This is a genomic window from Streptomyces sp. NPDC012466 (genome assembly GCF_042955215.1).
In the GTDB taxonomy this organism is placed as follows: domain Bacteria; phylum Actinomycetota; class Actinomycetes; order Streptomycetales; family Streptomycetaceae; genus Streptomyces.
In genome coordinates this window covers 95,817-209,925 of sequence record NZ_JBIBEQ010000004.1, presented here as the reverse complement: position 1 = coordinate 209,925, position 114,109 = coordinate 95,817, and the positions used below count along the sequence as shown (strand labels likewise).

Below are 114,109 nucleotides of genomic sequence, written 5' to 3'. Positions count from 1 at the left end.
GACGATCACTATCGTCCCCCTCATGACGACGACGACAACGCGCGCGGTGGAGTATCCGGCCGACGGCCTAACCATGATCGGGCACCTCGCTGTCCCTGCCGGTGCCGCACGCCGGCCCGCGGTGCTGATCGGACCGGAAGGCCCTGGCCTCAGCGACGTTGAGCGCCGCCGGGCCGACGCGCTCGCCGAACTGGGGTACGTCGCGCTGGCCTTCGATCTCCACGGCGGGCGCTATCTGGGCGACCCCGGAGAGATGCTGGCCCGTTGCATGCCCTTGCTCGCCGACCCCGACCGGATGCGGGGCATCGGCCACGCGGCGCTCGACGTGGTGCGCGCCGAACCGCGGGCCGACCCCGACCGAATCGCCGTCGTCGGCTACGGCACGGGAGGCGCGATCGGGTTGGAACTCGGACGCGACGGCGTCGACCTGCGGGCGATCGGGACGGTCAACGGGCTGATCACCGGCCGGCCCGGCGAGGCGGCGCGCATTCGCTGCCCGGTGTGGGCCGGGGTCGGGTCGGAAGACCCGATCATGGCGCCCGCGCAACGCGAGGCGTTCACCGCCGAGATGCAGGCGGCCGGCGTCGACTGGCGCCTCGTGGTCTACGGCGGCGCCTTGCACGCCTTCCACCACCCACCGGTCGACCATGTCGTGCTCCCCGGCGTCGGGTACCACCCACGACATGCCCAGCGGGCTTGGCGCGACGTCGTCGACCTGCTCGCCGAGTGCGTGCCCGTGACGGAGTGATCGCTACGCGGCGGGCTGATCCGTGTCCACGTCGACGGACCTGCCGCAGCGGTTCGGGCCCTGGCAGCGGCTTCCGGCAGCGCCCGGGATCAGCTCGACAGTTCCATGAGGCGGTGCATCAGGCGCTGCTCCTTCTCGGCGGTCTCGTGCACGATTTTCGACGCGCTGTGGAGGGATTCCCGTGACGACGCGACTCCCGCCTCGTGCAGAAGCCCGGCCACCTCGGTCCATTTCTTCGACACTTCGCGGTACGACCCCGAAACCTCCTGGTATGCGCCGATCCCGGTGATCTCGGCGGTCTCCGCCAGGAAGTCCGCCCACATCATGCGGAACAGGCCCCCGCCGGTTCCCGCGTCCTCCATGATCGTGCAGATCTCGGGAAGGCTGTCTGCGGGCGATTCGAGGTCGTCGAGCCACTGCGGCATCAGGTCGGCGACTTTGTGCATGCCTTTGTAACCGAAATTCGAGATCGGCGGGTTCAGAAAATTCTCCGCCGCCGTCCTGATGCCCTTGCGGGCCGCTTCCCCCAGATCAGGGAGCCCGCCCTTCGGGAGATCGAGGGTGAAGGCACGGTTACGTGAACTCATCGGGCCGCGAGCGTTTCGTGCGGTCGTGAGGGATTCGCCGGTGGCCCATTGCAGGCCGAGCGGTCGCGTTTCGACCAGAGCAAAGCGGTCGTCGTCGTGCCCGACACAGGCGACATAGTGGGCCGCGAACCGGAAATCGTCGGTGGAGTAGTCGAGGAAGTAGCGGTCGAGCTTGAGACCGACAACGGTTCCGGAATCAAGCTCGGCCAGCAGATGTTCCCTCGCCCGCTTCGCCGACGACGTCTCGTGAACGGACAGCCGCAAGTTCAGCGCGTTCGCGAGGTTCTCGGACAGCGTGTCGGGCTTGATCCGGCCACCGACGAACGGCGTCGGCATCTGCTTCGTCCGCCAGTAGATGAACGACAAGCCACCGGCGAGCCCGAAGATGAGCGGCTCCGACAACTCCACCTCTCGCTGCCGCAGCAAATTCACGAGAGTGGTCGACTCGCAATGGTTACCGACGTACGGATCCGCCTCTAATAGCGACACTTGGCCTCGTCTCCCTTCCGTCGCGTAGAGCGTAGCGCAACCCCCTGAAGTGCGATTGCGGACGCCCCCATCAGGGAGGCGTTCACTCGCTCAGATTCGCGAAACCAGGAAGTTTCCGAGGAACAGATGATCCATCTCCGTCTTGAGGAAGCAGGACAGGGCATCCACGGGCGAGCAGACGATGGGTTCGCCGGCGACATTGAACGAGGTGTTGATCAAGCAAGGAATCCCGGTCAGCTCGGTGAACTCACGCAGCAGCCGGGCGAGCAGGGGATTGCTCTGCTCGGTGACCGTCTGGATCCGCGAGGTGCCGTCGACGTGGCAGGCGCCCTGGATCATGTCCTGGTACTCGGGGCGCACCGGAACCACGAAGGTCATGTAGGGCGAGGACTTCTTCTTGCCGAGCTCGAACACGTCGGGCGCGAGATGCTCCAGGACCACGGGGGCGAAGGGCCGGAACTGCTCGCGGTGCTTGATGCGTTCATTGATGATGTCCTTGATGTCGGGGAACTTCGGATTGGCCAGGATGCTGCGGTTGCCCAGCGCGCGCGGTCCGTACTCCATACGCCCCTGGAACCACCCGATGACGCATCGCTCCCGCATCAGGGTCGCCGCCTCCCGCGGCACGTCCGCAGGGGCCAGTTCCCGCCACACGACCTGGTCGGCGTACTGCTGGAGGGCCGCCTGGAGCTCCTGGCCGTCATAGCTCGGGCCCAGGTACGGCGACGTGCTGATCCGGGGCGGCGTGCCGGCCTGTCCGCTGGCGAACAGAGCCGCCCCGATCGCCACCCCGACGTCGCTGGCGCCGAAGCTGACATCCATCGAGGTGAAGCGTGAACGCTCCAGCAGCTTGCTGTTGTTGACGCAGTTCAGGGCGAGTCCGCCCTCGAAGATCACGCGGGGGAGGTCGCTCCGGGCTTCGAGCGTCCGGATCTGGCCGGCGGTCACCGTTTCGAGCATGTGCTGTGCGGCACTGGCCACGCGTACGCGGTAGTCGAACTCCTCTCGGCCCTCGGCGTCTCCGCCGAAGATCCGATCGAAGAGTTCGTAGTAGGCGGGTACCGCGTTCGCCGGATAGGGAATCCTGTAGGTGCCGTCGGGGCACCTCTCGACCACGTGCGTGAGGAACGGGTTCGGCTCGGGCGGCGCGCCATAGCCGGCCAGGCCCATCACCTTGTACTCGTCGTTGTTCGGGACGAATCCGAGGTATCGCGTCACCACGGAGAAGAGCATCGCCAGCGAGTTCCGCGAGTCGATGGTCATGTCGTCGAAGATCTTCACCTCGCCGTCGCGCACCTCGCCCATGATCGACGACAGCCATTCGGCGCGACCGTCGCTGACGAGGAATGCCGCGTCCTGGCCGCCCGACAGGTGATACCCCGTCATCAGATGCGCCATGTGGTGCGGGACCCGGACCAGTTTCTCCGGGTTCAGCCTGTGTCCCGTGTGTTCGAGGAAGTCGGCTTCGGTCGCGGCCTGGCTGAACATCGCCTCATGCGTCTCCGCCAGGCGCTGCAAGCGCGCGAACTTCTGCTCGACGGACGCCGCCGGATCTTCGGTGATCTCGGCGATCATCTTGTTCACCACGTCCTGGGAGAACTGCCAGGAGAAGGCGAAGGTATCGACGTCGTCGAAGGATATCCCGGCCGATTCCAGGCACCAGCGCATGGCGTGGACCGGGAAGCTCGACGTCTTCTTCTCCCGGTTGAGCCGTTCTTCCTCCACGGCGGCGACCAGCTTCCCGTCGATGACGAGGGCGGCGGACGAGTCATGGCCGTACAGCAGGTGGCGGTCGATGCCGGTGGCGCGAAAGAGGCGTCCGAAGATTTCCGCGGACCTGCCGAATCCGTTGTAGCCCAGAACGATCATGAGAGCTCCTTTCGCTATGGCCAGATCGTGAGGTAGTCCGAGATCACAGCAGTCCGCCGGAAGCCCGGGTCGAGCACCGCGCCGGTCAGATCGGCACCGCTGAGGTCCGCGCCCTCCAGGTTCGCGCCCACGAGGCGGCAGCCGTTCAGCTCGGCCAGGATGAGATACGCCTCGCACAGATCGGCGCCTTCGAGATTCGCGCCCCTCAGGTCCGCGGAGATCAGGTAGGACTCGGTCAGCACGGCGTCAGTGAAGTCCGCGTCGGCGAGCTCGGCGCCCTGCAGATCGGCGCCGTGCAGCACAGCCTTGCGCAGGTCGGGCCGGAAGGGGCCCCGCGCCCGGCGCCGGCGGGCGTGCTCGTTCCAGCGTGCGGGACCCTGGAGCAGTACGGTCTCGTCCTCGGTGGGCATGTCTCGACCTCGCGTCTACAGAGGGGTGAGCGCGGTGAGCGCCCGTTTCTCGACGTCCATCGCGGACCGCGCCGTGTCCGCCACGGCGTCCACGAGCGTTGTGAGATCGTCGCGGGCGGTGCCGGTCCCCGCTGTCAGCAGTGCGGATCCCAGGTTCGACCACAGCCGCCCGCTGTCGAGGAACCGCTCGGCCGCCTCGGCGTAGCGCGCCTCGCCGGTGCTGTCGGCGACCCGCGTCAGGTAGCGGCCGAGCATCGGACGGAACAGCCCGCCGCCGGTGCCGAAGGACTCGATCTGCCGCCCCAGGTGCAGCAGTTGACGCGCCAGTGCGTCGGTCCGCACCACGTTGCCCTTCAGGTCCACGTCCTCGACTTCACCGTGCTTGGACCGCGGCCATGACGCCGCCGTGGTGGCCAGCAGCTTCATCCCGGGGATGCCGAGGTTCCTGCTGCCCGGCTTGAGGACCTCGCGGCACAGGGTGCGCACGGCCACCGGGCCGACGCGGTCCAGGTGCGGAGTGCGCCGGGGCGCGCCGAAGACGTACACCTTCCAGTCCGGGTTCAGCGGTGGCGAGTTGCGGCTGGACCGGGCCGCCTGGAGCTCGGCCGCGCTGACGGAGACGGGTTCGTCGAACGCCGGGTCCGACACTTCGAACGCATCGGCCCCCAGGGGGCGGACCACGTTGACGAAGTACCCGCCGAAGGAGGAGCGCCCTTCCAGACCCCAGTACGGAAGCAGGCCGAGGTCCACCCGGGTCATGACGGCCGGCGCCGACTCCAGCAGTCTGGTCAGGCCGGCCCCGGACTTCGGCGTGTGCGTGGCCACCTCGACGCCCATCAGCCGTGACGCCCGAAGCGGCATGATCGCCTGCTTGCCGACGACGATGTCCGGCGCGTTGCCGTTCGCCGGGAAGAACGAGAAGCCGAAACCTCCGTCCAGGCCGAACACGATCTCCTCGTCCACGTCGTAACCGTCGGCCGCGAGAACGGCGCATTGGCAGGCGGACTCACAGTGGAAGCCCCGCCGGTGGGCGTAGCGGCCGGTCGCGTTCATCGCGTCACCCCTGTCCCCGTTCCATCAAGGACCGTCGAAGCCGCGGGTCCATCTTCTCCACCGCGTACCGGAACGTGTCGCGGGGCATGTCGGCGTGCCAGGTGCGCAGGAACTCGGCCACCTCGTCGGGATGGGCCTCGGCGGTGACCTTGAGCAGCCAACCGGAGCCCTTCTGCACGTAGGCGTCGTCGTCGTGCATCAGCCGGACGCAGTTGTCGAAGACGTGCGACAGCGGCAGTTCGAAGACCGTCCGGCCCACCTTGCGCCGGACGAACTTCACGACTGCCACGTTCGCGGCACGTCTGGCCCACGGCGAGGACGAGGCGACCCAGTCCCGCGTTCGCGGGATCAGCTCCAGGTGCCCGACGAAGAACGGGTACAGCAGCTTCAGGCACATGTCGTCGCACTGCGCCCAGTTGGACACGTACGTCTCCAGCCAGTGCTCGCAGCGGTCCAGCAGTTCGCCACCGAGCCCGGACCGGGCGACCTTGTGCAGGACCGCGAAGCCCAGCAGCACCTCCTCGTGGTACGAGGCGCGCGCCAGCACCTCCTCCGCCAGGAGCAGCCGCGTCGCCGCGGGGGTGTCGCGCCGCTCGCGGAAGTAGTCGGTGGCGATCTCGACGACCGCGGCGTTGCCGACCCCGAGGGCCCGGATCTCGTGCGGGAAGTACCGCTGCATACGCAGCGCGAAGTCCGGATCGGCCCGGGCCGCGAGCGTCTTCGACAGCTCGTCGGCGGCGGCTGGAACATTGATCACTGGGTGCCGATCGTGAGTGTGAGCGGCTGGGTCGGCAGCGGTTTCGGTGCGCGTTCCAGCCGGGGCTTGCCTTGCATGACGTACTCGTACTCCTGTTGCATGTCGGCCACGGCCTGGATGGTGTCCCTCGAACGGTCCGTCAGGTTCTGCCCGCCCAGGCCCCACCACAGGTACCAGTTCTTGTGGCTGAGGTAGGCGTCGCGGACGAAGTCGAGCGTGTCCCGGTCGGCGAGGATGGCCGGCTCCACGTAGAAGGCGGGGACGAACGTGCCCTGGCCCTCCCGCAGGATCCCGGCCTTGACGGCCTGGCGCTGGAGCTTGGTGCCGCTGAGGATCCGGATGCCGAGGTTGGCGTAGATCTGGGCCGGGTTCAGGAACCGTTCGGTGAAGCGGATCGACTCCCTCAGTGCCTGCGGGGTCTCGCCCGGTCCGCCGAGGAAGATGCAGTGGGTGTGCTCGATCGGGCTGGCCGTGAAGAGGCGGTCGATCTCCAGGACCCGGGCCATGTCGAAGCCCTTCATCAGGTCCGCCAGGGCCTCGTCGGTGAGCGCGTCGGTGCCGAGGTCCACCCGGATGCAGCCGGCCGCGTGCAGCAGCTTCACGAACTCCGGCGAGACGGCGTTCGGCGTCAGCTGGCAGTACCAGGGCACGTCGAGCTTGGCGCGGATCATCTCCTCGCACACCTCGGCCGCGTACTCCATCGGGTAGTTGAAGGTCGCGTCGACGATCTCGAACTCCCGCACGGCCGGGTTCTCCGCCATCGCCCGCTGGATCTCGCCGACGACCTCGGCCGGGTCCTTGAACCGGTCGCCCTTGCCTTCGGTCTTGCGGATGATGCAGTAGGAGCAGAACAGCTTGCAGCCCCGCTTGGTCTGCAGGGTCTCGATGGCCGGCTGGTGATCGCGGGTGAGGTCGGAGGCCGCCGAGACGCCCTCCTCGAAGTAGCGGGGGTCGTAGACGGACCGGTCGGGCTCCAGCGCGCCCAGGTCGAACGCCGAACTCGACTGGTTCTGGCGGAACTTGCCGTTCTCGTCGAGGTAGCAGAGTCCCGAGATCGACTCCAGGCGCCCGCCGGACTCCAGGTAGTCCATCAGCTGGACGATGCCGGCCTCGCCCTCACCCGCGATGCCGTAGTCCGGCTGGGCGTACTCGAAGAACGACAGCGGCTCGACCGAGAAGCCGGATCCGCCGAGGACGACCTTGGCGCTGGTGTACTTGCGCACGCACTGGACGATCTTCTCGGTCATCGGGCCGAAGAAGACCGGGTCGATGAACGTCAGGTTGTCCAGGTTGCGCACGGCGACGCCGACCACGTCGTACGTCTTCGCGGTCAGTTTCTCCCGGACCGCCTTGAGCTCCCGGGACTCCCAGAGCAGGTCCAGGACGTCGACCTGGTGCCCGGCATGCTTGAGCGCGGCGCTGATGTAGGCCATGCCGATGGGCAGCGCCGGCCGCGGTACCCGGATCTTGTTGGTGGAGATGAGCAGTACACGCATGGGCCTTCACTCTCGTCAGGACTGCCAGTACGTCGCCGGCTGCAGGTCGCCGCTCAGGGTGGCCTTGGTGCGGTAGCGGCGCATGCGGTCCAGGTCGACCTCGACGACGCCGACGCCCGGCTCCTTGCCGAGGTCCACCATCCGTTCGTCACCGTCGACGAAGTCGAATCGCTCGGCTTCGAGGAACAGCGGGTCCGCCAGGATCTGGCTGCGCCCCATGTAGCCGAATCCCGCGTACAGGTTGGTGCCGATCCCGGAGGCGAACGCGATGATGCATTCGGCGTCCACCGCCCTGACCGGCAGACGCATGTTCGCCACGTACGCGAACATCTCGGGCACCAGCGCGGAGCACACGATGACGTCGACTCCACGGCGGCAGTACTCCCGCGCGACCTCCGGGAAGTTGATGTCGTAGCCCTGCATCAGGCCGATGCGCCCGAACCCGACGTCGAAGACCGGGTACTCCGATCCCCCGGAGAGGTAGCGGGCCTCCAGTTCGTGGCAGTGCACGCGCCGGTAGTGGCCGAGGAGGGTCCCCTCCGGGCCGCACAGAACCGAGGTGCTGTAGTACTCGCCGTCGTCGCCGCGCTCCAGCAGACCGGCCACGATGTGCACGCCGGCCCGCTTCGCCCGCTCGCACAGGAAGTCGGTCTCCGGCCCCGGGACGGGCACCGACACGTCCGCGACCTCGAGGATGTTGCCGGAGGTGGAGAACGCCTCGGGCAGGCAGATCAGCTCCGCCCCCTGCTCGACGGCCTCGTGGATGTAGTGCTCGGCACGCCGCAGGTTCTGGGCCGGCTTGCCGAGCTTCGACTCCATCTGGACGACGGCGATCTTCGTCCCGGGCATCACGGGCTCACCGGTTCGAGGGGACGCGAGGAGATCACCAGGCCGAGGTCCTCCTCCACAACCTGCCAGTCCGCCAGGCCCGCCTCCCGGAGCAGCTCGGCCGCCTCGTCCCGGGTGTAGGCGGCCTGCAACGAGCGCATGAACTCGTCGCCGCCCTCCTTCACGAACTGCAGGATGAAGGTGATGTGCCCCTCCTCGGCGTGCCGGTTCATGTCCTCGATGATCACGACGCCGTCGGGCTTGCAGATGCGGGCGCACTCCTTCAGCGTCTCGACCGGCCTGCGCCAGCGGTGCAGCGAGGAGAACGAGAACACGATGTCCGCGGAGTCGTCCGGGAAGGGCAGCCGGTTCAGCTTGGCCATCTCGAACTCCACGTCGCCGGCGCTGTTGGCCCACACGGCCAGCGTCAGGTTGTCCTCGGCGACGTCGACGAGGTTCTGGTTCTCCTCCACCCCGGACACGGCCAGGTCCGGCAGTCGGCCGGCCACGTGGAGGGACAGCAGGCCGGTGTTGAAGCCGACCTCGACGAGGTCGGTCATCCCGTCGCGGACGTGGGCCAGGATGCGGTCGCTCGGCCGCTTGTACGCCATCAGCGCGGAGCGGCGCATGCCGAGGTCGTAGAAGCGCACCTTGTCGATGTCGTCGTGCGGCGATGCCTGCGGCACGCGCTCGCTCAGGTTCAGCAGTCGGGTCTCAGTGGTCACAGCCGGCCTCCTCGTCCTTCGGCCGCGAGGTGATCTGCAGGGGAATCGGCCGGCTGGAGATGAAGTTGGAGATGTCCGCTCCCAGGTGCTGCGGGTAGCGCCGGTACTCCGGCGAGTAGAACGCCTTGGAGATGTTGTCCAGGTAGTACCAGCCCTTCGGGCCGGTCACCTCGATGCCGTTCTCGTCGGCGGTGACGAGTTCCTTCTCGATCAGGTCGTCGATCTCGGCGCGGAACATCTCCATGAAGTCGACGCCGTGGATCCGGCGGAACCGCTCCCGGTTGACCCGCCCGGCCTTGACGCCCAGGACCATCGAGCGCCGGATCGCCTCCGCCTTGGTGATGTGCTTGCCCATGGAGATCGGCAGCCGGCCCTCCATCACCGTCTGGATGTAGCGGCCGATGTCGGGCTCGTTGAAGTACCAGTGGTCGCGCAGGTGTCCGGTCGCGGTGGGGCCGAGGGGGATGATGGGGATGTCCTCGCTCCAGGACGTCTCGCCGTACTTCGGCTGATAGCCGGGCTTGGCGAAGCAGTCGCCGTAGTAGCCCAGGAAGCCGTTCTCGGACAGCTTCTCGGCGGCGAACAGGAACATGTCGTCGACCACGGCCTTCTCCGGGACCGGCGGCAGTTTCCTGCGCTTGGTGGAGATCTGCGCGAACTCCATGTACGTGTAGAACGAGATGCAGGTGACGCCGAGTTCGATGGCGACGTCGAGGCTGTGCTCCCAGCTCTCCATCGTCTGCCCGTTGATGCCGTGCATCAGGTCGATGTTGATGTTCTCGAAGCCGCACCGGCGCAGCAGCCGGATGCTCTCCTTGAGCATCTCCGGGTCGTTCGGGCGGCCGATGTTCTTCAGTTCCTCCGGCACGAAGGTCTGCACGCCGAGGCTGATGCGCCGTATCCCGCGGTCCAGCAGGACGGTTGCCTTGCGTTCGGTGATGTCGACCGGGGTGGTCTCGATGGAGAAGTCCGCGCCCTCCTCGACGTTCAGGCTGCTGAACATGTGGCCCAGCAGGTCGTCGAGCTGGGGGGCGGTCAGCGCGGTCGGGGTGCCGCCGCCGATGTAGCCGAGGGTGATGACGTGGTCCTGGATGTAGGGCCGCTCGGCGTAGTTGGTGATCTCCGTCTTCAGCGCTTCCAGGTAGGTGCGGGTCAGGTCCCGGTCGGTCTGGTGCTTGATGTACGGGCAGCTGAAGCAGAGCCGGTTGCAGAACGGGATGTGGACGTAGACGCCCATGGGCTTGCGGGCGAACACCTCCTCCTCGTTCACCGGCACGTGCTTCGTCGGGTACTGCCGCACCCACTCGCTGTCGCGTTCCGGGTACTCCTTCCAGAACGGCATGCTGGTGGTCGTGGTCGTGATGCTCATGCGATGTCCTCCGGTTCGACTCGGTCGACGATGGAACGGACGACGTCCGCCAGAGTGGGCTGGAAGTAGGACGCGGAGCGCAGGGCGAGGCCGGCGGCGTGGGCCCGGGCGACCACCTCGGCCAGAGTGCCTTGGTGGTCGCCGTCGGCCAGGTCGAGCCGCACGCCCTGATCGACGGTGCGGACGGAACGGACCAGGCCGCTGGTCTCCGCCTCCTGTCCGGCCCAGGAGTGCAGCCGCGTCAGGTGCGCCTCGGTGAAGGCCTCGATGATCAGGCTGGAGCGCTCGCCCCACCGGGTGACGGCGTCGAGCGAGGCGTCCTTGATCTGCCGCCCCTGGTGGAGCACCACGACGGAGTCGGCCAGCGCGACCAGTTCGTCGCGGTGATGGCTGGCGAACAGCACGCCGACGCCGTCCTTCTTCAGGCTGCCCAGCATCTCCAGCAGCGTCTCGCGCGCCGTCGGGTCCAGGCCCGTGGTCGGCTCGTCGAGGATCAGCAGGTCGGGCCGGTGCGCCACGGCGCAGATGACGTGCAGTTTGCGCTGGCTGCCGCCGGAGAGACTGCGCACGTACTGGTGGCGGTACTGCTCCAGTTCGGCCAGGGCGATCAGCTCCTCGTACCGGCCGGGGTCGGCCCGCCGGAGCTTGAGCTGGTGCTTGACGTAGGTCTCCACGCTGACGCCGTCCGGGAGGTCCTTGGTCTGCTGGACGTACCCGATGTGGCGGCCGACCTGGCCCCAGCGGCGGGGCGGGGTGCCGCAGATGCGCACCTCGCCGCCGGAGGGGCGCAGCAGGCCGGCGACGAGCCGGATCAGCGTGGTCTTGCCGGCGCCGTTGGTGCCGATGATGGCCACGCCCTCGCCGGCGTGCACGGAGAAGGTGAGGGAGCGCAGGGCGAAGTCGGGGCTCACCCGGTGGTCGAGCCGGGAGACCGACAGGACCGGCGCTGCGGTGCTCGTGCTGTCAGCCATGGCCGATCCTCCTGCGGAAGGCCCACGCGGCGATGGAGAGGGCCAGGAACGAGTAGGCCACCGCCAGCACCGACGCCCCGGTGGCCGTGACGTCCGGCGAGGTGGCGGCGCGGAACATGTCGACGTGCACAGCGAGGGGGAGCTTGTCGAAGACGTCGCCCAGCGTGCCGAGGTTGTCGAGGGGGAAGAAGATCCCGGCGAAGTACATGAGCGGGATGACGATGATGTTCACCACCGCCGGGAAGGAGATCTCGTTGGTGTAGGTGGCGATGAGGATCCCGAGCCCGGCGAAGGCCGTGCACGCGGTGAAGAAGCCCAGTGTGAACATCGGCAGCGACTCGATCCGGGCGTCGAAGACCCCGACGCCGAGCAGGAGCACCAGCACGAACTGGAACAGGCACTTGAGCACCACGCCGACGATCCGGGCGAGCAGGAACCCCGAGTACGACAGGGGCGAGAGGATGAGGTCCTCGATGGTGCGGCGGTTGCGGTCGATGATGACCGTGTAGCCGACGGTGTAGGTGCAGCTGAACATGATGCCGGCGCCGATGATGCCGGGGAAGACGAAACCGAAGTAGCTGGCGGCCGTCGGCGCCGGGCTCACCATCTGGTCGGTCGCCGCCCCGAAGGCGAGCACCATCGACACCGACGTCAGCAGGGTCGAGACCGCGAACAGGCGGTTGTCGAAGAACTGCCGCATGTCCATGACGACAAGGCCGAGTACGTCGCCGAGCCAGCCGGACTCCGGCTGCATACGCGTTGCCCTCATCAGGCGCGCCCTCCGTGGATCGTGGTCCAGGTCGAGCGCAGGTCCTCGTGGAACGGCAGCCCGGCACGGACCTTCCGCCGCTGCCGCCAGTGCAGGTCCGCATCGATGACCGCTTCCTGGCTGCCCGGGGCGGCCTCGGCGAGGACGTCCGCGTCCGGGTCCTGCCGGGCGTCCTGCACCAGACCGTCGACGATCATGCTGCGGCCGACGTAGGTCATGTTCGCGAAGCGGTTCTCGCCCACGCCGCTGGCGAACACCAGCGCGCACTCGTTGTCGGCGGCCCGGGCCCGGCACAGGGAGCGCACAGGGTGCGAGAACGGCCCGAAGAGGTTCGCCACGCAGACGACGAGGTCGGCGTCCTGGGCGAGGTACTGCCGGCTCGCCTCGGGGAACCGCAGGTCATAGCTCACTTGCAGGCCGATCCGCCCGACGGGCGTGTCGATCACCTCGCCGGGTGAGCCGGTGGAGATGTACTCGGACTCGCCCGCCCACACGCAGGCGCGGTGGTACCAGCCGAGCGGGTCGCCGCCGGGACCGACGAGCACGGCGGCGTCGAAGACGTCCCGCCCGGCCGACAGCAGGACGCCCGCGGCGATGTGCATGCCGAGGGTGCGGGCCTGCTCGGCGAGGAACTCGACGACCGGGCCGTCCTCGGCGGTCGCGTCGGTGCGCAGGGTCGGGAAGTTGAGGCCGGTGGCGAACGTCGCCGGCAGGCACGCCAGATCGGCCTCGCGTTCTCGTGCGGTGGACAGCAGCTTGGCGGCTCGCGCCAGGTTCTCGTCCCGCTGCCCGGGCTCGATCCGCATCTGCAGGGCGGCGAGCCGGGTTCGCGGGCCACGGAAGAGGCTCATCCCGGCGCCACCTCGGCAGCGACGTCCTTGCACGCCCGCTCCAGCTCCGGAAGGAACTCGTCCACCATCTCGGGTGTCACATGGCGGGTGACGACCAGCCGCAGGGTTTCGCCGAACCGCTTGGAGGTGGAGACGATCCAGCCCCTCGTTTCCAGCAGCTGCGAGATCCGCACCGCGTGCGGCATCCTGACCACCACGATGTTCAGCTGCGGTGCGGCGAACAACTCGTGCCCGGCCGCACGCAACCCGTCCACCAGGTACTTCGTCACCTCGTAGTTGGTCCGGGTGAGGTCGAGGAAGCCGTCACGCCCCAGGTGCTCCAGCACCGCGTAGGTCGACACCGCGGCGGCGCCCGGACGGGTGCCGAGCAGGGTGTTGTGCACCGGCGTGTCGATGAAGAACGAGTCGACCGCGAAGCGTCCGGCGTCCTGTGCGCCCCGGAACAGGACCGCTCCGGCCGGGACGTTGGCCAGTCCGTACTTGTGCGGGTCGATGGTGATCGAGTCGACGCCGTCGACGGTGAAGTCGAACTGGGGCAGGTCGTGGCCGAGTGCGCGCGCGAAGGGGATGATGAAGCCACCGGTGGCCGCGTCCACGTGCAGGTGCACGCCCCGTCCGGCCACCACCGGTCCGATCTCGTCGACCGCGTCGACCACGCCGAACTCGCTGCTGCCCGCGGTCGCGACGACCGCGACGGTGTGCTCGCCGATGCGCCGGGCCACCTCACCGGCCGGCAACCGCAGGGACTCGTCGACCGGCACGACGACCGGGGTCAGCCCCAGCAGGCCGAAGACCTTGGTGAAGGAGAAGTGCACGGTGCTGCTGACGACGACTTCGGGCCGGTCGGTCAGCCGCCCCCGGGCGCGCGCCGACTCGCGGGCCACCAGCATCGCGATCAGGTTCGCCTCGGTCCCCCCGGACACCAGGCTCCCCGACCCGCCGGGGTTGGCGAGCAGATCGAGCAGCAGCTCGACGACCTTGCGCTCGATCCGCTTGGTGCCGCGGAAGATGCGCACGTCGCCGAGGTTGGTGTGCGCCGCCGCGGCCGCCATCTCCACACCCAGCGGATGCGGTTCGGTGCAGATGGAATTGAGCACCCGGTTCCACGGCACGTCGTCTGCCAGCTCCGTCGCGATCCGTCGTCGGACGTCGGAGGCGGGAGCGCCGGCATCACGCATCTCACACCACCCGTGCCGTGAGGTCCGTGTACAGCTCCGTCCGGCGGGCCCACAGCCCGAACCACAGGGTCTGCTGGAAGCGCAGGTCGGGTTCGCGCAGATGCCGGATCCGCTCGACGTCCCAGGGCGCCTCGATGACACCCTCGCCGGTGCCCGCCTCGGCGACGAACCCCTCGGGCACGGCCACGGCACTGCCCCCACCGCAGCGTTCGCTCAGCGAACCGGCGAAGGCGACCGCGACGGTGTTGAGCGTCGCGATGCCCCAGACCGCGGCGCGCTGCGCGGCCTGCTGCGCGCCGTCCAGGGACCCGGCGACCAGCAGGAGTTCCGCGCCGGCAAGGCATTCGATGCGCGGTGGTTCGACCAGCCAGAAGTCGGGGCCGAGCAGAACCCCGACGTGGCCGAACGGCGTCTCGACGACGGGGAAGTCGTCGCCGGTGCCGGTCGTCCCGTCGGCGAGGACGGGACGCTCCACCCGGGCAGCCTCCGAGCCGTTCGGGTCCAGCAGCCTGGCCACCTGCACCAGTTCGCCGCCCGGCCGTTCCTCCGCCCACGAGCCGGTGAGCACGTAGGTACCGCGGGTCCGTGCCAGTGTCGTCAGGCGGCCCAGGCACCGCTCACGCAGCCGCGGCGACAGCGCCTGGGCGTCGCCGCCCGTGGTGAACGCGTTCTCGGGCAGGACGACGAACAACGCCTCGTCGGTCACCCGGCTGTCGAGGCCGTCGAGCACGGCGTCGGCCGTCGCCTCGGCGGTGGCCCGGCGGGCGTGTTGCGCTACGAAGATGGTCACGAACGAGTCCCCTCATGTGCACTGGTGGCGGCGACGGGCCGGCCACGGTCCGGGCCACCGCCCCCGGTGAGGCTCGCCCGCAGTTCGGCCGCGAGATCCCGGTCGGCTCCGGCGTACGGGGTGAGCAGCGCCTGATAGGCGTCGGGCCTGCGGAGCCGCTGCCAGCGGCGGCCGTCGCCCTCCACGGGCTCGTCGAGGTCGACGACGAGTGTCTCCGGTTCGTCGCTGCCGGCCTGCGCGATCACGCCCTCCGGGCGGGCGACCAGGCTGGTGCCGGCGAAGTGGATCTCCACGAGCCGGTCCCCGCGTTTTCCGCGGACGACGCCGACCGAACTCGCGTAGACGATGTTGACGTCGTTCAGGTACGCCGCCGTGCGCAACGCGTTCACCATCAGCGGCTGGTTCTGCCCCAGCGTCCCGCCCGGCACGAAGATCGTTCGCGCGCCAGCCAGCGCCAGCAGCCGGACGACCTCCGGGATCCAGAAGTCCGAGCACACGGCGATGCCGATCTGCCCGAACTCGGTGGACAGGACGCCGAGCGAGTCCGCCTGACGGCACACCACCATCTCGTTGCCGAAGGCGTGTGCCTTGACGGCGCGCCCGGTGATGACGCCCTGCCGGCCGATCAGCAGGGACGTGTTCCGGTACATGCCGTCCTGCATGTCCTCGACGAGCGAACCCAGCAGGATGTGCGTGCCGAGCTTGCGGGCCAGGGACTGGAAGCCGTCGACGACCGGCCCCGGGATGGGGGTGTCGGTCCGCCCCCTCAGGCCGTCCTGCCCCGGCATGTACCACGGCGGGCCGAGCAGGAACTCGGGAAAGCACACCAGGTCGACGTCGCCGGCGCCGCAGGCGTCCTCGATCGCCTGGTAGGCGTTGCGCAGGCCGTCCTCGTGATCGTCGACCCATCGGGTCTGTACTACCGCTACCCTCATACGTCTTGTCTCCTCGGGATGCCACCGGTGGATCGGCCGCGGCGGCTGCGCGCCACGGCCGGGTGCGGGTCATGACGTGGCGGTACTCCAGTCCTGCACTCCGACGACCGTGACCTCGGCCTCGACACCGAGCGCCTCGCCGATGCCGCTGCGGATCGCCCGCCGCATCGCGTTCACGTCGACCGCGCGAGGGTCGGCCACCGCGCAGGTCACGTGGAAGGTGCCGTCCCGGAGGGCGCAGGCGAAGTGCGGTGCGAGCCTCCTGTGGCCGAACACGATCCGCTCCACGTCCAGCGCCGAGACCAGCCCGTCCGGACCGCGCACCGCCGACTCCGTGCTGCCGAGCGGCACCAGGACCCGGTTCGCGGAACCGCAGTCGCAGCCGCGGTCCGCCGGCCACAGCTCGACGAGCTCCCCGGTCGGTGAGCCGTCCAGGAGCAGCTCTCCGCGCAGGCCACCGCGGACCTCCGCCCGCAGCCGGTGATCGCACAGGTGCAGTGCGCCGTACGCGCAGGCGACGGCGACCGTCGGTGTCGACGGCGTCCCGTACAGGGCGGAGGTCCTCGCCGCCCAGGCGGCGCCGATGCGGTCGAGGCGCTCGGTGGAGCAGGCCTCCCCCACGCAGACGATCGCCCGGATCGTCGAGTCCTCCGGTCGCCGTCCCAGCAAGACCGCGAGGCTCGCCAGCTCCGCGGCGAAGCTCGGCGAGCAGACCAGGGCCGTCACTTCGTACTGCTCGATCAGCCCGAGCAGCCGGGGCATCGGGCAGATGGTCCCGCTCGTGCCGACGCTGATCACCGAGGCGCCGACCATCTCGATCACGCGGTCCACCTCGGCGCCGATGAACGACAGTTCGTACGGCACGGCCGAGACCACGACGTCGTCCTCGGTCAGCAGCCCGCCCAGCGCCAGCGTCAGGTCGATCTGGTTCCGCATCCACTCGTCGCGGGTCATCAGGATCGGCTGCGATCCGCCCGACGGGTCGACCCGTTCGCCGTACCGCGCGCGGAGCGCGTCGCGGCCGTCCGCCGTGTCGCGGGTATCGCGGGTATCGCGGGCGAGCAGTTCCAGGAACTGCTCGTAGTGCGTCGCGAGGGACGTGGTCGTCCTCACCTGGCCTCCGCTTCCCGGGCGAATCGGCGCCACCCGTAGTCGTCGAGAGCGCTGTCGCCCCGTTCGGCCCGGAGCAGGGGCCCGCGGTCGCCGCCGGCCTCCATGTCGACGCTGACGACCGTCGCCAGGACGAAGTCGTGGTCGCCGATCCGGTAGGCCGACTTCAGACTGCAGTCGATGGTGCCGACGGCACCGGACAGTCGCGGGCAGCCGTTGGCGGACGGCGTCCACGACAGGGCGTCGAAGCGGCTGTCCGGCCTGCCCTGTGAGAAGGCGTCGGACACCTCGTGCTGATCCTCGCCGAGGATGTTGACGCAGAACCGGCCGGTGTCCGCGATGGCGTTCCAGCTGGTGCTGCCCGAGCGCACCAGGAAGCCGATCAGGGCGAGTTCGTCGGAGACGACGGTGAGCGAGCCGATCACCAGTCCGTACGGTGTCGGCCCGTTCCGCTCGGGCTGCCGCGCCGTGCCGGCGACCACCGTGACGGCCCGCGGCAGAAGCTCGCCGATGACCCCGAGGTCCGGCGCCGCACTCGGCCGCCGGCTACCGGCGGGCTCGGGCACCGGCATCACCGCACCGGGTTCGTCGCGCAGCCGGCGTACGAACCGGCCGGTCACGCTGGCCGCGTTGTCCGCGAGGTCCTCCGGCGGCCCGCTGTGCACCACCCGGCCGCCGTCGCGGCCCGCGCCGGGTCCCAGATCGATCACCCAGTCGGCGATGGCGATCACCTTCACGTCGTGCTCGATGACGACGATGGTGTTGCCGGTGGAGATCAACCGCTCGAACAGGGCCAGCAGATGGCGGATGTCGGCGGCGTGCAGACCCCGCGTCGGCTCGTCGAAGATGAACAGTGTGCGGCTGCGGCGCTGCTTGAGCAGCTCGCCGGCCAGGTTGAGCCGCTGCGCCTCGCCGCCGGAGAGCGTGGTCGTCGAGCAGCCGAGCTGGAGGTAGCCCAGGCCGAACTCGCTGAGCACGCCGAGCGCTTGGACGACCTTGGGACTGCTCTTGGCGTCGAACCATTCGAGTGCGTCCTCGACGGTCATCGACAGCACGTCGTGGATGTTCTTCTCACCCAGCCGCACGTCGAGGACATGCTCCTGGAACCGGCGGCCCTCGCACTCGGGGCAGACGATGAACTCGCTCTTGAACAGGGTCATCTCGATCTCGGCCAGCCCGAGTCCCTTGCAGGACTCGCACCGCCCGCCGGCGACGTTGGGGCTGAACTCACCACGGCCGAGTCCGCGCTCGACCGCGTCGGTGCTGGCGGCGAAGGCGTCGCGGATGTGGTCGCTGATGCCGACGTAGGTGACGAGCGTGCTCCGGCTGGAGCGGCCGATCGGGCGCTGCTCGACGTAGATGACGTCGTCCAGGGATTCGGCTCCCCGGATGCCGGTGCTCCCGGAACCCGCACCCGTGGACCGCTGGGCGATGGCCCGGGAGACCGAGGCGTGGATGCCGGCCACCAGTGAGCTCTTGCCGGCGCCGGACACGCCGGAGACACAGGTCAGTCCGCCGAGCGGGAACTTCGCCGTCTGGTCCACCACGTTGTTGCGCGTGATGCCGCGCACCTCGAGCCAGGACGCGCCGGTGAGGTCGGCCCTCGCCCGCGACGGCCCGTCCGACACCATCGCGGTCGCCGTCGGCGAATCGCCGGAGTGCAGCAGGTCGGCGAAGCGGCCCTCGAAGACGATCTCGCCGCCGCGGGATCCGGCTCCGGGCCCCAGCTCGACGATCCAGTCGGCGGCACGGATCACCGACTCGTCGTGCTCGATGACGATGACCGTGTTCCCGAGATCGCGCAGCCGTCGCAGTGAGTCGAGGATCCTCCCGGTGTCGGCCTCGTGCAGACCGGCGGTCGGTTCGTCGAGGACGTACATGACCCCGGTGAGGTCGCTGGCCAGGTGCTGGGCCAGCAGCAGCCGTTGCAGCTCACCACCGGAGAGGGTGGTGACCGGCCGCCGCAGCTGCAGGTGCCCCAGGCCGACGTCCTCGATGTTCGCGCTCTGTTTGACGATCGCGGAGGCGAGCTCGCGGACCTGCGCCGGCACGGCACCGGAGGAGAGCCCCTCACGCAGGCGGGTGATCGAGCGTGACAGCTCGTCGCTCTGGAAGTCGGGGAAGGTGTGCCCGGCCACCGTCGCCTTGAGCGACTCGGGACGCAGCCTCCCTCCCTTGCACGCGGGGCAGACTTCCCGTCCGAGGTAGTTGGTGAAGGCGTTCTTGCGGGCGGCCGACGACGCGTTGCGGTACGCGCGCTCCAGGAAGCCCAGGATGCCTTCGAAGCGGAAGTCGTTGGTGACCTTGCGGATCTTGAGCGTGTAGACGGTGTCCGAGCCGTGCAGCACCCGCTCGGTCTGCTCCGGGCTCAGCTTCTCGAAGGGCAGGCCGAGGTCCAGACCGATGTCCGCGGCCATCGCCTCGAAGGCCTTGCGCACGTTGGGAACGGCGAACGTTCCGGGGTCGGCGCCGTCCCAGATCTCGGTGAGCGTCTTCGACCGGTCCGGAATGATCTTGTCCAGGGAGAAGCCGACGAGTTCGCCGATGCCGTCGCACTGGAGGCACTTGCCTTCCTTGCGGTTCGGGCTGAAGTGCTTCGCGGAGTGTGGTTCGGCGAAGCAGCCGCAGTCGTCGCAGAACAGGTCCGCACCGGTCGGGCCGAGACAGGCAGGGCACACCGGCCGTGAACCGGCGCCGAACAACAGCCGGTACAGACCGTCGAGGCCGGTGAGGGTCCCCACGGTCGAGCGGGGATTGGAGGAGCCGCCGTCGCGCTGACGCAGAGCCACCGGCGGCTGCGTGCCCGCGATCCGGTCGAACTGGTAGTCGCCGTCGCCCATGTCGAGGGACTTGCTGGACAGGGCCCCCAGGTAGAGCGTCTTCGAGTGCTCGAAGAGGGTGTCGATGACCAGGGACGACTTGCCCGACCCCGAGACGCCCGCGGCGACGACCAGCTTCCCCTTGGGGAAGGAGACGTCGACCGACTTGAGGTTGTGGGTCGTGACGCCCTCGAGCCGGATGCTGTCGAGACTCATGTGGTGTCGTTCCGCCCTTCCGCCAGGTTTCGGGCCTGGGTTTCGCAGCGCTGCAGGTCGGGATACCGGGCGTAGAGCATCGAGCGGACCCGTGCGGGATCGCCGCGGTTCCACGTCTCGTAGAGCTCCTGGCGCATGCCGAACCGGTCGACGGCCAGATCGGCGGCGAGGCGGAAGATCCGGGACTTCTCGTCCACGCCCATCTCGCGCCCGCACATGTAGGTGTCCAGTACCGCGCGCAGCCCGGACGTGCCCAGGTCGGCTTCCGAGGGCTGCATGATCAGGCCCGACGCGCCGATCTGCCGGATGATCTCCGAGCCCCGGGTGGAGAAGCGTCCGGCGACGGCGTCGAGCGCTGCCGTCGAGCCGGGGGCGAGCAGGCCCGAGGGGGTGGGCCGGCTCTCGGCGTCGATCGCGGCCAGGCCGAGCCGGACGATCTCGACGTACGAGGTGAGTTCGCCGAGAAGGTCCGTGACCTGTCGGAACTTGTCGACACCGATCGCCTGGGCCAGCAGCGACGCGACACCGAGCATGGTGCGCAGCCGGTGGTAGTAGCGCAGTTGGCCGGTGTAGAGCGACCACTTGTTCAGCTCGCCGAACCCGCGGACGGCCGCCTGGGAGTCGTCGAGCAGGAAGACCCGGTCCCTCGGGATGAACACGTCGTCGAACACCAGCATCGCGTCCTGCTCGTCGTAGCGCGCGGAGAGGCCGCCGGAGCCCTCGGCGTACGACGCGCGGCACAGGACGCGAAGGCCCGGCGTCGCCAGTGGAGCGGCGAACCAGCAGACGTAGCTGGGGTCCTCGCGCAGGTAGTTGGCGGGCGAGAGGTAGATGAGCACCTCGTGGGCGTACGGCGCCAGGGTGGCGATCTGTTTGGCTCCCCGCACGACGATGCCGTCGGCGCCCCGCCGCACCACCCTCAGTCCCAGTTCCGGCCGGTCGGCTGGGGTCGCGGACCGGTCGATCTGCGGGTCGCCCAGGCCGTGCGTCAGCGTCAGGTCGTTCTCGCGGCAGTAGCGGTAGTAGTTCTCCGCGTTGGACCCGAACTCGGGGTCGACCTCGGCCAGCTCGAACCGGTAGTCGTACAGGCCCACCACGACGTTCGACATGAAGTCGGGTATCCGGGAGAGCTGGCCGTAGGAGGCCTCCGCCCACCGGTGGGAGTTGGCCCACTTGCGGCTGAGGTCGTCCCGGTCGGCCGGCGCCAGGTACGACAGGCTGACGAGGTTGCCGGAGGTGTCCGACCGGTGGAGCATCTCGTCCGCCCGGCCGGGCCGGTGCTGGGCGTCGTAGAGACCGGCCAGGGTGGAGAGCATGGGCCGGAAGCCCGGGTCGCCGGTCACGTCGACCCGGCGTCCGTCGCACCAGACTTCCCGCTCGTCCTTGAGACTGGCGATGTACTCGGCCCCTCGCCAGGCCCCGCCGGAGGTGCCCGGCAACAGGGCGGTCCGGTCGGTGGGCATGACACTGTCAGAGGCTGTGGATCCTGTGGTGGTCACCGTCCGCGCTCCTACGGGTTCCGCTCGGCCGCGCCGGACCGGAACGGCTGGTAGCTCTGCTCTTGCACCTGGGGGAAGTACTCGCGTGTCGCCTCGCCCACGACCCGCATCAGTTCGGAGTCGAGGGAACTGGGATCGGTGATGAGCTTGGCGAGGGGTGAGTCCGGCACGGCGTTCGCCAGGCTCGTCCGGCGTGCCCGGTGGATCACGGCCAGTGAGTGCTGGGCGTTGGCCGCGTCCCGCATCTTGTAGACCGCCTGGGGCCCGTCCGGAATGCCGATCATGGACTTGGTGCCGCCGCTGCCCAGGCAGTTGCGGGGCATGTGCAGATGCTCGTGCCGCCACTGCTGGTGGGCGGAGTGGAGTTTGAACGCCTGGTCGACCACCGTGTGCCGCAGCCATGCCTCCGGGTCGTCGTGCCGGCGTGCGTCGATGTCCCGGACGGTCTCCTCGAGCGAGGACTCGCCGAGCGAGTCCAGCCAGGCCTCGAGGTCGTTCCACATGTGCTTGAACAGGTCCCGGAACATGTGCTGTTTGATCGACAGGGAGTGTGTGCCGCTCGCGGGCCCCAGATTGGTCCGGAACCCGTGGTACTCCCCGGTCGCCAGGTGCTCGGCCATCACCCGCTGCGCCTCGACGACCGGGTCGAGCAGCTCCCGGCAGGCCGTCAGGTGCTGCGCCGCCCGGCTCAGAGCCGATGCGCGGATGGCCCGGATGGCGACCTCCAGGTGGTCGTTCGCCTCGGCGCACAGGATCTCCGGGACCTGGTGCAGGGCGACGAACTCGCCGTGCAGGGTGTCCGCGTTCAGCTCGGTCGCGGCGACGGCTCGCGCCAGCGTCTCGGCCGAGATCAGCTCGTCGGTGCTCCGGCTCACCCCGATGGGCACGGCGGTGAGGTCGCTCTCCCACTTGGTCGCGTCGTGGCAGCCGGTCCGGATGCCGTGCAGCACGCGATACAGCGAGTCGTCGATGCTCTTCGTGGCGATGGTGGAGCGCGTCAGCTCGGGCGCTCCGGCCAGCAGCGAGCCCTTGGCGACGTCCTCCAGCTCCCGGAGCGCATCGACGTAGGCCGCGTAGCCGGCCGACTCGGAGATGCTCACGGTGGCGGTCCCGGCCGCCACGCCGGCTCCGAAGACGCTGTGGGCGTCGAACATCACCGTGCCGAGCCTGCGCAGCAACCGGTGGAACCCGACGGCCCACTGGACGTAGCGGGAGGCGGCCGGGATGTCGTCGGCCAGCAGGCACTCCTGGGTCCTGCGCGCCAGACGGGCCAGGTTGAGCAGGCACACCTCCGACGCCTGGAGGACGGCGCACACCGTCGAGTCGTACGTGCCCTCCGGCACTCCTCGTGCGGCCCGCGCCTCGCCGAGCAGGTCGATGCGGTGCAGCTGGTCGTAACTCTCGGCCACCGGTCCCAGTTCGGTCATCTGCCGCCGGCCGGCGCACATGTCGGCTTTCACTGGATCGTCCAGGCTGGACATTGCGCCATCACTCCCCGTCAGGTGCCGCTGAGTACCGGATCGATTCGGTGGGGCAGGAGTCGAATGCGTCGAGGACCCGCTCGAGCTCGTCGGGTGTCTCGGGCTGTTTGCACACGTAGTGGACGTCGTTGTCGAGGTCTGCGTCGAAGTTGTCGGGCGCGAGGTCGTTGCAGAGTTTGCAGTCGATGCACGTGTCATCGATCTCGAAGCGCCCGTCGAGCGGAATGCGCGTGGGAAGCGGCAGTTCAACCCTCACCGGCGGCCTCTCCTCCCCCGTAGGCACTGAAGTTGCGCATCGTCGGTTTGGCCGAGGTGCGCAGCGCCGTCTCGAACCGGTCGGTGTCCAGCGAACCGAATCGTGTGGACGCTCCGAGACGGTCACGGACACCGCACGCGATCGCTTTGCGGGTCGCGTCGTCCGCGCTCGACGGCGGCAGGGCGATCTTGAGGGCGTCCCCGTCGATGTCGAAGGCGAAGTAGTACGGCTCGGTGGTCATGGCGCTCAGGACGATGTCCTCGATCTCCAGTTGGGAGGTCCAGCGGTCACCGACCGGGATGCGGTCACCGATCCGGCCCCGGTGGCGCAGTCGGCGCAGCGGTGAGCCGCAGCCGCACGGCGCCGCCTCGATCTGGCACACGTCACCGGTCCGGTACCGCAGCAGCGGCATGGCCCGGCTCGCCAGCGTCGTCACGGCCAGTTCGCCGACGGAGCCGTCCGGCAGCCGCTCGCCGGACCGCGGGTCCACGACCTCGAAGAACGTGCGTGTCTCGACCAGGTGCAGCTCGCGTTCCCGGCAGAACATGGCCAGCGTGTTGGTCTCGGTCATGCCGAACATCGAGTACGCGACGGCGTCCCACTGATCGGCCAGGCGCCGCTTCTTGGCCGGTGACGCCCCCTCCCCCGCCATGAGGATCTTCGAGACCGCGAGGTCGCGCCGCGGGTCGATGCCACGGCGGCGAGCGATCTCCCCGAGGAACAGGGCACGCGTTCCGGAGCACACCAGGGTGGTCGCGCCGGAACGCAGCAGGGCATCGACCATACGGTCCGGGGTGCAGGACGGTGAGGCCGCACCGAGCGGCACGACCGTGCAGCCGAGGATCTCGATGGCACGGTCGAGGTCCTGGCCCACCCCGGCCAGTTCGTAGGGGACGGCGATGGCGGCGACGTCCCGCTCGTCCAGAACGGAGGCCAGCAGATGGGCGACGGTGAGGTTGTTCTCCAGCCAGTCCGCCATGGTGAAGAACGCCGCGATCGGGCGCCCGTTGCCGGTGCCGGAACTCTCGTCGAAGCGGATCACCTCCCGCCGCGGGACGGCGAGCATGCCGAGCGGGTAGGCGGCGGACAGGTGGTCCCGCGTCGTGAAGGGGAGGGCCTCGAACGCGTGTGGGCGGCCCTGCGCGACCGCTCGGGCGACATCGGCGGGGACGAAGTCGGCGTAGAACGGTGAGTTGCGGCAGGCGTGCTCGACGGTCGCGGAGAGCGCCTGCGCCGCCCATGTGTCGAGCGCCAGACGGTCCAGTGAGGTGACCGCGGTGACCTTCCGGGCGATGTCGACGCGGGAGACGAGGGTGTCGTGCAGCCTGCCGCGCGGGTCGTGGCCGGCCGGCCGGGCGAGCGTGGTCATCGGGACGCCTCCTCCAGCCGTGCCATCGCCGTGCGCTCCTCGGCCGCCAGGCCGTCGACGATCGACGCGGCCTCGTCGAGTGAGCGCCGGGCACCGGCGTCGTCGGCGTCGCGCAGCAGGTTCGCCACGTCCGTCCAGCGCTTGGCGATGCGGCGGTACTCGACGGCGAGCTCGTCGTAGGCCTCGATGCCGGTCAGCTCGTGCGCCTCTTCCAGGAACTGCGCCCACAGCGTCCGGAAGAGCCCGCCGCCCGTTCCGCCTTCCTCCATGCTGGTGCCGACGGCGGCCATCGCCTCGACGGGACGGTCGAGCCGCTCGTGCCATCCCCGCATGAGCGCACCGGCTTTCGCGATGCCCTTGAAGCCCATGTTGGTGATCGGCGGGTTCAGGAACTCCTGTGCGGTGGCCAGGACCGAGGTCTGACAGGCCTTCGCCAGGCTCGACTCGTCGTACCCGCGCGGATCGACCCGGACCGACAGATTGCGCGAGGACATCGGTCCCTTGGCGGACCTGGCCCGGGCCAGGCTCTCCCGCGATGTCGACTGAACGCCGAGTGACCGGGTCTCGACGACGACGAACCTGTCGTCCTCGTATCCGAGGCAGGCGACGTAGTGCGCGGCGAAGTGGTGGTTCTCCCGCGCGTAGTCGAGGTGGTAGCGGTCGAGTTTGAGCCCGACCACGTCGCCCTCGTCGAGAGCCTCGATCAGCGTGGCCTCGGCTTTGGCCGTCGAGGACGTCTCCTGCGTCCGCAACTCCAGGGAAAGGGCGTCGGTGACGTTGCGCATGAGGTGGTCGGGCTTGACCCGGCCGGCCAGGAACGGGCTCGGCATCTGCTTCGAGTGCCAGTAGAGGAACGACAGGCCTTGTCCCAGCCCGAAGATCAGCGGCTCGCTCAGCTCGATGTCGTGGTTGCGGAGCATGTTGAGCAGCGCGGTGGATTCGCAGTGCTCACCGGAGTAGGGAGAGATCTCAATGACCGCCATCGACGTGCCCCGATCCGCCGCGCGGCGCCTCGTAGACGATCTCCAGCACGGAGCCGCTGTCGTTGTTGCGCAGGTGCCCGTAGGTGTGGCCGAGTTCGTCCGCCTCGGTGAACGCGATGTTCTCGAGGTGGTCGACATCCCGGTCGAGGACGTCCAGGAGGTAGCGGACGTCGGCGTCGGTGTGCACATCGACGGCGACGTGCGACATGAGACGCCCGCGTTCGCCGGCGGGGCGGTCCGCCCAGGGGCCGAACCGGCGGCAGGCGAACATCTCGATGACACGTCCGTCGGAGAGAACGATCGAGTTCCACCATCCCGGTGTGCCGTACTGCCGGGGTGAGATGTACGACGGGCCCATCTCGACGGTGGTGATCCGGCCGGACGCCCGGAGGTCGTTCAGGTAGGCGTTCCAGCCGAACACCTCGTCGTCGCTGTCGTAGTCGCCCATGTAGACGCCGACGTGGTTGACCCCGGCGAACTTGGCGACGACGTGGTCCGGCGCGTATCCGCACCAGGCCGACAGGTACTGCCCGCAGTCGAGGTCCCGCCACATGCTCGACGTCTGGAGAAGCTCCTCCCAGGACCGGTCGAAGCCGGCCCGGCCGGGGAAGCGCCCGTCGCGTGTGGCGGTGATGGCCGGCGAACTTCCCGCGAGTGCGTTCATGGCGCTTCCTTCCTGCCCGTGATGACGATCCCCATCTGGACTTCGGTGACCACGGCCGTATCGAGCGCGGTGCCTCGCAGCAGCTCCTCGATCTCGCTCTTGACGTACGAGGACCGGATCGAGGTGCGAAAGCCCGGGCGCATGTCGGCCGCGATGTTCGCCTTCATGAACTGGAACGTCGTCCGGTCGACGTCCCGGCGCAGGTCGGAGACGCAGTAGCGTCCGCCCGGCCTGAGCACACGGTGCATTTCCGACAGGGCGGTCACCGGATCCGCCCATTCGTGCAGCGAGGACGCGCTGATGACGTGATCGAAGCGGTGGTCCTCGAACGGCAGGTCCAGCACGGTGCCGCATTCGTAGGCGCATCGCCCGGCGACGCCGTAGCCGTCCGCGTTGGCGCTCGCCCGCCGGAGCATCGCCGGTGAGATGTCGAGGCCGACGAGCCGGGCGGAGTCATCGGCCTGGGTGATCCATTCCAGGCCCAGGTAGCCCGGGCCGCATCCCAGCTCCAGGACCTCACCGGAGTCGATCTCCGCCGCGAGGATGTCGTCGATCTTCTCCTGGAGCCAGCCGTTGTCCCGGATGTGGCGTTGCATCTCGTCGTACTTGCGGGCCAGTTCGTCACCTTGCAGGCCCTCGTCGGTTTCCGGCACCCGGGCGGCGACGGTGCCCCGCGCGCTAGCCACGGCCTGGCCCGAGTCGCCGTAGTCCCACTGCTACACCTCTCATCGTCGCGCTCCCCATGTGCACGTCGGAACGGTCGTTGGTCGTCAGGAGATTGACCGAGGATCTGAGCGACTCGTCGATCGAGGGCTCGCCCGGATACCACCAGCCGGCGTCCGCCATCACGACGTTCGGTGCGACGGAGTCGGAGATCTTGACCGTCATGCGCACCCCGCGCGCACCGGCCCGCGTGAACAGGTCCACTTCTTCGCCGTCCGACAGCCCTTCCCGCTTCGCGGTGTCCGGATGGACGGTCACCCGTGCCGCCGTCTGGCTGCGCGAGGTGGTCGGCAGTTGGTGGAACTCGGTGTTGTAGAACTGGCGTGGATGGGCGCTGGTCATCACGTACGGCAGGGCCGGGTCCGCCTGTGGGGGGTGACGGTAGACGGGGAACGGCTCGTAGCCCATGGCCCGCAGGCCGCTGTTCATCAGGTTCACGCGCCCGGACCGGGTGCGGAATCCGCCGTCGCGGTACTTGCGGTACCGCTTCTCGTTCCGGATGTGGCCGATCTTCCTGAACTGTTCCCAGGTGAGGTCGATGCCGGCGAGTTTGGCGTCGAGAGCGGCTTCCAGGGAGGGGTGGAAGTGGCGGCTCAGGCCGAGCCGTTCGGCGAGTTCGAGGATGATCTCCTCGTCCGAGCGGCAGCCGTCGACCGTGGCGATCTTCTGCCGGGCCGCGATGTAGGAGTTGAACTCGACGATCTGGTCCCGTTCGAGCCAGCTGGAGGTCGGCAGGATCACGTCGGCGTACCGGGCGGTCGGCGTCATGAACAGGTCGCACACGACGACCAGGTCCAGCTTGGTGAGCGCCTCGCGGACCAGTTCGGTGTTCTCGTGCGAGGCCAGGATGTTGCTGCCGAAGATCACCATCGAGGTGATCGGGTACGGCGCCCCGGTCACGATGGCCTCGTGCAGGTCTCCCGGCGCGACCCAGCCGGACATCGAGAGGATCTTGTGCTTGTCTCCGCCGATCCGCTTCCTCGCCTGCTCCTCGGGGAGCAGATCCGGACGCGGGAAGGCACGCCGGCCCTCGATCGGCATCGGTTCCCAGATCACGTCGCCACCGGGGGCGTCGATGTTTCCGCAGATCGCGGCGAGGAGGGCGATGGCGCGGTGGGTGTCGAAGGAGTTCTCGTTCTGCGACAGACCGGTTCCGGCCTCGATGCACGCCCTTGAGGCGAGGGCGTAGGAGCGAGTGGCTTCGTGGATGAGCTCGGGTGTCAGCCCGGTGATCCGCGCGACCCGTTCGACGTCGAACGCCGTGACGTGCCGGGCGAGTTCGTCGAACCCGGAGGTGTGCGCGGCGACGAAGTCGTGGTCGTACCAGCCCTCGTCGATGACGATCTTGATCATGCCGAGTGCCAAGGCGCAGTCGGTTCCGGGCTGGATGGCCAGGTGCAGGCCGGAGCGGGCGGCGGTCTGTGTCCTTCGGGGATCGACCGTGATGAGGCGGCTGCCCCGTTCCACGGCTCGCAGCAGCTTGACACCGATCACACCGTCCGAGTGGGTGCTCGGCTTGTTGCTGCCCCAGAGCAGGACGACCTCGGGGTCACCTTCGTAGTCGCAGAACGTGAAGGCGCCGTACGTCATGATCGAGGCCATGACCCGCGGGTAGAAGCACACGTGCGCCGGGCCGGCCACGTTCGGCGTCCCGATCGCGTTGGCGAGCCGGAACACCCACTCCTGGTAGTTGCGGTCGGTGCCCTGGGCGAGGACCACGGATTCGGGCCCGTGCCGGCTGATGGTCGCGGCGAGCTCTCCGGCGATCCGGTCGAGCGCGGCTTCCCAGCTGACCGGTTCGAACGTCCCCGAGCCGCGTGGGCCGGTCCGTACCAGCGGCGTGGTCAGCCGGTCCGGGCTGCGCAGGAGGTCGAGTGACGCCTTGCCCTTGATGCAGAAGTAGCCCTCGCTCGTGGGGTTGTCCGGGTCGCCGTGGATGTCGGTGGGGACGCCGTCCACGAGTTCGACGATGGCGCCGCATCCGCCGTGGCACATACGGCAGACGGATTTCACCCGGGTGACGGTCAAGCCGACTCACCCGCCCGCTTGGTGGCCGACACGAGCAAGCCCTCGAAGATGGCCTGTTCGGCGTCGGCGATCGCGTCCAGCCGGGCCGCGACGGCTTGCAGCCGCTGTCGCCCGTCCGCGCCGGGGTAGGCCATCAGCATGTCGATCGCCTGGTCCCACTGCCGTTGCACGTCGTCGAAGTCCTCGACGTACGAGTCGAGTTCGCTGTCCCCGCACCGCTGCCGCGCCTCTTGCAGGAACTCGTGGTAGAGCTTGCGGAAGTTCGCTCCTCCGGTTCCCGCGAAGCGCCAGAAGCGACCGACGTCCGGCACCAGCTCGTCCGCTGAGATGAGGGTGTCGCTCCATCCGGTGATCTCGGCAGCGGCCCGCCGCATGGCGCGGATGCCGAATCGCGGTCCGCGGTCCTCGGCCATCCGCTCCGCGGTCAGCCGGATGGCGTTCCAGACCTGCTCGCGCAGAACCGCATCGGTGTCGGTGGCCAGCCGCGCCGGCAGCCGTTCGATGTACAGGTGCAGATGGGGCGACGGCATGAATCCTTCGTCGGAGGCGCGGGCACGGCGCAGCGACTCCGCCGGAAGCGTCTGCGCTCCCCCCTGCTGATCGGTGTCGACCACGTGGGCGAGGGAGTCGTCGAGTCCGTACAGCGCGATGTAGTGCGCCGCGAAATGGCTCCGGGACTTGAAGTAGTCGAGGTGGAAGATGTCGACGGACACTCCCACGACATGTCCGGCGTCCAGCAGTCGCGCCGCTGCTGCGGAGGCGGATTCCGAGTCGGGTGAGCGTGATTCACGCAGTTCCGCACCGAGGGCCGCGCAGGCGTTGCGTGACAGCAGGGCGGGCTCGATTCGGCCGGTGAGCATCGGGGTGCCGCGACCGGGGTCCGGAGCGTCCCAGTATTGGAAGTCGATCCCCTGGCCGAGGCCGAACAACATGGCTTCGGATATGTCGACGCCGGCCTGGTGGAGCATGTTGCGCAGGGTGGTCGTCTCGCAATGAACGCCGAGCTGGGGCTGAAATGTCGCCAAGCGCATATGGCTTCCCAATCGCAGGTGCGGAGATGCCGTGAACGAGGGTGCGGCTATGCGTCGAGAAGGACTTCGTTGTATCCCTGCAGATCGAGGAAGCCGGAGCCACTGGCGAGGACCACGATCACCGGTTCGAGGTTGTCCGCGTCGGCCTTGGCCACGACGTCCAGGGCCGCGGCGACGGCGTGACCGGCCTCGGGGGCGAGCAGCAGGCCCTCGGTCTGCAGCAGGAGCCGGCCGGCCTCGAGCGCCGTCCGCTGGTCGAAGGCGACGGCGTCCAGGACGCCCTCGCGCCGCAGCAGGCTGACCAGGGCGGAACTGTGGTGGTTTCGCAGGCCACCGACGTGATTGGGCGGTGGGATGAAGCTCTCCCCCATCGTGTAGCCGAGCACCTCAGGCGTGAATCCGCCCAGGTCGGTGCGGCCGTAGGCGTAGACGCCCCGGGTGAGCCGAGGCGCCGCCGTGGATTCCGCGGCGAGGAAGCGGAGGTCCGCGCCGTCGGCCTTGGCCCGCAGGTGAGGGCCGATGAGGCCGCAGAGATTGCTTCCGCCACCCGAGCACGCGATGAGGTGGTCGCCGCGCCCGTCGACGCCCAGGTCCTCGCCATGGATGTCCTGGAGCTGCTGCGCGACCTCGAGCCCGAGCAGCGTCTGGTGAAGGTACACGTGCGGCATTCCGCTGCCGGCGAGATACGCGGCGGAGGGATCACCCAGAGCATGCTCGATCGCGTCGCTGATGGCAGTGCCGAGACTGCCGGGGTGGCCCGGGTTTTCCGCGAGGATCTTGCGTCCGATCGCCGTGTGACGCGACGGCGACGGCCGCACATGGGCCCCGAGGAGCTCCATGTAGTGACGCCGGTAGGGCTTCTGCTCGAGCGAGCACCTCACCATGAAGATCTCGGCCCGCAGACCGAACATCTTGGCCGCCAGTGCGACACTCATTCCCCATTGGCCCGCCCCCGTCTCGGTGACGAGGGTGGTCCGTCCCTCTTCGGCTGCGTAGTACGCCTGGGCTATCGCGGTGTTCAGCTTGAAGCTGCCGCTGGGAAGGACGTCTTCACGCTTGAGGTAGATCCTCGCGCCCGTGCCGAGATGCTTTTCCAGGCGGTGCGCCCGGTGCAGCGGTGTCGGCCGGCCGCATTGCCGCAGCCGCTCCACCACGGGTCCGGGTATCGCGGTCCACTGCTCGTTCGGACCATTTTGTTCAATGAGGACTCGCGGCCGGACTTTCGCGGATATCTCCGCTGCGGTAGGGCTTCCGGAATCCCTGACTTCGGGCATGGGGCCGGGTAGATCCCCCAGGAAGTTGTACCAATGCGTTGGCATCCCCGATAATGATGGGCCGTTATGGGCAACGGGCTGAGCCACGGGCGACTGCTCATGCCCGGCATGGCTTGGACTATACGAAGTCACGTTCCCCCAGCTCCCCCGTTTTCAAAATTGTGAGAGTCAGCGTACAAAGCGTTCGAGCGCCGCGCAACCTTGCGAACCCCAAGTCGCGGATTCACAATTGCAGCCGCGATTCAGAAAGCCTTTTCCGTCCTTGACCAGGCCGACTTCGAAAAGATCAGCCGCCGGAATAGGAAGCAGCGCTCCTGCGTGGGCAATAGCCCCGGGTACTGCTGGATCTGTTGAACCAGCGTTTAGGTGCGCGTCTGTATGAAGCGCGGAGACGGCGTCGCTGAATTCCAACAGAAGGCGCCGGACCCGAGGCATGGGAAACGGCGCCTGATGAACCGTCCGGACAACTACACGTCAGTGTCGCGAGAATTGATCCGTTCCGTCAACGATTCCGCGAGGAGCTGCCAGCTCTCGGCGTGGTGCCGTGCCAGCTCGGCGATCAAAGGAGCGCAGTGGATCGGAATGCTGCTTGCCATCGCCGCCCAGTCGTGTGGCTGCGTGGCCGAAGGTTCCAGCGTCCGCAGCAACTTCCGGCCCACCTCGGTGAACCGAAGCGAGGGGTCCGCCCGCAACCGGCGGACCGCCAGTGACAGATCCGCGCCGGCCGGGTGCGCCCTGGGACGTTTCACACCGGCGGGGTGGCCGGCCCCGGATTCCGGGACCGGCACGTCGCTCGGCCGCACCGTCGTCCGCGGTTCGCCTTGATCTGTCCGCACCCGCTTTCGCGCATCCTTCGCCGTGGTGAGCGAGATGCCCGCGGCGCCCGCCACCTCCTTCGCGGACGCGTCGGGATGCGCGGCGAGGTACACCAGCGCGCGACGGCGGCCTTCGGCCGCCGCGAGCGGGTAGGCCACCCCGTCCCGCCCGAGTCGCACCGCGGTCGGGTGCGGAAGTTCCGCACCCGACCGCCGCCTGAGCGCTGCGATGGTCTTGTCCGACAGGCCGACGACCCCCGCCAGTCGCCGGTTGGACCACTCCGGGAAGTCGGCGAGCATGTGGAGGGCCGCGGCCTTGCGGTCGGCCAGGGAGAGCGGCAGTCCGTGGTTGCTGTTCAGCTTGACCGCGAGCACGAAGGCTTCTCGCTCGTCACCGTTGAAGAGCACGGCACTGATGTGCGTGGCGCCGCTGCTTTCCACCGCCCTGAGCCGGTGCACACCGTCGATGACGGTCATCGTCTTTCGATGGAGCACGATGGGCGGCAGTTCGGAGCACACTTCGGCGAGCGCATTGATGTGCCGTGGATCCTCCCCGACCGTGCGAAGTGAGCCCACGACCATGATTCGGCTTATCGGTACCTGGGTGATCTCCGACAAGAGCCCGCCGAGGTGCGAATCCGGACGGCGGAAGTGCTGTTGTATCGGCTTCTGCACGGATGCAGAGATGTGGTCCATCGCTCTTCCTCCTCAGCGAACTCCCGGTGGACCTGCCGGCTGTCGTACGACTCATCCGCCAGCGGATGACGTCAGGCAGCGCGGCGAACCACGGGCCGAGGAAGGCAAGAGCCGTCGTGGGCCATCGGAAAGGTGGACAACATCGAGTCTCCCCCGTGACGCAATGCCGAGAACCGACCCCCGAACACTGTCAGGAGGATCGAGCCGGTGCAAGGCTTCTGTCATGCGGTTCTGTGGGAGATGTCGAGTATTTCTTGATCGCTGATCGAGTGGCCGTGGGACTGCAAAGCTCCCTCACCGGGCGGAATGATCGGCTCCCCGAGGACGGCCGGAAATATCCCCGCTGCTGGACGCGTGATCTGCCGTGCCCGTCCGGACGACACAGCCTGTTCTCTTGGCCGGCGTGAAGAGCAAAGACGCCGGGAAATGTTCAACGCTTGACCAATTTCCCGCTGCATCGACAGTGAGTGCGGAATGCCTTCTTCGACGACGTGGGGAATACGACGCCGCCATCCGCCCTGTCGGCCTGTAGTGCGGAGGCACCAGGAGGGGAAGGCGGCCCGTCCCGGCGCACCAGGCCAAGACAACAGGTGATGACGAGAACGTCCCCATACCAAGCAGTGGTTTCCCCGCTCCGCGTCAGGCGGTTGTCGATCGGTGTACTCGGCATGCCGGCACTCGCCCTCGGCACCCTCCAGTCGGTGGTTGAACCTGCGCTTCCGTTGCTCCGACGTGAGTGGGGGTCAGTCCGGCCGAAGGGGCTTTGGTCGCAACACGCTCCTGATCACCGGCGCGGTCCTCACGCCCGTCGCGGGCAACCTCGGTGACCGGTGACCGGATCAGGCCCGGCCGACGGGGATGCGCGGCACCGCGGTGTCCGGAGCGGTCGCGTAGGCCGATCCTGCCGCAGGCTTCCGGCGCCTGGTCGAGCCGCCTCCTGGAGTTCGCCACCATCTCGGCCGGCGCCCGGGTGGGCCGCAAACCGCACCATTCCCCCGCCGCCGACATCGTCTACGCGGCACGCCTACGGCTTGTCGCCGGTGCGCCGATGGCCATCGAGCACCACCACATCCCCGCGGAACTGGTACCCGCGCTCACCGCAGCAGAGCAGGAGACGGGCGATCTGTACGAGCATCTGCGCGAGCGGCAGGGCCCGACGCCCTGAAGCCCTTCCAGGCAGCGGTGTCGGTCCGAGGGCCGGTCCTCCGACGGCCTCGTGGCTCGCCCTGGTCGGCCACCGCGACGGCCTGACCCCGTTCCCTCAGACGTGCAGGGTGGGCCGGTACGTAAGCTCCTGGATGTGGCCGTCGAGCGTCCTCTGTTCGATCAGTTCCAGGTCGAAGTCGGCCGCGCCCCGGAAGACCGGGTCCATGCCCGTCCGGCCGGTGATCACCGGGAAGAGCGTCACCTGCACGCGGTCGACGAGGCCGGCGGCCATCAGCGCCCGGTTCATGGACAGGCTGCCGTGCGAGCGCAGCGGTGCCTCCGACTCCGCCTTGAGGCGGGCGACCACGTCGACGGCGTCGCCGCTCACGACGGTCGCGTCCGGCCAGTCGAGGGGGCCTTCCAAGGTGGTCGACACCACCGTCGCCGGCAGGTTCCTCATGCGTGTGACCCATGGGTCGCGCACCTCGGACTCCTCGGTGCTCGATGCCAGCATCCGCGCGAACGCCCGATAGGTGTGGGCCCCGAAGACCATCCGCTGCTCGCCTCCGTACAAGGCACGACGGTGTTCGAGGAGCTCGGGGCCCTGCTTGCCCCAGTAGCCGGTCCAGTCGCCGCCGGCGGCGCCGAAGCCGTCGAGGCTGGAGAAGACGTCGAATGTGTACGTGGCGGTCATGGCGCGCTCCTGAGTCGGTCGATCCCGTGTCGGAGGTACAGACCGGCGACGGCGGCGAGAATCATCGGCCTCGCTCGTCCGCGCTCAGGCCGCCCCGTGTACGTCGGTCAGCCGGCCGGATTCACGGGCGGATCGGTGAGGGACCGGAGGCGGGCGCGATCAGCCAGGCGACCAGCGTGCGCCAGTGATCGGGCCGGTCGGTGTCACGAGGGCCGAGGAGGTACACCTCCTCGACGAATTCCTGTGCGGCCATGCCCTGCCGCCTGGCGAGGGACCCGGCGGCAGCGTAGGCGAGGTCCAGGTTGTCGTGCGGGCCGGTGTGGGTGGTGACGGTGGCCGTCCGCTCGGGCAGGTGCAGCTCCCTCACGCCGGCCGGTGCTCCTGGGGCAGCGGTGTCTCCGTGGGAACGGCACCTGCCCCTCGGGGGCCGTCTGGATCCGGGAATCGGCCGCGGCGGGATGATCGTCGCCGGTCATGACCAGCCGTTCACCATCGCCGCCTGCGGCTCCGATACCCCCGTCAAGGATGTGCGCGCAGGTCGGTCAGGCGCTGGAACGGGTGACCAGACGCGCGGGAAGGATCAACGGCGTGGGGTCCTGTCCGCTGATGAGCGCGACGAGCATGCGCGCCATCTCCCGCCCGAGAGCCGTGATGGGCTGGTGGACGGTGGTGAGGGGCGGATCGGCGACCTGGGCGACGGCCAGGTCGTCGAAGCCCACCACGGCGACGTCGGCGGGCACCGCCCTGCCGGCCGCACGCAGCGCGCGCAGGGCCCCCGCCGCCATGTTGTCGTTGGCGGCGAAGACCCCGTCCACCTCGGGATGGTTCGCCAGCAGGGCGGTCATGGCGGCGGCTCCGCTGGGCTCGGTGAAGTCCCCCTCCTGCGGCGGCAACGGATCGAGGCCGGCCGCCAGCAAGGCGTCCCGGTAGCCGCGGTACCGTGCGCGTCCGGCCTCGGTGTCCAGACGCCCGCAGATCGCCGCCACGCGAGTCCGGCCGCGCGACACCAGGTACTCGGTCGCCTCGCGCGCTCCGCCGACGTTGTCGACGTCCACGTACCACCGGGGAGCCGAACCGACCGGCCGCCCTCCGAACACGACGGGCATCTCCGCCTCCTCGGCCATGCGGGCCAGTGGGTCGCCCTCGCGCAGCGCCATCAGCATGACACCGTCGGCGCCCTTGGACCGGAGGAGCTCCTCCACGCGCTTGCGGCCCCGGTCGGAAGCTGCCAGACACAGCATCAGATGCAGCTCGGCCTCTTCCAGAGCCTGCGAGGCCCCCACGATCACCTGCGCGAAGAACGGATCCGCGAAGATCGACGGATCCTCCCCCGAGACGACCAGGGCGGCCGCTCCCGTCTGACGCGTGGCCAGCGCACGGGCGGTCGGATTGGGCACGTAATCGAGTTGCCGGACAGCCCGTTCGACCGCCTCGCGTTTGGAACGGCTGACGTGCGGAGCGTTGTTGAGGGCACGGGAGGCCACGGACAGGGAGACACCGGCGTGTTCGGCCACTTCCTGGAGCGTCGGCTGCCGACGCGCCGCACCTTCTGCCATGGACCACGACCCTTTCCCTCACGATCGGACGGGAAGCGTCTCACTCCGGCCCGCGGCAGTGCCACCCGCCGGGGTCCGTGTCGCCCACCGGCTGGAAGCGCTTCCAGTTTCGGCCAGAGATCTGTTCTCGCCAAGCGAACGGGGTTGTGCGGCGACCCTTGACAGCTCAATTACCCCGCCACACCATACCGAGCACACCCCAACGATATTTCCCCGTGCTGTTGGGACCGCTTCCAATGGGAGCGCTCCCATCGCATGCCGCTTCACCGCTCTGCTCAGGTCGCACGCTCGGGACCAGAGTGTGCGACACCCCTGCCAGGAAGTTGAGGTTCAGTCATGCGCCGCAGACTCCGTGCCGTCGCCGCAACGCTCCTCGCTCTGCCGCTGGCGCTCGCTGCCGCACCGTCCGCACACGCGGCCGACCCCACCACCATGACCAGTGGGTTCTACGTGGACCCCGACTCCAGTGCGAAGAGGTGGGCGGCCGCCAACCCCGGCGACGGCCGGGCCGCCGCGATCAACGCCTCCATCGCCAACACCCCGACGGCCCGCTGGTTCGGCTCCTGGAGCGGCGCCATCGGTACCGCCACGGGGGCGTACGCGGGAGCGGCGGACCGCGTCGACAAGCTGCCCCTCCTCGTCGCCTACAACATCTACAACCGCGACTACTGCGGCGGACACTCCGCGGGCGGAGCCTCCTCGCCGTCCGCCTACTCCAACTGGATCGCCCAGTTCGCCGGCGGTATCGCCAACCGCCCCGCCATCGTCATTCTCGAACCGGACTCCCTCGGGGACTACGGCTGCATGACCCAGGCGCAGATCGACGAACGCGAGAACATGCTCACCGGCGCCCTCGCCCAGTTCAGCCGCCAGGCCCCCAACACCTGGGTCTACATGGACGCCGGCAACCCGCGCTGGGCCGATGCGGCGACCATGGCCCGGCGCCTCCACGAAGCCGGCCTCCGACAGGCCCACGGCTTCTCGCTCAACGTCTCCAACTACATCGGCACCTCCGAGAACACCGCCTACGGCAACGCCGTCAACCGTGAACTGAGTTCCCGCTACGGCTACACCAAGCCGTTCGTCGTGGACACCAGCCGCAACGGCAACGGCTCCAACGGCCAGTGGTGCAACCCCGCAGGCCGTCGGATCGGCACCCCCACTCAGCTGGGCGGCGGCGCCGAGATGCTGTTGTGGATCAAGGTTCCGGGCGAGTCCGACGGAAACTGCGGCGTCGGAAGCGGGACCTCGGCCGGACAGTTCCTCCCCGAGGTCGCATACAAGATGATCTACGGCTACTGACCGCGCAACCGCCGGCGGCGATCGAACACACCGGGTGCGGCGCCTCGGGCCTCACCATCGTCCCGGCTCGCGCTGTCGCCCGCCTGAGGCGCCTCAGGCGGGCGACAGCGGCCCTGGAGCACCCCCGGCGCACGAGCGCAGCCGGTCGCCTGCCCGCCCCCGGCCGGGGCGCCGTGCGACGGGAGCGGATCTAGGCTGGACACACTGGCTGGAAACCAGCTCTGGCGGGCACCACTGTCCGGACGGAGGCATGGTCGCGTGGACATGGCCGACAAGCAGGACTTCCCCACTGCCGTCGTCGTCGTGGACCCGGACGGCGTCGTGAGCGGTTGGAGCGAGGCGGGGCGGCTGCTCCTGGGCTGGGCGGCGGAGGACACCGTCGGGCGGCCCGTGACCGACCTGCTGGTCGACCCAGGGCCGACCGGCTTCCCCGGGAGCTTCGGCACCGGCTCGCAGCCCACGGGGCCGATCGCCCTGCGTCACCGAGACGGTTCCACGATGGACGCCGTGGTGGCGACCCACCCGCTGTCCGCCTCCGACGGACAGGCCCAGGGACATGTGGTGACCGTCCAGTGCTGGGGACGCCGCCCCGTGATCGCCGACCGGGCCTTCGAGCAGTGCCCCTTCGCCCTCGGCGTCTACGACCCTGAACTGCGGTTCTTGTGGGTCAACGCCTCCGCCTGCCGGGTGATGGCGCACTCCGAGGAACAAGTGCTCGGTGAGAAGTACCGCGAGCTGTTCCCCGAACTGGACGACCAGGCGTACACCGACAAGCTCTCCGAAGTGGCGAGAACGGGCGAGCCCGCACGTCTCATCACCGTCTTCCGCCCGCTCGGCAGCGACTACGCCAATGCCTGGGCCACCAGCATGTGGCCCGTCCGGGACTCCCGGGGAAGGATCCGCGCGGTCGCGAACTGGGGATTCGACATGAGCGCCGAGTACTGGGCCCGGCAGCGCCTGCTCCTCCTCAATGATGCCGGCGCCGGTATCGGCCGGACACTCGACGTCCTGGGCACGGCCCGGGAACTGGCCGGTACCTCGGTGCCGGGATTCGCCGACCTCGTCACCGTGGATCTCTTCGACGAAGTGCTGCGCGGAGAGGAACCACCCACCTCACCCGTCACCGGCGACACAGTGACGTTCACCCGTGCCGCCGAGCACAGCGCCAAGCAGGACCCCGACCGGCCTCCCGGCCACCTGGTGCCGGTCCACCATGCTCCGGACTCTGTCGCCGCCCGTTGCATGACCACCGCGAGGTCCACGGTGCAGCTCGCCACTGAACCCGGCCCCGGCGGCGAATGGGCCTTCGGACCCGGGCTCGCCGCCGACCCGGCCCACTGGCCACCGGGCACCCCGCTGATCGACGAAACCATGACGGCGGAGGGGCTGACCGGCCGGATCACCGTCCCGCTCCGGGCGCGCGGCGCACTGCTGGGCGTCGTCGCGTTCTCCCGCAGCGACCGGCCCGAGGCCTTCACCGCCGACGACCTGATCCTCGCCGAAGAACTGACCGCCAAGGCGGCTGTCGCCATAGACAACGCCCGCCGGTACTCGCGCGAGCGCACGACCGCGCTGACCCTGCAACGCAGCCTGCTGCCGCAGCGGCTACCGAGCCAGGAGGCGCTCGAGGTGGCCTCCCGTTACCTGCCGGCCGGGGTCGGTTCGGAAGTGGGCGGTGACTGGTTCGACGTCATTCCGCTGTCCGGCGCCCGGGTCGCCCTGGTCGTCGGCGATGTGGTCGGCCACGGCCTCCACGCCTCGGCCAGCATGGGACGGCTGCGTACGGCGGTGCGCACTCTGGCCGATGTGGACCTGCCGCCCGACGAACTGCTGACCCACCTGGACGACCTGGTCATCCACCTCGCGAGCGACCTCCAGCCCGACAGCCGGTTCCAGTCGACCGGCGAGTCCGGAGCCACCTGCTTGTACACCGTCTACGACCCGGTTTCCCGGCGCTGCACACTGGCGAGCGCCGGCCATCCGCTGCCTCTGATCGTCTTGCCCGACGGCACCGTGCACCCTGAGACCGCACGCCCCGGGCCACCGCTCGGGATCGGCGGCCTGCCTTTCGAGGCGACCGAGTTCGAGCTGCCCGAGGGCAGCCTGCTGGCCCTCTACACCGACGGACTGGTGCGCAGTCGCGAGCGCGACGCGGATGAGGGAATCTCCGAACTGCTCCGGGTCCTGCACCAGGCGGACACCTCGCTGGAGGCTCTGTGCGACACGGCGATGGAGACCGTGCTGCCCGGCCACCGTACCGACGACGCCGCCCTGCTGCTGGCGCGCACCCACGCGCTCGAACCCCACCACGTCGCCGACTGGGACGTCGACCCCGACACCGCGCAGGTGCCGCATGCCCGGAAGTTCGCCGTCGACCAGGTGGAGGCCTGGGGTCTGGAGGAAGCGGCGTTCGTCACCGAACTGGTCGTCAGCGAGCTGGTCACCAACGCCATCAGATACGGGGAACCGCCGATCAGGCTGCGGCTGATCCGCGACACCTCCCTGATCTGCGAAGTGTCCGACGCCAGCGACACCGCCCCACACCTGCGCAGGGCGCGGGCCTTCGACGAGGGCGGCCGTGGCCTCCTGCTCGTCGCCCAGCTGACCCAGGGCTGGGGCACCCGGCACAGCACCCACGGCAAGACGATCTGGTGTGCGCAGACCCTGTAGGAAGCCGGGCCGCGGCGAGGACTGAAGCCGCCCCCTGACGCTGCGCTCCGGCCCACGGCCATCGGCCGGTGCGGGCTCGGCCGCTCTCGGCGTCGCCGGCCTGCCGAGCCGGATCCCCGGTTGTACCCGCCTGTTTGTCCCGTGCTGACGGCGCTCGTCGCCGTCCTGGCTCGTGGCGACGGGCGCACACCCGGCCGACCCACGCCGAGGCCCGGCCGGGGGCACTGAGGGCCGTTGCAGCGGTGGTGCTGTCACTCGGGTCGAGTCCTGGAGACGGCAGGTCCCCGATCCGGAGCGTGGCCAACCATTTGTCCGGCCGGGCGATTGAGGCGCCGAGGCCTCTTCCCTTGTCATGCCCACTTCTGAGATCTTGCGTCGACCCAATCGACCCACGGCCCGGTCGCCGTCACCCCTTGCGCCGGGCTCTCGGAGGATGCTGTGACAACCCCCCGCATATCCCGGCACCGTCTCAGACGGCCCCTGCTGTCCGTCGCCGCTGCCGGAGCGGCTCTCGCGTTCGCCACGCCCGCCGGCGCCGCCGACGCAGGCACCGGCCTTCCGCCCGGTCCTGCCGCGGCCCGCGCCGCAACGCCCGCCCAGACCGCCGCCGGATGGGCCGCGGGCACCCGCTCCTACCTCGTCATCACCGCTCCCGGTGACACCTCGGCCGCACGCAACGCCGTCGCGGCGAACGGCGGTTCCGTCTTCGCGCACTACGACGCGATCGGCGTCGTCGTCGCACACTCCGCTTCGGCCGGCTTCGCCACCGCCATGCGCTCCGTCACGGGCGTGCAGAAGGTGGGCGCGACCCGCACCTCGGACGTCCCCGCGGACGCCTACTCCCCCACCCTCCCCAGTGCTCCCCCTCAGTCGACCACCACGCTCACCGAGACCGCGCGGTGGGACATGACGAGGATCAACGCCGACAAAGCCTGGGCCGTCAGCACCGGCTCGCCGTCCGTCACGGTGGGCGTCCTCGACACCGGAGTCGACGACCGGCACCAGGACATCGCGCCCAACTTCGACGCCGCGGACTCCCTCTCCTGCGCCTACGGCAAGGCCGACACCCGTGCCGGCGCGTGGCGCGACGTCGGCACCCACGGCACGCACGTGGCAGGGACCATCGCCGCCGCCAAGAACGGCAAGGGAGTGGTGGGCGTCGCTCCGGGCGTGAAGATCGCCTCCGTACGCATCGCGGAGCCCGGGACGAGCATGTTCTTCGCCGAGAACACCATCTGCGGGTTCATGTGGGCCGGTGACCGAGGCTTCGACGTCACCAACAACAGCTATTACACGGACCCGTGGATGTTCAACTGCCCCGACGACCCGGACCAGGCGGCCATCATCGAGGGTGTGCGCCGGGCGCAGGAGTACGCGGAAGGCAAGGGCTCCCTCCAGGTCGCGGCAGCGGGCAACTCCAACTACGACCTGGCGAACAAGCGCACCGACAGCTCCAGCCCGAACGACTCCACCCCGGTCAACCGCACCATCACCAACGCCTGCGTCGACATCCCGACGGAACTGCCGGGCGTGGTGACCGTCGCGGCGATGGGCAACGGGAACATCAAGGCGTCCTACTCCAACTTCGGCCGGGACGTCATCGACGTCGCGGCCCCGGGCGGCGACGGAGCCTACGGCGTCTACTCGACGCTGCCCGGCGGCAAGTACGGGAACATGAACGGCACGTCGATGGCCTCACCGCATGTGGCAGGTGTCGCGGCCCTGCTGAAGAGTGCCGACCCGGCCGCCACCCCCGCGGAACTCCGCGCACGGCTGGGAACCCAGGCCACCGACATCGCGTGCCCGTCCGACAGCCGCTGCACCGGCACCACCGCGAAGAACGCCTTCTTCGGGGAGGGCCAGGTCGACGCGCTGAAGGCCATCGGCGGGACCGTGCCGCAACCCGGCCGGTACTTCGAGAACACCACCGACGTCACCGTCGCCGACAACGCCACGGTGGAGTCACCGATCACCGTCACCGGTGTGACGGGCAACGCCCCGGCCGCGCTGAAGGTCGGTGTCGACGTCAAGCACACGTACCGGGGCGACCTGGTGCTCTCGCTCGTCGCCCCTGACGGAACGGTCTACGCCCTGGAGGACTTCGCCGACAGCGACAGCGGGGACGACGTGGTGAAGACCTACACGGTCGACGCCTCGTCGGAGACCGCCTCCGGGACGTGGAAACTGCGTGTCCGTGACATAGCGACCCAGGACACCGGGCGGATCGACACCTGGAACCTCACCTTCTAGCACCAGGGTTCCGCCGAGTGCACGCACTCCTCGCGGTGGGGCGGCGTCACCGCCGCCGCACCGCGAGGACGGTGACGACCGGAGCGAAGGGCGGTACTCGCTACCGTCGCGGCTCCCGCCCCGGAGCGAATATGACCGAACGGCAACAGGAATCCGTGATGGGCGCTGAATGCCGCCCTGACGGCCGACGGCAAGACGCTTCCTCTCACCGCCGCGGCCGGCACCGAGGTCGGCACGCTGACGGTGGGCAGCGGGCCGCGGGCCCCGTCGGTCCCGGTGACGGTGCGGAGCCGGCTCGCGGAGCCCACGATCACCGACAGGCTCACCCGCCTGGGCTGACGGCCCCTTGGCCGACGGGCCCACCACCCGCGCCCTCACCACGTCACGGGCAGCTCCACCGGGAAGCGGCGGATGGTCCGGGTGTCCCAGGGCACGTCCTGGGCGGGTACGGCCAGGCGGAGCTCGGGGAGGCGGGTGAACAGGACCTCGATCGCCGTCCTGAGTTCCGCGATGGCGAGTGTGCTGGCGATGCAGTGATGGCCGCCCCAGCCGAACGTCATATGGGGATGAGAGGAGCGGTGGACGTCGATGACGTCGGGGTCCGCGAACACCGCCGGGTCCCGGTTGGCCGCGAGGTAGGAGACGTGGACGAAGTCACCGGCACGGATCACCACCCCTTCCAGTTCCACGTCCTGCAGCGCGACGCGTGGGATGCCGACGCCCTTGCGGAAGGGGATGTGCCGCAGGAGTTCGTCCAGCAGCCGGGGCAGCTGTTCCGGGCGGTGCCGCAGCAGGGCGCGCAGCTCGGGGCGGGTGAGCAGGGTGTAGGCGATGTTGCTGATCTGGCAGGTGGCGGTGTCGTTGCCGCTGAGGATGAGAGTCAGTGCGAGGACGGCCAGCTCGTCGTCGCTCAGGGGCTCCTCCCCTTGGTCGCAGGCGGCCATGGTGTTGATGAGGTCGCTGCTCCCGTCCTTCCGCCGTTCGGCGACCAGCGCGGTGAAGTAGGCGCGCAGGTGCTGCTTGGCCTCGGCCGCCGCCTGCCGGGCATCGGGCGCGGTGGCGAGCATCTGCTGTGTGCGGCGCAGCATGAGGGGCCGGTCCGGGGCGGGTACGTCCATCAGGGCGCAGATGGTGTGGTTGGGCAGTTGCTCTGACAGGCCTTGGGCCAGGTCGGCCGGCGGCCCGTGCTCGACCATCTCGTCCACGAGCCGGTGGGCCACCTGTTCGATGGCCGGCGTCATGCGCTTGACGCTGCTCTGTGTGAAGGCCCGGGCGGCGGCATGGCGTAGCCGGGTGCTCCGCGGCGGGTCCATGACGTTGAGCGACTCCGGGGAGACGATCGGCTCGGGAGTCATCCGGGGGTAGTCCCGCCCGACGATGGCGGCCCGGCTGAACCTCGGGTCGGTCGTCACCTGCCGTACGCCGTCGAAGGTGGTGACCAGCCACGCCTCGGCTTCGCCATAGGGAAGTCGGATACGGCTGACCGGGCCGCTGGCCATGAGCTGTGCGAGGGACGGGTCGAAGGCGAGGTGCTCGCTGAAGTCGAAGGGGCAGGCGGCGGTGTGAGCCATGTGTACTCCTGAGCGCGTGCGGCGGTGCGGCCATGTGGGCGGAACCGGTGGGCTCGGGCCACGGCCGCCCGGCCCGTGGGGGACATTTCGCATAGTGCGGCAGAGCGCCGCTCCATGCATCCAGTGCCGGTCAGACGGCAGAAAGCAGGGAGACGTGCCCGATCCCACCCTTCAGACGCCACGGCAGCCGACTGTGGACGTGCTGGTCGTCGGCGGCGGACCGACCGGCCTCACCCTCGCCTGTGACCTGGCCAGGCGCGGCGTGCGGACCCATGTCATCGAGGCAGCCGACGAGCTTTCCGCCGGTTCGCGCGGCAAGAGCCTGCAGGCACGCACGCTGGAGACGTTCGACGACCTGGGCGTCGACGACGCGCTGAAGGCAGCCGGCGCCGCCTTCCCGCCCATGCAGACCTGGCGCGACGGCGAACGCCAAGGCGAGTGGCAGCTCATCGAGCCGGACCCGGAGGCCCCGGTGTCACGTCATCCGCAGCAGTGGTTGGTTCCCCAGTGGCGTACGCAGGACATCCTGCGCGATCGGCTGCTCGAACTGGGCGGAACCCTGGAGTGCGGTGCCCGGCTCACCTCCCTCACCCAGGTGGACACGCACGTGACGGCAGAGGTGGCGCGGTCCGACGGTGGCCTCCGCGTGATGACAGCGCTCTACCTGGTGGGCGCCGACGGCAGCCACAGCACGGTGCGCGAGTCCTTGGGCATCGCCATGAAGGGTGAGGATCGTGGGCTGCGCTCGGCGGTGGTGGCGGACGTACGCATCAGGGGTCTGGACCGCGATCACTGGCACATCTGGCCCGACGACCCGCCCGGGGAACTGCTGCTGTGCCCGCTGCCGGGAACGGACGACTTCCAGTTGAACGCCAAGATCACCGGCGAGGAGTTCACCGCGACGCCCGAGACCGTGCGCAGTCTGGTCGCCGCCCGAACCCACCTGCCCTCGGACGCCGTCACGGACGTGCGGTGGTGCTCGTTCTACCGGCCCCGCACCGCACTGGCCGAACGCTTCCGCCAAGGGCGCGTCCTGCTCGCCGGGGACGCCGCTCACCTCCACCCGCCCGGCGGCGGCCAGGGGTTGAACATCGGCGTGCAGGACGCCTACAACCTCGGCTGGAAGCTCGGTCAGGTCATCGCCTGCCACGCCCCGGACACGCTTTTGGACAGCTACGAGGCCGAGCGCCGGCCCGCCGCGGCGGGCGTCCTGGACCTCAGCACCCGCCTGTACCGAGCCGGCCGCAAGCCCGAGGACAGCGACCAGTCCCGCTTCCGGGGGCGGGTCTGCCATCTGCTGTCGGTGCACTACCGCGACAGTGAGCTTTCCATTGACGCCCGCGAACGCCGTTCCCCGGCCGGTGTCCAGGCCGGCGACCGCGTGCCCGACCTCGCGTGTGTCACCACCGACGGCCCCTGCCGGAATCTCTTCGACCTGCTGAGAGGCCCGGACTTCACGCTGCTCGCGGTGAACTGCGCACCGCCCCGGGCGACGCCGGGTATCCGCACGCACCAGGTGACCGACGGGCCGCTCGCCCGGGAGCTGGGCACAGGACTGTTCCTCATCCGCCCTGACCACCACATCGGTCTGGCCGCCGACGGCCCGGAACAGCTCGGCCGCTACCTGGCGCGTGTCGGTCTGCGGAGCACCGAGACGTAACGAACGCTCGGCGCCGCTGCTCCAAGGCGTCGCGGGGCATGCGGGTAGGCGGTCTCAGTCCGGGCCGCGGCAACGGCGCCCGGCGGGGACCGGACGCCGCTGCCGCTCACCCTCAGCCCAGCGCGGTCACCGACCGGCCGAGATGCCGGGCGAGGAACCCGACCGCGCTGTCGGCCTCGAACCTGGGCAGTTCCATGTGCGTGCCCGCGTTGGCGTGCAACGTCTTCTCCTTGGAGGCGAAGGCGTCGAACAGCGCCAGGCCGGCCTCGCGCGGGATGCGCTCGTCGTCCCACTGCATGGCGAACTCGACCGGGACGGTGATCTGCTGCGCATTTTCGAGCAGGACATCGGGCCAGGTCGAGACGAAGACCGCGGCCGTGATCCGGGGTTCGATCGCCACCAGCGGCACCCCGACCGCGGTTCCCAAACCGATACCGACGTAACCGATCGGTTCTTCGGCGCCGATCTCCGGAAGTTGCTGCAGGGCGTCCAGGGTCGCCTGCCATTCGGGTACGGCGAGCTCCGCCAGGCGGGCGTTGTAACGGACGACGATCGGACCTTCCGGCTCGCCCGCCTCCTGCGCCTTGCGCAGCTCGGCGATTTCCTGCTCGTCTTGCGCGGTGCGCGGCCGGTCGCCGTGACCGGGCGCGTCGATGACGGCGACGTGGAAGCCGCAGCCGGTCACGAGGAGGTGTGCCCGGCCCGCCATCGCCGGATGCGTCTTGTGGGCGCCGCCGCCGTGGCCCATGAGGACCAGGGGGGCGCGATCGGTGCCGGAGGCCGGCGACCAGAGAACTCCGGGAATGTCACCCACGGTGAAGTGGCGTTCGAGCATGCCGTTCGACGACGACTGGGTGGTGAAGCGCAGAGGGTGCACAGGTGTTGCCCTTCGGGAGTGCCTTGTTGTCGAGGCGCTCCCGGCGACGCCTGTGTCAATCGCCGGCCGTGACGGGAAGGGGGAGCACCCACGTCGATACAGCGTTCATGGGTCTCACCTCCTCGGGCGGTGTCACGGGCAGCCACAGGGTACGGGCCCGGGCATCACCCCGTCCCATACTTTTCCCAGCCACGTGATCACGCCTTGTCGACGGGCCTCAGTACGACCGTGCATCACAGCTGCCGGGCACCAGGACGGTCACCCGTGTGCGGGTGGGGGTCAGGGTGGGGTCGGGGATCGCTCCGGGGCGCCCCCGATGCTCGCTCACCCACCCACTGACAGTGTGCGGGTCATGACCCCAACACGCATGTCCCGAAGGACCTTTGTGGGCGCCGCCCTGTCAGGAGCGGCCGCGTTGGCCGCCGTCACGGTACTGCCCGCGCGTGGCGCCGTCGCATCTCCCGCACCTCCCACGCCTCTCCCGTCCCTGGACAACGCCGCCCTGCGGGCGGCGATCGACGATCTGGAGCATCCGCCGTCGACCGCGGCCCAATTGCGCGTCGGCGGCACGGCCGGCTCCTGGCGTGGTACCTCGGGTGTGGCCGACATCAGGACACGGCTGCCGGTGACGGGGCGGCACATGGTTCGTATCGGCAGCATCACCAAGGTCTTCGTCGCCACGGTGGTGCTGCAACTGGTGGCCGAGGGCCGGGTCGGGCTGGACACGCCCGTGCGGCGCATCCTGCCGGGGCTGCTGCCGGCCAGGTTCTCGCCCGTCACGGTAGCCCAACTGCTGAATCACACCAGCGGGTTGCCGGACCACGTGGGCATCCCCGAACCGGTGACCGCGGAGGACGTCCTCCTGCACCGCTTCGACCATTGGACGCCGCAGGAGTGGGTGGCGACGGCGATCCACGGGCCGCTGAAATTCGCCCCGGGCACCAGGCAGGAGTACCGCGGCATCAACTACCTACTGGCCGCACTGATCATCGACAAGGTCACCGGCCGTCCGTACGGAGAGGCCGTCGCGGCCCGCATCCTGCGCCCGCTGGGCCTGGCCCACACCGTCGTGCCCGGCGACGATCCGCGCGTCCACGGCCGGCACGTGCACGGCTACCTGACGATGGCCGACGGCGGCCTGGCGGACATCACCGTCCACGACCAGTCGTCAAGCCGGGGCGAGGGCGACATGGTCTCCACCACGGGCGATCTCGACCGGATGCTCGCCGCCCTGTTCTCCGGCGAACTGCTCCCGCCGGACCTGCTCCAGCTGATGTTCACGCTGCCGCCGGACGACGTGCGCATGCTGGACGGCTCCCCGGCCCGTTACAGCAGCGGGCTTCAGCAGGCCACCGTCAACGGCGTGACTCTCTGGGGCAAAACCGGCGAGACGTACGGCTACAAGAACGCCGCGTTCTCCACTCGTGACCAGCGACGCCGCTTCGTGCTGGCCTACAACCCGACGACCGCCCGCAGCGGTGAGGAGAGCCAGATGATCGTTCGAATCGCCGACCTGCTCACCCGCACGTGAGTGATGCATGATGCCCTCGCGACACACAGCACCTTTGGGGGGACCATGCGCACCCGTACGACACTTACCGCAGTCACCGCGCTGCTGCTCGCCGCACTCACGGCCTGCGGAGGCACCGAAGCGGAGGCGGACCCGCAGGACTGCAGGAGAGCCATGTACGAGCAGTACAGGGACACGGTCAAGGCCGGTGATGACGCGCCCCGGGGCAAGGAGCCAACCGAGTGTGCCGGCCTCGACGACAACACGGTGAAGCGCCTGGCAGGTGAGGCGATCAGGGACTACCTGGCCGGCGAAGACGCCGAGAAGGCCGTCGACGATGCCGTGGAGGACGCCATCGAGGACCTCCCGTTGGAAGAGGTCATGCCGACACCTGAGGCATCGGACCTCGGCCTGGAGTTCGACGACGTCCAGGATGAGCTTGACCGCCTGACGGAGGGATCCGAGGACGCCCGGACGCCGTGAGCGAGCCTTGGGTGGATGCCGGTCGCGGGCGGTCGGCGGCCGACGCCCTCGGACAGTGACGTGGCGAAGCCCCCGCTCAGCGTTCAGAGAGTCCCGTGGTTCACCCGATGACGAGACCTCCGGTTTCAGCCTGCCTGCGGTCCGAACCGGCGCCTGTACGCGGAGGGATTGAGCCCGGTCTCGCGACGCATCAGGGCACGCAGGTTGGCGGCGGTGCCGAGCCCGGTGCGTCGCGCGACCACGTCGAAACGCGACTCCCCTCGCTCGATCAGTCGGCAGGCCAGGGCAACACGCTCCCCCGTGAGCCACGCCAGCGGCGTCGTTCCCAGTTGCGCCTGGAAGCGGCGATGCAGTGTCGCCGGGCTGACCGCCGCCCGTACGGCGAGTTCGGACACGGTGAGGGTCGAGTCGAGTCGTTCCTGCGCCCAGGCCAGTACGGGCGCCAGGGATTCGTCCGGCAGATCCGGAATCGGCCGCTCGACGAACTGCCGCTGTCCGCCGTCGCGGTGGGCGGCGAAGACCAGACGTCGGCTCACGGCGTTGGCGATCTCCGCTCCGTGGTCGCGGCGGACGATGTGCAGCCCGAGGTCGAGCGCAGCGGCGCTCCCCGCCGCGGTGAGGATGTCGCCGTCGTCCACGAACAGCACGTCCGACTCGAGTCGGACGGCGGGGAAACGCGCCCGGAAGGAGTCCGCCCACTGCCAGTGCGCGGTGGCCCTGCGCCCGTCGAGCACCCCAGCCTCGGCCAGAGTGAACGCGCCACTGCAGAAGCCCACCAGACGGGCACCACGTGCGTGGGCCCGCCGGATCGCGTCGAGCACAGCCGGACGTCGAGGCACCTCGGTGTCGGGCCGGTTGGGAACGATCAGAGTGTCCGCCGAGTCGGCCGCTTCCAGGCTCGCGACCCCGGTGAGCGTGAAGAAGCCGTCCCGCATCAGCGTCCGCGGCTGGGGCGAGCAGAGCTCGAAGTCGTAGAGATCAGGGCCGATCTCGGGCCTGTGCAAGCCGAAGACTTCGGTCGCACAACCGAGCTCGAAGGGGTTCGAGTTCTCATCCACGATGACGACGACGCGATGCGGGCCGGTTGTACGCGCTGCGTGCGAGGATCCTTGCGCCATATGCGATTCCTAGCACTCACGCCGCCCGTCCGGCAGCAGGAACGATGAGCCCATGAGCGACGAACCCATTGCCCTCGCCAAAGCCCTGGCCTCCTTCGACGCACTGTGGAGCCCCCGCATCGTCACGCGCGTCAATGACTACGACGTGCGCGTCGCCAAGGTCGACGGCGAACACGTCTGGCACGCCCACGACCACACGGATGAGTTCTTCCTGGTGCTCGACGGCGAACTGCACATCTCGCTTCGCGAGCCCACGGGAGAGCGCACGGTCGTGCTCGCTCAAGGTGCGGTCTTCACCGTCCCCCGAGGCACGGAACACAAGCCGTACGCCCCCTCCGGCGCCGCGATCCTCATGATCGAGCCCACCGGGACACCGACCGTCGGCGATCGCCACGACGAGATCCCGGCCCATGTGGACGCGACGACGGGACACCCACTCCACTCTTGAGCGCCCGCGGACGCTTCCCTCGCTTCTGCCCAGTCGACCGCTGCGGGGCGGACTGCCCATCCCCAGTCGGCCCGTCGACCTCGACCGCCCGGGCGTTTCTCGGCTGCCACCGCGAGCCGACGCCCGGTCGATGGATTGTTCAGGACGGGTTGCGGGAGATCGCAGAACCGCGTCTCAGGACAGCTCATTGCCGCCCTCGCCTTCGGGAAGAAGCCCGCTCAAAGCATCATTCGGGGACACGGTCCCGTTGACTCATCGCGGTGACGAGGGTGGAGGAGATGTGGGCCAGGGCGGGGTCCGCAGCGATGAAGAACGTTTCGATTCCCGCCAGTTCGTGGTTCATTCGGGCCATCGGCATTTCGTAGTCCAGGTCGGGAACACCGCGGACTCCGCGGATGACGACGTCGATTCCGACTCGGCGGCAGTAGTCGACCAGCAGACCGCCCGTGTGGGAGTCGACCGTGACGTTGCTCAAGTCAGTTGCTGCCGCGCGGAGCCGGTCCAGCCGTTCCGTGACGGGGAAGCGGCCAGTCTTGTTCGCGTTGAACATCACGCACACGACGACCTCGTCGAACAGGAGGGCAGCGCGCCGGAGTACGTCTTGGTGCCCTTGAGTGACCGGGTCGAAGGATCCTGGGAAGAGGGCTCGCATGATCGGAAAGAGTAACAAGCGGCCGACCCCGGTGGTGAAGTGCCAGGCCAGCCAAATCCACCAAGGTCAAACGCTTCAGTTGGCCGGCGGGAAACGCATTCTCCCCGACCAAGCCTCAGCGCAGGAAATACCGTTGGCCGCCTCCCCGAAGCATCTCTACTCTGAGCCGGTGGTCATTGGGAAAACCTCGTACGTCTGCCTCCCCTGCCGGGTCTCGTACAAGCAGCCTCACGACAGAACAAGGCAGCGAACCTGCCCGCGCTGTGCACGGACGATGATTCACGCGGGATCGGCGTTCGCGACGCCCCGTCGGCGAGACGTGGCTGCATGGCGAACCCTCAGCGTGCTGCTCAACGCAGGCGTGGGCTTCCACAAAAGCTGCTGCGGAGGACCGGGATACCGGCCCCGGAAGCTGCGCGAGATACGTGAGCGGATGACGTACGCGCAGCGCAGCGGCACACCGATCGCTGAAGCCCTCGCACGGCGTGACGTGCCATGACAGGCACCCCTGCATGCTCGACCGTGCTTCTGCCCCAGGTCTGCTGAGTCGCGCGCGAACTCATTGCTGAGCAGGTCGGATGCCGCACCCGCGGCGTTCGAGGCCGGCCTCGCAATCGACCACCCGCGGCTGTTCGCCGATAGCGCGGCCACGACACACCCGCAAGGGCACAACCCAGGGTTCCCGGTCTGGGTTGTGCCCGCGCGGACGTTCACTTCCCACTGCTGCAACTTTCCCGCAGCACCAACTGCTTGAGACGACCCCGCACCACATTCTGAAACGATCAGTCAGCAGGGCCTGACATACCAGACGGGAGTCCAGTTGTAACTCGGCTCACTGTAGGTAGCACCAGGCGTGGTGAAGATGACGTTGCGGTTTTGGTTCTTGAACAGTGCACGGGTGCCCGGCGTCTGATGGTTGTAGTACGAGCCGTCGCCGGTCCAGTTCTGCAGTGCGTAGTCCTGGCAGTGGTACAGGGCGAGTCGGTCACCCAAGCCGAGTTGCTGACGGAACAGGCAGAAGTACCCGTAGTCGCATTCCCATTGTGCCGCGGCACGACTTCCGGCCGACGTGCTCAACTCGCGCACGTACTTCTCACCGGGGACGGTGACCGTCAGTGTGGCACCGCCGGCCAGTACCATCTCGTTCGCCGAGACCTGCCGTCCGTCCTGGCGGGCAAGGTAGCGGTCCACCTTCGCCTGGAGAGCGTCGGCTTGGTCTCGGCTGAGCCCGGCAGCACGGGCCTGTTGGTCGAATGGCGCCCGGGGCTGTGTCGTCTCCGCGGATGCCGGTCCGGCCAATCCCACTGCCAGGAGGGCCACCGCTGCAGCCGCGAGCGATGCGTACCGCTTCAGTAGGGACATGCCATTCCTTTCCTGATGAAGCAAGGGCACCCAGGAACGTGTCCGGGTGTTGGTCCGGCTCCGCATGGGCGCCTCCGGCGTGAAGCGCGCCTGTGAGAGCGGTGTGCCGCATACCGATGCTCTGCGGTATTCCCGGGAACGTATCCGGACTGGCTTGCGGTGTCTTCCTGACACCTGTCAGGAAGACACCGTCCCTGTACTGGGGAGGGCTGCCGGCGGACTGACGGTCTGGCAGCGCCTGCGGGACTTGACCAGAAGAACCGTCACGACGTGACACAGCGGATGCCTTTTCCGGATGCGACCTCGCACTGCTGCAACTCCCCCGCGCATCAACGGTTTGAGACAACTCCTCACCTCATGCTGAAACGATCAGCAAGGGCCCGTCAGCTTGCTGACGGGCCCTTGGCGGACGCCCCTTAGCAGACCTTCCGGCCCAGGGGCGAGGTCACCGTCTGCGGCCCCAGCCGCCGCCGACGCCGGCCACCTGCAGAGCCAGGCACAGCAAGCCCAGCAACATGACGTTGGTCGAAGAGAACACATCGTTGGTGCTGATCTCTGCCGCGTTGATCAAGAACGCGAAGAAGAACAGCACCGCCGCGACTATGCCGAGCATGAAACGAGCTCCTCTCGAAGGGGGTGAAGCCCGTATGCCCCGCCTCCGCCCCGGCAGACACCAGACTTCCGGCCGACCCGTCCCCGTGGATCCCGGCCGCTGCACACGGGGGACGGACACGCACAGGTGGGGTGTGGCGAGACATCACGGCAGGGCCGTGGATGCGTGGCCAGAGGGGAAGACTGCGCAATCATCGGGGCGGTGTTCCCGCATCCCGGATCCCTGCGAGGATCAGTAGCACACACGAATCCGGACGACCCAGGCGAAGGATCATCATGGCGGCCAAGGCACTCCGCCCCCATCAGCGGGAGGCCGTGGATGCGGTACTCCGAGCGCTCGAGCTCTCCCCTGACTCGACCGTGCCCGAGCGCGGGCTGCGCACTCAGGTGATCATGGCGACGGGGACCGGCAAGACCCTCGTGGCCGCGCGGAGCGCTGAGGAGCTCCGGGCGGGCCGGGTGCTGGTGCTGGTGCCCTCGCTGGACCTGCTCACCCAGACCGAGGCCGCGTGGCGCGAGGCCGGTCGGCGCGGGCCGATGATCGGGCTCTCGTCCCTGAGCGGGGAACAGGGGTCCTTCCCCAACACCACGGACGTGGAGGAGCTGGTCGCCTGGGTGCGGCCCTTCGACAGGGTCACCGTGTTCGCCACTTACGCCTCGCTCGGTCTGGGCACCCTGGAGCGTGCTCACCAGGCCGGCCTTCCGGGCTGGGACCTGGTCGTCGTGGACGAGGCGCACCGGACGTCGGGGCGGCTGGGCAAGCCGTGGGCGGTTGTCCATGACAACACCCGCATCCCGGCCCTGCGGCGTCTGTACATGACGGCCACGCCCCGGTTGTGGCAACTGGGCGAGGACCAGGCGCAGGGTGTGCCGGGCGAGCTTGTGGCGAGCATGGAGGACGACCCCGGCTCCCCTTTCGGCAGCCGCTGCTACACCCTGACGCTTTCGGATGCCATCGACCGCGGGATCTGTGCCCCCTACCAGGTGGTGTGCCTTGACATCACGGACATCGAATTCCAGGCGTCCCGCCTCCTGAGCACCGACGGACGCTCCGACCAGGTACGCGGGGCGCGGCTCGCCGCGCTGCAAACCGCGTTGGTGAAAGCATCGGCTGAGGAAGGCTTCCGCAGGACGCTGGTCTTCCACCATATGGTCAAGGAGGCCGAGGCCTTCGCGGCCGGCCTCCAGGACGTCGCCGATCGGCTGCACGCCGGTGATCCCGGGAGGTACCCGAAGGGGGTCTGGGCCGAGTGGCTGTGCGGAGAGCACAAGCCCGCGTACCGGCGCCAAGTCCTGACAGAGTTCGCCGAGGGGATCACCCCCGCCGGCACCGTCGTCGACAAGGCCTTCCTGAGCAGCGTTCGCATTCTTGGCGAAGGCGTCGACACCCGACACTGCGACTCCGTCTACTTCGCCGACGTACGCGGCTCGATGCCGGATCTCGTCCAGGCCGTGGGCCGGGCGCTGCGGATGCAGCCCGGTGAGGGCAAGATCGCCTCGCTCGTCGTGCCGGTCCTGCTCGCCCCCGGGGAGACGCCGGACGACATGCTCACCTCCAGGGCTTACGGCGGTCTGGCCACCTTGCTGGAGGCACTCAGGGCGCACGACGCCCGCATCGTCGAACAACTCGCCGAGTCGCAGGCGCGAAGCCGTTCACGGGGCGTACAGAGCCGCAGCGGGAGCGAGGAGGACGACGCGGCCGGCAGCGACCGAAGCGACGGTGGGCTGTCCGTTCCGGCCCGGGCGTTGCTGAAGTTCAGCACCCCCCGTGACCCCGCCGCGCTCGCGGCCTTCATCAGCATGCGCGTCCTCAACCCCGAACACCGGCACTGGCGACGTGGGATCGAAGCCGCCTTCGTCTACCACCGGCTCCACGGCGACCTGAAGGTCCCCTTCACCTACCGCGTGCCCGATGACGGCCAGACGGCGGGAGCAGAGGGATGGCGGCCCTCCCTTCGTTCCTTCCCCCTGGGGCAGTGGATCGCCGACGCACGGAGGTTCCGCGCCCGCGGGGACATGAGCGAAGACCGCATCGTCCAGCTGGACAAGCTCGGCATGATCTGGTCTCACTACGACATCGCGTGGGAAGAGGGACTCGCAGCGGCGCGTGGGTGGGCAACCGAAGCGGGTCATCTGCTGGCACCGCTGGACGCCACCTACCAGGGCTACAAGGTGGGCATCTGGCTGAAGAACGCCAGGGCCGCCGCACGGAGGGCCGCCGAGATCGAACAGCGGCGTGCCGAAGGCCTGCCCGTTCCGTCGGAGGCCGGCGCCCTGTCGGGGGAACGACGCGAACAGCTCGAGGACATCGACCCGTCGTGGTGCCCGGCCTGGTCGGTGGAGTGGCAACGCGCCTTCCACCTCAGCCGGCGGCACCTGGAACAGGGTGGTGAGCTGCCCACGAAGCCGGGGGAGGTCATCCGTCAGGGCGAGGACCTCGGGCGTTGGGTGCGCTCGGTCCGGATCGGCTGGGACAAGCTCACCACCGTCCAGCAGTGGATGTGCGAGCACATTCTCGGGATCGAACCCGCCGGCGAGGACGAAAAGCCCGCACCGCGGACCAGCCAGGCCGACAAATGGGCCCTCAACTACGCCGCCGCGAAGCAGTACTACCAGCGCGAAGGACACCTGAAGGTACCGCGCAAACACATCGAGACGATCCTCATCGGCAGCGCCGGTGCCGAAGCGCGCGGTCGTGAGCACGATGAGGATCGGGAGGAACGGCAGCTCCGGCTGGGGGCATGGATCAGCAACCAGCGCTCGCGGGCGGCGACACTGTCGCCCGAGCGGGTGGAGCAGCTCTCCCTCATCGGCATGCGCTGGGCGTAACCGTTCCCTGTGTACCGCCGGCCCGGCTCGGCGTTCGGCCAGGGCACCTGTGAGCCGTGCGGGTGGTGCCGGCGGCTGGTGAGACGACGGGGCCGTTCGTCCGGCCCGGGGGTCAGCCGGCGCAGGCGTGGGCCGGAGAGAGCCCGTCGGCGGGTTGCGGCTCAGTGGCCGGCACCGAAGGGTCCGAGGGCAACGACGCCGGTCGGGTGTCCGCGGATTCCAGGCTGAGCATGGCCGTCTCGTCCGGCGTGCCGGGGGATGCCTGGTAGACCACCATGCGCTGGCCGCCCGTCCGGGCCAGCCGCATGACCTCGTAGGTCAGGGTCATGGGTCCCGCCTCGGGATGCCGGAAGGACTTCTGCCCGCCGCCGCGTTCACAGACGTCGTACCGCTCCCACAGGCGTGCGAACTGCGGTGACTTCAGCATCAGTTCGCCGACCAGTGCGGTCAGCTCGGGATCGTCCGGGTCGGCTCCGCCGACAGCCCGCAGATGCGCCACCGACAGCGCGACGGTTTCCTCCCACGGCTCGTAGAGCGTCCGGCCGACGGGGTGGAGGAAGACGTAGCGAGTCAGGTTCCGCTGTTCCTCCGGCCAGTCCCAGAGCCCGGGCATCAGCCGCCGGCCGGGCGGGTTGGCGGCCAGCACACGGTTGTGCCGGCTCACCACATAGGCGGGCAGCGGGCGCACCGACTCCAGCATCCGCAGCACCGAGTCGCGCACGGTGTGGTCCGGGCTGGCCGGCAGCTCGGAGGGCCGGCCGGAGGCCAGTTCCGCGAGCTCGTGCAGGCGCTCGTAACCGTCGCCACGCAGCCGCAGGGTGCGGCCGAGGGCGTCCACGACGGCTGGGGAGGGGTTGGTCTCCCGGCCGCGCTCCAGGCGGATGTAGTAGTCGACGCTCACCCCGGCCAGCGCGGCCAGCTCCTCGCGGCGCAGTCCGGGGGTGCGGCGCAGGCCCGCGCCGGCCGGGAGACCGACGTCCTCCGGGCGTACCTGTGCTCTGCGGGCCTTCAGGTACCGGCCGAGCTCCGTGCCCCTCGCTTCCGCTGCTGTCATCCGGTCATTGTCGCAGGCGGTCAAGAGGTGTGGGGGGCCGTGTCAGGGCCTGGAACGCCGCACCCGGGGCAGCGCGCGGTCTGCCGCCCGGCTGCGCGGGAGTGGAGAGTCGACGTCGGGACGGGTGGTCCGGCTGCCGGAGCCCAGGGGGTGCGTGACACCGGTCCGCGGCTCCGGTGGCCGCGGCCGCCCGCCCTGTCATCCCTTCCAAGCCCTTCGTACCGTTCCGGGAGTTCACCATGCCGGCCACCCCAGCCCCACGCGCGTCCACCGCCTCCGCTCCCGGGCACGACTCGCAGCTGTCCGCGTCTGAGCCGAGGCGACAACCGGCGGGGCGAGCACGACCGAGTGGGCCGCCTGCCGAGACTGCCGCCGCGCCGCGGCGCGGCGGCGTCGCGCTGGTCGCTTCGCTCCTCGGCTTCACAGTGATCACCATCGACGTCTCGGCCGTGAACATCGCACTGCCCGCGATTAGCGACTCCCTCGACAGCGGGATGTCCGGGCTGCAGTGGGTGGTCGACGCATACACACTGATGTTCGCGGCCCTGATGCTCTCGGCGGGCGCCCTCGCCGACCGCGTCGGCGCCCGCCGCGCCTACACCTGGGGCATCGCCCTGTTCACCCTGGCGTCCCTGGCCTGTGCGCTCGCGCCCGCCATCGGCGTACTGGTCGCCGCACGCGTGGCACAGGGAGCAGCCGCCGCGATCGTGATGCCGGCCTCGCTGGCCTTGATCCGGCACGCCTACGAAGACGCGCGGGCGCGTGCCCGGGCCATCGCGCTGTGGACGGTCGGCGGCTCGGTGGCGATGGCCGCAGGACCGGTGCTCGGCGGGCTGCTCACCGACTCCGCCGGCTGGCGGGCGGTCTTCCTGCTCAACCTCCCCGTGGGCGCGGTGATCCTGGGCCTGTTGGTCCGGGTGCCGCGCTCCCCGCGCCGGCCCGCCGCACTGGACCTCGGTGGCCAGCTCACCGCCGTGGTGGCCTTGGCCGGTCTGGCCTTCACCGTGATCGAAGGCGGCCACCTGGGCTGGACCAGCGGCCCCGTCCTGGGCGCCGCCGCGGTCGCCCTCGCCTCCGGGTGCGCCTTCCGCGTGGTGGAGGCCCGGCACCGCCACCCCATGGTTCCCCCGGCCATGCTCAAGGACCGCCGGGTGGCCGTCCCGCTCGCCGTCGGTTTCGCCGTCAACGCCGCCTTCTACGGCGGGATCTTCCTGCTCGGCCTGTACTACCAGCAGCTACGCGGGATGTCGGCGATCGCGGCCGGGCTGATGTTCGTCCCCATGTCGGCGGTGGTGACGGCGACCAACCTGGTGTCACCGCGACTGGCCGAACGGGTCGGGCGGCGCCGGGTGATCGTCGCCGGGCAGTTGGTCTTCATCGCGGCGATGCTGGCCATGCTGCCGCTGGCCGCGCACACCCCTGTATGGCTGGTGCTGATCCTGCTGCTGCCGCTCAGCGTCGGCGGGGCGCTCGCGGTACCGGCGCTGACCGCGCTGCTCATGGACACCGTGCCACGGGAGCGCGCGGGAACCGCCTCGGGGCTTCTCAACTCCCTTCGCCAGCTGGGCGGTGCGCTCGCCGTCGCCCTCTTCGGCAGCCTGCTCTCCGGCCCCGCCGACGGCGGCTTCTCCCTCCCGGGCATGCGCGTCGGCCTCCTCATGGTCGCCGCTCTCCTCCTCATCACCGCCGCCCTGTCCCGCCTCGCCCTGCCCCGCGGTTGATGTCATCTCGTGCGCCCGTGCGGCCGCTGCCGTCGGCCACTCGCGTTCGAGGCGTGTGGACGATGTTCCGGTGGCGGCGGCCGCCGGGAGGGCGTGCTCGTGGCCCGGGGAGACCGCCGCCGAGGTTCACCGTGGCGCGAGAGGATGAGGGCTTCCGAGAGGAGGACTTGGGATGAGTTACGACCTGCGAGCAGTGATCGCCGACGGGGAGGCACTGCGTGATGCCACGCGGGACCTGCCTGCCGCTCGGCCGGCATCGATCGGACAGGGCTTGTCGCTGATGCCGATGACGGACGCACTGCTGGAAACCGTCGGAGACGGCGGTACTGCAAGCGCCTGGGGGTTCCGGCGGTTGACAGGAGGGTTCGAGAAGGTGCTGGCCGACTGGTCGGTCCATGGCCCGGTGGCCTATGTGGAGGCAGAGTACTTCGGCGGTGTGGGCGAGCAGCGGGCTGCCGTTTGGGCCGACGGCAGCGTCGTGCTCGGACCGCTCCACGTTGAGGAGAACGAGCCCTTTCCACCGGCTGGCAGTCCGATCTCTCGAGCGCTGCGGCGACTTGGGGTGGTGACAAGCGCAGGAGAGGACGAGTTCTCAGCCGTCGGATTGAACCGGCATCGGCACACTGAGGCGTGGATCGCCTGACGCGCACGGTGCTGTCGGCGGCCCTGCCCCGGCCAGGGGTCACGCCGGGTCCGGCAGGTCCATGAGTGCGAGTTGGGCCGGGTCGACCAGGGCGGTGATGTCGGTGATGCAGCCGTCGTCGACGGTAATACTGCCGATCTCGCCGAAGGACACCGCGAAGACGTCGTGCAGCACAAAGGCCAGTCGTTCGTCAGGGCGCAGCGAGTCGAGGACCGTGACAAGCGCGAGGCCGACGGCGTCCCCGAGAGCCACGAGCTCTTCCGGAGCGGGATCGTCGTCGAGCGTCACCGTGAAGTCGGGCAGCCGGTCGTCGTAGGAGACTTCTGGGCGCGTCCGGCCCGACCGCAGGACATCGAGGCTGATGCGGCCGACCACCGTGGTCAGCCAGCCGCCGAGGTTGTCGATGGTGCCGATGTCCTGGTGGGACAGCCGCAACCACGCTTCTTGGACCGCGTCTTCCGCATCGGAGTGTGACCCGAGCATGCGGTGGGCGACGGCGCGGAGCCGGTCACGGTGGGACTCGAAGGCATCGACGATCGAGCCCGCGGGTTGGGTGCCGGTCATGTTGTTACCTCTCTGGAAGCTGCACCGTCATAGGGATGACGCGCACGGGCGCCGCAACGTAACCGATGAAGGAGAGCACTCCCTGATGGAAAACCGGCTCAAGGACAAGAACACGAACAACCCGGACGTGTGGACCGCGATCCGGCACCTCCAGAAGGCGATCGCCGCCGGGGGTGTCGACCCGAAGCTGCTCGCGCTGGTCCACCTGCGCGCCAGCCAGATCAACAGCTGTTCGGCGTGCGTCCACGCCGGTGTCGCCGGGGGGAGGAGGGCCGGTGACACCGAGGAGCGGCTGCACAACGTGGCGGCCTGGCGCGAGGCGCCGTTCTACACCGATGCGGAGCGCGCGGCACTGGCGCTGGCCGAGGCCGCCACCCGGTTGCAGGACGGTGCGCAGGGCGTCACCGACGAGATCTGGGATGAGGTCAACGCCCATTTCACAGAGGAACAGATCGGCGCGATCAACCTGGAGATCGCGCTGACCAACTTCTTCAACCGGATCAACCGCACGATCAAGGAACCGGCCGGAGGAACCTGGGGCTGAACCCGGCGCGGCTCCGGCCGTCGGCGCCTCCCGGACACCGGTGGTACAGGGGCGGTGGGCGGCCGGCTGGTCCGGCGCCGACGGTGAACTGCCGCCGGAAGCCGGCAGCCGCGTCGGTGTCGGTCACTTGCAGGACACGGACCAGGACCAGCACCAGGCCCTGCACCAGGGCGGAGCGCGGGACCAAGCGGCCGCGCACCGCCGTCCGGCCGCCCAAGTCGGCAACGAATGAGCAAAAGATCAACAGTGCAGCTCAGAAGTAGCTCAACACCTTTGCTTCGCACTGTGGCACCGGACCAGGGTGACCTTGGGACGTGCTTCCGGCTCGCAGGAGCCATCGAGTGCGGCCGGCTACGCCGTCCACTGTGCAACCGCGCCATGGGCAGGCACGTGATCTGGGGGAATAATGGACCGGTTCCGAGCAAGTCTGCTGTCTTCCACTCCAACTCGGCGCCGCACCACTCTCGGTGACGTGGGCTGCTGTCTTGCGGTCCTTGCAACCGGAGTCGCCTTGCTGATCACGGGTCCTTCGAGTGGCGGGGTCGGTGAGGGCTCCGCGCTCGACGGTGGCCTGCAGTCGGCCGCAGATGTCGGCTACGAACACGCGCAGGTCGGTGAGGAGTACTGGGCCGGGCTTCCCCTCCCCTGGAACACCTCCGGTCAGGACGTGGAGATCACCAAAGCGGAGTTCTCCCATGTCCCCGAGGGCGTCAAGGTCATCGAGTACCGGGCCGTCCACGGCAACGAGACCGACGGGAGCGTCATGTTCGCCCACACCGGCGGCAAGGGCAGCACGCCCGATCTGTCCAAGATCCGGAACCACGCGGGGCGCCCCTTCACGGTGAGGGCGAAGTCCGGCGGCGACATCTACTACGTCGCCCGGGTCAAGGTCACCGGACCCGTCAACGGGACACTGAAGGACTGCCGCTTCTGGTACCGGCAGGGTTCCCGGCAATACCGACAGCAGGTGGACTGCTCGACCATCATCCGCCTGGGATCCCCCATCGCGTACGAGAAGTAGGGGCCCGGGAGCCGCGGAACCGCATGACGTCCCGCACGTCATGAGAGCCTCATGCCGGACCGGGCGGCTCGTGCCCCATGGCGAAGTGATGCTCGGCCGCGGATCACTCCGCCGGCGATACCGGCTCGCTTCCCCTCCGGAAGGATCAGCGCGACCATTCCTTCTTCCCTTTCGAGGATCGCATGCGACTGCCTTCTTGGGGCCTTGTCGCCGCTCTGCCCCTGGCCACCCTCATGGTGCCGAGCACGAGCGCGTCGGCCGCCGCGCCGCCCCCGTGTCCTGGCGGTTCGGTCTGCTTCTTCAGTGAAGCGGACTTCCGGGCGGCACGAGCTGGGAATGGAGGGCCGGCAGCGCTACCGCGACCTGCCTCCTGAACTCCATGACAGCGTCGGATCGTTCGTGGCCGGCACCGACGCCTGCGGGACACTCCCTCCGGGCCGCGTCCCCTGCCGCGGACCAGGAACGGCACACCGACTTCGGACGCCGGGGAACGCGACAAGCCACTCACGTCGTCCGGCAGCACGCGGCCGGGCATAGGCCTAGACCTTTTCATCGTCACGGGCTAGGCTCTGCCGCGCATATCCCGAGAGCGCTCTCAAGCTCTGCTGTTCCACCCCCACCCTGCTGGAACAACGAAGGGGCATCCCTTGAGACGCACCACAATCCTGCGCACCGGACTGTCCGCACTGCTCCTGCTCGGCTCCTGGGCGACCGCGAGCGCCCTGCCGGCCACCGCCGCGGAGGGTCCCGCCCGCTCCACCGAAGCACCGGCTTCCGCCGAGCTCCTGACCGCGATGCAACGCGACTTGGGGCTGACCCGAGACGAAGCGGAAGCACGCCTGGCCGCGGAGAAGACGGCGACAGCCGTCGAACGCAAGGCGCGCGGTGCCGCCGGTTCGGCCTACGGCGGCTCCTGGTTCGACGCCGACAGCGGCAAACTCACCGTCGCCGTCACCCGAGCCGCGCGCCGACGCCGTACGCGCGAGCGGAGCGGCCGTTCACCTCGTGCGGTACAACGCCCGCCAACTCGACGCGGCGAAGGAGAGGCTCGACGCGCTGCGAGCCCCTGCCGGAGTCGGTAGTTGGCACGTGGACCCGAAGGCCAACAAGGTCGTCGTGAACATCGTCGCGTCGCACCGGGACGACAACGATGTCCAGGCCTTCCTCTCCCGAGCCCGCGAGGCCGGTCCCGTGGCGGTGCGACAGACCCCCGCCGCACCGCGCACGTTCGCCGCCGGCACCGTGGGCGGCGACCCCTACTACACCGGCAACGTCCGCTGCTCCATCGGCTTCTCGGTGCACGGAGGCTTCGTCACCGCCGGGCACTGCGGCTCACCGAGCGCGGCGGTGTACGGCTGGGACCGGTCCTACATCGGCACCTTCCAGGGGTCGTCGTTCCCGGACAACGACTACGCCTGGGTGAACGTGGGCAGCGGCTGGTGGACCGTACCGGTGGTGCTCGGCTGGGGCACGGTTCCCGACCAGCTCGTCCGCGGCTCCGCCGAGGCCCCGGTGGGTGCGTCCGTCTGCCGTTCCGGTTCCACCACCCACTGGCACTGCGGCACGGTGCTGGCGAAGAACGAGACGGTGAACTACAGCCAGGGTGCCGTCCATCAGATGACGAAGACCAGCGTCTGCGCCGAGCCCGGTGACTCGGGCGGCTCCTTCATCAGCGGCGACCAGGCCCAAGGGGTGACGTCGGGCGGCTGGGGCAACTGCGGCAGCGGCGGCGAGACCTGGCATCAGCCCGTCAACGAGATCCTCAACCGGTACGGACTGAGGCTGCACACAGCCTGACCGATCACCGGCACACCGAGCGGGCCCCGTCCTTGCAACGGCTGACGGTGCCCGCTCGGACACCACTTCCTCCTCGGAACTCAAGGCTCCTTCGCGCTGGAACCGACCGGCCGCACAGGGCAGGTCTTCACCGGCAGCGCGGATGCGGGGACCCGCCCGTCATCGGGCTGCGCGGCGACCGCTGACTGTCATGGGCCACTGCGAAGGTTTCCGGGGCACACGCGAGTCGCCATGGAGTTCGGTGAACGGCGCTGCCCTGTGGCCGTCTCCGAGAGCCGTCCCGCAAGCGCCTGTCGGCCGCCTGGCATGATCGGCGCGTGCCCAGTGAACCAGTCCGGCAAGGCCGGCAAGCCCGCACGAAGTATGTGCTGTTCGACGTCGACGGCACGTTGATCGACGCGGTGAGCAACCAGCGCCGGGTCTGGGCAACCTGGGCGATGCGGTACGGGCTGGACGCGGACGAGGTCTACCGGGTGGCTTTGCGAACCCGGCCGCTGGAGACGTTCGCCCAGGTCGCCGCCGACCGTGATCCGAGCGAGTGTCTGGCCCTGCTGCACGAACTGGAGGACGAGGACGTTCGCTCCGGCGCCTATGCGGCTTTCGACGGAGCGTCGGGCCTGCTGCACGGTCTGCCGCCCGGAACCTGGGCGTTGGTGACGTCGAACTACGAACACCGGGTGCGGGGCCGTTTCCTGCGCACGGGCCTGCCCGTGCCGGACGTGATCGTGGACGCGGCCGCTGTGGAAGAGGGCAAGCCCTCTCCCGTGCCCTATCTGCGGGCCGCTGCCCGCCTGGGCGCCGAGCCAGGAGACTGCCTGGTCATCGAGGACGCCCCGTCCGGAGTGCGATCCGGACTGCGCGCCGGGATGACGGTGTGGGGCGTGAACGGCGCTGCCGAGGTCGAGGGCGTGCATCGCCACTTCGTCACTCTGCGGGAAGCAGTCCCCCACATCCTGGCCCGCATGTCCGGCACACGGGGTACGGGCGCGGTCTGAGCCCTCCCCCGTCGGCACCGGACAGCACGGGGGTTGATCTCGTTCAAGATCACACGGAGGTTCGACGTCCGCTCGGCCCCGCTGTCCCTGCCGGCATCGTGCGGGTCCTCCGGCCGGCGACGGATCACCGGGAATCCGCCGGCCCAGGGCACCGTTAGCCTGACCAGCATGGTGTCCGAGGGGGCCGGAAGGCCGGTTGATGTGGTGTGTCCGAAGTGCGGCGGTGGCAGCGCCCGGACCGTTGAGAAGGCCCGCGGCGGTAAGGGTGCGATGCGGGACGACCTGTACGGCCGACCGGCGCCGGGGCCGGACAAGACAGGCGACGGGTGCATGCATCTCGCGCAGGGCATGGCGCTGACCGGAATGAGCATCGTCCTCGCGGACGTGGTGTTCAGCAGGACAAGCCGCTGTACCTGCTCGGCGGTGCCGCGCTCGCTCTGCTCTGCCTCGTCGGCACCTTCGTGGTCGTGCGTGGTGACGGACGGGAGAAGGCCGCGGCCGAGGCCGGCTCCGAGCGTGCCGAGCGCCTGGGGCGGCCGGCGTACCACTGCCCCGGCTGCTCCTCGGTGTTCTGCCCGGGCGACGCCCCATGGCGGGGAACACGCACCCCGGAACAGTTCAAGCAGTTCGTGTGGGCCGAGGCCGGCTACGCCGACCAACTCCTCGCCGGGGACCGGGCGAAGGACGCGAAGATACCGTCGGACGTCCTGCCGGGCCGGTGACCGAACCACTCGTCCCCGCTCGGCGTCAGGTGGGTTCCCGCTTGTGCGCCCCGTGCCACGACCGACCTCAGCTCAGGGACTGGGCCGCGTAGAGCGTGCCGAGGGCGGCGGCGAGCGTGCCGAGCAGGACGCGGAGTGCGGTTTCGGGCACGCGGGGCTGGAGTTGCGCACCGAGCCAGCCGCCGACGAGCCCGCCGAGGCCACAGGCAAGGCCCAGTGGCCACTGGGGCGCGACGGGGCCGGAGCTCGTGGTGGCGAGCACGGCATACGCGGCGGCTCCGGCGACGGAGGTGATGAAGGTCGCGGCGAGCGTGGCCGGTGCGATGCGGGCCAGGGGCATGCCGCGGGCGGCGAGGATCGGCCCGAGCAGGGAGCCGCCTCCGATGCCGTAGATCCCGCCCACGACGCCGACGGTCAGGGCCAGGGCGGCGAGTGTGGCCGGCGACGGCTCGGCGTTCGTGCCGGGAGGCGGCTGGATGCGGTTCGGCCGCAGAGTGCGCAGGCACAGCCAGGTGCCGAGCGGCAGGAGAAGGGCGGCGACCAGCAACCGGAAGACGTCCGGGCCGGGGAGGGCGTGGACGCGGACGGCGGCGCCGGTGATCACCCCGGGCAGCGACCAGCAGACCAGGCGCCGGGCCAGTCCGCCGCGCAGAGCGCCGTCGCGACGGTACCGCCACAGGGCGCCTGGCCCTGCCACCACGTTGAACAGCAGGTTCGTCGGCGTGACCGCGGGGCTCGGCACGCCGAGGAGGCTGAGCTGGACCGGGAGGAGGAAGACGGCCCCGGACACGCCGACGGGCGCGGTCACTGTCGATATCAGCAGCCCGGCCGCCAGCCCGGCCCAGATCGTCCACTCCACCACGGCCCCCGCTCCTCGACAGCCCGGCCAGTATCGAGGCAGTCGCCCGAGGAGGGGCGGGATGGCAACGTGATGTTCACGAACAGCAGGCGCAGCCCGGGCCGCAGCCGCCCCCGTCGCCCGCCCGGGACTCTGCGCGGGTGTCGGCCACCGGGCTCGCGGTGGGGGCGCAGCAGCCCTTGCCCTGCCAGGCGTCGCGGCCTTCCTTGACGGCCATGCCGGCGATGACGAGGGCGGCGAGCGGGTCGGCCCAGGACCAGCCGAGGGTGGCGTTGAGGACCAGACCGACGAGGAGGACTGCCGACAGGTAGGTGCACAGCAGGGTCTGTTTGGAGTCGGCGACCGCGCTGGCGGAACCGAGTTCGCGGCCGGCGCGGCGCTGGGCGGCGGACAGGAACGGCATGATCGCCAGGGAGAGGGCGGCGAGGACGATGCCGGGGATGGAGCGTTCGGCTTCTCCGGTGCCGGTCAGCGCCCTGACGGCGTCGACGGCGACGTAGACGGCGAGGGCGAAGAACGAGATCGCGATGATGCGCAGGGTGCGCTGCTCGCGCGCTTCCCGCACGGCGTGGTCGGCTGGGGAGAACTGCCAGGCGACCGCGGCGGCGGAGGAGACTTCGATGACGGAGTCGAGCCCGAAGCCGATCAGGGCGGTGGAGGAGGCGATCGTGCCGGCGGTGATGGCGACGATCGCTTCGATGACGTTGTAGGCGATCGTGCCGGCCACCAACAGCCGTATGCGACGGGTGAGTGCGTCGCGCCGGGCGGGGCTCGGGCCGAGGGATATCGCGGTCATCAGCAGCACCCCTTCGCGTCGGCGTCGGGGCAGGTGCGGTCCGTCTCCACGGCGACCACGGCGGTGCGCAGGTCGTCCAGTGCGTGTCCGATGCGGTCGTCGGCGAGTTCATAGCGCGTGCGGCGGCCGTCCGGGACCGCGACGACCAGGCCGCAGTCGCGCAGGCAGGCCAGGTGGTTCGACAGTCGGGTGCGGGAGACGCCGATCGTCTCGGCGAGGTCCGATGGGTAGGCGGGCGCCTTGCGCAGGGCCAGCAACAGCTGGCAGCGGATGGGGTCTGCGAGAGCGCGGCCGAAGCGCGCGAGCACCTCGACGTCCGGGGCAATGGTCAGCACCCCATGAGAGTACAAGGAATCCTGAATTCAGTAAATCCTGAACCATCTGGGGTCGAGGCCAAGGGGGCGTACATGGAGGGCGACCTCGAACGGAGGCCGCACGGCGGCACCTTCGGACGCGGAGCGGTTCGGGGTGCCGCACACACGCACCCCGATTGGCCTGTACCAAAGCCTTGACACGCGTTTGCGTCACTTCTTAAATCATGAACTGAGATAAGCCCCCCACTCACCCCCGCCGGCGGCCGACACATCCACGCATCCATGACCGACCTACAAATGTCATGCGCATGGCATTGGTGTCCGTGTCTCCCCCGGTAACGGGCCATCGGTGTCCCCACGTCATCGATGACCTCCCGCATCTCGCTCGCGGGCGGCGCCCGTCACCAGAAATGGACGTGACTCCATGACCAAGAAGCAAGCGGCCGGCCGGACCGGACGCCGGCTGCTGGGCACCGCCGCAGCGGCGTCCCTCCTCGCCGGTCTCGGCGGCATGCCCGCGAGCGGCGCCGCGGCGGCCACCGGCCAGATCACCGGGATCGGCGGAAAGTGCGTGGACGTCGCGGGCGCCGCCACGGTCAACGGCACGGCCGTGCAGCTCTACGACTGCAACGGCAGCGCCGCCCAGCAATGGACCGTGGGCAGCGACGGCACGATCCGCGCGCTCGGCAAGTGCCTCGACGTCGCGTCGGGCGGGACGGCCGACGGAACCCGGGTACAGCTCTGGGACTGCAACGGCAGTGCCGCCCAGCAATGGACCGTCACGTCCGCGCGGGACATCGTCAACCCGCAGGCCGACAAGTGCCTGGACGCGACCGGCAACAGCTCCGCCAACGGGACACGGCTCCAGATCTGGACGTGTACCGGAGCCGGCAACCAGAAGTGGACCGCGCCGAGCGGCGGCACGCCGACTCCCTCGCCCGGCGCGATGGCCGTCGCTCCCTACCTCTACAACGGATGGGGCAGCCCGCCGAACCCCGCCACCGTGATGAACGCCACCGGCGTCAAGTGGTTCACGCTCGCCTTCGTGCTGAGCAACGGTTACTGCAACCCGCAGTGGGACGGCAGCCGGCCCCTGACGGGAGGCGTGGACCAGCAGACCGTCAACACCGTCCGGGCAGCCGGCGGCGACGTCATCCCGTCCTTCGGCGGCTGGAGCGGCAACAAGCTGGAGAGTTCGTGCGCCAGCGCGGGCGAACTCGCCGCCGCGTACCAGAAGGTGATCAACGCCTACGGGCTGAAGGCCATCGACATCGACATCGAGGCGGCGGCGTACGACAGCCCGACCGTGCAGCAGCGGACGGTCGACGCGCTGAAGACGGTCAAGGCCAACAACCCGGGCATCAAGGTGTACGTCACCTTCGGCACCGGCCAGAACGGTCCGGACAGCAGCTTGATCGACAAGGCCGCCGCCTCCGGTCTCACCGTCGACAGCTGGACGATCATGCCGTTCAACTTCGGCGGCGCCGGCCAGGACATGGGACAGCTCAGCATCCGTGCCGCCGAAGGGCTCAAGACCGCGGTCGAGAACGCCTACGGCTACAGCGACGACCAGGCCTACCGCCACACCGGCATCTCCTCGATGAACGGCATCACCGACAACGGCGAGACCGTCACGGTCACCGACTTCCGCACCATCCTCGGATACGCCCAGCAGCGTCACCTCGCGCGACTGACCTTCTGGTCGGTGAACCGCGACCGGCCGTGCACCGGTGCCAGGGCCGACACCTGCTCGGGCGTCTCCCAGCAGCCGTGGGACTTCACCCGGGTCTTCGCCCAGTACGGCGGCTGACGCTCCGCACGAACGGCCACCCCACTCCCCCAACCCCCCACTCACGCCGCTTCGTCGGCACTGGAGAAGACATGCTCCGACTCCCGAGACCACCCATCGCCGGACGCTGGACCGCTTCCCTCGCGGCCGCGGCCACCGCCGTCTCGATCCTCACCGGCCTCCCGCCCGCCCAGGCCGCCTCCTTCGCCGCGGCAGCCCTGCCCACCGGCTGGTCCACGGTGGTGAACAACGGCAGCGGCAAGTGCCTTGACGCCAGGGCGGCCGCCACCGTCAACGGCACCGCGGTGCAGCAGTACGCCTGCAACAACAGCACCGCGCAACAGTGGAGCTTCACCCCGACCAGCGACGGCTATGTGCGCATCAACAACCGCAATGACGCCCAGCAGGTCGTGGACGTGAGCGACGTGTCGACCGCCGACAACGCGGCCGTGCACCTGTGGACGTACGGCGGCGGCGACAACCAGCAGTGGCGGGCCGTCGACGAGGGCGGCGGCGCCTACCACTTCGTGAACCGGCACAGCGGCAAGTGCCTGGATGTTCCGTCTGCCTCCACGGCCGACAGCGTCCAGCTCGTTCAGTACACCTGTAACGGCACGGCGGCGCAGCGCTTCCAGGTCGCGCCCGTGAGCAGTGCGCCCGGTGACGTCGACCTCGGTCCCAACGTGGTCGTCTTCGACCCGTCGATGCCGTCGTCCACGATCCAGAGCCGACTGAACTCCATCTTCCAGCAGCAGGAGACGAACCAGTTCGGCTCCCAGCGCTACGCGGTGATGTTCAAGCCCGGCACGTACAACAACGACGTCAACGTCGGCTTCTACACCCAGGTTCTGGGCCTCGGCCAGTCGCCCGACTCGGTCACCGTCAACGGCGCCGTGCACGTCGAGGCCGACTGGTTCCCGCCTCAGAACGCCACCCAGAACTTCTGGCGTGGGGCGGAGAACCTGTCGGTCAACCCGACCGGAGGCACCGACCGCTGGGCCGTCTCCCAGGCGTCCGGGTACCGGCGCATGCATGTGCGCGGCAACCTCGAACTCAGCGACGGCGGCTGGTCCAGCGGCGGTTTCATGGCCGACAGCAAGATCGACGGCCAGGTGCGCTCCGGCACCCAGCAGCAGTGGCTCACCCGCAACTCCCAGCTCGGCAGCTGGGCCGGCTCCAACTGGAACATGGTGTTCGTCGGCAGCCAGGGAGTACCGGGCAACACCTTCCCCAACCCGCCTTACACCACGGTGAACCAGACCCCCACCGTCCGCGAGAAGCCCTTCCTGTACGTGGACGGCGCGGGCGCCTACAAGGTGTTCGTCCCGTCCGTGCGGACCAACTCCTCGTCCACCACCTGGGCGAACGGCAACGCCGCCGGCACCTCACTCGGCATCGACCAGTTCTACGTCGTCAAGCCGGGCGCGAGGGCGACGCAGATCAACGCCGCCCTCGCCGAAGGGAAGAACCTGCTGGTCACGCCGGGCGTCTACCACCTCGACCAGACCCTGCGCGTGACCCGCCCGGACACCGTCGTCCTGGGGCTCGGCCTCGCCACGTTCCTCCCGGACAACGGCGTCACGGCCATGACCGTCGCCGACGTCGACGGGGTGAAGGTCGCGGGCGTCCTCTTCGACGCCGGCACCACCAACTCGCAGACGCTGATGGAGGTCGGCCCGTCCGGTTCCGCCGCCGACCACTCGGGCAACCCCACCTCCCTGCACGACGTGTACTTCCGCGTCGGCGGTGCCGCCGTCGGCAAGGCGACCACCAGCCTCGTCGTCAACAGCGACGACGTCATCGGCGACCACATGTGGATCTGGCGCGGCGACCACGGCACGGGCATCGGCTGGAACACCAACACCGCCGACACCGGACTCGTCGTCAACGGGGACGACGTGACCATGTACGGCCTGTTCGTCGAGCACTACCAGAAGCACCAGACCATCTGGAACGGCAACGGCGGCCGCACGTACTTCTACCAGAACGAGATGCCCTACGACCCGCCCGACCAGGCCGCATGGATGAACGGCTCCACCCAGGGATACGCCGCCTACAAGGTCGCGAACAACGTCACCAGCCACCAGGCCTACGGACTCGGCAGCTACTGCTACTTCAACGTCAACCCGAGTGTCACCGCGGAGCACGCCTTCGAGGTGCCCAACAACCCGAACGTACGCTTCCAGAACATGGTCACCGTCTCACTGGGCGGCACCGGGACCATCCGGCACGTCATCAACGACCGAGGCGGCCCGTCCAACTCCTCGACGAACGTGGCGAACCTGGTGAGCTACCCGTGACCCGGTTCGCGGCACAACTGCTGATCCTGCTGGCGCTGGTGCTGGGGCTGACCGCCCCGGCCCACGCCGGGCCCACGACGCCCGCCGCCCAGGCCCCCGCCTTCAAGGTCATCGCCTGCCACGGCGGAACCTGGGACGCCGCCCACATCGACTTCGTCAAGGAAGCCAACGAGTGGTTCCCGCGGACGGCGGCGCAGAACAACCTCACCTACACGGCCACCACCAACTGGAACCTGCTCGCGAACGGCGGCGTGAACGACCACCAGGTCGTCCTCTTCCTGGACGACGCGCCCAGGACCGCGGCTCGACGGACCGGTTTCGAGCGGTACGTCAGGGCGAGCGGAGGCTGGATGGGGTTCCACGTCTCGGCGTTCACCACCGATGCCGCCTCCTGGCCGTGCAACTGGCGCAACGGCCGTGCGACAGCTCGGCCTTGCAGAGCTTCCGGCTGACTGCGGGGTGATGCGTGGGCTCGATGGATGACAGCCCGATGGTCACAGTCGGGATGTTTCACGGTCCCGGACGGTGCCGAACGCGCCATTCCGTGGTGCAGTCGGGTCATGTCCTCACCGCCCGTGGACGACCAGGACTCCCCGGCGCCTCCTCGGCGCGAACGCCCTTCCCGGCTGACCGACGTCGTCGTTGCCCTGTTGCTCGTGGTCGCGGACGCCGTCATCGTGGTCGTCGGCGGGATACTGCTCTTCATGGTCGGCATGGGAACCGCGCCGTCGCCGCACTCCTCGCGGCCCGCGCACTCCCGCGACGCCCCTGTTCTGATCTGGCTCGTCATCTGGGGTATTCCGGCCGTGGCGGCGACCGGTGCCTTCGTGCACGCCCGTCTGCGGATGCCTTTCACCGCCGTGGTGCAGGGCTTGTTCACTCTCGCTTGCACACTCCTGGCCGTGGCGTGGACGCGCATGCTGCTGTCGTAGCGCCGGTCGCCCCAGCTGCGGCGCGTCGCGCGTAGGTGCGCCTGCGGTGGCGTCGACGGGTCGAGGACGCCGCCGCCGGCCATGATCACAAGATGCGGGCCGTTGACCTGCGGTGTCTCATGAGAGGGACATCAGGTGGGTATCGCCGTGGGACGGGCGCGGGCCGGATGCCCACCGGTTTCTCTGCGGTGAGGGTTGGGAGTGGGCGGTCATGGCACGCGCGATCTGGACCGGTGTGGTCACGTTCGGACTGGTCAGCGTGCCGGTGGGCCTGTACTCGGCGACCAAGGACCACACCGTCCACTTCCACCAGCTCCAGCGCGGCACCGCTGACCGGATCCGCAACCGCAAGGTCAACGAGCGCACCGGCGACGAGGTCGACTCCGGCGACATCGTCAAGGGGTACGAGGTGGGCGAAGGCGAGTATGTCCTGGTGGAGCCGGATGAGTTGGACGAGATCGCACCGGGCCGTTCGCAGACCATCGAGATCACCGACTTCGTCGACCTGGAGGAGATCGAGCCGGTCTACTTCCAGCGCACCTACTACGTCGCTCCGCGTGGCGAGGAGTACACCAAGGTCTACGAGCTGCTGCGGGCGGCCCTGGCCCGGACACACATGGTCGGTGTCGCGACCTTCGTGATGCGGGGAAGGCAGTATCTGACCGCGCTGCGCGCCGAGGACAAGGTGTTGGTGCTCCAGACCCTTCACTGGGCCGATGAGGTGCGTGACCCGCGTGAGGAGCTGCCCGAGCTGCCCGCCGGCCGTGCCGGGAAGGGCAAGGAGCTGGACATGGCGCTCCAGCTGATCGATTCCCTCAGCGGGCCGTGGGAGCCGTCCCGTTACCACGACAGCTACCAGGAGAAGGTGCGCGAACTGGTCAAGGCGAAGGCCGAGGGCCAGGAGATCGCCGCGGCCGAGGAGGCGCCGGCGGCCACCGATGTCGTCGATCTGATGCAGGCGTTGCAGGGCAGCATCGACCAGGTCCGAAGCGGCCGTGGGACGAGGAAGTCCCGCCCGGCGCGGAAGCAGGCCGCGAAAGGCGCCGAGAAGACCGCTCGGGGGAAGGGACCGTCGAAGTCCGGCCGTTCGTCCTCCGCTTCTCGGGGCCGGCGGGGTACGGGCAAGGACGAGCTGCGGCGGCAGAGCAAGGCCGAGCTCTACCGGCGGGCCACCGAGCAGAACGTGCCCGGCCGGTCGAGGATGAGCCGGGAGGAACTCATCGACGCCCTGGCCGGCGCCGGCCAGGGCCGCAAGAAGAGCGCCGCCTGACCCCTCGCGACCGGGCCGTGGAGCCTGCCGGAGCCGACGCTCCGCGCGACCGTGTCACCGCCCGATCCGCCCGGGCTGGGCGATCGCGACCCGTGACGTGTGGGAGCGGTCGGCCGGGGAGCCGGTTCGGCTGTCCGGGTGAGCCGGTTGCACCTGGACCCCGCCCGGCTCCCGGCCGTCCGCGGTGATCGTGGTGGCCGTGGGCGGAGACCCGACGAGGACCTGTGGTGTCCCGGCGGCACATCGTGCGGGCGGTCGTCCGCTCAGTCGGTGGTGGTTCGCTTTTCGAGGCGGGTGCCGTCACGAAGCGTGATCGACATCAGGTCGCTGGGGGCTTCCAGTTCCAGGCGGTGCCAGCGACCGCGGGGGACGATCACGGCGGTGCCTTCCCGCAACCGCACCATGTCCTCGGCGCCGCCGGGCCTGTCGGGACGGACGTAGAGGCGGACACCGCCGGCCAGGCAGCACACGGCTTCCTCGGCCTCCGGGTGCATCTCCCAGTGGTCGGCGTGAACGTCGGCGTCGGTCTCCACGTGGAACGTGGCGATCTGCCAGGCGCCGGAGCCGCTGCTCGTCATCTGCCGTTCGACGGCTCGGACGTCGCCGTCGGGGTGGAAGTGCAGTGCCGAGGCGAACAGGTCGACAGTGGTGGTCTTCATGACGGTGTTCCTTCCATCTGGTTCTCCGCGGGGGCGGTGGATCGTGGGAGGGGTGTGACGGCCCGGCGACGCGGCAGCGCGGCGATCGCCACGACCGCCGCGAGCACGAAGACGGCAGCGGCGACAGCCAGGCCCAAGGCGTAGCCGTCGTTGAGCGCGACGGGGTCGGTGGCTGTGCCGGTGTGGTGCGCGGCAAGGGTGGCCAGCGCAGCCAGGCCGATGGAGCCGCCGAGTTGGCGGGAGCTGTTCATGAGGCCGGAGGCCATGCCGGCCTCACGTGGAGCGACGCCGGTGGTCGCGGCGGCGGCGACCGGGGCCAGAACCAGTCCCGCACCGACGCTGGTGACGAGGGAGGGGCCGAGCACGTCGGTGAGGAAGCTGCCTTCGGGGCTGATGAGGGCGAACCAGGCCAGGCCCGCGGCGGCCAGCAGGGCGCCGGGCACCAGGGACACGCGGGGGGTGCGTGCCGCGGTGATGCGGGTCGCGACGACGGTGCCCGCGATCAGGCCCAGGGAGAAGGGCAGAAACGCGGTACCGGTCGCTGCGGCGCCCATGCCCAGAACCTGCTGCATGTACAGGGACACGAAGTAGAACGCCGTGAACTGCCCGGCTGCGGCCAGGAACACCAGCACGTTCGCGCCGGCGACCCAGCGGCTGCGCAGCAGGCCGAGGCGCAGCAGCGGTGCGGCGACCCTCGACTCGGCGAAGACGAACGCGGCCAGCAGGACGGCCGCGCCAGCGAGGGTCGCCCAGGTGACCGGGGATTCCCAGCCAAGGGTGTCGGTGCGGACGACGCCGAGCACCAGCAGCCCTACTCCGCCGGTCGCAAGGACGGCGCCCACCGCGTCCAGCCTTTCGCGCGGGGCGGGTGCCGTTCCGGCGGGCACCCCTGCGGGGATGAGCGCGAGAGCCGCCACGACGATGGGCAGATTGATCAGCATGACCCAGCGCCAGCCCGCGTACTCGGTCAACAACCCACCTGCCAGCACACCCAGCGCGCCACCTGCGGCGTTCACCGCGCTCCACACTCCGAGGGCGCGGACGCGCTGAGGGCCTTCGGTGAAGGTGGTGGTGAGCATCGCCAGCGCGGCCGGTGCGGCTGCGGCGGCGCCCAGGCCCTGCCCGGCGCGTGCGGCGATCAGTTGCCAGGGTGTCTGGGCCAGTCCGCCCGCCAGCGAGCACAGCCCGAAGACGGTGAGCCCGAGCACGAACATCCGACGCCGGCCGTACAGGTCGCAAGCGCGGCCTCCCAGCAGCAGAAACCCGCCGAAGGTGAGCGCATAGACGTGTACGACCCACGAGAGGTCGAGCGGCGCGAATCCCAGCGCGGTCCGGATCGCGGGCAACGCGACGTTGACCACGGACATGTCCAGGGCGACGACGAACTGGGCCACGGCGGCTGCCGCCAGCACCACGCCCGGCCTCTCTCGAGAGTTTCTATACATGTAAGAAAAATAGCGCCGGGTGTCGGCCGTTGTCGACACCCGGGAGATGATGGAGGCATGCCGCAACCGTCCACACCACGCAAAACCCCGGGCCGGCCTCCCCGCATCTCGCGCGAGGAGATCATCGAGACAGCCCGCCGGATCGTGAGCGAGGGAGGCGTGGACCGGCTGACCATGCGGCGGCTGGCCACCGAGGTCGGCAGTACGCCGATGGCCCTCTACCACCACGTCCGCGACAAGGAGGAACTGCTCGTCCTCCTCCTGGACGACTACGCCGCACGGACACTGCGCCGACCCGAACTGCCCGCCGACCCTCGCGAGCGGGTCATCGTCGCCGCCACCGCCATCCACGAGTCACTCGCCGCCTGCCCTTGGATCGTGGAGGTACTGACCGCCGACGACCTGATGTCCACGACAGCCCTGTGGTTCGTCGAGCAGATCGTCGACGGCCTGACCGAATGCGGCCTCCCCCTCGACCGGGCCGTGCACGGCTATCGCGCGATCTGGTACTACACCGCCGGAGAGATCGTGGTCAGGACGACAGCGGCGCGGCGGCGCGCAACCGGTGACCATGCCACCTACCGGGAGCAGGTCTTCGCCGATCTCGACCCGGGCGAGCTACCCCGCTTGGCACAGGTCGCGGACCGCTGGGCGCCGCTGACCGCCGAGGACACCTACCTGGACGGCCTCCGGGCCCTGGTGGACGGCCTCCTGACCACGCGCTGACGTCTTCGCCGCGGCGGTGTACTGCTGCCGCGGAGAGGGTTCGACGACGCCTCCAGACGCCTCCCCTCTCCGCCTGGTCAAGCGTGCGGAGAGGTCCCGCTCTGCCGGTCTGAGCGCACCACGCGAGGGGGCCGCCCGGCGACTCCGGGCGGTCAGGAGGAACAGCAGGTAGGACCGTGGGCAGGACATGGGGAAGGGCCGCTTCGACCTCCCCAGGTGTCGCGGCCCCTCCCGTCCAGCGGCAACCAGATACCCCGACTCGGGGATTCCACGCCTCACACTTCAGACGCCGCCCGGTGAGCACGGGCAGCGACCCTCGACGGCCTGGCGGCGGCCGTCCGGCACCCGCGCGCCGATCGATGGACGACGGCTTGCGCTCGACGAGCCCGCAGGCGGTCAGGGTGCAGCCGGATTGCCGGCTGTCGAGGGGGCTACTCGTAGCCGGGTCGCGACCTCGCGCGGGGCGAGAGCGCCGGCGTCGGGCAGGACCCGCAGGAGCCCGATGCGCGCCTCGGGAACATCCGGCAGATCCCCCGCGCGGCGGGTGCGAAGCGGCACAGCGCACTGAGCGAGAAGGAGGAGGCCCCGCATGGTCAGCCCCGGAGCGCACGAGACCACCGTCCGGAACCCCGTACCCCCGCAGCAGCTCTCCGGGATCGTCGGCCACCGGTTCATCTACACGTACGCAAACGGCTGGCAGTACGAGATGTACGTGAAGAACCCGACCACCATCGACTACCGGATCCACTCCGGCATGGTGGGCGGACGCTGGGTCAAGGACCAGGAGGTCGACCTCGTCCGGCTGGACGACGACCACTACAAGGTCTCCTGGCACGAGCCCACCGGTACGTCGGTCTGCGTGAACGTGATGCCCGGCAAGCGCCGCCTGCACGGCGTGATCTTCTTCCCGCGCTGGGTCGAGGAGCACGGCGAGCGCACCGTGCTGTTTCAGAACGACCACCTCGACGAGATGCGCGGGTACCGCGACGAGGGCCCCACGTACCCGGTCCACGTCGTCCCTGAATTCGCCAGGATCACCCTCTTCGAGTTCGTCGGCCCGGACGACGAGAGCATCATCTCCACGGCCCCGGGCGACCTCCCGCCGGGCTGGTCCGACCGCACCGACTGAGCCTTTTCCCACCTCGCACTGACGCTGCGAGGTGGAGCGTCTGGACGAAAACGCCTTGCGACCAAGGGTGGCGATCGCCCTACGGTTGCTCCCCGTGACCATCGAGATGCCCTACCAGCCACTTCCGATCGACCAGTCCGACGTGCGCTACATCCACGGACCCGATTCCGCTCTACAGCCGGGCGTCCCCGCCGGCGAGACGGTCGAGCTCGAGTGGAGGGACAGCGAGGTCTACCCGGGAACCTTCCGGAGGTTCTGGGTACACGTGCCCGCACAGTACGACCCGGCGAAACCGGCATCCCTGATGGTGTTCCAGGACGGATGGTGGTACCTGGACCCCGCAGGGGAGGTGCGCGGCGCGATCGTCCTGGACAACCTCGTTCACCGCGGCGACATACCCGTCACCATCGGCGTGTTCGTCGATCCTGGCGTCTTCCCCGACGCGGAGAACCCGAAGAACCGCAACAACGAGTACGACGCCTTCGACGACCGGTACGTCACCTTCCTCCTTACCGAGATCATCCCGCGGGTTGCGGAGCGCTGCACCATCGCCCAGTCGCCCGAGAGATGGGGCATCTGCGGCGGGAGCAGCGGCGGCAACTGCGCCTTTACCGCTGCGTGGATGCGTCCGGACAAGTTCCGCCGCGTCATCGGATACCTGTCCAGCTTCGCGCAGACGCCGGACGGCAACCCCTACCCAGACCTCATCTCCCGCGAACCCCGCAAGCCGCTGCGCATCTTCATGCAAGGCGGCCACCGCGACCTGCACTGGAATGAGCCACAGCGGAACTGGCTCGCCGAAAACCTGCGCGTGGCAGCCGCTCTCGCTGAAGCGGGCTACGACTTCCGCCTTGTCCTGGGAGACGGCGGCCACAGCCCCAACCACGGCGGCGTCCTGCTGCCTGACGCGCTGCGCTGGCTGTGGCCGCCCAACGAGGATTGACCGATACACGCGTCATGCAACCTGGTCTCGGCTGCGGTGAGGTGGGCTGCACTGCATGAATGCCCAAGTCCTCGCCGACCCGTTCGGCCACCTGCTGTGGGTCTCCGCAGCGCTGCCCGGCGCCGTGTACGACAGCGGCCCGCCCGCGGGCGCGGGAGCCCAGATCGATTGTCAGTGGTGGGTGAGAAGGTAGGGACATCAAGCCGGAACAAGGGGGAGCTGTGATGTCCGGAAGCCAGAATTACATCAATCACGTCGCTCTAGTGCTGGATGCGAGCTCGTCCATGTCGCACCTGAGCCGCAAGGTCGTCGAAGTCGCCGACCAGCAGATCGCGTATCTCGCCCGCCGTTCCAGGGAACTGGACCAGGAAACCCGCGTCACGGTGTACGCCTTCGCCGACAAGGTGGAGTGCGTCATCTATGACAAGGACGTGCTGCGCATGCCGTCACTGAAGCAGTTGTACCGGACCGGCGGGATGACGGCCCTCCTGGCGGCCGCGCTGAAGTCACAGCGCGAGCTGGCTCAGACGGCCCAACTGTACGGCGATCACAGCTTTCTGACGTTCGTGCTGACCGACGGGCAGGAGAACGCGAGCCACCGCTGTCCGGATTCCCCCACCAGGGATCCGCGTCAACTGGTCCAGGCGGTGGCCCAGATGATCGAGACTCAGCAGGACAACTGGACGCTGGCCGTCCTGGTGCCGGACCAAATGGGCAAGCGCGAGGCCATGCAGTGCGGTTTCCCCAAGGACAACATCGCCATATGGGACGCCACCAGCACGCAAGGCCTGGAGGAGGCCGGGCAGGTCATCCGGCAGGCCACCGAGAACTTCATGATGGGCCGCACCCAGGGCATCCGGGGATCGCGGGCGGTGTTCTCCACCGGCGCGGAAGCGGTCAACGAAGACACCATCAAGGCAGCCGGCCTCACCCCGGTCGAGCCGTCGCAGTACCAGCTGATCCCGGTGGCCCGCGACGCGGCGATCAGGGAATGGGTGACCGAGTGTGGGCACACCTACCAGACCGGCAAGGCGTTCTACCAACTGAGCAAGTCGGAGAAGATCCAGGCGCAGAAACAGATCGCGGTGCTGGAGAAGAAGACGGACCGCGTGTACACGGGGCCCGCGGCCCGAACCCTGCTCGGACTGCCCCCAACGGAAGTCCGCGTCAAGCCGGACCACAACGACCACTTCACCATCTTCGTACAGAGCACCAGCGTCAACCGGAAACTCGTACCCAACACGCGGCTGCTCCTCATGCTCTGACCATTCCTGAAACAGATGGGGTGCCGGAGCGTCGCCACTCCGGCGCCTCGCATACTGCCGTCAGCTGTTTCGCAAGCCCATGAGTACATTCGGGCAAGGCGATCTGCGGGCCACTCGACGCCAAGTCGGACTTCCCTTGAGCACCCGTCCCGCTACAGACCGAGTTCGCGATCGCCGAGCGGGGCGAAGAAGCGCTCGACATCGGCCTCGGTGACTTCGGTGAGGGTTTTCGGTGACCACCGCGGCCTGCGGTCCTTGTCGACGACCTGGGCGCGAATTCCCTCCACCAGGTCGGGTGTGTCCAGGGCGGCGCACGAGACGCGGTATTCCTGGTTCAGGACCGACTCCAGCGTGCCGAGCCTCCGGGCGCGGCGCAGCGAGGCGAGGGTGACCTTGAGGGCGGTCGGCGACTTGGCGAGCAGGGTCTCCGCGGCCTCTTTGGCGGCGGGGTCACCCTGCGCGAGCAGCCGACGCACGATCTCCTCCACGGTGTCGGCGGCGTAGCAGGTGTCGATCCAGGCACGCTGTGCGGCCAGGACCCCAGGCGGGGGTGTCCCCACACGACCGGCCAGGGCCTCTCCCGAGGGCATGTCGGCCAGGGCGTCGAGGAGGTCCGGCAGGGATGCCGTCGGCACGTAGTGGTCGGCGAGCCCGCACAGCAGCGCGTCGGCGGCGCCGATCTGAGCGCCCGTCAGGGCGAGGTGGGTGCCCAACTCCCCCGGGGCCCGGGCGAGCAGATGGGTGCCGCCCACGTCCGGCACGAAGCCGATGCCGGTCTCCGGCATGGCGACCCGGGACCGCTCGGTGACGACACGAACGCTGCCGTGCGCCGAGACGCCGACACCGCCGCCCATGACGATGCCGTCCATGACAGCGACGTACGGCTTGGTACAGCGGGCGATGCGGGCGTTGAGGTGGTACTCGTCGCGCCAGAACAAGGCGGAGGCAGTGCCGTCACCGTCGCGGGCGTCGTCGTGGATGGCACGGATGTCACCGCCGGCACACAGGCCGCGCTCCCCCGCGCCCGTCAGGACGACGGTCTCCACGCCCGGCTCCCGCTCCCACGCGGTCAGCGCCTCGTCGATGCGGCGGACCATGGTGTGGGTGAGGGCGTTGAGGGCCCGAGGCCGGTTGAGCGTGATGTGGGCGGCGCGCCCGCTGGTGTGGAAGAGGACGGATTCCGGTTCCTCGGCTCCGCTCATCGGAGCGCCTCTCCCGGGCCGTGGGCCACGATGACGCGCATGTCTTGTCGATCCTTCCCTTTCAGGTGGGGCACGGCGTCCGCCGCAGCGGGGCCGAACCACCCTGCCACGTGCACCCTACGTGCGTTGAGACCTGCCTGGCCGCCCGGTGCGATCAGGTCGAAGCCTCGTCGGTCGGCGAAGGCACGGCACACGGGCGGAGGACCATGAGCGAGTCCTCCAGGGTCGCCACCATGGCGAAGGGGAAGCGGTCCAGCTCAAGACAGAGTGCGATGTCATCGGGATGGACTCCCTGACGTACCCCCTCCGCCAGCTCGGCGGCGGCACGCGAATCGCCGGCGCGGCGGAGGAACTCGGCCGCATCCGTCTCGGCCCCGGTGGCCCTCCGGGCGATGTACTGAGCGCACGCCAGGTCTTCATCGGCCTGTCCGCCCTCGCCGGTGACCACGAACGTCACATGGTCGCACTCGCGAGCCCGCAGGAGCCGAGCCGTCGCCTCCGCCACCACGAAGCCGGCGCACAGCACCAGCGACGCCTCCTTGACCGCCAGGGCGCCGACCGTCCCTGCCGTGGTCTTCTGCACGACGGTCCGTCCGGCGAGGTCGACAGAGCGCAACAGGCCCGGCGAGTTGACCCTGTCGAAGCCGGGCGCGGGCGGCCCGTCCTTGAGCGCCACCCAGTGCGGGTGGCGGGCCTTCAGGGCCAGGGCTTCGTCCAGCGACTCGGCCAGAACGATCTTCTCCGCCCCTCGGGCGAAGGCCCAGGCAGCCACCGTGAAAGCACGCACGACGTCGACCACGACCGCCACGCGCGGGACTTGGGCCAGCTCGGCGATGCCAAGAAAACGAGCCTCCATCCGGCCATGATCGCGCATGTCCGGCCCGGACACCCGGACCGTGACACGCATCACCCTCGGCGCCACTGCCGCGCCCGGCGGCAACAGGGGTTGTGGACCATCGCCGTTGCGTCCCACGGAGGGGCGGGCGCCGTTCGGCGGGCGGCGTGTGTGCGCTACATTTTGCCTCTCCTTGACCGCGATCAGTCATGATCCCTAGCTTCGGAGTTGGCAACCCCATGAGCGACATCGTCAACGGACTCGGGCGGGCCACTGCGTACGGCGGTCTGGGCCTGGTTCTGTTGGTCCTCGGCATCGTCCTGGTCGATGTGCTGACGCCCGGAAAACTCGGCCGCCAGATCTGGGAACAGCGCAATCGCAACGCCGCCACGGTCCTCAGCTCCGCGCTGCTCGGCATCGGCGGCATCGTGTTCACGTCCATCTGGACGACGTACGAGGACTTCGGCAAGGGACTGGTCTCGACCGCGGCTTTCGGACTGCTGGGACTGGTGATGATGGCGGTGGCGTTCTGGGTGGTGGACCTGGTCACCCCGGGTCGCCTCGGTGCCACTCTGGTCGAGGCAGAGCCTCATCCCGCGGTCTGGGTGACGGCCTCCTGCAACCTCGCCGTGTCGGCCATCATTTCCGCGTCCATCGCCTGAACCACCGGCCCCTTTGGACGGCCTTCCCCTTGTCCGGCGGGCTGTCCACCTCCGCGCACGAGCGGAGGCGCTTCAGCAGGTCTTTCGACGCGGTTCGAACGACCTGGCTCGACTCCCGCAGCCGTCCCGCAGCGCGTACTGACGCCGCGGGACGGCTGCGTCATGTCGCACCCCGGGTGAAGCGCTTCATGCTGGTGTTGCCGTGAGGGTGCGGGCCATGTGGTCGCCGAGGTGGGGCAGCCAGTCGGGCCGGGCGTTGCCGAGGAGATGGTCACCGTGGGGGACGGACAGGTATCCGCCGAGCGGCGCCAGTCGCGCCAGGGACGCGCCGTTCGTCACGCCGGGGATCACGTCCCGGCCACCGTCCACGACCAGCAGTGGGGCCGCGATACGGGGTGCCAGGCCTGCGAGATCCACATGGTGGGCGAAGTCGCGGGCGGCATCGGCCCCTCCGGCACGGCGGATCATGATGTCCCGTACGGGCGGGGGCAGTTCCTCCCAGTCGAGGCGGAAGGGACCGCTGACGGTGGCGACGGCTGCCACGCGCGGTTCGAGCGCCGCCGTCCGGGCCGCGAAATAGCCGCCCAGGCTGAGACCGACGATTCCGACGCGTGCGACGCCGAGGGCGTCGACGACTCGCCCCACGACCCGCTCGTAGTCCGGTCTGAGGGAGGTGGCGGCCGCCAGCACGCCCTGTCCGGGGCCGTCCATCGCGAACACCGCCAGCCCTCTGGCCAGCAGCGCGGACGCCAGGTCGAGGAACTCCTCCTTGGCCGAGTCGAGGCCGGGGACGACGACCACGGTCCCCCGCCCGTCGGCCGGGCCACGCAGCCAGCCGGTGAATCCGTCGCCGCTCACCCGTCGCGCACCGGGCTCCAGCACCGCGAACGCGCGGCTCAAGGCGTGGTCCGCCTCGACGGCCGCACGAGGTGCTTCCGCGTACGGCGCCAGGGTGGCCAGGTGGAACCACCGGGCAGCCGTCAGCAGGTACTCACCCGCCGAGAGGGGCGATCCGGCGTCCTCCGCACGCTGGAGGTAGGCGCGTCCGGTGGCCCGGAAGGACGGTCCCCAGTCGGTGACGGAGGTGAGGCCGTCGGTGACCCGCCGGTATTCGTGTGGGTCCACGCCCGCACCGGTGGCGCGGGTCCACTGGGCGGCGGCGAACTCGGTGGGGTTCATCGTGCTCCTCCGACGAGCAGGACGGCCTTGCCGCGTATCCGGCGCTCTCGCAGGTCGACCAGTGTGGCGGCGGTCTGTGTCCAGTCGGCGATGCGGCCGACCTCCGGGTGCAGCCGGTTCTGTTCCACGAGGCGCACCAGAGTGGCGAGATCGGAGCCGTACGGGGCGCCGGCGTAGTGGAAGTGCCGGATCGTGACGCGCTCGGGGCCGCCGAGCAGTTGGAAGAAGTCGAGTGACACAGGGATGCGGCTCACCTGGCCGAACCAGACGAGCAGGCCTCCCGGGTGCACCTTCGACAGGGCGAGCGGCAGATCCGGCCCGCCCGTGGACTCCAGCACGACATCGAACGGCCCGCGAGCCGCAGCGACCTCGTGCACCACCTTCGCGCCCAGCTCCGCGAGCCGCTCGCCGCGCACCGGCGTGGCCGTCACCGCGGTCAGCTCGGCTCCGGCCCCGACGGCCAACTCGGTGACGTAATGGCCGACTCCACCCGAGGCGCCGGTCAGCAACACGCTCCGACCGGCCAGTGAACCTGCCGTGCGCAGCAGCCGCAGGGCGGTGATCCCGGCCAGTGGAAGGGCCGCCGCCCGGGCGCTGTCGATGCTGTCCGGGAGAACCGCGAGCGAGTGCGTGGGCACGGCGGCGAACTCGGCCCAGCCGCCCTGCGCCGGGTGCCCGACCACTCGGGTGCCGATGCCTGGGCCGGAACCATCGGCTGCCGCCTGCACGACGAGTCCTGCGACGTCCTTGCCGGGCAGCAGCCCCGGCCGGGGGTGGTCGAGGAGGAAGATCTCGCCCCGGTTGGGCGCGAAGGCCTCGACCTTGACCAGCGCCTCATCGGACTCCGGCACGGGAGGGGGAACCTCGGCGAAGGCGACCGGACGCGCCGCTTCCCCCGTGGGAATCAGTCTTTGCATGCCGCCGATGCAACCCCGGCGTCCGCACCGCGATCCAACAACGAACAAGCACCGCCGACAACCATCGGTTGTCACCTATGGTGGCAGCCATGGATCTCGACGTGGCGCAGGTACGTGCCTTCGTGCGCGCCGCCGACGAACTGCACTTCGGACGGGCGGCCGGGACGCTCGCCATCTCCCAGCAGGCGCTGTCCAAGAGGATCGCGCGGCTGGAATCACTGCTCGGCACCGCACTGTTCCTGCGCGGCGGCAACGGCGTGCGGCTCACCGAGGCCGGCCGGCGCTTCCTGACTCCGGCCCGTCGGACGGTGGCCGCCGCCGACGCCGCCGTCGCAGCCGCGGTCGGCAAGGACCGTCCGCTGCGCGTGGACGTCTGGGGGCATCTCTACGCCCCGATGCGGACGCTGGCCCAGGTCGCCGGACGAGCCGGGGAGCTGGCGTTGGGGCACGGGCGCGATCTGCCGTCGGTGACGACGGCCCTGCTGCACGGCGACATCGACGCGGCCTTCGGTCGCGTCCATCCCCCGCTGCCCCCCGGTCTTGCACACCGCCTCGTTCGCCTCGAACCAGTGGACGCCGTACTGAGCGCGGACCACCCGCTCGCAGGCGAACCGGCGTTGCACCCGGACCAGTTGCGCGAGAGCGTGCTGTGGGCGCCCGGTGCGCTGGACCGGCTCGACTTCCTCCACCGGTTCGCCGACCGATTCGGCATCCGGAACACGGCCACGAGCGTCAACCTGGGGCTCGCCCGCTTCCTCGCCGAGGTGACGGAAGAGCCACGACGTTTCTCGCTGATACCCGCCGACGTGCCGCTGCCGGAGGTTCCCGGACTGCGTTCCGTCCCCCTGATCGCTCCCACGCCGCTCTACGCCTGGTCACTGCTGTGGCGCGCCGGCGACGGCCACCCGGGGTTGGCCGGCCTCGTCACCGCCTGCGCGGAGGAGGCGGGACGGAGCCGGTGGCTGGAGTACGACCCGGCCCGCGACTGGCTGCCCGAACCACCCAGGAGCGGCGTCGACAGCCCCGTGTGAAGTAACTCCCACCGCACAGTGAACGCACGGCCGCGGTCCCTCCTCTTGCAGGGCGAAGCCCCACAACTGAGAGGAATGCGCCGTGCGTTCACGCAGACGTATACGTTCGCGCCTGTACCCGGCCGGGTCCGTGGTCCTGGCCATCACTGCCGCAGGATCCGTGCTGGCCGGGCCTGCCGGTTCCGCCGTCGCCGCCGAGACGGGCGGGCACGCCGACCTGCGGGCGGACGTCAACCGTGACGGGCGGGTCGACGTCACCGGTGGCAGCGACACCAAGGGGGAGGACGGCTGGTCCGTCGAGCGCGGGGCCGTGTATCTGCCCAACATCGACGACGATGCCAAGCGGTGTCCGGTGACCGGTCCCGGCGGCGCACCGCTGTCCGACGCGAAGTTGGCCGCGTGCAACGACGCCTCCGACACGAAGGTCAACGGCACTGAGGACGCGGCGGACCTCGCCCGGGTCCGTTCCGTTCCCCTGCCCGGTCTCCCCGCGGACGCCAAGGGCAGCCTGAAACTCGCCACGGGAGGCTCGCACGCGCACCTCTTCCTCAAGCGTGACGGGATGTGGATCCCCGTGACGTCCGGGACGCGGCTGACGGCCGCCGAGTTGCGCTCCGGTGTGGAGTTCGGTGTCGAGGCCACCGACGTCGTCCGGGACCGCGCGAAGTGGGACGGCCGTGCGGTGGTCCGGCTGACGGTGACGTCCGGGCAGAAGTCCACCTCCGACGCGGTGACCCTGCGCGTCGCGCCGTTGCTGACACAGCATCACCTTCAGGACACCCAGCAGGTGATGGTGTCCAAGGTGCAGGGTGACGGACCGGACAGCCGCCTTCAGCGGGAGTTCGTCACCGCCCTCGAGAAGGAGGTCAAGAAGGCGGGGGTCACCACGCCGCTGGTCACCTTCGAGATGTACGCCGACCGCTGGGCCCAGGACTTCGTCGAACCGGCCTACGTCAGCATGACGGGACCGGGCGGTCAACGGCACGTGATGCGTGTGATGCTGCGTTCCGCACAGCCGGACCGGGATGCCGGCCGGGAGCTGTTCGAGAAGGTGCGCGGCCGGGACGTCGGTGTCGTGCAGGTGACCGACCCGGCGGAGCCCGACGACTGGTCGCTCAACTCCATGGGCAACCTGGAGACGATCCCGCCCTACACGCACGGTGGCCGCTCCTTCCCGGCCGGGCGAATCATCATGGGCGAGCGCAAGGACAGCGGGGCGCGTCCGTCGAAGGTGATGCGGACGATGCTCACATCGCAGGGCTTGCAGGACCCGCTTCTGCTGGACACCTCCTGGCTGGGCGTGGGGCACGTCGACGAGTTCGTGCAGTTCCTGCCCGCCGACACCCCGCGCGGCTGGCGCATCGGCGTCGCCGACCCCGAGGCGGGGCTGCGGCTGCTGCGCGACGCCAAGCGCGACGGCCACGGCACGACGAAGATGTTCTCCGTCCCGGGCCGCAGTCACACCCCGGCCCCCAAGGAGACCATCGACCAGGCGCTCGCCTCCCGTCACCTGGTGGCCGACAACGAGATGGCCGCACGGCGCATCGCGGCCAACCTGGAGATCCTCAAACGCGAGACCGGAGTCACCGACGCGGAGATCGTGCGGGTGCCCGCGCTGTACACCCGTGACTCGGAGGCCCTGACCTCCGACGGACAGGAGATTCCCGTGCCGCGCCTGACACGCATGGGCGCCGGCTCCGACCTCGTGGACAGCCTCGGTGAACACGGTCAGCAGAAGTGGCTCGCCGAGAACCCGGCCGCCTCGCGTGCGGCGGCTCCGGCGACGGTGACGACCAGCGCATACGTTCCGGGTGCGGTCAACGGTGTGCTCCTCGGGCGCGGCCGCTACCTGGCCCCTCGCCAGTGGGGGCCCGTCATCGGCGGCAAGGACATCTTCACGGAAGCCGTCACCGCCGCTTACCAGCGGGTCGGTATGACGGTGTCGTACATCGACGACTGGTACACGTACCACCTCGGTATGGGTGAAGTGCACTGCGGCACCAACACCCTGCGCGACGCGAGCGCCGCGTGGTGGCGGCAGCCGGTCGTGGGCCGCGACGGGGCGTAGAGGCACCCCTGGCCGGGCCCCCTCGCCGGTGGGTGCAGCAGCGGGCCATGCTCCCTGCCACCAGGCGTACGCCTCGGAGGCCTCGCCTCCGGGGCCGGACCGGATCCCGTCCGGCTGCGCACCGAGGCCGGCCGCACCCCTGGTCGGTAGCGCCGCCTCCCGCCAACTGACCGCGCCGGCATTCGGCGCTCCACGTCGGTTCAAGGGGTCCGGGTGTGGTGGTCCAGGACGCGGGTGAGCAACTGCACGAACTGGTCGCGTTCGGCAGGGCTCAGCGGTGCGAGCAGTGTGTCGTGGAGGTCGTCCAGGGCCTCGTCGAGGCGGCACAGATGGCGGCGGCCCCGGGGGGAGATCGTGACGACGTTGCGGCGCCGGTCGCCGGGATCGGGGGCCCGCTCGACGAGGTCACGCCCGGCCAGTTCGTTCAGCACGCCGACCATGTCGCTGCGGAAGATCCCGGAACGCCTGCTCAGCTCCGCCTGGCTGGCCGGCCCGAACTCCTCCAGCGAGGCCAGCACGGCGTAGTGCCACCTACGGGCGTCGACTCGGGCCAGCCCTTCGGTGACCAGTCGGTCCGACCGCACGGTGAGCTGAGACAGCAGCCGGCTCGCCTGCCGACGCAGTCTGGCGGGCGTTCTGAGCGCGCCTTCGTCGGGCGGGTCCGCTGTTCCGGCTCCGATCATGGCCCCATCTCCGTTGCATTAGTCAGACTAACGATATACGTTCACTCGGACCGAAAACGTTAGTGGGACTAACACTGGCCGAAACCCCAGGTGAGGAAGACTTTGCCGATCAAGACGGTGCGGATCCCCACCGGGGACGGCCGGGCCGACGCATTCGCAGCCCTCCCCGCCCGCGGCGGGCGGCACCCGGGGGTGTTGATGTACGCGGACGGTTTCGGGATCCGGCCGGTGCTGCGGGAGATGGCGGGCGAACTCGCCGGGCACGGGTACTACGTGCTCGTCCCCCATCTCTTCTACCGTCACGGTCCCGCACCGGTGATCACACTTCCCGAGCACATCGGAGAAGAGGCCCGGCCCGCGATCATGGCGCGGCTGATGCCCTTGATCCAGGAGCACACGACCGAACGCGTCCTGAGTGACGCCGCCGCCTACCTCGACTTCCTCACCGCCCAGCCCGAGGTCAGCGCCGGACCGGTCGCGGTGACCGGCTACTGCATAGGCGGCCTCCTGGCGATGCGGACCGCCGCAGCCCACCCCGGCCGAGTGGCCGCCGTCGCCTCGTTCCACGGCCCCGTGATCGTCGACGGGCCCGACCGCCTGCACCTCTCCCAGCTCACCGCCCGGGTCCATCTCGGCCACGCGGAAACCGACATGACGCCCGAGGCCCTGGGCGAGCTCAACCATGCGCTGGATGCGGCGGGTGTCGACCACACCTCGGAGATCTACCCCGGCACCGTCCACGGCTTCACCATGTCCGACACCGATGCCTTCAACCCCTCCGCACTGCAACGCCACTGGGACCGCCTGCTTCCGCTCCTCGGTCGTACCCTGGCCGGCGGTTGACGCTCCTGCTCGCGAACGAACGCCAGGAGCAGCCGTCTTGGCGCTCTCGCCACAAGCGTCCGCCTCAGACAGACATCGCAGCGCGGTCGGACTCACTGCGCAGGACGCAGAATTCATTGCCTTCTCGGCCTGCGATAGGTTGCCCGCCATGACTGAACTCGGGCCTGTCGCCTGGCCACCCGCCCCCCTGAAGACCGATCGGCTCGTGCTCCGCGAGTCCGAGGCGCGGGACCGGGCGGCGTTCATCGAGCTGTTCTCCTCGCCGGAGGTGCACACCTACCTCGGCGGCCCTCGACCGCGTGCCGCGCTCGAACACGCACTGCCCGAGATACCCGGGCGGCGTCCTGGCCTCTTCGTGATCGACCTCGACGGAGCGATGATCGGCATGGTCACGCTGGATCGACGTGACCCAGAGCGTCCGGGGCACGTCCTTCCGGATGGCGGGGAGGCCGAACTCGGCTACACGTTACTGCCGGAGGCGTGGGGGCGCGGGCACGCCGCCGAGGCGTGCGCAGCCGCGCTCGACTGGTTCGCCGGCGCATGTCCCGGCGAGCCGGTGGTGCTCTGCACCCAGACCGCCAACATCCGCTCCATGCGCCTCGCGGTCAAGCTCGGGTTCACCGAGGTGGAGCGGTTCGAGGAGTTCGGCGCCGAGCAGTGGTTCGGCGTGTGGTCCTCGGTCGCTCCGTCCGGCTGAGCGGCCACCGCACGTCGTGCGGCACTGCGGTGGGTGCACAGGAGTGCCCAGGGCAAGCGTCCCGTAGGTAGAGAGGGTCCCCCTAGGGGATGTTCTGCGACTGCGGTGGGCCGTAGGGCCCGGGCCGCCCCTGCGGCATGTACAGGAGGCGACCCGGAGGCGGTGCCACTGACGCATCACTCCTGGCGCGGAGTGGCGAGCCAGCGTTCGTCCTGGAACTCGGCAGGGACCTCGTCCCCGAAGGGATCGATCCCACGGCTCTCCAGCTCGTCGAACCACCGGTCCCGCTGTGACGCGGGAAGGCGTCGTCCGCACCAGGGGCAGAAATCGATCGTGATGCTCGATCGGCCGCCGTCATGAATGATCAGCCCGTACTCCTGGAACCTGGCGCTGAAGTCGACCAGCGCGTCAGGACAGGCGAAAGGGTCGTCGTGCTGCTCGCAGCGGACGTCCACGCGACTGGTCATCACCTCGCAGCAATGGTCGGTCATGACTTCGGCTACTCCGTGACCGGAGATGCCGCGGTGCAACCGCCTGCGGTCACCAGCCCCTTGGCGCTCTGTTCATCGAGTACCTTGCCCTCGTAGACGATCTTGCAGGCCACCTGAGAACCCTCGGGGTCCGCGGCGACCGGTATGACGGCCGCGGGCATGATGCCCCGCAGGGTGACCGTCTTCTTCCAGGGCAGCTTCGGCTTGGAGACTGAATCGACCTTCGGCTCCAGGGCCTTGCCACCGCCGCCGTGGAAGTCGATCGAGTCGACGTTCTTCCCCGTGACCTCGTAGGTGACCTCGTACGTGGTGTCCACCGCCTTGTCGACCTGGTCGACCGCCTCGGAACAGGAGCTGAGGCCGAGCGCGAGACAGGTGACAGCGACGGTATGGACGGCTGCACGGACCGTGCGGCTCATAGGGATCCCCCCGGATCATGAAAGGTGAGGGCCGCAGCAAATCGCAAAGGGTAAGTAAAGTCAAACCAATTGGCGCCCCGGCCCGATGTGTTCGCGGGAGCCGCCTCCACGTCCCGTCTCCGATGCCCGAGGCAGGTGGACCCGACGAACGCCACGCGGAAGCGGAAACGCCATCAGCCAGGACCATCCAGGCCGTCGCCATCGAGTGCTGCCCGGATCCGGCCGAGCCACTCCGTGCCCAGTCGACGGCCGTCCGGGAACTGGTCGTCTCGATCCCAGCGCCACGTCGTGATCATCGCAAGTACGAGGATGCGGCACTCGTGCAGCAGGTTCCGGTCGACACCCGGATAGTGCGCGCCGACTTCCTCGGGAGCATGCGCGAGGTCGAATTCGACGGGCCCACGGCAACACGTCTCCAGGTCGACGAAGAGCAGCCCGTCCGCCGTGGAGAGCAGGTTTCCAGGGTGCGGCTCGCCGTGCAGCAACTGCTCCGCGCCGCCGCGCTCGCCGATCCGTCGTTTCAGGCTTCGTAAGGTGTCGCCGAGCAACTGCCGGTCCGTGTCGGCGAGCGCCGGAGTGCGGCAGCGGTCCGCCACGAGTCGCTGAGCCCGCTCCACTCGATCCGTGAAGCGCGGCGCCGGGACATCGAGTGTGCGCATGCCGGCATGCAACCGTTCCAGCGCACTGGCGTAGTCGGCCGGTGAGACCTCACGGGCCGTGACGGGCTCGTAGTAGGTCCACAGCGTGACCACGAAGCCATCACGCTCGTGAACCCGCGGCTCCACTCGGGGCGCGAGAGCAGCCACAGGGCACCCCGTTTCCGCGAGCCGCTGAGCAAGCTCCACTTCGAACTGCGCGACCTGCTGCGCCACGGGTGCCACCCGGGCCAAGACGTCGCAAGGCAGCAGACGCAGGGTGAGCTTGTTCGAGTCATGAAGAACGACCGCGTCATCGACTGTGAGGTCGAGTGAAGCGGCGATCGACGCGGCCACGGCCACCGCGCGCTGGACCTCTGACGCGTGCATCGTCGCCTTACCCCCTCACCGTGAGGGCGCGCGAGTATACGCACCTCATGAGGCTTGAGCAGTAACCCAGATCACGGTCGTATCACAGTGTAGATCATTTACGCTCTGGGCAGCCTCGTAGCGCTTCTCGGTTCAACTTTCGTTCTGCGAAGTTCAGTTCGATTGTGCGGGCGGTCTCGGCGGCCGCCTGTGTGCAGGGCCGGGGGGACTCTGCGGTCCGTCTCCCGAAAGGAAGCGTATGCCTCAGGACGTCAGGTTCGGCCCCCCGTCGACCCCCCTGTCAGCGGACGTCCTGGTCTTCCTGGAGCGGCAGCGCATCTGATGGGCCGCGAGTGCCTCCGGTAGGGGCGACCCGCTCCACCACCCCGGCCGTCGACGCGGCAGTCCCGCCCCTCGCGGCCGTGCCGTAGGAAGCGGAACCGGTCGCAGGAGCCCGGCTGTTCGGCGAAGTCCGTCCGCGGAAGGCACAGCAGATTCTCGGCACAACCGGCCAACCACCAGGCCGATCAATTCCGTTGGCAGGACCACAGCTTGAAGGGAGACCGGTGTGAAATCTCGAGTTGAAGGTGCTGGTCCGAAGGCACCCACCGACAGCGTGCTCCCGGCGCAGCCCAGCGCCCGGCTCCAGCGCGGGGAGGCCGGGAACGCCCTGGCCCGCCTCTTGGCGAAACGCATCAAGGGGAGCACCGAGCAGCACCGAAGGTGCCAGAACTCCGCTCAGCAGCGGCTGGACGCACTCAGATCCCCCCAGTCCGGCACCGCGCTGCACGTGGAGGGGGCCCTCCGTCTGGCACCGCGCGCGTTCCTCCCGCCCGACGAGGAGGGCTACGCCAGGTTGAAACGGCTCGACACCAGCCTGCGCGTGATCGAAGAAGCCTTCCCCCAAGTCAGCACCGATGTCGAGGTCTGCCGGCTGACCAGCAGGATGCTGGAAGAGGCCTGGAGAAGCCGGGCACTCGCCCCGCCGCGCGAGGAGGAGCAAGCAACCGACTGCGCCTGCCCGCTGTGCCGTCGGCTCCCCACGCCCCCCGCACGCACGCTCGGTGACTACGGTTGGCGGCAGAGCGCCGGCCGTCCCCTCACGGTCAAGACCTGGCCCTACCGCCGGGAACTCGACAGCGTCCTGACCGGTGGATGGTCCTGGACCCGGCAGATGAACGACCTCGAACGGGACCTCGGCCACCGCCACCGCTTCGAGGACGACATCCTCGTCTTTCACGAATACAAGCGCGTGATCGAGACCATCGACACCACGCGCCTCACCCAACTCGTGGAAGGCCGCTTGGCCGAGCGTTTCAGCACCAACAGCGCACGGGCCCTGGTCTGCGGACTCTACGCGGCCCACAAGCGCTCCGTCGACGAGTACTGGCTCCAGCAGCACCACGCGGGCAGTGTCGTACTCCCCCAGACCAACCCGCTCGGCCAGAGCACCTATTCGATCCTCCAGATGCTGGACTGCCTGTTCTGGCACGTCTCGCCCGACACCGAGCTCTGGCAGGAGGAACACCTCGCCTCCCTGCTGCTGTGCCGCGTCATCGACGACATGGCCGACGTACGAGTCGACGCCCTCACCGGCGAGATCAGCAACTTCTGGCTCGCCGACATGCCCACCCACACCAAGGCTTTCTACGCTGCCTGCGCCATCGCCCTCGTCAAGTACGGCTGCACGCCGGAGGCGCATGATCCGATGTGGAACACCTGGCTGATGACCACGACCATCGTCTGGATGGGGCTCACGGGCCGCCACGCCCTGTGGTTCGACGGCATCACCCAGGGACTCCCCCCGGCCGAGGCGTGCCCGCTCTGCGACCTGCAGCCCAACGCGTGCACCGGCATCCTCACCCACGGCACCACCCTCACCATCACCCCGCGGCCCACCGCGCCGGCACTGAGCACCCGGACCGCCGAGCTGTCCGCCCGCTGCCGAGCCCAGTACCCCAAGACCTGGCCGCTCTTCGACGCCGAGCTCCATGCCTTCGAAGCACTGCACGGCCCCTGGCACGGCAACACCGACAGCACATGGGAGATCCTGCGCCGCACCTACATAGCCGCCGTGGAGGCATCCAGCGCCGCACCGTCCAAGGACCGCGCTCGTCAGGTCCAACAAGACGCCGGCGCAGTCGGATCCGAAATGTTCCACACCCTGCACGACCCTCGAACCGGGAGGGAGGACACCACACTGCTCGCCTACATGTTCGCCTGCGCCCACCCGCATTTCCTCTGGAACGCCACGGGATACCGTCCCACGGACCTCGCAGGTGACTGGCTCGACGGCTGACACCGCGATCCTGTTCAGGAAGGACCAGCAGAAGGGGAACAGCCGGTGGGGGGGCGGTCGAGCGTGTCAGGACGGACGGTCGGGCTGCGCCCACGCCGAGCGGTAGGGGTGAGCGCCGAACTGCCTCTCGAACCTCTCGTCGGCGTGGAGGCTCGAGTGTCCACCCGTCAAGCGGGCGACCGCCCACCTGAGAGCCTCCGCCCACACCTCGGCGTCGGGATGGGGTGATCGCTCGGCAGCCGCGCCGAAGTCGCGCAGCACCTTCGTGGCGTCGTTCCTGCGTGCCTTGACGGCCGCACGGATCTCGAAGTGTTCCGTCGCCGTGCGGATGTGGTGGCACGGGCACTGGCGGTGTGTGGGCGCCGGTCCGCACGGACCGGCGCGGGGGGTGTCGAGCGGTGAGCCGGTGCAGGCGGCCGGGTCCGGATCGGTGCAGTCGCACCCGAGGAACTCGCGGACGGTGTGCCACTCCGTGGCCGTCAGCTCGGTACGGCTGTGAGGGCTGGGGGACGATTCCACGGGCAGGGCCTCCAGGACGGGGCGGTGATCCGGTCGCTGCCCGATGCGCGGTTGGGACATGGCCCCGGGGGAGCGATCAGCGGTGTGCGCTGCTGAGCTGCCGGGCCGTGGCGGCGGCCGTACGGCACCGCCGCAGCGGTTGTTACGGGCGGTGCACCGCAGACGGCTCGTGCTTCAGCTCCTTCCGGTCAAGGACGCCGGCCTCGTCGAAGGGGTGCTCGTCCAGCAGAACCACCAGTCCCCCACCGGCGCCGTGGGAATCCGCTTCCGGCGGGGTGCGGAATCCCGAGCAGCGTTTCGACGAACTCGGCCCGCACCTGCGGAGGGTTCCTCGCCGGCTTGCAACGGGGACGGCGTCGAGTTCGGCCGGCGGCTGCGGGCGCCTGTTCGGCGGGTCCGCACAGCCTCTTCGGTCGTGCGTGGCCCAGGACGCCGGGACGTCACGGAAGTCCTGCCGCTCGCCTGAGCTTCGCACGGCCGTCCGGGGCGATCAGGCCGTTCGGCAGCATCTCCACCACACTCGCGTAGCGCGTGAACACGGCCCTGCACCGCTCACGCTCCGGATGCTCGCCGTCGATGCCGTACCACAGCGCCATGGCCTCGTTGGTGGGATCGACCGGCTCGGAGTAGTCGGCGGCCATGATCAGGTGATCCAGCAGTCCGGACCGCTCGGGAAGTTCCGGGTCGCCTGCGAGGCGGAGCAGGAATGGCAGCAGTTCCGGCATCGCGGGGTTCATCTCGGCGAGGTCGAACATGGAGCTGGTGAGGACACGCTGGGCCTCGGCCGCGGCTGCCTGATCGAGCAGGCCGTACAGCAGGGCCGGGATCCCGGCCGGGCACCCGGGGAACTCCGCCCAGCGGATCTCCTCACACCCGTTGAGGGCGGGATGCTCACGGCCGGCCTCAGCTGTCCGCGGATACGCGTGGAGGAACCGATCGATCGCCGCCTCTTTGGCGGCCACATCCATCCTGCACACCGACTGCCCCCGTCCCGCCCTCAAGAGCCGACCTCCGGTCCACCGCACTCTTGCGCGACCGGGTGTCTCCACGCAAGCCGAGAGCAGGCCAACCACGGGTCACCCAGGACGACCTCGCCCGCTCTCGGCAGGGGTCGCGCGGTCGTAGGATGTGCCGATCCTCGCCGCCCCGTCGTCTCCTTGCCGCACAGCACCGGTCCGACACATCCGCTCGGTCACGCCTGGCTCACCCCAGCGGCTGCGCATGGGCGATGAGCAGTGCGACGTCGTCGTGGTCGGCGGGTTTCCGGAGCTGTTCGAGCAGTCGGTCGCAGGTCTCCTCCGCGGAGCTGCACGGCGGGGACAGCAGGCGCAGGAGATCGTCCAGACGCTTGTCGATGGGGTCGTCGCGGGTCTCCACCAGTCCGTCGGTGTACAGGACGAGTTGATCTCCGGGGTTCATGGCGAGCGCGGAGGTCTCGAAGAGGCCACCACCCACTCCCAGCGGGATGCCGGTGGGCAGGTCGAGCAGTTCCGGTGGTTCGCCGGACCGCACCAGGACCGGGGGCAGATGGCCGGCACAGGCCAGCTGCAAGCGGCAGTGCCGCGGGTCGTAGACCGCGTAGAGGCAGGTGGCGAAGTAGGGGTCCAGGCCCTGTGTGATCTTGTCGAGGTGGGTGAGGATCCGGCTCGGTGCGAGGTCGAGATCGGCGAGGGTGGACGTGGCGGTGCGCAGCCGGCCCATGGCGGTGGCGGCCGGGATACCGCTGCCCATGACATCGCCCACCGCCAGGGCGGTTCGGTCATCGCTGAGGGGGATGATGTCGTACCAGTCGCCGCCGACCTCGCTGAACGCCTGCGCGGGCCGGTACCGTGCGGCGATCTGCAGGCCCGGGCGGCGAGGCGAGGGCTGGGGCAGCAGGCTGCGCTGCAGGGTTTCGGCGGCGCTTCGGATGTGCTGGTGAAGGATGGCGTTGTCGATGCTCAGCGCGGCGGACGAGGCCAGTTCGCAGGCGAGGGTGAGGTCGTCCTCGTCGAAGGGCTGCGGGTTGCGGGCACGGGCCAGGCCCATCACGCCGATGATCTGTCCGCGGGCGATGAGAGGGACGGCCATGTCGCTGTGGACACCGGCTTGGGCGAGCAGGCCCGCGGCGGCGGCGTCGGCCGCGATGCGGCTGAGGTCGCCGCTGTCCAGGTGGGTGAGCAGCAGGGGCTTGCGGGTGCGGAGGCAGTGGGCTGCCGGATGGTCGGCGTGGTAGGTGGTGAGGTGCCCGGGCGCGATGATCGCCTCCGAGGCGTCGGTGGTGTAGGCGGTCTTCACCGCCAGTGCGCGGAAGAGCGCCGGGCCCTCGCCGCGGTCGGGGCGGCCCGTCCGCAGGACGGAGTCCAGGATGTCCACCGCGATCATGTCGGCGAGGTCGGGCACCAGGACGTCCGCCAGCTCCTGGGCGGTCCGCTCCACCTCCAGGGTGGTTCCGATGCGGGCCGAGCCGTCGGCCATCACGCGCAGACGCTGCTGGGCCCGGTCGGCCTGCCTGGCTGCTTCGTACCGGTCGGTGACGTCCACCACCACGCTGGCGATCCCCAGCACGTGCCCGCTCTGGTCCTCCAGCCTGTAGAGCGACACGGCCCAGGCGTGGTCGTTGTCCGGGTCGGCGCGGGTACGGCCCACCACCTGCTTGTCCACCAACGGCAGACCGGTCCGCAGGACCTCCCGCATCTGGTTCTCCGTGGTCGTGAAGGGCGCGCCGGGCAGGATTTCCCGGAAGGAGCGGCCCATATGGTCGGCCTCGGGTACGCCGTGCATCGAGGCCAGGGCCCCGTTGACGGCCACGTACCGCAGCGCGGTGTCCAGGACGGCCAGCCCGATCGGCGCCTGGGTGACCAGCTGACTGGACAGGGCCACCTCGCGCTCCACCTGCCGCACCGTGGCCCGGTCGGTGGCCAGTCCCAGCGCGTAGTGGTCGCCGAGGTTGTCCGTCAGCCGCATATTGCGGAACTCGACGATCCGGGTGCCGCCGTTCTTGTGCCGGACGGGGAACGACCCGGCCCAGCCCCGGCCCGTGACCATCAGCTCGGCGAAGAGTCTGATGCCCGCCTCCCGGTGTTCGGGATGGAGAAGCAGGGTGGCCGCGTACTGCCCGGCCGCCTCGGCGCCGGTGTAGCCGAACAGTTCCTCGGCCTGCGGGCTCCACATGTCGATCCGGCCGTCGGCCTCCACCAGCACCGCGGCGACACCCAGCAGATCCATCAGCCCGCTGGGACCGGAGGCGGCCTCCTCCGGATCACCCGCCTGCTCCGAATGCTGATTCGCTCGGCTCATCACATTCGCCCCTTAGACCTGTCAATCTCACCGGCGCACTCGCCTGCATCAGCAGACACGTACGGCGGTCTCCTTGCAGGTCAGCAACCCGCCCACGATGCGCCACGCCACCTGCGAACGGCCAGGAGACGCGCCGGGGAAGCCCCGTGCCCCGGCCGAACCGGACAGTCCGGGCCGCCAGCACGAGATCCACACCGGGATCGGATCACTGGGTCGGTCAACACTTCACTTCCACCCTTCCACACGCCGACGGCTCGTGACGGACGCCGTCCCGGCCTCGCTCACCGTGGCCGGCCAGGCATGACTCGCCCCGCGGTGAGTCGCGTGCGACGTCCGGCCGTGTCGGCCGTCGTCGGCCGGGCCTTCGTGCCCCCGGCCGCGTCACCCGTACGGCGGCCCCTTCACGGCTCTCACGACGGTGGAGACAGTCGGTGAGCCGCCGGTGGCCGACTGCCGATACCCGCCGTAGGTCTCCAGCCCTCGGCCCAGGCCGCGCCAGGGTCATCCGCGAGCCCGATGCCACCTTCCGGAACGACAGCCACCATGCTGGTGAACCCGCCGAGAGGAGCGCATCATGTCGTACCTGGAACACCTCGAGTACCCGGAGCCCCGCTACCACGGCGACAAGGGCGAAGTGAACGCCGTCTTCCGCCGGGCCGACACTCCGCCGGACATCTCGTCACCCGGCAGCGCCACGCACTACCTCGCCACCGACGAGTCGACCGGCGGTGAATTCGGCCTGTACAAGGTGGAGTTGGGTGCGCGATCCGCCGGCGCCAAGACCCACTTCCACAAGGCGATGTCGGAGTCCTTCTACATCCTCTCCGGCGAACTGGAGCTCTACAACGGCGAGAAGTGGGTCACGGGCCGCTCGGGCGACTTCCTGTACGTACCGGTCGGCGGCCTGCACGCCTTCAAGAACGTGAGCGATGAGCCCATGTCCATGCTCATGCTCTTCTCCCCCGGTGCCCCGCGCGAAGAATACTTCGAGCACGTCGCCGAGATGGCGCAGCGCGGTGGCGAGGATCTCAAGCGGTTCCGCATCCGGCACGACAGCTACTTCGTCGAAGACTCCGAGTCCGTGGCGGAGTAGCCCCGGTGTCGGCCCGTCGCCGGTACCGCGTATACGGAGAGGGGGCGGGGCGGTCGGATTCGAACCGACGTCCTCCGAGATGTCGTCGCGGCGCATTACCTCTGTGCTACGACCCCGCCTTGCCGGTGATCGTATCCCCCGTCCGCGGAGGTCGACCATGGAATTCTCCGGGTCGGGAAGCCGCGACGGAAGGTGCAGGGTCCCCGAACTGTCACCGAGCGGCGCCGAAGCCGTACCGGATTCTTCTCGTGCCCGCCTCGCGGCCGGCGCAGCGCTAGCGTGAGGCCCATGATCGTATGGCTCAACGGAACCCACGGCGCAGGCAAGACGACCACCAGTGCCCTCGTGCAGCAACTGCTCCCGGATTCGAGGGTGTTCGACGCCGAGAAGGTCGGCGAGACACTCATGGACATCAAGCCCGCGCTGCCCTGGACGGGCAACTTCCAGCACTGGCCGCCGTGGCGACCGCTCGTGGTCGAGACCGCCCGGCGCGTACTCGACTACGCCGGTGGCACTCTGGTGATGCCGATGACCGTCCTGGTCGAGCAGTACTGGCGCGAGATCAGCGCGGGCCTCGCCGACCATGGCATTCCGGTCCGGCACTTCGTCCTCCACGCCGATCAGGACACCCTCCGCGGGCGCATCGAGGGAGACACGGTTCTCGGCCCCTCCTCGTTCCGCCTGTCTCACCTCGAGCCCTACGCCGAGGCGGCCCGCACCTGGCTGCACAGCGAGGCCGAGGTCATCGACACCACGCACCTCACTCCCGCAGAGGCCGCCCTGCGGATCGCGGAGGCCGTCAAGAGGTGAGGCCGCCTGCCGCGCGAAGGGTGAGGTTCCGCAGGCCGGAAACCGGCGGATGGCCGAGAATCCCGGGGTGATCACGGGTGAGACGGGAGTCCGCCGGATGCGATACGCGCCAATGTCATCTTCTCGCCCATGGAGGCCGTCAGCGGCGCCCGACCCACACCACCGCCTCCGCCCCCGCTGACTGCCTGGGCAAACAGCCCCAGGGGCACCTCCTCACTTTCATCACACCGCATCCACGTGATGAGCACTTCCAGCCGAGCGGCCGACCGCGTCTTCCCCATGGGGCAGACGCTGCGTCGAGCCCCTGCCTAGCCTCCCAGGCCATGCGATCACCCCTGATGAGACGTTTCGGCCTCGGCGCCGTGCTCGCCCTCGCGCTCGCCGTGTTCGGCCTGGCCCCGGGCGCGAGCGCCGCCGACCCGGCGCCGGCGGAGCTGACCTTCGCCACCGACAGCGCCACCACCACACCCGGCGGCACGGTCAACCTGTCGATGACCCTCACCAACCACAACACCTACGACGTCTGGTTCGTGTACCAGACGATCGAGCCGACATGGCTGACCACGCAGCGCCCCGACCTGAAGTACAGCTTCACCGGGTGCAGCCTGGCCACCGCCAACGGCTCCACCCCCTGCTCCGGGACCGGTCCGGCCAACCTCGGCTCCAACTACGGCGCCACCATCCCGCCCGGTCAGAGCCGTACGGTCACCCTGACGCTGAACGTCGCCGCCGACTCCGGCTGTAACGGCAACATCGGCTTCTACTCGTATTTCTACGCCGAGTTCAGCGACTCGACGAACGTCAGCGGCGGCCCGGTCTACACGCCCGTGACGCGAGTGCTCTGCTCCTGACGCTCCGTCCGGACCCCGGCGCCCGTGACCTGAAAGCCTCCTTGCCCAGACCCCCGCCCCGGTCTGGACCACTGGCACTCCGACCGGCGGGCCCCACAGGCCCGCCGGTGCGCCGCAGGGCCCGGACCAGCCCCGGACCGGCGCGCCGGACAGGCGCATCCCCGGGTCCGGCCCCTCCCGGCCACCTGGAACGGCTCATTTCGCTTCCGGGAGTGCCCATTTCGTCACCTGCGCTTTTCCGTCATGTTCCGCAACATGACCGCTAAATCTCCACACAGACATCACTATGTGACACGAACGGATGCGTGACGAACTGGCTTCTGAGGGGGACGCCGGCGGCACGCAAGGGGGTGCGTCCGCTCCACGGGAGCCGTGCTCACCCCTGCCCGGGGAGGGGACCTCACCGCATGAAGCGGACCTTTCGCACCACCGTGCTCACGGTGGGCGCGCTCATCGCCGCACTGGGCCTGCCGGCCGGCGCGGCACACGCCGACACCACGCCCCGTATCGACCTGCGGGTGCTGGTGGTGAGCGACGGCGGCCCGTCCACCGACGCGATAGCCGCCGAACTGGCCGCGGCCGGCACGCCGTACACCCGGATCGACCTCACGGAGTCCGGCCGGACCGTGATCGACGCGGACTTCCTCGCGGACACCGTCGACGGCAGGCCCCGCGCCAAGTTCCAGGCCGTCGTGCTGCCCAACGACAACCCGTTCCCGGCCGGATCGTCCGAGATGGCGGCACTGGCGGCGTACGAGCGGACCTACGACGTTCCCCAGGTCGACGCCTACACCTACGCCCGTCCCGAAGCCGGTCTGCAGTACCCGGTCAACGGGGGCTACTCCGGCAGCATCGACGGCAGGCGGGCGGAGGTGACCGCCGCCGGCACGTCGGGCCCCTTCGGCTATCTCGACGGGCCGGTGCCCTTCGAGGACAACGACCCGGCCGTCGGCGAGAGTTACGCCTACCTGTCGAAGCCCGTGGTGGGCGCCGACTTCACCCCGTACGTGGAAGCGGCGATCCCCGGCCAGTCGGGCAAGGGCACGCTGGTGGGCGAGTACCGGCACGACGGGCGGCGCGAACTGGTCGTCACCTTCGTCTACAACCAGTACCAGCAGCAGTTCCGCCTCCTGGCCCGCGGCATCGTCGAGTGGATGACCGGTGGTGTGCACCTGGGCGCCTCGCGGAACTACTTCTCCGTCCACGTGGACGACGTGTTCGCCGCCGACGACCGCTGGAACAGTCAGCTCAACTGCACGCCCGGCGACGTCGACTGTGCGGACCCCGACGCGACGCCCGACCCGATCCGGATGACGCCGGGCGACGTCGACCACGCCGTCGACTGGCAGAACAGCAAGGACTTCACCCTCGACTTCGCCTACAACGGCGCCGGCAGCGCCGACCATCGCGAGGACCACAACGGCGCCGACCCGCTGGCCGACCGGCTGATCGCACGGCGGGGCGAGTTCCGCTGGATCAACCACACCTACTCGCACCCCTTCCTCGGCTGCGTGCAGGACACGACCGTGGTGCCCTGGAAGTGCGCGACCAACGCCGACGGCAGCACCCGGTGGATGAGCCGCAACGACATCTCCGACGAGATCGCCACCAACCGGGTCTGGGGCGAGAGGGCCGGACTGCCTCTGGTGAACGGCGAGTTGGTGACCGGTGAGCACTCCGGCATGAAGGTGCTGCCGCAGCAGCCCGTGGACAACCCCCACCTGGCGCTCGCCCTCGACGACAACGACATCACCTGGCTCGGCTCGGACAATTCCCGTGAGCCCGCCCAGCGGCAGGTCGGCCCGGCCACCACCGTGCCCCGCTACCCGATGAACGTCTTCTACAACGCCGGCCGGGCGGCCGAGCAGGTCGACGAGTACAACTGGATCTACACCAGCCGCGCCCAGGGCGGCAGCGGCATCTGCGACGACAACCCGGCCACCACCACCTGTCTGGCGGCGCCACTGGACGCCGCCACCGGCTACGCCGACCACATCGTCCCGCTGGAGACGCGGATCGCCCTCGGGCACGTCCTGGCCAACGACCCCAAGCCGCACTTCATCCACCAGTCGAACCTGGCCGAGGACCGCATCGCCTACCCCGTCCTCAACGGCGTCCTGGACGGCTACGAGGCACTGTTCGCCGAGGACACACCCGTGGTGAACCCGCGGATGAAGGACATCGGCGCCGAACTCCAGCGCCGGGCCGACTGGCGGGCCGCGCTCCGGGCCGGACAGGTCACCGCCTACCGCGTCGGCGACACGGTGACCGTCGACGCACCGGCCGGGCTGGCCGTCACGGCGACCCTGCCCACCGGCACCACACTGGCCGGCGCCGCGTTCGGCGAGGCGTACGCGGGGGCGGTGTCCGGCTGGACGCCCTCCACGGGTACCCCGCTCGCTCTGACCCTGCCGGCGTCCGCGACGGCTCCGGCCGCCGACGCCTCGAAGCCCGCCCCGGCCACCGGCCCCGCCCCGCGGACCCGGGTCCCCGCGGGCGTCACCGACCCGCTGGGCCACACCGCGGACGACTGAACGGCGCACCCGCCCAGGACCGACCCGAGGTCCTGGCCGCCCCCCGGCGGCCGGGACCGGACCGAACCACCCCACACCTCGGCCGTGGAGCACATCGATGCCCGTTCCCCAGGGCGCGCGACATACCGGAGCGACGCGCGTCACCCTGCTCACCGAAGGCACCTACCCGCACAGTCACGGCGGCGTCAGCGTCTGGTGCGACCAGCTCGTCCAGGGCATGCCGGACCTCGCCTTCGACGTCATCGCCGTCACCGGCACCGGACGTGAGCCGGTCGTATGGGACCTGCCCGCGCACGTCTCCAGCGTGCTGTCCGTCCCCATGTGGGGCGCCCCGCCCGAGGGCCGCCCGCCCCGTGGCCGGCCCCGCAACCAATTGGCCGCCGCCTACGAGCGGTTCCTCACCGCACTGCTCGATCCGCGCACCGAGGACGGGTTCGCGCCCGCCCTGTACGCGCTGGCACGGGCGGCAGCGGAGGGGACGCTGAGCCCTTTCCTGCGCGGGGACCGGGCGATCGCGATCCTCACCGCGCTGTGGAACCGCCCCGGTCTCGCCGTGCGCGAGGCACAGCCCACCCTGCACGACGCGCTCACCGCGACCGCCCTGCTGGAACACGCCCTGCGCCCGCTGGCAGCACCGGCGCCCGAGAGCGGGGTCGCCCACGCGGTCAGCGGCGGGGTCGCCGTCCTGCCGGGCCTCGCCGCCCTCGAACACCACGGTGTGCCGCTGCTGTTGACCGAGCACGGGGTCTATCTGCGTGAGCGCTACCTCGGCTACCGCACCGCGCCCTACCGCTGGCCTGTGAAGGCCGTGATCCTCGGGTTCTTCCGGCTGCTCGCCCAGGAGAGCTACCGACGCGCCGCCCTGATCACACCCGGCAACCGCTACAACCGGCTGTGGGAGGAGGAGGGCGGCGCCGACCCGGAGTCGATCCGCACGGTCTACAACGGCGTCGACCCCGCCGCGTTCCCGGCGGCCGGGCCCGAACCGGACGTGCCCACCCTCAGCTGGGCGGGCCGCGTCGACCCCATCAAGGATCTGGAGACCCTCATCCGGGCCTTCGCCCTCGTCCGCGACCAGCTTCCGCACGCGCGGCTGCGGCTGTTCGGCGGGACACCGCGAGGCGGAGAGGCCTACCGGGAACGCTGCGAGGCCCTGGCCGCCGAGCTCGGACACGCCGACGCCGTCACCTTCGAAGGGCGCGTCGACGACATCAAGGACGCCTACGCCGCCGGAAACGTCGTGATGCTCTCCAGCATCAGCGAAGGCTTCCCCTTCACTCTGATCGAGGCCATGTCCTGCGGACGGGCGACCGTCTCCACCGACGTGGGCGGTGTCCGCGAGGCCGTGGGCGACACCGGGCTGGTGGTGCCTCCGCGCGATCCCGAGGCGATGGCCACGGCCGCGCTGGAGCTGCTGGGCGATCCCGGGCGGCGCAGGTCGATGGGTGAGGCGGCCCGGCTACGGGTCATCGAGCAGTTCACCCTCCGGCAGACCATTGACACGTTTCGGTCCGTCTATCTGGAACTCGCCCATCCACCACGGAAGCCGACGGTCATGCCCACGACGGTCAGGATGTCGGCCCCGGCCGTCCACGGCACGGGAAGCCTCGCCCTGTGAGCGGGCCGATATCCCTCGAACCCGGGGGGCCCGAACAGGACACCCTGGCCATCCGCCTGGCCGGCACCCGCCCGCCACGCCGTCGGCCGCGCTGGGCGCTCGACGACACCACGCTCGCCATCAGGCTGCCCCGACGCGGCCCCGACGAGGAGGCGGTCAGTGAACTCGCCGCCGAACTCGCCGACCGCATTGGCCCCGCCGTCCACCCCTACGAGGTGGCCGCGCTGCTGGAGGCGGAGGGGCTGTCCGCCTCCCTGATCAACGAACGGTACGGCCACCCGAACCTGTTCTCCCTCGCCTCCGCGCTGTACGACCGGGTGCCGCGCACCTTCCCCGAACCCGCCCCCGGGCCCGACCCCTGGCGCCCCGACACCCTGCGCTGTCTGCTGCGGGGCGTGCTGTTCGCCCTGCCGGGCCTCGCCTACCTGCTGACGGCCCCGTTGTGGAACGCCGACGGGCACGCCCCCGCCCTCATCGTGGCCGGACTCGTGTCCTGGGCGTGGGGGCAGGCACTCGGTCACCGCGCGCACCTGCGGATGGCGACGGGACGCCGGGAGGCGGGCCGTACCCTTCTGGCCGGAGCGCCCGCGGGGGCGGTGGTGGCCACGGCGGTGGCCGCGCTGCCCGCCGACGGCGGACCGGTGACCCTGGTGGCGGCCGCGCAGTCCGCGTACCTGGCGGCCGCCGGCGTGCTGCTGGTGCTGGGGCGGGAACGGCTGCTGCTGGCCGCGCTCAGCCCGCTGCTCGCCGGTGCCTGCGTCCTGCCGTGGTGGGAGCCCGGCCCCGCGCTTCGGACCGGGCTGCCCTTGCTGGCGCTGCTCGCCACGCTCACCGTCACCGGCCGGGTCCTGCGCGGTGCCCTCGCCGTCCCGGCCGTCGCCGGTACGACCCGGCCCCGCCTGTCGCGGTCCCTGCCGTACGGCCTGTTCGGGCTGGCCGCCGGGGTGCTGGTGCTGCTGGAGGGGCGGGAGGAACCGTACGCGGTGATCGTGCTGACGCTGAGCATGGGGCCGGCGGAATGGCTGCTGTACCGCTACCGCGGACTGTCGGTCGCCGCGCTGCGCGCCACCGCCACGCCCGCCGGGTTCCTGCTGCGCTCGGCCGGCATCCTCGGCCTCTGCCTGCTCGCCTATCTCGCACCGCTGCTGCCGGCGGCCCTGCTCACCGGCGCCGACCCCGTCGCCCTGCTGCTGCTCGCCGCCGTCCTGTGGACCGCGCTGCTTCTCCAGGCGTTCGGAGCGGCCTGGTCCTCGGCGGGGATCTGCCTCGCGGCGGCCGGCGGTGCCGGAGCGGTCGTGCTGTTCCGGCTGCCACCGGGCACCGCCCTGGCACTGCCGCTCAGCTGCGGCGCCGCCGCCCTGTGTCTGTCGGCGTGCGCGCTGTGGCTGCTCGGCCGGCCCGCCCCGCACGCCTGACCCTGCTCGCCTCTCACCGCACCGAAGGGACCACCCAGTGACCTCCGCACCGCTCGCCGCCGTCACCGGAGCCGAGGGCTTCATCGGCTCCCACCTCACCGAGGCCCTGGTCGCCTCCGGACACCGGGTCAGGGCCATGGCCCAGTACAACTCCTTCTCCTCCTACGGCTGGCTGGAGACCCTGCGACCGGACGTCCTGGACCAGGTGGAGATCGTCCTCGGCGACGTCCGGGATCCCGGTTCCGTCCGCGGTCTCCTCGAAGGCGCCGACACGGCCTACCACCTGGCCGCTCTGATCGCGATTCCCTACTCCTACCAGGCCCCGCACAGCTACGTGGACACCAACGTCACCGGCACCCTCAACGTGCTGGAAGCCGTGCGCGCCCTCGGCACGCCCCGGCTGGTGCACACCTCCACCAGCGAGACGTACGGCACCGCGCAGACCGTGCCCATCACCGAGGACCATCCCATCAACACCCAGTCGCCGTACGCCGCTTCGAAGGCGGGCGGGGACCGGCTGGCCGACAGCTACCACGCCAGTTTCGACACCCCGGTCGTCACACTGCGGCCCTTCAACACCTTCGGTCCGCGTCAGTCCATGCGCGCGGTCATCCCCACCGTCATCGGGCAGGTCGCGGCGGGAGAACGCACGATCACCCTCGGCGACCTGCGCCCCACCCGGGACTTCACCTTCGTCAGGGACACCGCGCAGGCCTTCCTCGCCGTCGGTACCGCGCCCGCCGAGCAGGTCGTGGGCCGTACCTTCAACGCCGGCACAGGTGGGGAGATCTCGGTCGGCGACCTGGTCGCGCTGATCGGCAAGGTGATGGACACCGCACTCGACGTGCGCGAGGACGAGGCCCGCATCCGTCCGGCCAACTCCGAGGTGATGCGCCTGGTCGCCGACGCGAGCCGGCTCGCCGCCGCGACCGGCTGGCAGCCCGCCCACACCCTGGAGGAAGGCCTCGCGCACACCGTGGAGTTCTTCCGCGACCCGGCCAACCTCGCCCGCTACAAGACCGGCATCTACAACATCTGACGCCTCACAGCGGATCTCGTCCGTCACGTCCGCGCACGTCCACGAAGCGTTCACGAAGGAGGAGCCCCATGCACGCAGTGATCCTGGCGGGAGGCAAGGGCGTCCGGCTGCGGCCCTACACCACGGCGCTGCCCAAGCCGCTCGTCCCCATCGGCGACCAGCACGCCATTCTGGAGATCGTGCTGCGCCAGCTTTCCGCGGCCGGCTTCACCAGTTGCACCATAGCGATCGGCCACCTCGGCGAGATCATCCGCGCCTACGTCGGCGACGGCTCCCAGTGGGGCCTGGCCGTCGACTACGCCACCGAGGAGAACCCGCTGGGCACCATGGGCCCGCTGCTCACCCTGCGCGACCGCCTGCCCGAGACCTTCCTGGTGATGAACGGCGACGTCCTCACCGACCTCGACTACGCCGACGTCCTGCGCCGGCACCGCGCGTCCGGCGCCCCCCTGACCATCGCCACGTACGCCCGCAAGGTGCACATCGACTTCGGGGTGCTGACCACCGACGCCAGCAAGGTCGTCGCGTTCACCGAGAAGCCGAGCATGGACTACCGCGTCTCCATGGGTGTCTACGGCCTGTCCCGCGCCACCCTCGACGGCTACACGCCCGGTCTCCCGCTCGGTTTCGACGAGTTGGTGCTCGACCTGCTCGAGACCGACAACCAGCCGCACGCCTACGACTTCGACGGGTACTGGCTCGACATCGGCCGCCCGGACGACTACGACCGGGCCAACGCCGAGTTCACCAGCCGTAAGTCGCTGCTGCTCAAGGGAGCCTGAGCACGTCATGCGCATTCTCGTCCTGGGCTTCACCGGCTATCTCGGCGTTCACGTCGCCGAGCGGCTGCGCGACCTGCCGGGCGCGCTGGTCCTCGGCGGTGGCAGGTCGCCCTCCGCCGACCTCGACGTCGATCTCGCCCGTATCCTCCCGGAACAGCTGGCGAAGACCCTCACGACGGCCGCGCCCGACATCGTCGTCAACTGCGCGGGCGCCACCGGCGGTGACGCCGTCACCCTCGCCGAGGTCAACGCCCGCGGCCCGGCGGTGTTGTGTGCCGCGCTGCGCGAGGCGGCCCCCGCGGCCCGCCTGGTACACCTGGGCTCGGCCGCCGAATACGGCCCCGGCACCCCGGACACCCTGGTGACGGAGTCGGCGGCCACCCGCCCGGTCGGCCCCTACGGCGCGACCAAGCTCGCGGGCACGGTCGCGGTGACCGCCTCCGGCCTGGACGCGGTGGTGCTGCGGGTGGGCAATCCGGTGGGCCCCGGAGCGCCGCCCACCGGGCTTCCCGGGCGGATCGCCGGTCTGTTGCGCGAGGCCGGCCCCGACCCGGAGGCGCTGCTGCGGCTCGGTGACCTGTCGGCCCACCGCGACTTCGTCGACGTACGCGACGTGACGCGGGCGGCGGTGCTCGCGGCCACGGCTGCGGGCCCGCTGCCGCCCGTCCTCAACATCGGCGGGGGCCGGGCCGTCCCGGTGCGCGACCTGGTGCGGGGTCTGGCCGGCCTGGCCGGCTTCCGCGGCCGGATCGAGGAGACCACGGCGAGCTCGGCCGGCTCGGCCCGATCCGCGCAGGTGTCGTGGCAGTGTTCGGACATCACCGCCGCCGGGCGGGCCCTGGGCTGGCGCCCCGCCCACACCCTCGACGACGCGCTGGCCACGCTGTGGGAAGGCTGCCGTACACCGTGAACCTGCTGATTCCGCTGTACGTCCATCCGGCCGAGGACCCGGGTGCCTGGCACCGGCTGATCACCGCCGCGCCCCGCACCTACGGGGTCGTCCTCAACCCGGCGAGCGGCCCGGGCGAGACCCCCGACCCGGCGTTCACCGCCGCGGCCGGTGCGCTGCGGGCCGCGGGAGCGCGTCTGCTGGGCTACGTCGACACCGACTACGGGGTGCGCGACCCCGCCGACATCATCGAGGACGTACGCCGGCACCGGGAGTGGTACGCGGCGGACGGCTGCTTCCTCGACCGGGTGACGGCGACCGCCGACGGGCTGCCGGGATGTCGCCGCCTGGTGCGGACGCTGCGCCGCCTGGGCGTGGGCACGGTCGTCCTCAACCCCGGGGTCCACCCGGCCCCGGGGTACGCCCGCCTCGCCGATCTGACCGTCACCTTCGAGGGCCACTGGTCGACGTACGTCTCCGCCTTCAGCCGACCCGCGTGGACCGCGCGGCACGCACCCGACCGGCTGTGCCACCTCGTCTACGGCGTGCCCGAGGCACTCGTTCCCCTCGCCGTGCGCACCGCACACGAGCGAGGAGCGGCGGTCTGCGGCCCGGTGACAGGCGAACCACCCAACCCCTGGGCGCAGTTGACACCCGCCCTCACCGGGGCGGAGCGATGAGGAGGAAGAAGGGGAGGCGCCTCTCCTGCGCGGCCCTGCTGACCGCTCTGGCGGCCGCGGGGCTGACGGGCTGCTCCGGCAGCGCGGAGCGGCCCGCCGACGCGCACGGTACGACGTCGGCCGCACCGCACACGGCAACCCCCTCCCGATCGCCGGCACCCGAACCGGAAGGGCCGGCGACCTCGCCGGGCCACGCCCCTCCCCCGTCGCGGCCGCCCGTCTCCCCCTCACCCTCCAGAGCGGTGTGGAAACCCCGTCCCGGCCTCTCCTGGCAGTGGCAGCTCGACGGCAAGGTCGACGCCTCCGCCGACGTTCCGGTCTACGACATCGACGGATTCGAGAACTCCGCGGCGGACGTGGCCCGGCTGCACCGCGCGGGGAGGAAAGTCATCTGTTACGTCAACGTCGGCGCGTGGGAGAACTTCCGCCCGGACCGGGACGCCTTCCCGCACTCGGTGCTCGGCGGGCCCAACGGATGGGCGGGCGAACGATGGCTGGACATCCGGCAGCTGACCGTCCTGCGACCGATCATGGAACGTCGCTTCGACATGTGCCGCGACAAGGGATTCGACGCCGTGGAGCCCGATCTGGTGGAGGGCTACGGCAACGACACCGGTTTCCCCCTCACCGCACGCGACCAGCTGAGATACAACCGCATGATCGCGGCCATCGCACACGCGCGAGGACTGTCCGTGGGTCTGAAGAACGACCTCCCCCAAATCCCACAACTCGTGGCCCACTTCGACTTCGCGGTCAACGAGGAGTGCGCCCAGTACGAGGAGTGCGGCGAGCTCTCCCCGTTCATCGCGGCCGGCAAAGCGGTGTTCCACGTGGAGTACACGGAGCCGCGGAGCGGTTTCTGTGCCGAGTCCCGACGGCTGAGGCTGTCATCGATGGTGAAGAAGCCGGAACTCGGGGTGTGGCGGAGCCCTTGCTGAGCTGACGCGCCCCCGGCTGTCGAGCACCGCCGAGAACCGAACGCGGCCCAGGCGTGTGGGAGCGGAGCGAGCGGCTCAACGCCGGAAGCGAGGTGCGCATGCTTTACACAGAGGAGTTGGTGCCCCACAAGCCGGGCTCCGGTCACACGCTGAGGTTCACCACCGGTGTGGTCGGCCCCGATCTCTCGGCAGGGGACCCGACCGGCAGGGTGCCGAGCGCACCGGCGACCACAGGCTCAGTGGTGCCCCACAGGAGAGGCTGGCCGTCGATCGACGCTGTTACGCTGTCAGCGACGTCGACCGTGCATCGAGGAGTCACAGACGTGGTGGGTGAAGACGACATCTCCGGGTGAGACCCGGATCTGACGGCCACCGGAAGCGCTGAGGAAGCGCCGCCGAGCGGCCGTTTCGTCGTACCTCCTTTCCCACGCCTGCCCAGGGCAGAGCTCTCTCTGTCCGCAGTTCTCTCGAGGTCATCTCCATGTCCGACGCCGCCGTCGTGTGCTCCAACGTGTCCTTCGCCTGGCCCGACGACACCCCCGTCTTCAGCGACCTGTCCTTCACCGTCACGACCGGCCGCACGGGCCTGGTCGCCCCGAACGGGGCCGGCAAGAGCACGCTGCTCAGGCTGATCGCCGGTGAACTCAAGCCCGGCACCGGCTCGTTGTCGGTCGAAGGGACCCTGGGCCACCTCCCGCAGAGCCTCCCCCTGACCGGCGACCTCACCGTCGCCGAGGTGCTCGGCGTCGCCGCCGTGATCCGAGCCCTGGACGCCGTCGAGTCCGGGGACGTCAGCGACGAGCACTTCACCACCATCGGCGACGACTGGGACATCGAGGAGCGCACCCGCGCCCAGCTCGACCGCCTGGGCCTGGCCGGGCTCGACCTGGACCGCGGCCTGAGCACCCTCAGCGGCGGCCAGGTCGTCTCCCTCGGCCTCGCGGCCCAGTTGCTGAAGCGTCCCGACGTCCTGCTGCTCGACGAACCGACCAACAACCTCGACCTGGAGGCCCGGCACAAGCTCTATGACGTGCTGTCGGACTTCACCGGCTGTCTGCTGCTCGTCAGCCACGACCGCGCTCTGCTCGACCGCATGGACCGCATCGCCGAACTCGGCAGCGGCGAACTGCGCTTCTACGGAGGCAACTTCACCGCGTACGAGGAGGCCGTGCGCGCCGAGCAGGAGGTCGCCGAGAAGAACGTCCGCAACGCCGAGCAGGAGCTGAAGCGGGAGAAGCGCGAGATGCAGCAGGCCCGTGAACGCGCCGAGCGGCGCGCGAGCAACGCCGCCCGCAACCTCAAGAGCGCCGGTCTGCCCCGGATCTTCGCCGGCACCATGAAGCGGGGCGCACAGGAGTCCGCCGGCCGGGCCGGCCAGATGCATTCGGCCCGGGTCAGCGAGGCCAGGACCCGCCTCGACGAGGCCGGACGCGCCGTGCGCGAGGAGCAGCGCCTCACCCTGGACCTACCGGACACCCGGGTGCCCGCCGGCCGCAACCTCTTCCTCGGCGAGGGGATGCAGGTACGACTGGATGGCAGGCAGGTGTTCGCGGACGGCGGTGTCGACCTCACCGTCCGGGGTCCCGAGCGCATCGCGCTGACCGGACCCAACGGCGCCGGGAAGACCACCCTGATGCGTCTGATCACGGGCCAACTCGCCCTGGAAAGCGGGGAGGCCAGGCGCAACGACGGCCGTATCGCCTACCTCTCGCAGCGCCTGGACCTGCTGGACCTGGACCGCACCGTGGCGGAGAACTTCGCCGCGTTCGCCCCTGAGCGGCCCGAGGCGGAGCGGATGAACCTGCTCGCCCGCTTCCTCTTCCGGGGTGCCCGGGCGCACCTGCCGGCCGGGGTGCTCTCCGGTGGTGAACGGCTGCGTGCCACCCTGGCCTGCGTCCTGTGCGCCGATCCGGCTCCCCACCTGTTGCTGCTCGACGAACCGACCAACAATCTCGACCTGGTCAGCGTCGGCCAGCTGGAAAGCGCCCTCATCTCCTACCAGGGTGCCTTCATGGTGATCAGCCACGACGAGCGGTTCCTCGCCGAGATCGGGGTGAATCGCCGGCTGCGCCTGGCGGACGGCACGCTCACCGAGACGGGAGCCCCCGCGGTGTGAGCCGTCGGCATGTGCAGTGGCCCGCGTCCGCGGCCGTGCGCCCGGCGGGCCGACCACCGCTCACACCCTGGACGGAAACCCGTGCCCCAGCCTGCCCTGCTCGCCCACGACCTCGTCCGCTCCCTGGGCGGCCGACGTGTCCTCGACGGCGTCTCCCTGACCGCCTCCCCCGGTCACCGGATCGGCCTCATCGGGGAGAACGGCGTCGGCAAGTCCACCCTGCTGCGATTGCTCGCCGGCGTGGACGAACCCGACGCGGGAAGCGTCTCCCGCCCCGACGGCCTCGGCTTCCTCCGCCAGGAGATGCCGTTCGATGCCGGTTCGACCATCGCCGCGGTGCTGGACGAAGCGCTGCGTGAGGCCCGGGCGGACCTCGCGGAGCTGGAACGGCTCACCGAGGTGCTCGCCCGGGTCCCGGAGGACGACCCCCGCCACCAGGAACTGCTCGACTCCTACGGCAGGGGGCTGGCGCAGGCCCAGGTCCGCGAGTCCTGGGACGCCGACCGCCGCGCCGCCCTGGTGCTGGAGGGTCTGGGCCTCGGCGCGTTCGGGCACGACCGCACCCTCGGTTCGCTTTCCGGCGGGCAGCGAGGCCGGCTGGCCCTGGCGGCGCTGCTGGTCCGGCGACCGCCGGCACTGCTGCTCGACGAGCCGACCAACCACCTTGACGACAGTGCCGCCGTCTTCCTGGAGGAACAGCTTTGCGGCCTTCCCGGGGCCGTCGTGCTCGCCAGTCACGACCGCGCCTTCCTCGACGCTGTCTTGCACCGACCTGATCGACCTGGACCCGGCGGTCGACGGCCCGGTTCGCTACGGCGGCAACTACAGCGCCTACCTGGGTGAGAAGCGCGCCGAACGGGAGCGCTGGGAGCGACGCTATGCCGAGGAGCGGCAGGAGCTGGAGGAACTGCGGCACGCGGCGGGGGTGACCGCGCGCCGCGTCGCCCCGGACCGGGGGCCGCGCGACAACGAGAAGATGGGCTATGGCCACCGGGCGGGCCGGGTCCAGAGCCAGATCTCCCGCCGCGTGCGCAACGCCACCCGCCGGCTGGAGGAACTGGAGCGCACCCGGGTCGCCGAGCCGCCCCGGCCGCTGCGCTTCGCGGCCGGGGAACTCGCCGCGCGCGGGGAAGACGGTCCGCGCCCCCTGGTGTCCCTGTGTGCGGTGCGGGTCGCCGGCCGGCTCGCGCTGGACGGCTTGGAGGTGGCGGCGGCCGACCGGCTGCTGGTGACGGGCGGCAACGGGGCGGGCAAGTCCACACTGCTGGCCGTGCTCGCCGGACGCCTCGCGGCGGAGGGCGAAGTGCACAGGCGGCGCGGGCTGACAGTGGGGCTGCTCACCCAGGACACCGAGTTCGAGCGGCCCGACCGCACGGTCCGGGACACCTATGAGCTGTCGGTGGGCCCGGAGCGGGCCGAGGAGGTGCCCCTCGGCCCGCTCGGTCTGCTGCACGAGGCGGACCTGGGCAAACCCGTCGGGCATGTGTCCGTGGGGCAACGTCGGCGCCTGGCCTTGGCGCTGCTGATGGCCCGTCCGCCGCACCTGCTGTTGCTCGACGAGCCCACCAATCACCTCTCCCCTCGTCTGTGCGATGAACTGGAGGAGGCTCTGGGCACCCCCGGCCCGGGCGCGATCGTGGTCGCCGGCCACGACCGCTGGCTGCGCCGACGCTGGCAGGGCCGCGAGCTGCGCCTGGGAACGGACCATGCGAAGGGGGAAGATCCGGCGCTGAGCCGCCCCTACGATCACGCCCTCCGCCGCGCACACCACCCGAACCGGTGACGATTCTTGCCTCAGATGGGAGTCACCTGTCAAAATGGTGATGTGAATTTTGACCATGTTTTCGTCTGCGGGCACCCGGCCCTCGACTTCGCGGCCACTCTGCGCGCCCGGCGCTCGACACGATTCGAGATGTTCGTGACGCCGGAACGCCTGAACGCCTGGTACCTGGAGTCCGGGCTCGTGGACACGATCACACCCGGCAAGGAGGAGGACGTCCGGGAAGCGACGACCGTGCGCGAGGTGATCTACCGGCTCGTCACGAACCGTCGCCTGGGTGAGGACTTCGACCGCGAGGCGCTCGCCGTGCTGAACGCCGCAGCGCGCAAGACGCCCGCGACACCGCAGCTGACCCTGGCAGGCCGGCACACCGACGCGACGCCCGAGCAGGCCCTGGCCACGGTGGCCCGGCAGGCGGT

General features: G+C 69.8%; 98 protein-coding genes, 1 tRNA gene and 6 pseudogenes (1 of these 105 running past the window's edge). 49 read left to right on the top strand and 56 right to left on the bottom strand.

The features are described 5' to 3' along the window. Positions 1–22 precede the first annotated feature (22 nt). Positions 23–748: a dienelactone hydrolase family protein gene (locus ACFY9E_RS16850; protein WP_390984197.1), complete on the top strand. Its 726-nt coding sequence runs from the start codon at positions 23–25 to the stop codon at positions 746–748. 89 nt (positions 749–837) lie between these two features. On the opposite strand, the gene ACFY9E_RS16845 is transcribed toward ACFY9E_RS16850, so the two are convergent. The 28 genes from ACFY9E_RS16845 to ACFY9E_RS16710 all read right to left on the bottom strand — a co-directional run bounded on the left by ACFY9E_RS16845 (position 838) and on the right by ACFY9E_RS16710 (position 32,789). Beyond that, positions 838–1,824, bottom strand: a complete 987-nt coding sequence (locus ACFY9E_RS16845) for a DUF4872 domain-containing protein (protein WP_390984195.1) — start codon at positions 1,822–1,824, stop codon at positions 838–840. A gap of 90 nt (positions 1,825–1,914) precedes the next feature. After that, complete coding sequence (locus ACFY9E_RS16840; protein WP_390984193.1) at positions 1,915–3,693, bottom strand: carbamoyltransferase C-terminal domain-containing protein; 1,779 nt, start codon at positions 3,691–3,693, stop codon at positions 1,915–1,917. A gap of 14 nt (positions 3,694–3,707) precedes the next feature. After that, positions 3,708–4,103 carry a pentapeptide repeat-containing protein gene (locus ACFY9E_RS16835; RefSeq protein WP_390984191.1) on the bottom strand — a complete coding sequence of 132 codons (396 nt, stop codon included), beginning with the start codon at positions 4,101–4,103 and terminating at the stop codon, positions 3,708–3,710. Between the two features lie 15 nt (positions 4,104–4,118). Beyond that, positions 4,119–5,156, bottom strand: coding sequence for a DUF4872 domain-containing protein (locus ACFY9E_RS16830; protein WP_390984189.1), 1,038 nt, complete (start codon positions 5,154–5,156; stop codon positions 4,119–4,121). Between the two features lie 4 nt (positions 5,157–5,160). Further along, positions 5,161–5,913, bottom strand: a complete 753-nt coding sequence (locus ACFY9E_RS16825) for a DNA alkylation repair protein (RefSeq protein WP_390984186.1) — start codon at positions 5,911–5,913, stop codon at positions 5,161–5,163. Beyond that, complete coding sequence (locus ACFY9E_RS16820) at positions 5,910–7,409, bottom strand: radical SAM protein (RefSeq protein ID WP_390984184.1); 1,500 nt, start codon at positions 7,407–7,409, stop codon at positions 5,910–5,912. Before ACFY9E_RS16820 ends, ACFY9E_RS16825 begins: the two co-directional genes overlap by 4 nt. A gap of 15 nt (positions 7,410–7,424) precedes the next feature. Further along, complete coding sequence (locus ACFY9E_RS16815) at positions 7,425–8,258, bottom strand: nitrilase-related carbon-nitrogen hydrolase (protein WP_390984181.1); 834 nt, start codon at positions 8,256–8,258, stop codon at positions 7,425–7,427. Then, complete coding sequence (locus tag ACFY9E_RS16810) at positions 8,258–8,962, bottom strand: methyltransferase domain-containing protein (RefSeq protein ID WP_390984179.1); 705 nt, start codon at positions 8,960–8,962, stop codon at positions 8,258–8,260. The genes ACFY9E_RS16815 and ACFY9E_RS16810 overlap by 1 nt, the downstream gene beginning before the upstream one ends. Continuing rightward, positions 8,952–10,331 (bottom strand): radical SAM protein, encoded by a 1,380-nt coding sequence (locus ACFY9E_RS16805; RefSeq protein WP_390984177.1) that lies wholly within the window; start codon positions 10,329–10,331, stop codon positions 8,952–8,954. The genes ACFY9E_RS16810 and ACFY9E_RS16805 overlap by 11 nt, the downstream gene beginning before the upstream one ends. Beyond that, positions 10,328–11,302, bottom strand: a complete 975-nt coding sequence (locus ACFY9E_RS16800) for an ATP-binding cassette domain-containing protein (RefSeq protein WP_390984174.1) — start codon at positions 11,300–11,302, stop codon at positions 10,328–10,330. The genes ACFY9E_RS16805 and ACFY9E_RS16800 overlap by 4 nt, the downstream gene beginning before the upstream one ends. After that, positions 11,295–12,071, bottom strand: coding sequence for an ABC transporter permease (locus ACFY9E_RS16795; protein ID WP_390984171.1), 777 nt, complete (start codon positions 12,069–12,071; stop codon positions 11,295–11,297). The genes ACFY9E_RS16800 and ACFY9E_RS16795 overlap by 8 nt, the downstream gene beginning before the upstream one ends. Next, positions 12,071–12,922, bottom strand: a complete 852-nt coding sequence (locus tag ACFY9E_RS16790) for a nitrilase-related carbon-nitrogen hydrolase (RefSeq protein WP_390984168.1) — start codon at positions 12,920–12,922, stop codon at positions 12,071–12,073. Before ACFY9E_RS16790 ends, ACFY9E_RS16795 begins: the two co-directional genes overlap by 1 nt. Beyond that, entirely contained in the window at positions 12,919–14,100 is a 1,182-nt protein-coding gene (gene mfnA / locus ACFY9E_RS16785; protein WP_390984165.1) for a tyrosine decarboxylase MfnA, read from the bottom strand. The genes ACFY9E_RS16790 and mfnA overlap by 4 nt, the downstream gene beginning before the upstream one ends. Position 14,101: 1 nt before the next feature. Then, positions 14,102–14,890 (bottom strand): nitrilase-related carbon-nitrogen hydrolase, encoded by a 789-nt coding sequence (locus ACFY9E_RS16780; protein WP_390984162.1) that lies wholly within the window; start codon positions 14,888–14,890, stop codon positions 14,102–14,104. After that, positions 14,887–15,825 carry a nitrilase-related carbon-nitrogen hydrolase gene (locus tag ACFY9E_RS16775; RefSeq protein WP_390984159.1) on the bottom strand — a complete coding sequence of 313 codons (939 nt, stop codon included), beginning with the start codon at positions 15,823–15,825 and terminating at the stop codon, positions 14,887–14,889. Before ACFY9E_RS16775 ends, ACFY9E_RS16780 begins: the two co-directional genes overlap by 4 nt. Before the next feature lie 69 nt (positions 15,826–15,894). Further along, positions 15,895–16,938, bottom strand: coding sequence for a hypothetical protein (locus tag ACFY9E_RS16770; protein ID WP_390984157.1), 1,044 nt, complete (start codon positions 16,936–16,938; stop codon positions 15,895–15,897). Beyond that, complete coding sequence (locus tag ACFY9E_RS16765) at positions 16,935–19,970, bottom strand: flavin reductase (RefSeq protein ID WP_390984154.1); 3,036 nt, start codon at positions 19,968–19,970, stop codon at positions 16,935–16,937. Before ACFY9E_RS16765 ends, ACFY9E_RS16770 begins: the two co-directional genes overlap by 4 nt. After that, positions 19,967–21,433, bottom strand: coding sequence for a 4-hydroxyphenylacetate 3-hydroxylase N-terminal domain-containing protein (locus tag ACFY9E_RS16760; RefSeq protein WP_390984152.1), 1,467 nt, complete (start codon positions 21,431–21,433; stop codon positions 19,967–19,969). Before ACFY9E_RS16760 ends, ACFY9E_RS16765 begins: the two co-directional genes overlap by 4 nt. Before the next feature lie 47 nt (positions 21,434–21,480). Then, entirely contained in the window at positions 21,481–22,950 is a 1,470-nt protein-coding gene (locus ACFY9E_RS16755) for a hypothetical protein (RefSeq protein ID WP_390984149.1), read from the bottom strand. Between the two features lie 7 nt (positions 22,951–22,957). Then, on the bottom strand, positions 22,958–23,206 hold the full coding sequence (locus ACFY9E_RS16750; RefSeq protein WP_390984147.1) for a 4Fe-4S domain-containing protein: 249 nt from the start codon (positions 23,204–23,206) through the stop codon (positions 22,958–22,960). Beyond that, positions 23,196–24,575 (bottom strand): AMP-binding protein, encoded by a 1,380-nt coding sequence (locus tag ACFY9E_RS16745; protein WP_390984145.1) that lies wholly within the window; start codon positions 24,573–24,575, stop codon positions 23,196–23,198. The genes ACFY9E_RS16750 and ACFY9E_RS16745 overlap by 11 nt, the downstream gene beginning before the upstream one ends. Continuing rightward, complete coding sequence (locus tag ACFY9E_RS16740; protein ID WP_390984142.1) at positions 24,572–25,558, bottom strand: DUF4872 domain-containing protein; 987 nt, start codon at positions 25,556–25,558, stop codon at positions 24,572–24,574. The genes ACFY9E_RS16745 and ACFY9E_RS16740 overlap by 4 nt, the downstream gene beginning before the upstream one ends. Continuing rightward, a complete protein-coding gene (locus ACFY9E_RS16735) occupies positions 25,545–26,222 on the bottom strand; it encodes a hypothetical protein (RefSeq protein ID WP_390984140.1) in 678 nt (225 codons plus the stop codon). Before ACFY9E_RS16735 ends, ACFY9E_RS16740 begins: the two co-directional genes overlap by 14 nt. Continuing rightward, positions 26,219–26,908 carry a methyltransferase domain-containing protein gene (locus ACFY9E_RS16730; RefSeq protein ID WP_390984137.1) on the bottom strand — a complete coding sequence of 230 codons (690 nt, stop codon included), beginning with the start codon at positions 26,906–26,908 and terminating at the stop codon, positions 26,219–26,221. The genes ACFY9E_RS16735 and ACFY9E_RS16730 overlap by 4 nt, the downstream gene beginning before the upstream one ends. Further along, a complete protein-coding gene (locus ACFY9E_RS16725; protein WP_390984135.1) occupies positions 26,901–28,973 on the bottom strand; it encodes a molybdopterin-dependent oxidoreductase in 2,073 nt (690 codons plus the stop codon). The genes ACFY9E_RS16730 and ACFY9E_RS16725 overlap by 8 nt, the downstream gene beginning before the upstream one ends. Continuing rightward, positions 28,970–30,004 carry a BtrH N-terminal domain-containing protein gene (locus tag ACFY9E_RS16720; protein WP_390984132.1) on the bottom strand — a complete coding sequence of 345 codons (1,035 nt, stop codon included), beginning with the start codon at positions 30,002–30,004 and terminating at the stop codon, positions 28,970–28,972. Before ACFY9E_RS16720 ends, ACFY9E_RS16725 begins: the two co-directional genes overlap by 4 nt. 47 nt (positions 30,005–30,051) lie before the next feature. Further along, positions 30,052–31,323 carry a TrpB-like pyridoxal phosphate-dependent enzyme gene (locus tag ACFY9E_RS16715; protein ID WP_390984129.1) on the bottom strand — a complete coding sequence of 424 codons (1,272 nt, stop codon included), beginning with the start codon at positions 31,321–31,323 and terminating at the stop codon, positions 30,052–30,054. 422 nt (positions 31,324–31,745) lie between these two features. After that, a complete protein-coding gene (locus tag ACFY9E_RS16710; RefSeq protein WP_390984127.1) occupies positions 31,746–32,789 on the bottom strand; it encodes a ParB N-terminal domain-containing protein in 1,044 nt (347 codons plus the stop codon). Between the two features lie 593 nt (positions 32,790–33,382). Here ACFY9E_RS16710 and ACFY9E_RS16705 point away from each other — a divergent pair. Together ACFY9E_RS16705 and ACFY9E_RS16700 are read left to right on the top strand one after the other, a co-directional pair. Next, a pseudogene (locus tag ACFY9E_RS16705) lies at positions 33,383–33,620 on the top strand (MFS transporter); the annotation flags it as partial. A gap of 70 nt (positions 33,621–33,690) precedes the next feature. Beyond that, positions 33,691–33,936, top strand: a pseudogene (locus tag ACFY9E_RS16700) (UTRA domain-containing protein); the annotation flags it as partial. 114 nt (positions 33,937–34,050) lie between these two features. Here ACFY9E_RS16700 and ACFY9E_RS16695 read toward each other — a convergent pair. From ACFY9E_RS16695 to ACFY9E_RS16685, 3 genes are all read right to left on the bottom strand, one after another. Continuing rightward, complete coding sequence (locus ACFY9E_RS16695; protein WP_390984124.1) at positions 34,051–34,629, bottom strand: dihydrofolate reductase family protein; 579 nt, start codon at positions 34,627–34,629, stop codon at positions 34,051–34,053. Positions 34,630–34,750: 121 nt separating this feature from the next. Continuing rightward, entirely contained in the window at positions 34,751–34,996 is a 246-nt protein-coding gene (locus ACFY9E_RS16690) for a GyrI-like domain-containing protein (RefSeq protein WP_390984121.1), read from the bottom strand. A gap of 175 nt (positions 34,997–35,171) precedes the next feature. Next, positions 35,172–36,185 carry a substrate-binding domain-containing protein gene (locus ACFY9E_RS16685; protein WP_390984119.1) on the bottom strand — a complete coding sequence of 338 codons (1,014 nt, stop codon included), beginning with the start codon at positions 36,183–36,185 and terminating at the stop codon, positions 35,172–35,174. Between the two features lie 336 nt (positions 36,186–36,521). Between ACFY9E_RS16685 and ACFY9E_RS16680 the strand changes: the two genes are divergently transcribed. The 3 genes from ACFY9E_RS16680 to ACFY9E_RS16670 all read left to right on the top strand — a co-directional run bounded on the left by ACFY9E_RS16680 (position 36,522) and on the right by ACFY9E_RS16670 (position 42,407). Further along, the gene (locus ACFY9E_RS16680) at positions 36,522–37,487 is read left to right on the top strand and encodes a glycoside hydrolase family 6 protein (RefSeq protein ID WP_390984116.1); all 966 of its coding nucleotides are present in this window, start codon (positions 36,522–36,524) and stop codon (positions 37,485–37,487) included. A gap of 264 nt (positions 37,488–37,751) precedes the next feature. Next, positions 37,752–40,157: a SpoIIE family protein phosphatase gene (locus ACFY9E_RS16675; protein ID WP_390984113.1), complete on the top strand. Its 2,406-nt coding sequence runs from the start codon at positions 37,752–37,754 to the stop codon at positions 40,155–40,157. A gap of 438 nt (positions 40,158–40,595) precedes the next feature. Then, positions 40,596–42,407, top strand: coding sequence for a S8 family serine peptidase (locus ACFY9E_RS16670; protein ID WP_390984110.1), 1,812 nt, complete (start codon positions 40,596–40,598; stop codon positions 42,405–42,407). A gap of 374 nt (positions 42,408–42,781) precedes the next feature. Here ACFY9E_RS16670 and ACFY9E_RS16665 read toward each other — a convergent pair whose 3' ends face one another. Beyond that, positions 42,782–43,978, bottom strand: coding sequence for a cytochrome P450 (locus ACFY9E_RS16665; protein ID WP_390984107.1), 1,197 nt, complete (start codon positions 43,976–43,978; stop codon positions 42,782–42,784). A 154-nt stretch (positions 43,979–44,132) separates the two neighbouring features. On the opposite strand from ACFY9E_RS16665, the gene ACFY9E_RS16660 reads away from it, so the two are divergent. Further along, on the top strand, positions 44,133–45,638 hold the full coding sequence (locus ACFY9E_RS16660) for an FAD-dependent oxidoreductase (protein ID WP_390984105.1): 1,506 nt from the start codon (positions 44,133–44,135) through the stop codon (positions 45,636–45,638). 112 nt (positions 45,639–45,750) lie between these two features. On the opposite strand, the gene ACFY9E_RS16655 is transcribed toward ACFY9E_RS16660, so the two are convergent. Continuing rightward, positions 45,751–46,515 (bottom strand): alpha/beta hydrolase, encoded by a 765-nt coding sequence (locus ACFY9E_RS16655; protein ID WP_390984103.1) that lies wholly within the window; start codon positions 46,513–46,515, stop codon positions 45,751–45,753. Between the two features lie 352 nt (positions 46,516–46,867). Between ACFY9E_RS16655 and ACFY9E_RS16650 the strand changes: the two genes are divergently transcribed. Beyond that, positions 46,868–48,046, top strand: a complete 1,179-nt coding sequence (locus ACFY9E_RS16650) for a serine hydrolase (protein ID WP_390984101.1) — start codon at positions 46,868–46,870, stop codon at positions 48,044–48,046. 45 nt (positions 48,047–48,091) lie between these two features. Continuing rightward, positions 48,092–48,508, top strand: a complete 417-nt coding sequence (locus tag ACFY9E_RS16645; RefSeq protein ID WP_390984099.1) for a hypothetical protein — start codon at positions 48,092–48,094, stop codon at positions 48,506–48,508. Positions 48,509–48,633: 125 nt separating this feature from the next. Here the strand turns inward: ACFY9E_RS16645 and ACFY9E_RS16640 are convergent, their stop codons facing one another. Beyond that, positions 48,634–49,626, bottom strand: a complete 993-nt coding sequence (locus ACFY9E_RS16640; RefSeq protein ID WP_390984096.1) for a helix-turn-helix domain-containing protein — start codon at positions 49,624–49,626, stop codon at positions 48,634–48,636. A 52-nt stretch (positions 49,627–49,678) separates the two neighbouring features. Here ACFY9E_RS16640 and ACFY9E_RS16635 point away from each other — a divergent pair, with 52 nt between their 5' ends. Then, the gene (locus ACFY9E_RS16635; RefSeq protein WP_390984093.1) at positions 49,679–50,074 is read left to right on the top strand and encodes a cupin domain-containing protein; all 396 of its coding nucleotides are present in this window, start codon (positions 49,679–49,681) and stop codon (positions 50,072–50,074) included. Positions 50,075–50,300: 226 nt separating this feature from the next. On the opposite strand, the gene coaD is transcribed toward ACFY9E_RS16635, so the two are convergent. After that, positions 50,301–50,726, bottom strand: coding sequence for a pantetheine-phosphate adenylyltransferase (gene coaD / locus ACFY9E_RS16630; protein ID WP_390984090.1), 426 nt, complete (start codon positions 50,724–50,726; stop codon positions 50,301–50,303). 169 nt (positions 50,727–50,895) lie between these two features. On the opposite strand from coaD, the gene ACFY9E_RS16625 reads away from it, so the two are divergent. After that, the gene (locus ACFY9E_RS16625; protein ID WP_390985096.1) at positions 50,896–51,225 is read left to right on the top strand and encodes a type II secretion system F family protein; all 330 of its coding nucleotides are present in this window, start codon (positions 50,896–50,898) and stop codon (positions 51,223–51,225) included. 287 nt (positions 51,226–51,512) lie between these two features. On the opposite strand, the gene ACFY9E_RS16620 is transcribed toward ACFY9E_RS16625, so the two are convergent. Next, positions 51,513–52,088 carry a hypothetical protein gene (locus ACFY9E_RS16620; protein ID WP_390984087.1) on the bottom strand — a complete coding sequence of 192 codons (576 nt, stop codon included), beginning with the start codon at positions 52,086–52,088 and terminating at the stop codon, positions 51,513–51,515. Between the two features lie 445 nt (positions 52,089–52,533). Continuing rightward, a complete protein-coding gene (locus ACFY9E_RS16615) occupies positions 52,534–52,701 on the bottom strand; it encodes a hypothetical protein (RefSeq protein WP_390984085.1) in 168 nt (55 codons plus the stop codon). Between the two features lie 275 nt (positions 52,702–52,976). On the opposite strand from ACFY9E_RS16615, the gene ACFY9E_RS16610 reads away from it, so the two are divergent. Next, positions 52,977–55,529, top strand: a complete 2,553-nt coding sequence (locus ACFY9E_RS16610) for a Helicase associated domain protein (protein WP_390984082.1) — start codon at positions 52,977–52,979, stop codon at positions 55,527–55,529. Positions 55,530–55,641: 112 nt separating this feature from the next. On the opposite strand, the gene ACFY9E_RS16605 is transcribed toward ACFY9E_RS16610, so the two are convergent. Next, a complete protein-coding gene (locus ACFY9E_RS16605; protein ID WP_390984079.1) occupies positions 55,642–56,583 on the bottom strand; it encodes a helix-turn-helix domain-containing protein in 942 nt (313 codons plus the stop codon). A 239-nt stretch (positions 56,584–56,822) separates the two neighbouring features. Between ACFY9E_RS16605 and ACFY9E_RS16600 the strand changes: the two genes are divergently transcribed. Beyond that, positions 56,823–58,304: an MFS transporter gene (locus tag ACFY9E_RS16600; RefSeq protein ID WP_390984076.1), complete on the top strand. Its 1,482-nt coding sequence runs from the start codon at positions 56,823–56,825 to the stop codon at positions 58,302–58,304. Positions 58,305–58,476: 172 nt separating this feature from the next. Then, positions 58,477–58,947 carry a hypothetical protein gene (locus ACFY9E_RS16595; protein ID WP_390984074.1) on the top strand — a complete coding sequence of 157 codons (471 nt, stop codon included), beginning with the start codon at positions 58,477–58,479 and terminating at the stop codon, positions 58,945–58,947. Positions 58,948–59,073: 126 nt separating this feature from the next. Here the strand turns inward: ACFY9E_RS16595 and ACFY9E_RS16590 are convergent. Beyond that, positions 59,074–59,511 (bottom strand): annotated as a pseudogene (locus ACFY9E_RS16590) (sigma-70 family RNA polymerase sigma factor); the annotation flags it as partial. Positions 59,512–59,596: 85 nt separating this feature from the next. Here ACFY9E_RS16590 and ACFY9E_RS16585 point away from each other — a divergent pair. From ACFY9E_RS16585 to ACFY9E_RS16565, 5 genes and pseudogenes are all read left to right on the top strand, one after another. Further along, positions 59,597–60,055, top strand: coding sequence for a carboxymuconolactone decarboxylase family protein (locus ACFY9E_RS16585; RefSeq protein ID WP_390984071.1), 459 nt, complete (start codon positions 59,597–59,599; stop codon positions 60,053–60,055). Positions 60,056–60,566: 511 nt separating this feature from the next. Continuing rightward, a complete protein-coding gene (locus ACFY9E_RS16580; protein ID WP_390984068.1) occupies positions 60,567–61,076 on the top strand; it encodes a hypothetical protein in 510 nt (169 codons plus the stop codon). A 647-nt stretch (positions 61,077–61,723) separates the two neighbouring features. Then, positions 61,724–62,873, top strand: a pseudogene (locus ACFY9E_RS16575) (S1 family peptidase). A 317-nt stretch (positions 62,874–63,190) separates the two neighbouring features. Next, entirely contained in the window at positions 63,191–63,868 is a 678-nt protein-coding gene (locus ACFY9E_RS16570) for an HAD-IA family hydrolase (protein WP_390984066.1), read from the top strand. 467 nt (positions 63,869–64,335) lie between these two features. Beyond that, positions 64,336–64,590 (top strand): hypothetical protein, encoded by a 255-nt coding sequence (locus ACFY9E_RS16565; protein WP_390984063.1) that lies wholly within the window; start codon positions 64,336–64,338, stop codon positions 64,588–64,590. Positions 64,591–64,657: 67 nt separating this feature from the next. Here the strand turns inward: ACFY9E_RS16565 and ACFY9E_RS16560 are convergent, their stop codons facing one another. The 3 genes from ACFY9E_RS16560 to ACFY9E_RS16550 all read right to left on the bottom strand — a co-directional run bounded on the left by ACFY9E_RS16560 (position 64,658) and on the right by ACFY9E_RS16550 (position 66,580). Beyond that, positions 64,658–65,449 (bottom strand): TSUP family transporter, encoded by a 792-nt coding sequence (locus tag ACFY9E_RS16560; RefSeq protein WP_390985094.1) that lies wholly within the window; start codon positions 65,447–65,449, stop codon positions 64,658–64,660. Positions 65,450–65,525: 76 nt separating this feature from the next. Then, on the bottom strand, positions 65,526–66,245 hold the full coding sequence (locus ACFY9E_RS16555; protein ID WP_390984060.1) for a cation transporter: 720 nt from the start codon (positions 66,243–66,245) through the stop codon (positions 65,526–65,528). Further along, the gene (locus ACFY9E_RS16550) at positions 66,245–66,580 is read right to left on the bottom strand and encodes a metalloregulator ArsR/SmtB family transcription factor (RefSeq protein ID WP_390984058.1); all 336 of its coding nucleotides are present in this window, start codon (positions 66,578–66,580) and stop codon (positions 66,245–66,247) included. Before ACFY9E_RS16550 ends, ACFY9E_RS16555 begins: the two co-directional genes overlap by 1 nt. 403 nt (positions 66,581–66,983) lie before the next feature. On the opposite strand from ACFY9E_RS16550, the gene ACFY9E_RS16545 reads away from it, so the two are divergent. The 5 genes and pseudogenes from ACFY9E_RS16545 (at position 66,984) to ACFY9E_RS16525 (ending at position 72,850) form a co-directional block, all read left to right on the top strand. After that, a complete protein-coding gene (locus ACFY9E_RS16545) occupies positions 66,984–68,369 on the top strand; it encodes a ricin-type beta-trefoil lectin domain protein (protein ID WP_390984056.1) in 1,386 nt (461 codons plus the stop codon). Between the two features lie 71 nt (positions 68,370–68,440). Then, complete coding sequence (locus tag ACFY9E_RS16540) at positions 68,441–70,648, top strand: RICIN domain-containing protein (RefSeq protein ID WP_390984053.1); 2,208 nt, start codon at positions 68,441–68,443, stop codon at positions 70,646–70,648. Then, a pseudogene (locus ACFY9E_RS16535) lies at positions 70,645–71,046 on the top strand (1,4-beta-xylanase); the annotation flags it as partial. The gene ACFY9E_RS16540 and the pseudogene ACFY9E_RS16535, both read left to right, overlap by 4 nt. A gap of 162 nt (positions 71,047–71,208) precedes the next feature. Next, a complete protein-coding gene (locus ACFY9E_RS16530; RefSeq protein WP_390984050.1) occupies positions 71,209–71,580 on the top strand; it encodes a hypothetical protein in 372 nt (123 codons plus the stop codon). Positions 71,581–71,791: 211 nt separating this feature from the next. Further along, a complete protein-coding gene (locus tag ACFY9E_RS16525) occupies positions 71,792–72,850 on the top strand; it encodes a Ku protein (RefSeq protein ID WP_390984047.1) in 1,059 nt (352 codons plus the stop codon). 263 nt (positions 72,851–73,113) lie between these two features. Here ACFY9E_RS16525 and ACFY9E_RS16520 read toward each other — a convergent pair whose 3' ends face one another. Both ACFY9E_RS16520 and ACFY9E_RS16515 read right to left on the bottom strand, forming a co-directional pair. After that, positions 73,114–73,509: a cupin domain-containing protein gene (locus tag ACFY9E_RS16520; protein ID WP_390984044.1), complete on the bottom strand. Its 396-nt coding sequence runs from the start codon at positions 73,507–73,509 to the stop codon at positions 73,114–73,116. Next, complete coding sequence (locus tag ACFY9E_RS16515; protein WP_390984041.1) at positions 73,506–74,954, bottom strand: MFS transporter; 1,449 nt, start codon at positions 74,952–74,954, stop codon at positions 73,506–73,508. Before ACFY9E_RS16515 ends, ACFY9E_RS16520 begins: the two co-directional genes overlap by 4 nt. Positions 74,955–75,011: 57 nt before the next feature. Here ACFY9E_RS16515 and ACFY9E_RS16510 point away from each other — a divergent pair, with 57 nt between their 5' ends. The 5 genes from ACFY9E_RS16510 to ACFY9E_RS16490 all read left to right on the top strand — a co-directional run bounded on the left by ACFY9E_RS16510 (position 75,012) and on the right by ACFY9E_RS16490 (position 79,017). Beyond that, positions 75,012–75,680, top strand: a complete 669-nt coding sequence (locus ACFY9E_RS16510) for a TetR/AcrR family transcriptional regulator C-terminal domain-containing protein (RefSeq protein WP_390984038.1) — start codon at positions 75,012–75,014, stop codon at positions 75,678–75,680. Between the two features lie 589 nt (positions 75,681–76,269). Next, entirely contained in the window at positions 76,270–76,809 is a 540-nt protein-coding gene (locus ACFY9E_RS16505; RefSeq protein WP_390984035.1) for a phenolic acid decarboxylase, read from the top strand. 94 nt (positions 76,810–76,903) lie between these two features. After that, positions 76,904–77,752, top strand: a complete 849-nt coding sequence (locus ACFY9E_RS16500) for an alpha/beta hydrolase-fold protein (protein WP_390984032.1) — start codon at positions 76,904–76,906, stop codon at positions 77,750–77,752. Positions 77,753–77,807: 55 nt separating this feature from the next. Then, entirely contained in the window at positions 77,808–77,945 is a 138-nt protein-coding gene (locus ACFY9E_RS16495) for a hypothetical protein (RefSeq protein ID WP_390984030.1), read from the top strand. Positions 77,946–77,976: 31 nt separating this feature from the next. Beyond that, a complete protein-coding gene (locus ACFY9E_RS16490; RefSeq protein ID WP_390984028.1) occupies positions 77,977–79,017 on the top strand; it encodes a vWA domain-containing protein in 1,041 nt (346 codons plus the stop codon). A 152-nt stretch (positions 79,018–79,169) separates the two neighbouring features. Here ACFY9E_RS16490 and ACFY9E_RS16485 read toward each other — a convergent pair whose 3' ends face one another. Together ACFY9E_RS16485 and ACFY9E_RS16480 are read right to left on the bottom strand one after the other, a co-directional pair. Beyond that, positions 79,170–80,219 (bottom strand): 3-hydroxyisobutyryl-CoA hydrolase, encoded by a 1,050-nt coding sequence (locus ACFY9E_RS16485; protein ID WP_390984025.1) that lies wholly within the window; start codon positions 80,217–80,219, stop codon positions 79,170–79,172. Between the two features lie 154 nt (positions 80,220–80,373). Next, a complete protein-coding gene (locus ACFY9E_RS16480; RefSeq protein ID WP_390985092.1) occupies positions 80,374–81,075 on the bottom strand; it encodes a 2-phosphosulfolactate phosphatase in 702 nt (233 codons plus the stop codon). Between the two features lie 218 nt (positions 81,076–81,293). Here ACFY9E_RS16480 and ACFY9E_RS16475 point away from each other — a divergent pair, with 218 nt between their 5' ends. After that, on the top strand, positions 81,294–81,716 hold the full coding sequence (locus tag ACFY9E_RS16475; protein ID WP_390984022.1) for a DUF350 domain-containing protein: 423 nt from the start codon (positions 81,294–81,296) through the stop codon (positions 81,714–81,716). Positions 81,717–81,902: 186 nt separating this feature from the next. Here the strand turns inward: ACFY9E_RS16475 and ACFY9E_RS16470 are convergent, their stop codons facing one another. Together ACFY9E_RS16470 and ACFY9E_RS16465 are read right to left on the bottom strand one after the other, a co-directional pair. Then, positions 81,903–82,895 carry an alpha/beta fold hydrolase gene (locus ACFY9E_RS16470; RefSeq protein WP_390984019.1) on the bottom strand — a complete coding sequence of 331 codons (993 nt, stop codon included), beginning with the start codon at positions 82,893–82,895 and terminating at the stop codon, positions 81,903–81,905. Further along, a complete protein-coding gene (locus ACFY9E_RS16465) occupies positions 82,892–83,812 on the bottom strand; it encodes a zinc-binding dehydrogenase (protein ID WP_390984016.1) in 921 nt (306 codons plus the stop codon). The genes ACFY9E_RS16470 and ACFY9E_RS16465 overlap by 4 nt, the downstream gene beginning before the upstream one ends. 89 nt (positions 83,813–83,901) lie before the next feature. Here ACFY9E_RS16465 and ACFY9E_RS16460 point away from each other — a divergent pair, with 89 nt between their 5' ends. After that, on the top strand, positions 83,902–84,843 hold the full coding sequence (locus ACFY9E_RS16460; protein WP_390984014.1) for a LysR family transcriptional regulator: 942 nt from the start codon (positions 83,902–83,904) through the stop codon (positions 84,841–84,843). An 82-nt stretch (positions 84,844–84,925) separates the two neighbouring features. After that, positions 84,926–86,911, top strand: coding sequence for a protein-arginine deiminase family protein (locus tag ACFY9E_RS16455; protein ID WP_390984011.1), 1,986 nt, complete (start codon positions 84,926–84,928; stop codon positions 86,909–86,911). Positions 86,912–87,111: 200 nt separating this feature from the next. Here the strand turns inward: ACFY9E_RS16455 and ACFY9E_RS16450 are convergent, their stop codons facing one another. After that, a complete protein-coding gene (locus ACFY9E_RS16450; RefSeq protein WP_390984008.1) occupies positions 87,112–87,594 on the bottom strand; it encodes a MarR family transcriptional regulator in 483 nt (160 codons plus the stop codon). A gap of 102 nt (positions 87,595–87,696) precedes the next feature. Here ACFY9E_RS16450 and ACFY9E_RS16445 point away from each other — a divergent pair, with 102 nt between their 5' ends. Next, the gene (locus tag ACFY9E_RS16445) at positions 87,697–88,437 is read left to right on the top strand and encodes a dienelactone hydrolase family protein (RefSeq protein WP_390984005.1); all 741 of its coding nucleotides are present in this window, start codon (positions 87,697–87,699) and stop codon (positions 88,435–88,437) included. A 148-nt stretch (positions 88,438–88,585) separates the two neighbouring features. Continuing rightward, positions 88,586–89,134 carry a GNAT family N-acetyltransferase gene (locus ACFY9E_RS16440; protein WP_390984002.1) on the top strand — a complete coding sequence of 183 codons (549 nt, stop codon included), beginning with the start codon at positions 88,586–88,588 and terminating at the stop codon, positions 89,132–89,134. Positions 89,135–89,310: 176 nt separating this feature from the next. On the opposite strand, the gene ACFY9E_RS16435 is transcribed toward ACFY9E_RS16440, so the two are convergent. From ACFY9E_RS16435 to ACFY9E_RS16425, 3 genes are all read right to left on the bottom strand, one after another. Further along, positions 89,311–89,625 (bottom strand): DUF6980 family protein, encoded by a 315-nt coding sequence (locus ACFY9E_RS16435; RefSeq protein ID WP_390983999.1) that lies wholly within the window; start codon positions 89,623–89,625, stop codon positions 89,311–89,313. Between the two features lie 8 nt (positions 89,626–89,633). Then, positions 89,634–90,044, bottom strand: coding sequence for an MmpS family transport accessory protein (locus tag ACFY9E_RS16430; RefSeq protein WP_390983997.1), 411 nt, complete (start codon positions 90,042–90,044; stop codon positions 89,634–89,636). A gap of 173 nt (positions 90,045–90,217) precedes the next feature. Then, positions 90,218–91,069, bottom strand: coding sequence for a phosphotransferase (locus tag ACFY9E_RS16425; RefSeq protein ID WP_390983994.1), 852 nt, complete (start codon positions 91,067–91,069; stop codon positions 90,218–90,220). Positions 91,070–91,616: 547 nt separating this feature from the next. On the opposite strand from ACFY9E_RS16425, the gene ACFY9E_RS16420 reads away from it, so the two are divergent. Further along, a complete protein-coding gene (locus ACFY9E_RS16420) occupies positions 91,617–93,347 on the top strand; it encodes a hypothetical protein (RefSeq protein WP_390983992.1) in 1,731 nt (576 codons plus the stop codon). A 66-nt stretch (positions 93,348–93,413) separates the two neighbouring features. On the opposite strand, the gene ACFY9E_RS16415 is transcribed toward ACFY9E_RS16420, so the two are convergent. The 3 genes from ACFY9E_RS16415 to ACFY9E_RS16405 form a co-directional block, all read right to left on the bottom strand. Continuing rightward, the gene (locus ACFY9E_RS16415; RefSeq protein ID WP_390983989.1) at positions 93,414–93,926 is read right to left on the bottom strand and encodes a hypothetical protein; all 513 of its coding nucleotides are present in this window, start codon (positions 93,924–93,926) and stop codon (positions 93,414–93,416) included. A 380-nt stretch (positions 93,927–94,306) separates the two neighbouring features. Beyond that, a complete protein-coding gene (locus ACFY9E_RS16410; protein WP_390983987.1) occupies positions 94,307–94,828 on the bottom strand; it encodes a hypothetical protein in 522 nt (173 codons plus the stop codon). 241 nt (positions 94,829–95,069) lie between these two features. Next, the gene (locus ACFY9E_RS16405; protein ID WP_390983985.1) at positions 95,070–97,145 is read right to left on the bottom strand and encodes a SpoIIE family protein phosphatase; all 2,076 of its coding nucleotides are present in this window, start codon (positions 97,143–97,145) and stop codon (positions 95,070–95,072) included. 574 nt (positions 97,146–97,719) lie between these two features. Here ACFY9E_RS16405 and ACFY9E_RS16400 point away from each other — a divergent pair. Beyond that, positions 97,720–98,238, top strand: coding sequence for a cupin domain-containing protein (locus tag ACFY9E_RS16400; protein WP_390983982.1), 519 nt, complete (start codon positions 97,720–97,722; stop codon positions 98,236–98,238). 43 nt (positions 98,239–98,281) lie between these two features. On the opposite strand, the gene ACFY9E_RS16395 is transcribed toward ACFY9E_RS16400, so the two are convergent. Then, a tRNA-Ser gene (locus tag ACFY9E_RS16395) sits at positions 98,282–98,356 on the bottom strand. Between the two features lie 170 nt (positions 98,357–98,526). Between ACFY9E_RS16395 and ACFY9E_RS16390 the strand changes: the two genes are divergently transcribed. The 13 genes and pseudogenes from ACFY9E_RS16390 to ACFY9E_RS16330 form a co-directional block, all read left to right on the top strand. Then, the gene (locus tag ACFY9E_RS16390; protein WP_390983979.1) at positions 98,527–99,048 is read left to right on the top strand and encodes an AAA family ATPase; all 522 of its coding nucleotides are present in this window, start codon (positions 98,527–98,529) and stop codon (positions 99,046–99,048) included. 323 nt (positions 99,049–99,371) lie between these two features. Next, the gene (locus ACFY9E_RS16385; RefSeq protein WP_390983976.1) at positions 99,372–99,899 is read left to right on the top strand and encodes a hypothetical protein; all 528 of its coding nucleotides are present in this window, start codon (positions 99,372–99,374) and stop codon (positions 99,897–99,899) included. A 407-nt stretch (positions 99,900–100,306) separates the two neighbouring features. Then, on the top strand, positions 100,307–102,433 hold the full coding sequence (locus ACFY9E_RS16380; RefSeq protein ID WP_390983973.1) for a hypothetical protein: 2,127 nt from the start codon (positions 100,307–100,309) through the stop codon (positions 102,431–102,433). Positions 102,434–102,530: 97 nt separating this feature from the next. Next, positions 102,531–104,051 (top strand): GT4 family glycosyltransferase PelF, encoded by a 1,521-nt coding sequence (pelF, locus tag ACFY9E_RS16375; RefSeq protein ID WP_390983970.1) that lies wholly within the window; start codon positions 102,531–102,533, stop codon positions 104,049–104,051. Beyond that, positions 104,048–105,466 carry a hypothetical protein gene (locus ACFY9E_RS16370; RefSeq protein WP_390983968.1) on the top strand — a complete coding sequence of 473 codons (1,419 nt, stop codon included), beginning with the start codon at positions 104,048–104,050 and terminating at the stop codon, positions 105,464–105,466. The genes pelF and ACFY9E_RS16370 overlap by 4 nt, the downstream gene beginning before the upstream one ends. Before the next feature lie 37 nt (positions 105,467–105,503). Further along, the gene (locus ACFY9E_RS16365) at positions 105,504–106,505 is read left to right on the top strand and encodes a GDP-mannose 4,6-dehydratase (RefSeq protein WP_390983966.1); all 1,002 of its coding nucleotides are present in this window, start codon (positions 105,504–105,506) and stop codon (positions 106,503–106,505) included. Positions 106,506–106,573: 68 nt separating this feature from the next. After that, entirely contained in the window at positions 106,574–107,287 is a 714-nt protein-coding gene (locus ACFY9E_RS16360; protein ID WP_390983963.1) for a sugar phosphate nucleotidyltransferase, read from the top strand. A 7-nt stretch (positions 107,288–107,294) separates the two neighbouring features. After that, positions 107,295–108,197, top strand: coding sequence for an NAD-dependent epimerase/dehydratase family protein (locus ACFY9E_RS16355; protein WP_390983960.1), 903 nt, complete (start codon positions 107,295–107,297; stop codon positions 108,195–108,197). Next, on the top strand, positions 108,194–108,856 hold the full coding sequence (locus ACFY9E_RS16350; RefSeq protein WP_390983957.1) for a spherulation-specific family 4 protein: 663 nt from the start codon (positions 108,194–108,196) through the stop codon (positions 108,854–108,856). Before ACFY9E_RS16355 ends, ACFY9E_RS16350 begins: the two co-directional genes overlap by 4 nt. Next, on the top strand, positions 108,853–109,794 hold the full coding sequence (locus ACFY9E_RS16345; RefSeq protein WP_390983955.1) for an endo alpha-1,4 polygalactosaminidase: 942 nt from the start codon (positions 108,853–108,855) through the stop codon (positions 109,792–109,794). The genes ACFY9E_RS16350 and ACFY9E_RS16345 overlap by 4 nt, the downstream gene beginning before the upstream one ends. A gap of 481 nt (positions 109,795–110,275) precedes the next feature. Then, entirely contained in the window at positions 110,276–111,910 is a 1,635-nt protein-coding gene (gene abc-f, locus ACFY9E_RS16340) for a ribosomal protection-like ABC-F family protein (RefSeq protein ID WP_390983953.1), read from the top strand. A gap of 81 nt (positions 111,911–111,991) precedes the next feature. Further along, positions 111,992–113,693 (top strand): annotated as a pseudogene (locus ACFY9E_RS16335) (ABC-F family ATP-binding cassette domain-containing protein). A gap of 42 nt (positions 113,694–113,735) precedes the next feature. After that, positions 113,736–114,109, top strand: the 5' portion of a protein-coding gene (locus ACFY9E_RS16330) for an ABATE domain-containing protein (RefSeq protein WP_390983950.1). The gene runs 190 nt beyond the window's last position; 374 of the gene's 564 nt are visible here — the first part of the coding sequence; the start codon lies at positions 113,736–113,738; its stop codon lies beyond the right edge, outside the window.

What these genes read in the sequence shown, in the direction of transcription:
- ACFY9E_RS16790 (WP_390984168.1), bottom strand. Translation starts at nt 12,922, where the DNA reads ATGAGCCTCTTCCGTGGCCCGCGAACCCGGCTCGCCGCCCTGCAGATG.
- ACFY9E_RS16545 (WP_390984056.1), top strand. Translation starts at nt 66,984, where the DNA reads ATGACCAAGAAGCAAGCGGCCGGCCGGACCGGACGCCGGCTGCTGGGC.
- ACFY9E_RS16795 (WP_390984171.1), bottom strand. Translation starts at nt 12,071, where the DNA reads ATGAGGGCAACGCGTATGCAGCCGGAGTCCGGCTGGCTCGGCGACGTA.
- ACFY9E_RS16475 (WP_390984022.1), top strand. Translation starts at nt 81,294, where the DNA reads ATGAGCGACATCGTCAACGGACTCGGGCGGGCCACTGCGTACGGCGGT.
- ACFY9E_RS16800 (WP_390984174.1), bottom strand. Translation starts at nt 11,302, where the DNA reads ATGGCTGACAGCACGAGCACCGCAGCGCCGGTCCTGTCGGTCTCCCGG.
- ACFY9E_RS16640 (WP_390984096.1), bottom strand. Translation starts at nt 49,626, where the DNA reads ATGGCGCAAGGATCCTCGCACGCAGCGCGTACAACCGGCCCGCATCGC.
- ACFY9E_RS16385 (WP_390983976.1), top strand. Translation starts at nt 99,372, where the DNA reads ATGCGATCACCCCTGATGAGACGTTTCGGCCTCGGCGCCGTGCTCGCC.
- ACFY9E_RS16820 (WP_390984184.1), bottom strand. Translation starts at nt 7,409, where the DNA reads ATGCGTGTACTGCTCATCTCCACCAACAAGATCCGGGTACCGCGGCCG.
- ACFY9E_RS16450 (WP_390984008.1), bottom strand. Translation starts at nt 87,594, where the DNA reads ATGATCGGAGCCGGAACAGCGGACCCGCCCGACGAAGGCGCGCTCAGA.
- ACFY9E_RS16710 (WP_390984127.1), bottom strand. Translation starts at nt 32,789, where the DNA reads ATGGACCACATCTCTGCATCCGTGCAGAAGCCGATACAACAGCACTTC.
- ACFY9E_RS16715 (WP_390984129.1), bottom strand. Translation starts at nt 31,323, where the DNA reads ATGCCAACGCATTGGTACAACTTCCTGGGGGATCTACCCGGCCCCATG.
- ACFY9E_RS16735 (WP_390984140.1), bottom strand. Translation starts at nt 26,222, where the DNA reads ATGAACGCACTCGCGGGAAGTTCGCCGGCCATCACCGCCACACGCGAC.
- ACFY9E_RS16440 (WP_390984002.1), top strand. Translation starts at nt 88,586, where the DNA reads ATGACTGAACTCGGGCCTGTCGCCTGGCCACCCGCCCCCCTGAAGACC.
- coaD (WP_390984090.1), bottom strand. Translation starts at nt 50,726, where the DNA reads ATGCGAGCCCTCTTCCCAGGATCCTTCGACCCGGTCACTCAAGGGCAC.
- ACFY9E_RS16615 (WP_390984085.1), bottom strand. Translation starts at nt 52,701, where the DNA reads ATGCTCGGCATAGTCGCGGCGGTGCTGTTCTTCTTCGCGTTCTTGATC.
- ACFY9E_RS16665 (WP_390984107.1), bottom strand. Translation starts at nt 43,978, where the DNA reads ATGGCTCACACCGCCGCCTGCCCCTTCGACTTCAGCGAGCACCTCGCC.
- ACFY9E_RS16425 (WP_390983994.1), bottom strand. Translation starts at nt 91,069, where the DNA reads ATGCACGCGTCAGAGGTCCAGCGCGCGGTGGCCGTGGCCGCGTCGATC.
- ACFY9E_RS16515 (WP_390984041.1), bottom strand. Translation starts at nt 74,954, where the DNA reads ATGTATAGAAACTCTCGAGAGAGGCCGGGCGTGGTGCTGGCGGCAGCC.
- ACFY9E_RS16405 (WP_390983985.1), bottom strand. Translation starts at nt 97,145, where the DNA reads ATGAGCCGAGCGAATCAGCATTCGGAGCAGGCGGGTGATCCGGAGGAG.
- ACFY9E_RS16610 (WP_390984082.1), top strand. Translation starts at nt 52,977, where the DNA reads ATGGCGGCCAAGGCACTCCGCCCCCATCAGCGGGAGGCCGTGGATGCG.
- ACFY9E_RS16530 (WP_390984050.1), top strand. Translation starts at nt 71,209, where the DNA reads ATGTCCTCACCGCCCGTGGACGACCAGGACTCCCCGGCGCCTCCTCGG.
- ACFY9E_RS16830 (WP_390984189.1), bottom strand. Translation starts at nt 5,156, where the DNA reads ATGAACGCGACCGGCCGCTACGCCCACCGGCGGGGCTTCCACTGTGAG.
- ACFY9E_RS16840 (WP_390984193.1), bottom strand. Translation starts at nt 3,693, where the DNA reads ATGATCGTTCTGGGCTACAACGGATTCGGCAGGTCCGCGGAAATCTTC.
- ACFY9E_RS16605 (WP_390984079.1), bottom strand. Translation starts at nt 56,583, where the DNA reads ATGACAGCAGCGGAAGCGAGGGGCACGGAGCTCGGCCGGTACCTGAAG.
- ACFY9E_RS16460 (WP_390984014.1), top strand. Translation starts at nt 83,902, where the DNA reads ATGGATCTCGACGTGGCGCAGGTACGTGCCTTCGTGCGCGCCGCCGAC.
- ACFY9E_RS16490 (WP_390984028.1), top strand. Translation starts at nt 77,977, where the DNA reads ATGTCCGGAAGCCAGAATTACATCAATCACGTCGCTCTAGTGCTGGAT.
- ACFY9E_RS16745 (WP_390984145.1), bottom strand. Translation starts at nt 24,575, where the DNA reads ATGACCACGCTCGCCCGGCCGGCCGGCCACGACCCGCGCGGCAGGCTG.
- ACFY9E_RS16650 (WP_390984101.1), top strand. Translation starts at nt 46,868, where the DNA reads ATGACCCCAACACGCATGTCCCGAAGGACCTTTGTGGGCGCCGCCCTG.
- ACFY9E_RS16595 (WP_390984074.1), top strand. Translation starts at nt 58,477, where the DNA reads ATGAGTTACGACCTGCGAGCAGTGATCGCCGACGGGGAGGCACTGCGT.
- ACFY9E_RS16390 (WP_390983979.1), top strand. Translation starts at nt 98,527, where the DNA reads ATGATCGTATGGCTCAACGGAACCCACGGCGCAGGCAAGACGACCACC.
- ACFY9E_RS16680 (WP_390984116.1), top strand. Translation starts at nt 36,522, where the DNA reads ATGCGCCGCAGACTCCGTGCCGTCGCCGCAACGCTCCTCGCTCTGCCG.
- ACFY9E_RS16600 (WP_390984076.1), top strand. Translation starts at nt 56,823, where the DNA reads ATGCCGGCCACCCCAGCCCCACGCGCGTCCACCGCCTCCGCTCCCGGG.
- ACFY9E_RS16470 (WP_390984019.1), bottom strand. Translation starts at nt 82,895, where the DNA reads ATGAACCCCACCGAGTTCGCCGCCGCCCAGTGGACCCGCGCCACCGGT.
- ACFY9E_RS16850 (WP_390984197.1), top strand. Translation starts at nt 23, where the DNA reads ATGACGACGACGACAACGCGCGCGGTGGAGTATCCGGCCGACGGCCTA.
- ACFY9E_RS16765 (WP_390984154.1), bottom strand. Translation starts at nt 19,970, where the DNA reads ATGAGTCTCGACAGCATCCGGCTCGAGGGCGTCACGACCCACAACCTC.
- ACFY9E_RS16510 (WP_390984038.1), top strand. Translation starts at nt 75,012, where the DNA reads ATGCCGCAACCGTCCACACCACGCAAAACCCCGGGCCGGCCTCCCCGC.
- ACFY9E_RS16815 (WP_390984181.1), bottom strand. Translation starts at nt 8,258, where the DNA reads ATGCCCGGGACGAAGATCGCCGTCGTCCAGATGGAGTCGAAGCTCGGC.
- ACFY9E_RS16355 (WP_390983960.1), top strand. Translation starts at nt 107,295, where the DNA reads ATGCGCATTCTCGTCCTGGGCTTCACCGGCTATCTCGGCGTTCACGTC.
- ACFY9E_RS16400 (WP_390983982.1), top strand. Translation starts at nt 97,720, where the DNA reads ATGTCGTACCTGGAACACCTCGAGTACCCGGAGCCCCGCTACCACGGC.
- ACFY9E_RS16495 (WP_390984030.1), top strand. Translation starts at nt 77,808, where the DNA reads ATGAATGCCCAAGTCCTCGCCGACCCGTTCGGCCACCTGCTGTGGGTC.
- ACFY9E_RS16360 (WP_390983963.1), top strand. Translation starts at nt 106,574, where the DNA reads ATGCACGCAGTGATCCTGGCGGGAGGCAAGGGCGTCCGGCTGCGGCCC.
- ACFY9E_RS16635 (WP_390984093.1), top strand. Translation starts at nt 49,679, where the DNA reads ATGAGCGACGAACCCATTGCCCTCGCCAAAGCCCTGGCCTCCTTCGAC.
- ACFY9E_RS16465 (WP_390984016.1), bottom strand. Translation starts at nt 83,812, where the DNA reads ATGCAAAGACTGATTCCCACGGGGGAAGCGGCGCGTCCGGTCGCCTTC.
- ACFY9E_RS16525 (WP_390984047.1), top strand. Translation starts at nt 71,792, where the DNA reads ATGGCACGCGCGATCTGGACCGGTGTGGTCACGTTCGGACTGGTCAGC.
- ACFY9E_RS16685 (WP_390984119.1), bottom strand. Translation starts at nt 36,185, where the DNA reads ATGGCAGAAGGTGCGGCGCGTCGGCAGCCGACGCTCCAGGAAGTGGCC.
- ACFY9E_RS16380 (WP_390983973.1), top strand. Translation starts at nt 100,307, where the DNA reads ATGAAGCGGACCTTTCGCACCACCGTGCTCACGGTGGGCGCGCTCATC.
- pelF (WP_390983970.1), top strand. Translation starts at nt 102,531, where the DNA reads ATGCCCGTTCCCCAGGGCGCGCGACATACCGGAGCGACGCGCGTCACC.
- ACFY9E_RS16555 (WP_390984060.1), bottom strand. Translation starts at nt 66,245, where the DNA reads ATGACCGCGATATCCCTCGGCCCGAGCCCCGCCCGGCGCGACGCACTC.
- ACFY9E_RS16540 (WP_390984053.1), top strand. Translation starts at nt 68,441, where the DNA reads ATGCTCCGACTCCCGAGACCACCCATCGCCGGACGCTGGACCGCTTCC.
- ACFY9E_RS16755 (WP_390984149.1), bottom strand. Translation starts at nt 22,950, where the DNA reads ATGTCCAGCCTGGACGATCCAGTGAAAGCCGACATGTGCGCCGGCCGG.
- ACFY9E_RS16740 (WP_390984142.1), bottom strand. Translation starts at nt 25,558, where the DNA reads ATGGCGGTCATTGAGATCTCTCCCTACTCCGGTGAGCACTGCGAATCC.
- ACFY9E_RS16720 (WP_390984132.1), bottom strand. Translation starts at nt 30,004, where the DNA reads ATGCGCTTGGCGACATTTCAGCCCCAGCTCGGCGTTCATTGCGAGACG.
- ACFY9E_RS16520 (WP_390984044.1), bottom strand. Translation starts at nt 73,509, where the DNA reads ATGAAGACCACCACTGTCGACCTGTTCGCCTCGGCACTGCACTTCCAC.
- abc-f (WP_390983953.1), top strand. Translation starts at nt 110,276, where the DNA reads ATGTCCGACGCCGCCGTCGTGTGCTCCAACGTGTCCTTCGCCTGGCCC.
- ACFY9E_RS16435 (WP_390983999.1), bottom strand. Translation starts at nt 89,625, where the DNA reads ATGACCGACCATTGCTGCGAGGTGATGACCAGTCGCGTGGACGTCCGC.
- ACFY9E_RS16485 (WP_390984025.1), bottom strand. Translation starts at nt 80,219, where the DNA reads ATGAGCGGAGCCGAGGAACCGGAATCCGTCCTCTTCCACACCAGCGGG.
- ACFY9E_RS16675 (WP_390984113.1), top strand. Translation starts at nt 37,752, where the DNA reads ATGGCCGACAAGCAGGACTTCCCCACTGCCGTCGTCGTCGTGGACCCG.
- ACFY9E_RS16585 (WP_390984071.1), top strand. Translation starts at nt 59,597, where the DNA reads ATGGAAAACCGGCTCAAGGACAAGAACACGAACAACCCGGACGTGTGG.
- ACFY9E_RS16415 (WP_390983989.1), bottom strand. Translation starts at nt 93,926, where the DNA reads ATGTCCCAACCGCGCATCGGGCAGCGACCGGATCACCGCCCCGTCCTG.
- ACFY9E_RS16695 (WP_390984124.1), bottom strand. Translation starts at nt 34,629, where the DNA reads ATGACCGCCACGTACACATTCGACGTCTTCTCCAGCCTCGACGGCTTC.
- ACFY9E_RS16760 (WP_390984152.1), bottom strand. Translation starts at nt 21,433, where the DNA reads ATGCCCACCGACCGGACCGCCCTGTTGCCGGGCACCTCCGGCGGGGCC.
- ACFY9E_RS16805 (WP_390984177.1), bottom strand. Translation starts at nt 10,331, where the DNA reads ATGAGCATCACGACCACGACCACCAGCATGCCGTTCTGGAAGGAGTAC.
- ACFY9E_RS16480 (WP_390985092.1), bottom strand. Translation starts at nt 81,075, where the DNA reads ATGGAGGCTCGTTTTCTTGGCATCGCCGAGCTGGCCCAAGTCCCGCGC.
- ACFY9E_RS16645 (WP_390984099.1), top strand. Translation starts at nt 48,092, where the DNA reads ATGCGCACCCGTACGACACTTACCGCAGTCACCGCGCTGCTGCTCGCC.
- ACFY9E_RS16430 (WP_390983997.1), bottom strand. Translation starts at nt 90,044, where the DNA reads ATGAGCCGCACGGTCCGTGCAGCCGTCCATACCGTCGCTGTCACCTGT.
- mfnA (WP_390984165.1), bottom strand. Translation starts at nt 14,100, where the DNA reads ATGCGTGATGCCGGCGCTCCCGCCTCCGACGTCCGACGACGGATCGCG.
- ACFY9E_RS16775 (WP_390984159.1), bottom strand. Translation starts at nt 15,825, where the DNA reads ATGAGGGTAGCGGTAGTACAGACCCGATGGGTCGACGATCACGAGGAC.
- ACFY9E_RS16505 (WP_390984035.1), top strand. Translation starts at nt 76,270, where the DNA reads ATGGTCAGCCCCGGAGCGCACGAGACCACCGTCCGGAACCCCGTACCC.
- ACFY9E_RS16345 (WP_390983955.1), top strand. Translation starts at nt 108,853, where the DNA reads ATGAGGAGGAAGAAGGGGAGGCGCCTCTCCTGCGCGGCCCTGCTGACC.
- ACFY9E_RS16835 (WP_390984191.1), bottom strand. Translation starts at nt 4,103, where the DNA reads ATGCCCACCGAGGACGAGACCGTACTGCTCCAGGGTCCCGCACGCTGG.
- ACFY9E_RS16620 (WP_390984087.1), bottom strand. Translation starts at nt 52,088, where the DNA reads ATGTCCCTACTGAAGCGGTACGCATCGCTCGCGGCTGCAGCGGTGGCC.